The 103,593-nt window shown below is 44.6% G+C and carries 111 protein-coding genes and 3 tRNA genes; 45 read left to right on the plus strand and 69 right to left on the minus strand.

The features are described from left to right. The 6 genes from VLG36_02825 to VLG36_02850 form a co-directional block, all read left to right on the plus strand. Positions 1–914 (plus strand): integrase core domain-containing protein (locus tag VLG36_02825; GenBank protein ID HSW77706.1); only part of this gene is annotated, 914 nt, incomplete at its 5' end. A 312-nt stretch (positions 915–1,226) separates the two neighbouring features. Next, positions 1,227–1,439: a hypothetical protein gene (locus VLG36_02830; GenBank protein ID HSW77707.1), complete on the plus strand. Its 213-nt coding sequence runs from the start codon at positions 1,227–1,229 to the stop codon at positions 1,437–1,439. 138 nt (positions 1,440–1,577) lie between these two features. Then, the gene (locus VLG36_02835; protein HSW77708.1) at positions 1,578–2,294 is read left to right on the plus strand and encodes a hypothetical protein; all 717 of its coding nucleotides are present in this window, start codon (positions 1,578–1,580) and stop codon (positions 2,292–2,294) included. 1 nt (position 2,295) lies between these two features. Further along, complete coding sequence (locus VLG36_02840) at positions 2,296–2,577, plus strand: ATP cone domain-containing protein (protein HSW77709.1); 282 nt, start codon at positions 2,296–2,298, stop codon at positions 2,575–2,577. Between the two features lie 15 nt (positions 2,578–2,592). After that, positions 2,593–3,969: an NAD(P)/FAD-dependent oxidoreductase gene (locus tag VLG36_02845; protein HSW77710.1), complete on the plus strand. Its 1,377-nt coding sequence runs from the start codon at positions 2,593–2,595 to the stop codon at positions 3,967–3,969. A 68-nt stretch (positions 3,970–4,037) separates the two neighbouring features. Continuing rightward, a tRNA-Met gene (locus VLG36_02850) sits at positions 4,038–4,115 on the plus strand. 39 nt (positions 4,116–4,154) lie between these two features. On the opposite strand, the gene VLG36_02855 is transcribed toward VLG36_02850, so the two are convergent. After that, positions 4,155–4,595, minus strand: coding sequence for a hypothetical protein (locus VLG36_02855; GenBank protein HSW77711.1), 441 nt, complete (start codon positions 4,593–4,595; stop codon positions 4,155–4,157). Between the two features lie 57 nt (positions 4,596–4,652). Here VLG36_02855 and VLG36_02860 point away from each other — a divergent pair. Then, positions 4,653–4,728 (plus strand) — tRNA-Ile (locus VLG36_02860). Positions 4,729–4,814: 86 nt separating this feature from the next. Then, positions 4,815–5,423 (plus strand): hypothetical protein, encoded by a 609-nt coding sequence (locus tag VLG36_02865; GenBank protein HSW77712.1) that lies wholly within the window; start codon positions 4,815–4,817, stop codon positions 5,421–5,423. 6 nt (positions 5,424–5,429) lie between these two features. On the opposite strand, the gene VLG36_02870 is transcribed toward VLG36_02865, so the two are convergent. From VLG36_02870 to VLG36_02885, 4 genes are all read right to left on the minus strand, one after another. Then, positions 5,430–5,870, minus strand: coding sequence for a hypothetical protein (locus VLG36_02870; GenBank protein HSW77713.1), 441 nt, complete (start codon positions 5,868–5,870; stop codon positions 5,430–5,432). Between the two features lie 134 nt (positions 5,871–6,004). After that, complete coding sequence (locus VLG36_02875) at positions 6,005–6,211, minus strand: hypothetical protein (protein HSW77714.1); 207 nt, start codon at positions 6,209–6,211, stop codon at positions 6,005–6,007. Positions 6,212–6,278: 67 nt separating this feature from the next. Continuing rightward, positions 6,279–6,908, minus strand: a complete 630-nt coding sequence (locus VLG36_02880; GenBank protein HSW77715.1) for a hypothetical protein — start codon at positions 6,906–6,908, stop codon at positions 6,279–6,281. A gap of 47 nt (positions 6,909–6,955) precedes the next feature. Further along, positions 6,956–8,203 (minus strand): MFS transporter, encoded by a 1,248-nt coding sequence (locus tag VLG36_02885; GenBank protein HSW77716.1) that lies wholly within the window; start codon positions 8,201–8,203, stop codon positions 6,956–6,958. Between the two features lie 44 nt (positions 8,204–8,247). Here VLG36_02885 and VLG36_02890 point away from each other — a divergent pair, with 44 nt between their 5' ends. Further along, positions 8,248–9,498, plus strand: a complete 1,251-nt coding sequence (locus VLG36_02890; protein HSW77717.1) for a Mur ligase domain-containing protein — start codon at positions 8,248–8,250, stop codon at positions 9,496–9,498. Here the strand turns inward: VLG36_02890 and VLG36_02895 are convergent. Continuing rightward, entirely contained in the window at positions 9,495–9,824 is a 330-nt protein-coding gene (locus VLG36_02895) for a nucleoside triphosphate pyrophosphohydrolase family protein (protein ID HSW77718.1), read from the minus strand. The two genes, VLG36_02890 and VLG36_02895, sit on opposite strands and share 4 nt — an antisense overlap. Before the next feature lie 7 nt (positions 9,825–9,831). Then, complete coding sequence (gene trmB / locus VLG36_02900) at positions 9,832–10,506, minus strand: tRNA (guanosine(46)-N7)-methyltransferase TrmB (protein ID HSW77719.1); 675 nt, start codon at positions 10,504–10,506, stop codon at positions 9,832–9,834. A 22-nt stretch (positions 10,507–10,528) separates the two neighbouring features. Between trmB and VLG36_02905 the strand changes: the two genes are divergently transcribed. Further along, positions 10,529–11,374 (plus strand): mechanosensitive ion channel family protein, encoded by an 846-nt coding sequence (locus VLG36_02905; protein HSW77720.1) that lies wholly within the window; start codon positions 10,529–10,531, stop codon positions 11,372–11,374. A 3-nt stretch (positions 11,375–11,377) separates the two neighbouring features. Here VLG36_02905 and VLG36_02910 read toward each other — a convergent pair whose 3' ends face one another. The 3 genes from VLG36_02910 to VLG36_02920 are packed head-to-tail and all read right to left on the minus strand — an operon-like array spanning position 11,378 to position 13,115. Then, complete coding sequence (locus tag VLG36_02910; GenBank protein ID HSW77721.1) at positions 11,378–11,746, minus strand: hypothetical protein; 369 nt, start codon at positions 11,744–11,746, stop codon at positions 11,378–11,380. Beyond that, complete coding sequence (locus tag VLG36_02915) at positions 11,746–12,288, minus strand: hypothetical protein (protein ID HSW77722.1); 543 nt, start codon at positions 12,286–12,288, stop codon at positions 11,746–11,748. The genes VLG36_02910 and VLG36_02915 overlap by 1 nt, the downstream gene beginning before the upstream one ends. Before the next feature lie 26 nt (positions 12,289–12,314). After that, positions 12,315–13,115, minus strand: coding sequence for a hypothetical protein (locus VLG36_02920; protein ID HSW77723.1), 801 nt, complete (start codon positions 13,113–13,115; stop codon positions 12,315–12,317). Between the two features lie 31 nt (positions 13,116–13,146). Here VLG36_02920 and msrA point away from each other — a divergent pair, with 31 nt between their 5' ends. The 3 genes from msrA to VLG36_02935 are packed head-to-tail and all read left to right on the plus strand — an operon-like array spanning position 13,147 to position 14,934. After that, the gene (msrA, locus tag VLG36_02925) at positions 13,147–13,677 is read left to right on the plus strand and encodes a peptide-methionine (S)-S-oxide reductase MsrA (protein HSW77724.1); all 531 of its coding nucleotides are present in this window, start codon (positions 13,147–13,149) and stop codon (positions 13,675–13,677) included. Then, positions 13,674–14,303 (plus strand): MBL fold metallo-hydrolase, encoded by a 630-nt coding sequence (locus VLG36_02930; protein HSW77725.1) that lies wholly within the window; start codon positions 13,674–13,676, stop codon positions 14,301–14,303. Before msrA ends, VLG36_02930 begins: the two co-directional genes overlap by 4 nt. 10 nt (positions 14,304–14,313) lie before the next feature. After that, a complete protein-coding gene (locus tag VLG36_02935; protein HSW77726.1) occupies positions 14,314–14,934 on the plus strand; it encodes a DNA-3-methyladenine glycosylase in 621 nt (206 codons plus the stop codon). Positions 14,935–14,985: 51 nt separating this feature from the next. On the opposite strand, the gene VLG36_02940 is transcribed toward VLG36_02935, so the two are convergent. From VLG36_02940 to VLG36_02970, 7 genes are all read right to left on the minus strand, one after another. Continuing rightward, entirely contained in the window at positions 14,986–15,363 is a 378-nt protein-coding gene (locus VLG36_02940) for a YtxH domain-containing protein (GenBank protein HSW77727.1), read from the minus strand. A 24-nt stretch (positions 15,364–15,387) separates the two neighbouring features. Then, complete coding sequence (locus VLG36_02945; GenBank protein ID HSW77728.1) at positions 15,388–15,603, minus strand: hypothetical protein; 216 nt, start codon at positions 15,601–15,603, stop codon at positions 15,388–15,390. A 238-nt stretch (positions 15,604–15,841) separates the two neighbouring features. Then, positions 15,842–16,081, minus strand: coding sequence for a hypothetical protein (locus VLG36_02950; protein ID HSW77729.1), 240 nt, complete (start codon positions 16,079–16,081; stop codon positions 15,842–15,844). 210 nt (positions 16,082–16,291) lie between these two features. Beyond that, entirely contained in the window at positions 16,292–16,789 is a 498-nt protein-coding gene (locus VLG36_02955) for a TM2 domain-containing protein (protein ID HSW77730.1), read from the minus strand. Between the two features lie 10 nt (positions 16,790–16,799). After that, entirely contained in the window at positions 16,800–17,222 is a 423-nt protein-coding gene (locus tag VLG36_02960; protein ID HSW77731.1) for a hypothetical protein, read from the minus strand. Positions 17,223–17,226: 4 nt separating this feature from the next. Next, positions 17,227–18,984 carry an aspartate--tRNA ligase gene (gene aspS, locus VLG36_02965; GenBank protein HSW77732.1) on the minus strand — a complete coding sequence of 586 codons (1,758 nt, stop codon included), beginning with the start codon at positions 18,982–18,984 and terminating at the stop codon, positions 17,227–17,229. A gap of 155 nt (positions 18,985–19,139) precedes the next feature. Beyond that, positions 19,140–20,159, minus strand: coding sequence for a CBS domain-containing protein (locus VLG36_02970; GenBank protein HSW77733.1), 1,020 nt, complete (start codon positions 20,157–20,159; stop codon positions 19,140–19,142). 86 nt (positions 20,160–20,245) lie between these two features. On the opposite strand from VLG36_02970, the gene VLG36_02975 reads away from it, so the two are divergent. Then, complete coding sequence (locus tag VLG36_02975) at positions 20,246–20,947, plus strand: DsbA family protein (GenBank protein HSW77734.1); 702 nt, start codon at positions 20,246–20,248, stop codon at positions 20,945–20,947. A 480-nt stretch (positions 20,948–21,427) separates the two neighbouring features. On the opposite strand, the gene VLG36_02980 is transcribed toward VLG36_02975, so the two are convergent. The 6 genes from VLG36_02980 to VLG36_03005 form a co-directional block, all read right to left on the minus strand. Beyond that, complete coding sequence (locus tag VLG36_02980; protein ID HSW77735.1) at positions 21,428–23,125, minus strand: MDR family MFS transporter; 1,698 nt, start codon at positions 23,123–23,125, stop codon at positions 21,428–21,430. Between the two features lie 6 nt (positions 23,126–23,131). Continuing rightward, entirely contained in the window at positions 23,132–23,386 is a 255-nt protein-coding gene (locus VLG36_02985; GenBank protein ID HSW77736.1) for an AbrB/MazE/SpoVT family DNA-binding domain-containing protein, read from the minus strand. Between the two features lie 52 nt (positions 23,387–23,438). After that, on the minus strand, positions 23,439–24,053 hold the full coding sequence (locus VLG36_02990) for a TylF/MycF/NovP-related O-methyltransferase (GenBank protein HSW77737.1): 615 nt from the start codon (positions 24,051–24,053) through the stop codon (positions 23,439–23,441). Positions 24,054–24,067: 14 nt separating this feature from the next. Further along, entirely contained in the window at positions 24,068–24,502 is a 435-nt protein-coding gene (locus tag VLG36_02995; GenBank protein HSW77738.1) for a hypothetical protein, read from the minus strand. Positions 24,503–24,581: 79 nt separating this feature from the next. Next, positions 24,582–24,971, minus strand: coding sequence for a hypothetical protein (locus tag VLG36_03000; GenBank protein ID HSW77739.1), 390 nt, complete (start codon positions 24,969–24,971; stop codon positions 24,582–24,584). A gap of 33 nt (positions 24,972–25,004) precedes the next feature. Beyond that, positions 25,005–26,381: a divalent metal cation transporter gene (locus tag VLG36_03005; protein ID HSW77740.1), complete on the minus strand. Its 1,377-nt coding sequence runs from the start codon at positions 26,379–26,381 to the stop codon at positions 25,005–25,007. Positions 26,382–26,491: 110 nt separating this feature from the next. On the opposite strand from VLG36_03005, the gene VLG36_03010 reads away from it, so the two are divergent. Then, positions 26,492–27,862: a divalent metal cation transporter gene (locus tag VLG36_03010; GenBank protein ID HSW77741.1), complete on the plus strand. Its 1,371-nt coding sequence runs from the start codon at positions 26,492–26,494 to the stop codon at positions 27,860–27,862. Between the two features lie 382 nt (positions 27,863–28,244). On the opposite strand, the gene VLG36_03015 is transcribed toward VLG36_03010, so the two are convergent. From VLG36_03015 to VLG36_03045, 7 genes are read right to left on the minus strand one after another with little or no spacing between them, the layout of a single operon-like run. Next, a complete protein-coding gene (locus tag VLG36_03015) occupies positions 28,245–28,787 on the minus strand; it encodes an AAA family ATPase (GenBank protein ID HSW77742.1) in 543 nt (180 codons plus the stop codon). Positions 28,788–28,796: 9 nt separating this feature from the next. After that, positions 28,797–29,150: a hypothetical protein gene (locus tag VLG36_03020; protein ID HSW77743.1), complete on the minus strand. Its 354-nt coding sequence runs from the start codon at positions 29,148–29,150 to the stop codon at positions 28,797–28,799. A 13-nt stretch (positions 29,151–29,163) separates the two neighbouring features. Beyond that, positions 29,164–29,625: a VOC family protein gene (locus VLG36_03025; protein HSW77744.1), complete on the minus strand. Its 462-nt coding sequence runs from the start codon at positions 29,623–29,625 to the stop codon at positions 29,164–29,166. A gap of 28 nt (positions 29,626–29,653) precedes the next feature. Further along, positions 29,654–30,163 (minus strand): AAA family ATPase, encoded by a 510-nt coding sequence (locus VLG36_03030; GenBank protein ID HSW77745.1) that lies wholly within the window; start codon positions 30,161–30,163, stop codon positions 29,654–29,656. 19 nt (positions 30,164–30,182) lie between these two features. Next, positions 30,183–30,488, minus strand: a complete 306-nt coding sequence (locus VLG36_03035) for a hypothetical protein (protein ID HSW77746.1) — start codon at positions 30,486–30,488, stop codon at positions 30,183–30,185. After that, positions 30,469–30,900 (minus strand): NUDIX hydrolase, encoded by a 432-nt coding sequence (locus VLG36_03040; GenBank protein ID HSW77747.1) that lies wholly within the window; start codon positions 30,898–30,900, stop codon positions 30,469–30,471. Before VLG36_03040 ends, VLG36_03035 begins: the two co-directional genes overlap by 20 nt. Before the next feature lie 57 nt (positions 30,901–30,957). After that, a complete protein-coding gene (locus tag VLG36_03045; protein ID HSW77748.1) occupies positions 30,958–31,611 on the minus strand; it encodes a hypothetical protein in 654 nt (217 codons plus the stop codon). Between the two features lie 185 nt (positions 31,612–31,796). Between VLG36_03045 and VLG36_03050 the strand changes: the two genes are divergently transcribed. From VLG36_03050 to VLG36_03060, 3 genes are read left to right on the plus strand one after another with little or no spacing between them, the layout of a single operon-like run. Further along, positions 31,797–32,771 (plus strand): glycosyltransferase family 2 protein, encoded by a 975-nt coding sequence (locus VLG36_03050; GenBank protein HSW77749.1) that lies wholly within the window; start codon positions 31,797–31,799, stop codon positions 32,769–32,771. Continuing rightward, positions 32,764–34,272, plus strand: coding sequence for a hypothetical protein (locus tag VLG36_03055; GenBank protein HSW77750.1), 1,509 nt, complete (start codon positions 32,764–32,766; stop codon positions 34,270–34,272). The genes VLG36_03050 and VLG36_03055 overlap by 8 nt, the downstream gene beginning before the upstream one ends. Before the next feature lie 20 nt (positions 34,273–34,292). After that, a complete protein-coding gene (locus VLG36_03060) occupies positions 34,293–35,180 on the plus strand; it encodes a hypothetical protein (protein ID HSW77751.1) in 888 nt (295 codons plus the stop codon). Here VLG36_03060 and VLG36_03065 read toward each other — a convergent pair. The 3 genes from VLG36_03065 to VLG36_03075 form a co-directional block, all read right to left on the minus strand. After that, complete coding sequence (locus VLG36_03065; GenBank protein HSW77752.1) at positions 35,145–36,242, minus strand: glycosyltransferase; 1,098 nt, start codon at positions 36,240–36,242, stop codon at positions 35,145–35,147. The two genes, VLG36_03060 and VLG36_03065, sit on opposite strands and share 36 nt — an antisense overlap. A 322-nt stretch (positions 36,243–36,564) precedes the next feature. After that, entirely contained in the window at positions 36,565–37,101 is a 537-nt protein-coding gene (locus tag VLG36_03070) for a hypothetical protein (protein HSW77753.1), read from the minus strand. Positions 37,102–37,243: 142 nt separating this feature from the next. Beyond that, positions 37,244–37,846 carry a hypothetical protein gene (locus tag VLG36_03075; GenBank protein ID HSW77754.1) on the minus strand — a complete coding sequence of 201 codons (603 nt, stop codon included), beginning with the start codon at positions 37,844–37,846 and terminating at the stop codon, positions 37,244–37,246. A 165-nt stretch (positions 37,847–38,011) separates the two neighbouring features. Here VLG36_03075 and VLG36_03080 point away from each other — a divergent pair, with 165 nt between their 5' ends. Continuing rightward, entirely contained in the window at positions 38,012–39,169 is a 1,158-nt protein-coding gene (locus VLG36_03080) for a radical SAM/SPASM domain-containing protein (protein ID HSW77755.1), read from the plus strand. A gap of 142 nt (positions 39,170–39,311) precedes the next feature. Here the strand turns inward: VLG36_03080 and VLG36_03085 are convergent, their stop codons facing one another. Together VLG36_03085 and VLG36_03090 are read right to left on the minus strand one after the other, a co-directional pair. Continuing rightward, positions 39,312–39,653, minus strand: coding sequence for a hypothetical protein (locus tag VLG36_03085; GenBank protein HSW77756.1), 342 nt, complete (start codon positions 39,651–39,653; stop codon positions 39,312–39,314). Between the two features lie 195 nt (positions 39,654–39,848). Next, complete coding sequence (locus tag VLG36_03090) at positions 39,849–40,157, minus strand: hypothetical protein (protein HSW77757.1); 309 nt, start codon at positions 40,155–40,157, stop codon at positions 39,849–39,851. 273 nt (positions 40,158–40,430) lie between these two features. Here VLG36_03090 and VLG36_03095 point away from each other — a divergent pair, with 273 nt between their 5' ends. The 5 genes from VLG36_03095 (at position 40,431) to VLG36_03115 (ending at position 44,580) form a co-directional block, all read left to right on the plus strand. Further along, positions 40,431–40,598, plus strand: a complete 168-nt coding sequence (locus VLG36_03095; GenBank protein ID HSW77758.1) for a hypothetical protein — start codon at positions 40,431–40,433, stop codon at positions 40,596–40,598. Further along, on the plus strand, positions 40,585–40,932 hold the full coding sequence (locus tag VLG36_03100) for a type II toxin-antitoxin system RelE/ParE family toxin (GenBank protein HSW77759.1): 348 nt from the start codon (positions 40,585–40,587) through the stop codon (positions 40,930–40,932). The genes VLG36_03095 and VLG36_03100 overlap by 14 nt, the downstream gene beginning before the upstream one ends. A gap of 28 nt (positions 40,933–40,960) precedes the next feature. Beyond that, positions 40,961–41,602 carry a metallophosphoesterase gene (locus VLG36_03105; GenBank protein ID HSW77760.1) on the plus strand — a complete coding sequence of 214 codons (642 nt, stop codon included), beginning with the start codon at positions 40,961–40,963 and terminating at the stop codon, positions 41,600–41,602. Positions 41,603–41,721: 119 nt separating this feature from the next. Beyond that, complete coding sequence (locus tag VLG36_03110) at positions 41,722–43,839, plus strand: DEAD/DEAH box helicase family protein (GenBank protein HSW77761.1); 2,118 nt, start codon at positions 41,722–41,724, stop codon at positions 43,837–43,839. A gap of 18 nt (positions 43,840–43,857) precedes the next feature. Beyond that, positions 43,858–44,580, plus strand: coding sequence for a plasmid pRiA4b ORF-3 family protein (locus tag VLG36_03115; GenBank protein HSW77762.1), 723 nt, complete (start codon positions 43,858–43,860; stop codon positions 44,578–44,580). Between the two features lie 203 nt (positions 44,581–44,783). Here the strand turns inward: VLG36_03115 and VLG36_03120 are convergent, their stop codons facing one another. From VLG36_03120 to VLG36_03130, 3 genes are all read right to left on the minus strand, one after another. Next, positions 44,784–45,524, minus strand: a complete 741-nt coding sequence (locus tag VLG36_03120; protein ID HSW77763.1) for a hypothetical protein — start codon at positions 45,522–45,524, stop codon at positions 44,784–44,786. 1 nt (position 45,525) lies between these two features. Next, positions 45,526–46,254: a hypothetical protein gene (locus VLG36_03125; protein ID HSW77764.1), complete on the minus strand. Its 729-nt coding sequence runs from the start codon at positions 46,252–46,254 to the stop codon at positions 45,526–45,528. Positions 46,255–46,410: 156 nt separating this feature from the next. Further along, positions 46,411–46,485 (minus strand) — tRNA-Asn (locus tag VLG36_03130). Between the two features lie 117 nt (positions 46,486–46,602). Between VLG36_03130 and VLG36_03135 the strand changes: the two genes are divergently transcribed. Continuing rightward, positions 46,603–46,929, plus strand: coding sequence for a PGPGW domain-containing protein (locus VLG36_03135; protein ID HSW77765.1), 327 nt, complete (start codon positions 46,603–46,605; stop codon positions 46,927–46,929). Here the strand turns inward: VLG36_03135 and VLG36_03140 are convergent. Next, the gene (locus VLG36_03140; protein ID HSW77766.1) at positions 46,892–47,281 is read right to left on the minus strand and encodes a hypothetical protein; all 390 of its coding nucleotides are present in this window, start codon (positions 47,279–47,281) and stop codon (positions 46,892–46,894) included. The two genes, VLG36_03135 and VLG36_03140, sit on opposite strands and share 38 nt — an antisense overlap. Then, complete coding sequence (locus VLG36_03145) at positions 47,259–48,560, minus strand: hypothetical protein (GenBank protein HSW77767.1); 1,302 nt, start codon at positions 48,558–48,560, stop codon at positions 47,259–47,261. Before VLG36_03145 ends, VLG36_03140 begins: the two co-directional genes overlap by 23 nt. Positions 48,561–48,602: 42 nt before the next feature. On the opposite strand from VLG36_03145, the gene VLG36_03150 reads away from it, so the two are divergent. Beyond that, positions 48,603–50,039 carry a sugar transferase gene (locus VLG36_03150; GenBank protein HSW77768.1) on the plus strand — a complete coding sequence of 479 codons (1,437 nt, stop codon included), beginning with the start codon at positions 48,603–48,605 and terminating at the stop codon, positions 50,037–50,039. Then, complete coding sequence (locus VLG36_03155; protein HSW77769.1) at positions 50,040–51,170, plus strand: glycosyltransferase; 1,131 nt, start codon at positions 50,040–50,042, stop codon at positions 51,168–51,170. Here VLG36_03155 and VLG36_03160 read toward each other — a convergent pair whose 3' ends face one another. The 3 genes from VLG36_03160 to VLG36_03170 are packed head-to-tail and all read right to left on the minus strand — an operon-like array spanning position 51,171 to position 55,829. Then, complete coding sequence (locus VLG36_03160) at positions 51,171–52,997, minus strand: carboxypeptidase regulatory-like domain-containing protein (protein HSW77770.1); 1,827 nt, start codon at positions 52,995–52,997, stop codon at positions 51,171–51,173. Between the two features lie 54 nt (positions 52,998–53,051). Then, positions 53,052–54,872, minus strand: coding sequence for a glutamine--fructose-6-phosphate transaminase (isomerizing) (gene glmS, locus VLG36_03165; GenBank protein ID HSW77771.1), 1,821 nt, complete (start codon positions 54,870–54,872; stop codon positions 53,052–53,054). 54 nt (positions 54,873–54,926) lie between these two features. After that, positions 54,927–55,829 carry a sugar phosphate nucleotidyltransferase gene (locus VLG36_03170; GenBank protein HSW77772.1) on the minus strand — a complete coding sequence of 301 codons (903 nt, stop codon included), beginning with the start codon at positions 55,827–55,829 and terminating at the stop codon, positions 54,927–54,929. Between the two features lie 78 nt (positions 55,830–55,907). Between VLG36_03170 and VLG36_03175 the strand changes: the two genes are divergently transcribed. Genes VLG36_03175 through VLG36_03210 form a run of 8 tightly spaced genes read left to right on the plus strand, consistent with a single transcriptional unit; the run spans position 55,908 to position 62,275 of the window. Next, positions 55,908–56,447 (plus strand): NUDIX domain-containing protein, encoded by a 540-nt coding sequence (locus VLG36_03175; protein ID HSW77773.1) that lies wholly within the window; start codon positions 55,908–55,910, stop codon positions 56,445–56,447. 59 nt (positions 56,448–56,506) lie between these two features. Then, positions 56,507–57,511 carry a dTDP-glucose 4,6-dehydratase gene (gene rfbB / locus VLG36_03180; protein HSW77774.1) on the plus strand — a complete coding sequence of 335 codons (1,005 nt, stop codon included), beginning with the start codon at positions 56,507–56,509 and terminating at the stop codon, positions 57,509–57,511. A gap of 4 nt (positions 57,512–57,515) precedes the next feature. Continuing rightward, positions 57,516–58,055 carry an NUDIX hydrolase gene (locus VLG36_03185; GenBank protein ID HSW77775.1) on the plus strand — a complete coding sequence of 180 codons (540 nt, stop codon included), beginning with the start codon at positions 57,516–57,518 and terminating at the stop codon, positions 58,053–58,055. A 17-nt stretch (positions 58,056–58,072) separates the two neighbouring features. After that, the gene (locus tag VLG36_03190; GenBank protein HSW77776.1) at positions 58,073–59,485 is read left to right on the plus strand and encodes a bifunctional dTDP-4-dehydrorhamnose 3,5-epimerase family protein/NAD(P)-dependent oxidoreductase; all 1,413 of its coding nucleotides are present in this window, start codon (positions 58,073–58,075) and stop codon (positions 59,483–59,485) included. A 19-nt stretch (positions 59,486–59,504) separates the two neighbouring features. Continuing rightward, complete coding sequence (rfbA, locus tag VLG36_03195; protein ID HSW77777.1) at positions 59,505–60,365, plus strand: glucose-1-phosphate thymidylyltransferase RfbA; 861 nt, start codon at positions 59,505–59,507, stop codon at positions 60,363–60,365. A gap of 38 nt (positions 60,366–60,403) precedes the next feature. Beyond that, positions 60,404–61,129, plus strand: coding sequence for a glycosyltransferase family 2 protein (locus VLG36_03200; GenBank protein HSW77778.1), 726 nt, complete (start codon positions 60,404–60,406; stop codon positions 61,127–61,129). After that, positions 61,126–61,482: a hypothetical protein gene (locus tag VLG36_03205; protein HSW77779.1), complete on the plus strand. Its 357-nt coding sequence runs from the start codon at positions 61,126–61,128 to the stop codon at positions 61,480–61,482. The genes VLG36_03200 and VLG36_03205 overlap by 4 nt, the downstream gene beginning before the upstream one ends. Continuing rightward, the gene (locus VLG36_03210; GenBank protein ID HSW77780.1) at positions 61,469–62,275 is read left to right on the plus strand and encodes a glycosyltransferase family 2 protein; all 807 of its coding nucleotides are present in this window, start codon (positions 61,469–61,471) and stop codon (positions 62,273–62,275) included. The genes VLG36_03205 and VLG36_03210 overlap by 14 nt, the downstream gene beginning before the upstream one ends. A gap of 2 nt (positions 62,276–62,277) precedes the next feature. Here the strand turns inward: VLG36_03210 and VLG36_03215 are convergent, their stop codons facing one another. From VLG36_03215 to VLG36_03230, 4 genes are read right to left on the minus strand one after another with little or no spacing between them, the layout of a single operon-like run. Next, positions 62,278–63,258, minus strand: coding sequence for a glycosyltransferase (locus VLG36_03215; GenBank protein ID HSW77781.1), 981 nt, complete (start codon positions 63,256–63,258; stop codon positions 62,278–62,280). A 1-nt stretch (position 63,259) separates the two neighbouring features. Continuing rightward, positions 63,260–64,129 (minus strand): NAD(P)-dependent oxidoreductase, encoded by an 870-nt coding sequence (locus tag VLG36_03220; GenBank protein HSW77782.1) that lies wholly within the window; start codon positions 64,127–64,129, stop codon positions 63,260–63,262. A gap of 17 nt (positions 64,130–64,146) precedes the next feature. Next, positions 64,147–65,397: a hypothetical protein gene (locus tag VLG36_03225; protein ID HSW77783.1), complete on the minus strand. Its 1,251-nt coding sequence runs from the start codon at positions 65,395–65,397 to the stop codon at positions 64,147–64,149. Further along, positions 65,394–66,806 carry a DUF2142 domain-containing protein gene (locus tag VLG36_03230; GenBank protein ID HSW77784.1) on the minus strand — a complete coding sequence of 471 codons (1,413 nt, stop codon included), beginning with the start codon at positions 66,804–66,806 and terminating at the stop codon, positions 65,394–65,396. The genes VLG36_03225 and VLG36_03230 overlap by 4 nt, the downstream gene beginning before the upstream one ends. 119 nt (positions 66,807–66,925) lie before the next feature. Here VLG36_03230 and VLG36_03235 point away from each other — a divergent pair, with 119 nt between their 5' ends. Further along, positions 66,926–68,914: a hypothetical protein gene (locus VLG36_03235; protein ID HSW77785.1), complete on the plus strand. Its 1,989-nt coding sequence runs from the start codon at positions 66,926–66,928 to the stop codon at positions 68,912–68,914. Between the two features lie 7 nt (positions 68,915–68,921). Here the strand turns inward: VLG36_03235 and VLG36_03240 are convergent, their stop codons facing one another. The 7 genes from VLG36_03240 to VLG36_03270 form a co-directional block, all read right to left on the minus strand. Then, the gene (locus tag VLG36_03240) at positions 68,922–71,279 is read right to left on the minus strand and encodes a hypothetical protein (GenBank protein ID HSW77786.1); all 2,358 of its coding nucleotides are present in this window, start codon (positions 71,277–71,279) and stop codon (positions 68,922–68,924) included. Next, complete coding sequence (locus VLG36_03245; GenBank protein HSW77787.1) at positions 71,276–71,854, minus strand: hypothetical protein; 579 nt, start codon at positions 71,852–71,854, stop codon at positions 71,276–71,278. The genes VLG36_03240 and VLG36_03245 overlap by 4 nt, the downstream gene beginning before the upstream one ends. Before the next feature lie 60 nt (positions 71,855–71,914). Then, positions 71,915–72,913: a glycosyltransferase family 2 protein gene (locus VLG36_03250; GenBank protein HSW77788.1), complete on the minus strand. Its 999-nt coding sequence runs from the start codon at positions 72,911–72,913 to the stop codon at positions 71,915–71,917. Position 72,914: 1 nt separating this feature from the next. Next, on the minus strand, positions 72,915–73,853 hold the full coding sequence (locus VLG36_03255) for an NAD-dependent epimerase/dehydratase family protein (protein HSW77789.1): 939 nt from the start codon (positions 73,851–73,853) through the stop codon (positions 72,915–72,917). After that, complete coding sequence (locus VLG36_03260; protein HSW77790.1) at positions 73,846–75,099, minus strand: hypothetical protein; 1,254 nt, start codon at positions 75,097–75,099, stop codon at positions 73,846–73,848. The genes VLG36_03255 and VLG36_03260 overlap by 8 nt, the downstream gene beginning before the upstream one ends. Before the next feature lie 82 nt (positions 75,100–75,181). Next, entirely contained in the window at positions 75,182–76,399 is a 1,218-nt protein-coding gene (locus tag VLG36_03265) for an ABC transporter ATP-binding protein (GenBank protein ID HSW77791.1), read from the minus strand. After that, the gene (locus VLG36_03270) at positions 76,400–77,200 is read right to left on the minus strand and encodes an ABC transporter permease (GenBank protein HSW77792.1); all 801 of its coding nucleotides are present in this window, start codon (positions 77,198–77,200) and stop codon (positions 76,400–76,402) included. 23 nt (positions 77,201–77,223) lie between these two features. On the opposite strand from VLG36_03270, the gene VLG36_03275 reads away from it, so the two are divergent. From VLG36_03275 to VLG36_03300, 6 genes are read left to right on the plus strand one after another with little or no spacing between them, the layout of a single operon-like run. After that, positions 77,224–78,252, plus strand: a complete 1,029-nt coding sequence (locus VLG36_03275; GenBank protein ID HSW77793.1) for a glycosyltransferase family 2 protein — start codon at positions 77,224–77,226, stop codon at positions 78,250–78,252. Between the two features lie 2 nt (positions 78,253–78,254). Further along, positions 78,255–79,325, plus strand: a complete 1,071-nt coding sequence (locus VLG36_03280; GenBank protein HSW77794.1) for a succinate--CoA ligase subunit beta — start codon at positions 78,255–78,257, stop codon at positions 79,323–79,325. Then, positions 79,318–80,175, plus strand: a complete 858-nt coding sequence (sucD, locus tag VLG36_03285) for a succinate--CoA ligase subunit alpha (protein ID HSW77795.1) — start codon at positions 79,318–79,320, stop codon at positions 80,173–80,175. The genes VLG36_03280 and sucD overlap by 8 nt, the downstream gene beginning before the upstream one ends. A gap of 16 nt (positions 80,176–80,191) precedes the next feature. Further along, a complete protein-coding gene (locus VLG36_03290; protein HSW77796.1) occupies positions 80,192–81,151 on the plus strand; it encodes a glycosyltransferase family 2 protein in 960 nt (319 codons plus the stop codon). Next, positions 81,138–81,557 carry a GtrA family protein gene (locus tag VLG36_03295; GenBank protein HSW77797.1) on the plus strand — a complete coding sequence of 140 codons (420 nt, stop codon included), beginning with the start codon at positions 81,138–81,140 and terminating at the stop codon, positions 81,555–81,557. The genes VLG36_03290 and VLG36_03295 overlap by 14 nt, the downstream gene beginning before the upstream one ends. 18 nt (positions 81,558–81,575) lie before the next feature. Beyond that, positions 81,576–82,664: a glycosyltransferase family 1 protein gene (locus VLG36_03300; protein ID HSW77798.1), complete on the plus strand. Its 1,089-nt coding sequence runs from the start codon at positions 81,576–81,578 to the stop codon at positions 82,662–82,664. 1 nt (position 82,665) lies between these two features. Here VLG36_03300 and VLG36_03305 read toward each other — a convergent pair whose 3' ends face one another. From VLG36_03305 to rpmH, 4 genes are all read right to left on the minus strand, one after another. Beyond that, positions 82,666–83,127, minus strand: coding sequence for a R3H domain-containing nucleic acid-binding protein (locus tag VLG36_03305; GenBank protein HSW77799.1), 462 nt, complete (start codon positions 83,125–83,127; stop codon positions 82,666–82,668). After that, a complete protein-coding gene (locus VLG36_03310) occupies positions 83,127–84,071 on the minus strand; it encodes a YidC/Oxa1 family membrane protein insertase (protein ID HSW77800.1) in 945 nt (314 codons plus the stop codon). The genes VLG36_03305 and VLG36_03310 overlap by 1 nt, the downstream gene beginning before the upstream one ends. Positions 84,072–84,123: 52 nt before the next feature. After that, positions 84,124–84,471, minus strand: a complete 348-nt coding sequence (gene rnpA, locus VLG36_03315) for a ribonuclease P protein component (GenBank protein ID HSW77801.1) — start codon at positions 84,469–84,471, stop codon at positions 84,124–84,126. Positions 84,472–84,545: 74 nt separating this feature from the next. After that, a complete protein-coding gene (gene rpmH, locus VLG36_03320; GenBank protein ID HSW77802.1) occupies positions 84,546–84,683 on the minus strand; it encodes a 50S ribosomal protein L34 in 138 nt (45 codons plus the stop codon). 270 nt (positions 84,684–84,953) lie between these two features. Here rpmH and dnaA point away from each other — a divergent pair, with 270 nt between their 5' ends. The 3 genes from dnaA to recF all read left to right on the plus strand — a co-directional run bounded on the left by dnaA (position 84,954) and on the right by recF (position 88,749). Further along, positions 84,954–86,333: a chromosomal replication initiator protein DnaA gene (gene dnaA / locus VLG36_03325; GenBank protein HSW77803.1), complete on the plus strand. Its 1,380-nt coding sequence runs from the start codon at positions 84,954–84,956 to the stop codon at positions 86,331–86,333. 267 nt (positions 86,334–86,600) lie between these two features. Beyond that, a complete protein-coding gene (gene dnaN, locus VLG36_03330) occupies positions 86,601–87,701 on the plus strand; it encodes a DNA polymerase III subunit beta (protein HSW77804.1) in 1,101 nt (366 codons plus the stop codon). 1 nt (position 87,702) lies between these two features. Continuing rightward, on the plus strand, positions 87,703–88,749 hold the full coding sequence (gene recF / locus VLG36_03335; protein HSW77805.1) for a DNA replication and repair protein RecF: 1,047 nt from the start codon (positions 87,703–87,705) through the stop codon (positions 88,747–88,749). Here recF and VLG36_03340 read toward each other — a convergent pair. The 11 genes from VLG36_03340 to VLG36_03390 all read right to left on the minus strand — a co-directional run bounded on the left by VLG36_03340 (position 88,746) and on the right by VLG36_03390 (position 103,440). Continuing rightward, positions 88,746–89,399, minus strand: coding sequence for a hypothetical protein (locus VLG36_03340; GenBank protein ID HSW77806.1), 654 nt, complete (start codon positions 89,397–89,399; stop codon positions 88,746–88,748). The genes recF and VLG36_03340 overlap by 4 nt on opposite strands. After that, a complete protein-coding gene (locus VLG36_03345) occupies positions 89,396–90,034 on the minus strand; it encodes a PEGA domain-containing protein (protein ID HSW77807.1) in 639 nt (212 codons plus the stop codon). Before VLG36_03345 ends, VLG36_03340 begins: the two co-directional genes overlap by 4 nt. A 10-nt stretch (positions 90,035–90,044) precedes the next feature. After that, complete coding sequence (locus tag VLG36_03350; GenBank protein ID HSW77808.1) at positions 90,045–92,006, minus strand: phage tail tip lysozyme; 1,962 nt, start codon at positions 92,004–92,006, stop codon at positions 90,045–90,047. Further along, the gene (locus VLG36_03355) at positions 92,003–95,116 is read right to left on the minus strand and encodes a hypothetical protein (GenBank protein ID HSW77809.1); all 3,114 of its coding nucleotides are present in this window, start codon (positions 95,114–95,116) and stop codon (positions 92,003–92,005) included. The genes VLG36_03350 and VLG36_03355 overlap by 4 nt, the downstream gene beginning before the upstream one ends. A 12-nt stretch (positions 95,117–95,128) precedes the next feature. Then, positions 95,129–97,030 (minus strand): DUF87 domain-containing protein, encoded by a 1,902-nt coding sequence (locus VLG36_03360; protein HSW77810.1) that lies wholly within the window; start codon positions 97,028–97,030, stop codon positions 95,129–95,131. 2 nt (positions 97,031–97,032) lie between these two features. Then, entirely contained in the window at positions 97,033–97,911 is an 879-nt protein-coding gene (locus VLG36_03365; GenBank protein HSW77811.1) for a hypothetical protein, read from the minus strand. Between the two features lie 33 nt (positions 97,912–97,944). Next, the gene (locus tag VLG36_03370; protein ID HSW77812.1) at positions 97,945–98,931 is read right to left on the minus strand and encodes a PrgI family protein; all 987 of its coding nucleotides are present in this window, start codon (positions 98,929–98,931) and stop codon (positions 97,945–97,947) included. Positions 98,932–98,980: 49 nt separating this feature from the next. Then, the gene (locus VLG36_03375; protein HSW77813.1) at positions 98,981–101,749 is read right to left on the minus strand and encodes an O-antigen polymerase; all 2,769 of its coding nucleotides are present in this window, start codon (positions 101,747–101,749) and stop codon (positions 98,981–98,983) included. A gap of 109 nt (positions 101,750–101,858) precedes the next feature. Next, a complete protein-coding gene (locus VLG36_03380) occupies positions 101,859–102,719 on the minus strand; it encodes a hypothetical protein (GenBank protein HSW77814.1) in 861 nt (286 codons plus the stop codon). 272 nt (positions 102,720–102,991) lie between these two features. Next, positions 102,992–103,240: a hypothetical protein gene (locus VLG36_03385; protein HSW77815.1), complete on the minus strand. Its 249-nt coding sequence runs from the start codon at positions 103,238–103,240 to the stop codon at positions 102,992–102,994. 32 nt (positions 103,241–103,272) lie between these two features. After that, entirely contained in the window at positions 103,273–103,440 is a 168-nt protein-coding gene (locus VLG36_03390; GenBank protein HSW77816.1) for a hypothetical protein, read from the minus strand. Between the last annotated feature and the right edge of the window lie 153 nt (positions 103,441–103,593).

Consider the following 103,593-nt stretch of genomic DNA (forward strand, 5'->3'; position numbering starts at 1 on the left):
GAGCTGCCGAGGAACTCGGCAGCGTGAGCGCTGCCTGTAAACACTACGGGATTGCCAGGAGTGAGTATTACTACTGGCATAGCCGGTGGGTAGCGAGTAACAAACAGCTCGTTAGTCTCTACAACCAGCCAACCACACCAAAAAGTCACAAGAATGACATGGATACCGAGACGGTCAGTCTCGTCATCCAGCTTCGCTTAGCGCTTGGCTACGGCGAAGCGAAGCTCGCTGTTGTCCTGCAGCGGGACTACGACGTTGTCGTGTCCCGCCACGGCATTGGCAATGTCCTGCGTCGAGCAGAACTCACGACACCAAAACCGAAGCACCGCCGCATCCAACGGCGGCTCAGTGACCGGGTCTACGTCCCGGGCGAAGTTGGCCAGCTGGACGTCAAACACTGGAAGCGGGCAGCCTACCAGTACGACATTGTCGACTGTGCCACGAGGATTAAGTACAAGCGGTTGTACCCGGGTGTCAACCCGGCGTACACCGTTGACTTTCTAGAGCATGCAGCTCGGTTTTTCGCACCAGCCTTTGCCTTTGCCGAGATCCAGACCGACAACGGCCTCGAGTTCGTCTACGACGCGTTGCCACAAACGAAACCGGACACACTCACTCCCATGCAGCGGTGGCTGCAAGAGAAAGGAATACGGCATGGCCGTATTCCTCCTCGCTCGCCTCAGCTCAACGGTCGCATTGAGCGGAGCCATGGAGTCGACAAAGACAGGTACAAGAAACTCACAACCAACTCTCATGACAAAGCTGAGCTCCAAGCCTTTTGTATTGAAGATTGTCTGGATTACAATTTCTACCGGCCGCACAGCATGCTCCGCATGCTGACGCCCGTGGAATACCTCCAAGGCATTCCAGGCTACGAGAATGCTACACTGGATATTGGTGTCCTATATGTTTAGGAGCCCGACCATTTTATGACAATTTGACACGACGCACTAAGTTAAGTATAAAATAAGATGTGATACCAAGCAGTTATGAAACACGAAGCATTCCAGGCGCCATTCTCTTTGGTCTCATTCTCTTTGTGTATTCCTCCAACGGTTGATCTCGCTTCACATACCACATCGAAAAACAAGCCGAGCTCAACCAAATAGCTCGGCTTTTTCTTTTACAATTCTCAAATTACTCATCGCTGCCTTTTGAATCGCGGGTTCTACAGACAGGGGTGAATAATCGCTCCGCCACCTATCCTGTCGACCTAAGGATACATCATGGCAAGAAAGCTCAATGGCCCCGCCCTGGGTGTCGCTCAAAGTCTCGCGAAGGCACTTGAACAAGACAATGGCCCGCTCATCACGCTCCGCTTCAAGAAGCTTCGTGGCATGCTGGGTAAAAATCTCGATGGTCACGCGAATGAACTTCGCGAGCTACTCGACGATAATATGGCCGCCAGGCTCACACGGATCACCTCCTTCGAGTTCTGACAGATAGTGGCTGTGGGGTAGAGTGTGGCGTAACCCGCCACACTCCCCCATTCATTAAAAACAACCTCTTGTTTTCACTTTGACCAAACCGGCACGCTTATGCTATAACTGAGACAGAGGTAGGCCAAAAAATAAACAATGTTAAACTCATTTGCAATTATCATTTTCGCCGCACTGATTCACGCTAGTTTTCAATTGAGCGTCAGTATGCTTACTCTTTTAAGCGGTCACGCTATCGGGGCTAAAGCGGCAAAAGCCAAGTTGCTTCGCCTTACAAACGGGTTTTTCTTTGGCGTGGCCGTCATGACTATGCTACTTGTGTCATTTACTGCGTTTATTTTTCAACACAGTTTCGGCTCAACCGTGCCACTTATGGCATGGGCAGTCGGCTGTGGACTTTTACTTGGTCTTGGCGTAGCCGTATGGGCGTTTTATTATCGACGTGAGGAAGGCACAAGTCTCTGGCTTCCCAGAGCTATGGCGCATTACTTAAGTGATCGCACTAAAGCCACAAAGCAATCAGCCGAGGCATTTAGTCTTGGACTCAGTAGCGTTATTGGCGAACTTGTCTTTATTTTGGCACCTATTACTATCAGCGCCCTTGTACTCATTCGCCTTCAGCCTGTTTGGCAACTTATCGGCATTGCAGTCTATACGCTCGTATCACTTCTTTCACTTGCAATTGTTAACGCACTCATAGGAAGTGGCCACAAACTCAGTCGCATTCAGAAATGGCGTGAAGACAATAAGCGTTTCTTGCAATTTGCAGCTGGCAGTGGCCTACTGGTGCTCGGTTTCTATGTTTATGTCGATCAAGTTGTGTCCGTTACCGCTTTCGCCTACGGAGGACGCTAGGATGTACACTATCGACATTGTGAAGGCTGACGGCAGACGCCCAAGTGAACCGTTCGACCATGATAAACTGTATGCAAGTGTCCAAGCCGCCTGCCTAAGCGTTCGCAGTCCTGAAGGTGAAGCCGAGATGACCGCCCAAAAAGTGTGTGATCTCGTAGAGAAATGGCTTGATACAAAACCAGAGGTAACAAGTGCTGACCTGCGTCGAAAAGCCAGTGAAGCTCTTGAAAAACACCACCCTGAAGCAGCATATTTATACAAACATCACCGATTGGTTATGTAAGGAGAAAAACAAAAAATGGCAAAAAAAATAGCTTTTGATTACGACCTGATCGTTATCGGCAGTGGCGCCGGAGGAAGCGCTGCGGCTACTATTGCTGTCCGCGACGGTAAACGAGTTGCCATTATTGAGGCTGACACATTTGGTGGCGACTCCCCAAACTGGAGTGATATTCCCACAAAAGCCCTCCTCCACGCAGCACAGCTCTACGACGAAGCTCGTCATGGCTCGCGCTTTGGTCTTCGTTCTAGCACTATGAGCTATAACTACCCATCGCTCCGTGCTTGGAAAGATTTGGCCGTTAAACGTACCGGCGCCGGTGGCAACCGTAAATACTACGAGAATGAGGGCATCGACACCTATCATGGTGCCGCTCATTTCTTATCGCCAAACGAAGTGAGCATCAACCGACGTCACCTCTCAGCTGAAAATTTCTTAGTAGCAACCGGCTCACATTGGGTTGCACCGAATATTCAAGGGCTAGACGACGTCTCCTTCTTAACACCACGCACTATTTTAGAAGCTATGCGCCCACCAAAGAGTCTATATATCATTGGAGCTGGTACGATTGGCGTTGAGATTGCTCAGCTCATGGCAATCTTTGGTACGAAAGTCTATCTTGCTGAGATAGCCAGCCGCATTCTGCCTCAAGAGGACGAAGAAGTCGGTACATTGATGGAGCGTATCCTCAAAGAACAAAAAGGTATCACCTCGCTAACTCAGACTCGTACGCTGATGGTCGTGAAAGATGGTGTCGGCAAGCGTATAACTTATACACGCGGAGGTGCCGAGAAGTCCATTCATGTAGACGGAGTCCTTATTGCGACTGGCCGTGTTCCGAGCGTCGATCTTGGCCTTGAAAATGCAAGTGTCGATTATACGCCAAAAGGTATCGGCGTCGATGAGCATTTGCAAACGTCAGCACGTCATATTTTTGCCGCCGGTGATGTACTCGGTCATAGCAGCCATACCCACACTGCACTACTAGAGAGTCGCGTTACAGCCCATAACCTTATCAATCCAAAGTCAAAAATAGTACCAGACTACACTGCCACCCCACGTCTTACGTTTACCTTTCCCGGCATCGCTTCTGTTGGTCTTTCTGAAGACGATTGTCTTAAGCGCGACTTGCCTATCAACAAATCGGTAGCGCCCCTTAATATTATCGCCAGAAGCAATACCTCCGATTTTAGAGATGGATTTGTAAAACTCATTACGGATAAAAAAGGTGTCATTTTGGGCGGGACGGTTGTCGCGCCACACGCCGCTGAGATCATCCACGAAATAACGCTCGCTGTAAAATACCGTCATACCGCCGCTGACCTTGCCGCAACACCCCATGCCTTCCTCAGCTGGAGTGAAGCCGTACGTGTCGCTGCTGCAAAACTCAGCTGACGGTGAGCCAAGAGCTATCTTAGTAAGTTGCAATATTTTGCGACATCTGATACAATGACAAAGAATATCGCGGGGTGGAGCAGTCCGGTCAGCTCGCGTGGCTCATAACCACGAGGTCGCAGGTTCGAATCCTGCCCCCGCAACCAAGAAAAAAACTCATCGTGTACGATGAGTTTTTTTCTTGGCTAGCTTGCGTTCCTATTCGCACCGAACAAAAAGTTCGCCCATTGTTGAAAATTACTCTCAGGTGCAACGGTTGGGTTTGTTTTCTGAAGATAAATATTATCAGCACTCTTGGCGGCCTGAGAATTAGGAGGCAAGATAAGCGCCTTCTCACCTGCATCCGCCACGCCCAAGTGCTGCCGCATAGCAAGATCTTGATACTCACTGCTTTTGTAGTAATTTTGCGCAAAAGAGAGTGTCTGAACCTCAAGATCAACCAGCTGCTGTTCACGCTTTTTGCCATCCACTTCTTTTTGGAGGCCATAATTACGCTGCATCATCCCAATCGATCCCCATGTCCAACTAAAACCGATAAGTACTGCAACGGTAATAACAATGTTATTCATCGTCACGTACCGATGTTTAAAGTGGTAATACCATTTGCGAATGTTTATTTTTTTCATCTTGTTTAGCCTCATTATAGCCTAACAGATAACAATACGCTATAATGGCTATCGCACGGGGGCGTAGCTCATCGGTTAGAGCAGGCGGCTCATAACCACTTGGTAGATGGTTCGATTCCATCCGCCCCCACCAAGTTATTATGACAAAAAACAGTCAGCATAAATATATGCTGACTGTTTTTGTACCAATGATTTAAGCTGCCTATATATGCTACAATGATGTCATATCTAACCAAGACAAAAATGATCACACAACAAACAATTCTTCCTCTTGAACACGGCAATTTTACCATCACCTACCACAAGACCGATTTCGGCGATTGCGTAAGTGTTCATATGGGTAATTTAGCCCAGGGAGTGCCCATCGTTCGAATCCATTCTTCATGTCTCTTTGGTGAGGCATTCCACGGACTTGATTGCGACTGCGGCAGTCAGCTAGATGCAGCCTTACGCCTGATAGGCAAGGACGGTACAGGCGTTGTTGTATATCACTACGCCGAAGGCCGTGGAGTTGGTCTTGAGCGTAAAATCGAAGCTCTTGAACTACAACGAACCCAGGGCCTCGACACGGTCGAATCACTTGCACACATGGGCTTAGAGCCGGATCTCCGAACCTATGGCGCCACTCTCGAGGCTCTCAGCGACCTTGGAGTGGCAAAGACCATCCGAGCAGCGTCTCAGAATCCACACAAGCTCGATGCGCTAGAACAGGCCGGCTTCGTTATTGCTGAAATCATACAGCTCGATGTACCCATTACCGACCTAAATAAGCCAGAGCTTCTAACAAAGAAATACAAGCTAGGCTATCTTATAGACACTATCGAATAGATCAGGTTAGTTATGAACGACTCTTTGAGCCGCATGAACCACTTCAGCTCGGTCGTGTCCGTCTGTCTTGCCAACACCAAACCGACGATTAATAGCAACTTGCATGGCAAGTCTTTGCTGCTCTATCTCCTCTTCATCGACACCCCGAGCTCGCAGAGCCCGACCAGCAACAAGCGTATCAAGACCCTCATCAAACCCAAGACGAAGTCCATGGCGCTTCGCCTCCATGCCACGCAACACTTCCAGTGACCGATCGCCATATCGCCTACTAAAAGCTTTTCCGGAACGCTTGGCTCCACTAGTCTTCGCGAACTGGTTTAAATATTCCATTATAGCTGCTAAGGCAGTTGCTCGTTCACCCAGGTCAACTGCTAAAGGAGGCACCTCGGTAAGTATCTCCAACGTGGGAGGATGTTCAAGTGCGAGGGTTGAAGTAAGTCGATCCATAATAGCTTACTGTATCACATGTTCTTAAAATCAAAAAAGCCCTCTTCGGGCATCATACAGATGCCACCGGAGGGCAATTTTAGCACCTGTTTGTTTGATACTACTGTATCACCAAACGTGCTTAAGGTTCAAGCTTATTTTTTCTTGCTAACTGTCAAAAAACCGTTGCGTGGGTTTTCCTTAACAACACGATCCTCTGGAAGATCTGTTGGTTCACCCTTGGCGTTCTTCTCTACCTTTGCGAAGAAGAAAATCGTCTGTGGTTTTCCACCACGGAGCGTAACGTTTGTTTTGTGTAGGTAGTAGGTAACACCCTTCGAGTTTGTATGCTTGTAAGCCATAAGTTCTTATACCTCCTTTAGCGTCTTACTCTGATAGCGTACCGTTTGCAGAATACGATGTCAACAGTTAAATACCCCTGTAATGCCGTTTTAGGAGCAAACGTAACACCCCGAGACCTATCAAACGAACAATTATCATAAGTAGAATCATTAAGCACACGACAACTGACCAGCCAGCGAAGTCCGGCGACCATAGAGGCGAATCGTAGCTATAACGGTACAAGTTCACATCTGGGAACGTGACATTTTGCGTAGGGTCTGGCGACGGAGGATATTTAGCCAGCTGTGCGGCGAAACATTGTACATAAGCCTCAGACCAGGCGGTAAACTGAGGTTTGCAAACAGCCTCGGCCTTTACATAAATATTACCATTAGGATTTTCGTAATTTTTGGCTACATCTACTCGTCGCTGTGATTCTCGCCTATACTCACCCTCTAAGTAAAATGTATCCGTACCAGAGTTCATATGTGTTGCCGCGTAGCGCTGCAGGTCGTATAAACGGCTCTGTATGACCGTTTCATCACCCGTGTTATCAGCGGCTAGTACTGCATCTCTGCGCTGCTTCATGCCAATATTATCGAGTCGTAAAAAAGTAGCCGCGACAAACGCCATAATCAAAAACAAAACCAGCAATTGCCACGTCTTAACGCGTTGAAGTTGCCGTATATTCTGTTGTACTCGCCGTTTATCTGCCACTTAAAAATTCACCCCACCTGGATACTTCTCTTATTGTAGCATGAGCATTATTTTCGGTAGAGCCGAAACTTTGGCGTTGTGATTAAAAGTGCCACTCCGGCCGCTAAAAAGTAGAACGAGCGCAGCCCCTGAATCTCACCAAATGCCACGATAAACAGCAAGATAGCCACACCAGCGAGCGCCGAACCAACATTCACTACCACTTCGATACAGCCAAGATATGTCGCACGATGACCTGAAATATCTGCCGTATCAAACATTCCACGGATGAATGCCATACCGTAGCCCGTTGTTGCAGCTTCGTTTGAAGCGTTCACTACAGCCACGAGTTGCGGTGTATTCACGAAAGGACGCGTCAAATGCACTAGGGCATTTGCCACTCCCGCAATTTTCAAAAGCTGTCGACCTCGTCGTCTGTCAATGAGTGTGCCGTACGCGTACGAAGCCGCCAGCGCAGCCAGAAGTACGATCGAGAGTAGTACTCCAAGCTGAGCATATACCCTGTTGTTACTACTAATACCTAAGATCGACACCGCCACCAAAAGCGACCACGCCGAACTTGATGCTAGACCATCAAACCCTATTGCTCCTTCAGCTATCAGGCTACGCCACACAAGTCGCCAGGGGAATCCCCTAAAAACAAGCTTCTGATGAGTTGGTATGGGTTCACCTGTTTTAAAGAGAGGAATTGCAGCTAATGAGAACAAGAGTGCGGCAGCGAGCATTGTCACCTGCGGACCAGCTGTATACGCCAATAACCCTCCTAAGAGTGGGCTCAGGCCAGTCGCAATCTTTTCCACAATGTTCATATAGGCAATTTCTTTACCTGCATGATCAATGCTCTTAACTTTAGAAAAGTCGATCAAATGGCAAAGATCATACAACGTCGCCGATGTACCTTGCAGTAATCCTGTAGTAACAATTGCAACGATTCCCCATTCTGGTACAAACGCAAACACCAGCATCGAAGGTATGTACAATAGGTTGGAAAGCAAGATGCCATGCTTTGGCCCAAAGAGCGCCGCATATTTAGCAGCTGGTAATGAAATGCCTATTTTAAAGGTAAAGTAACAAATCCAATAAATGACAATAAAAGTTATTGAATAGCCATTTTGATATAGGAACACTGACATGAACGCTGCCGACATATTAATAGCCAGCATCCGCATCATTCGCGAGGCATAAAGCTCGGAAACTTCCGAAAACGTAGCATAACGCCAGAAATGGCGACGTAAGAGCAGACGATGAATGAGCTGTTGTATCATGATGTTTGTATTGGTTATTCTTTTCTTCATTACACCACAGCCCACGCCTTACCACAAGTGATATACTAGTGTTTATGAACATATTCTTTTCGGGAATCGGTGGGGTTGGAATTGGGCCGCTCGGTGAAATTGCACTAGACGCTGGCTATACTATCCAGGGTTCTGACCTTGGAGAAAGTCGATTTACCAAAATCCTGCGTGAAAAAGGCGTTCAAATATCTTTTACACAAGACGGCGCTTTTTTACAGGCCTGTCACCAACTTCAGCCAATTGACTGGTATGTACACACAGCAGCCCTTCCTGAAGATCACCCCGAACTGCGCACCGCAAAAGAACTCGGTATAAAAACCGCTAAACGCGACGAGTTATTGGCACACCTTATTGAAGAAAAAAATCTCAAACTCATCGCTATCTCTGGTACGCATGGAAAAACCACCACAACCGGCATGATTATCTGGGTCATGAAACAACTTGGCATACCTATAAGTTATTCCGTTGGTTCGACCCTCAGCTTCGGCCCCAGTGGCGCCTACGATCCCAAAAGTGAATACTTTGTGTACGAGTGTGATGAGTTCGATCGCAATTTTCTCCACTTCACTCCTTACCTTTCCCTCTTAACCTCTATCGACTACGACCATCCGGATGTCTATCCAACAAAGGGAGACTACATGGCGGCCTTCAGACAATTCGTTTCACAGTCACAAATGACTATCATGTGGCATGCCGATAACAAGGAGGTTGGGGCTACTGCGAAAGATGGTTGGGTTCTAGGTGATCATGAAGTAATGGATATCCATCTCGCAGGAGCACACAACCGCCGTAACGCTACACTCGTCGTCAAGGCAGCAGAATATCTAAAACTAGGTGACCAGACTCATATACAAACAATCCTCGATACTTTTCCTGGTACCGATCGACGATTTGAAAAACTCGCCGATAATATCTACAGTGACTACGGTCATCATCCAGCAGAAATCGCCGCTACTCTGCAGCTTGCCCGCGAACTTTCCGACCACATTGTGCTCGTCTACCAGCCACATCAAAATGTTCGTCAGTATGAAATTAAAGATCAATATACTGATTGTTTTGAAAAAGCTGACGATGTTTACTGGCTTCCAACCTATCTTTCGCGAGAAGACCCCAACTTGCCCATTCTCACACCAGCCGAACTAAGCAAGGATGTTAGCAATAAAACGGCTGTTCACATTACCGATCTTAACGACGATTTGTGGCAGGCAATCCAAAGCGCACAAAAAGACGGCAAACTCGTTCTTGCAATGGGAGCTGGCAGTATTGATGCGTGGCTACGAAAACACGTTAGCTAGCGATTATCACCACTACCGCTAATGAGACCGCGTTTTTGACGATCGGCTAGTTTTGCGATGTTTTTTGTTGCGACCTCATCAAGTGGGATATCAAAGTGATCTGCAAGAGTGGCAATGTACCATAGTACGTCACCGAGTTCTTTTACTAAATCGTCTTTATCAAGATGCGAAAAGTCACTACCGTGATCACGCACGATCTTTTTTACTTTTTCAGCAATCTCGCCCGACTCGCCACAAAGGCCAAGTACTAAGTGAAATACTTCATCTTTTTTGTCTTTTGGCGCGGCCGTTCGGAGCGCCGCCGTCTGGTAGTCATTCATATTCATATCTCAATTATACCTTTGGCGGTGTGGCTTTGACAAAGCCAATTAAAAGACCTTCATCGACAAAACGAGCTTCGTAAGTGGTCTTAATCTTATACCAATCAGCTAGGTTTGAATCATGCAGATCAAAACTCAGCTCCTCAACCTTCCAGCCTTCTGCAACTAGTTGCTCTAAACTCCATTCAAACAGTTTTTTGGCATCAGTCTTAAAATACAGAGCACCGTCCGATTTAAGTAGACCAGCGTAAAATTTCAAAAAATGCGGGTGAGTCAACCGTCGTCCCGCTGAGTGCTTCCTTGGAAATGGATCTGGAAACGTCACCCATAAGATATCCAGTGAATGCGCTGCTATCTTCTCTGGTAATTGATCCGCCCTCACGCGCAAAAAACGAAGGTTATCAAGATGTTTCTCTGTAGCCGCATACGCACCTTTTTGTAGCCTGTCTGCCTTTACATCAACAGCCAAAAATTTACCCTCCGGGTGAGCAGCAGCCTGTGCAACACTGAACAAACCCGTGCCGGCACCTATCTCGGCTACCTGCGGAATATATGTCTCGTCCCACTCGTCATATTCGAAACAGAGTGGAGAGTTATGAAAAAGCGCGAAGCGATATTGCTTACGTTTTCGCGTAATCATGTAGTCAGCTGGGTTGAGAAGCTCTTTGTCACTTGTACCAATCGTCATATCACATGCTATACTACCACATATGGATATCCTTTCAGCTTGGTTCAATAGCAATCACGGTGTAGATATTATCTCTACCATTCTTATAACCGCCATTGTGTACTTTGCGGGCACACTCGTAACAGGAAAACTGGTTAATCGCATCGTTCAAGCCCGTGGTCGCCACTGGCATAAGAAAGACATTGAAAAAAGGGAAAAAACGCTCGCTCACACTTTTGCAATTTTGTGGCGCGTCGTTGTCTTTACGGGTGGTGCGCTCGCCCTCTTTCAGACCATCTTCCCAGGCGTAAGTTTAGCTCCCCTCTTTGCAAGTGCAGGCATTATTGGTGTGGCCTTTGGCTTTGGTGCTCAGTCGCTTGTACGAGATTTTCTTTCTGGTATTTTCATCATTGCCGAAAACCAATATCGAGTTGGTGATGTCATAGATATCGAAGGCTTTGGCGGCACTGTCGAACAAGTTGGCGCTCGATCTACTGTCTTACGTGACGCCGACGGAAACGTACATTATTTCCCAAATGGCATGATCCAACACGTTATAAATAAAACGATGGGCTTTAGTGTTGCTCGATTCTTTTTAGGCGTTCACCCCACAAGTGACCTCGATGATGTTATCGCTATTATCAACGAAACTGGCAAAAAACTAGCTGAAGAAGAGAAATGGAAAAACAAGATTATTGAAGCACCATCTTTCGTATCAGTTACCGAGTTCTCTTCACTTGAAGTAACTTTGCTTGTATCTGGCAAAACACAACCATCCGACCAATGGTCGGTAACGTCTGAGATGCGTCGTCGTCTTTTCCAGGAGTTCGAAAAGAACAAGATCAAACTCAGTACTACATTCCCTACACTTGGTCAGCCAAAAAAATAGTAACTACTGAGCCGGTGCGTCGATAGAAAGAGATTTATCGCTCATCACATCTCCACCGAAACTATCAACATTTGTAGCCTGCGTAGACTGCTGATTATACAGCGACCTAAATTGGCTTATCGTATCTTTTGTCACAGGACCAGATGAAGGAAATTCGTCAAAACTGCTTGTCTTTGCTGCCTGGTCGCGAACCGATTTATAGCCAGGACGACTGAGATCAAGCTGTGCTGCTCCACTGCTGGCATAAAGAGCGAGTGCCACACTTACCAAGAATAGCGAGATAATAATCGTACCACCAATAAGCACAATGAATCTGTGGCGTTGCCATGGGCTCAGAGACTTAGCCTCCTCAATTAGTTCTTCCTCGGTCATTATTTGGCTGTCTCCGGAAAGTTCTTTGCTGCAAATGCTTCAAAGGCCGTTTCATAATCGCTAATTGTTTTATGCAGCGCTAAAGCGCTATCGTGCACTTTACTTCGTTTAGCACGCGTATCAGTGACACTATCATAGAATGCGACGGGCTGATTGGTACAGTTAATAGCAAGGGTGGCCGACATCGCTTCTTCGTACTGCTGGTAGTTGAGTCGGAATGTTGTAAGCTCGCTGTCATAGTTTGAAGCAATAGATACCATATCAGCAGCATTATAGCTATTGATTGTTAGGCGGCTATTGAATGGCTCCATGAGCTTGGTTGAGATAGACTCATATAACTGACCACGGTTTACGCGTAGCAGTGCATCACTAGCATGTAGCTGAAATAGGGTTGATTGCGCCTCTGAGCAGTTACTTTTAATCCGTTGAATGTGCGCCTCAGTCATTAAACTATCATCGGCATGTACAAATAGCGGCCGAACAGCAACGGCAGTTACCGCTACAAGGGTTAGGGCAATACTAATAATAAGAAAACGCTTCATGCTCCTTCATTATCTAACGGATATGCCTATTTGGTCAAATGCAAGTGATCTTTCGTTTGCATCACTAGCCCGTCACGCACTAACCCAGCAAGCGCTTTCTCAAACCGCTCATCATACGTAACATGTTGTTTCAGTTCGGTCAGTGTGTAATTTTTTTCCGCTAGCGTGCGAACTATCTGTCCTCGCACCTCTCGCACGCTACCCTTTAGAGCCGACTGTTTTACATAATGTTTACTTTGGTGAATTTTGCCAGCGCCCTGGCGCTTAAGCCATGAGCCGTAGTCCATAAGCGCCCAGTAAAACTCACGTGGATATTCGTCATCTATGGTTTGTTTCACTATCATCTTAACTTCTACATCCGAAACTTTATCACCATCTCCAAAGAAGTGATGAAAATACACTGTTCGAACATTCGTTTCAATAAAAACCACTGGCTGATTATATGCATAGGCCATAATCGCGCCAGCCGTGTTCGGGCCTACACCGGGTAATTTACGAAGTTCCTCGCTTGTAGTAGGAAATATTCCTCCATATACTTGCACGATCATCTTCGCCGCATCGTGTAAATACTTCGCACGGCGATTATAGCCCAGGCCACTCCACATCATGAGCACCTCAGCTAGGCTTGCTTTTGCCAGTGCAGCTTCGTCTGGAAATAGTGCAATAAACGCTTCAAACTTAGGAATCACTCGCTCAACCTGGGTCTGTTGTAACATTAACTCACTTACTAAAACGTAGTATGGTCTCGTGTCTTCGCGCCATGGCATCTGACGATATAGCTCACGCCCCTTTTCGATAAGTAGTTCATTAAACATTTCGCTATTCACCTCTTAATTATACCTGTCGTATACTATAAGTATGACAAGTTATGTACTAGGCGGAGGATGTTTTTGGTGTTTAGACGCTCTCTATCGTCAAATCACTGGTGTTGAGTCGGTTGAAAGTGGCTATGCCGGTGGCACGGGGCCAGCTACCTACGAACATGTTGCCACGGGTACCACGGGATATGCCGAGGCTGTTCGCGTAACCTTTGACGAATCGGTTATACCTGAGTCGGTTATTCTTGATTTATTTTTTCTCGTGCATGATCCCACGACACTGAATCGCCAAGGCGCTGACATTGGCACTCAGTACCGTTCGGTTATGTTTTATGCGGATGAAAACCAAAAACGCGATTTTAACTCGGCACTTTCTCGCGCACAGGTACTTTGGCATAAACCCATCGTCACCGACATTACTCCGCTAACCACATATAAAAAAGCTGAAGAGGAACACCAGGATTTCTTTTCCAAAAACCCAGAGTATGGCTATTGCACGATCGTTATCGAACCGAAGATCACCAAAGCTCGAGTCGCCTACCATACGTGGTTTAAAAAGGAGAACACATGAAACTTACAAAATACGAACACGCTTGCTTTACTGTTCAAAAAGACGTCCAACTACTCGTGGTTGACCCGGGCGGTCTTTCGGCCGATTTCATCGCCCCATCAAATGTTGTAGGTGTAGTAATTACCCATGAGCATGGAGACCACTTTGACCTGGAGCAAATTGCCAACATCATGGACAAAAACCCTGATGCTATCATTGTTGGGCCAAGATCAGTCACTAGCCACATCGAAACATTTACTAGCAGAACGATTGAGCCAGGCGACAAGCTAACCATTGGTATGTTCCAACTAGAATTTTTTGGTGGCGAACACGCCGAAATTCACCGCACTATTCCTATCATCCCCAATGTGGGCGTATTGATCGATGACCTTCTTTATTATGGCGGCGATTCGTATACACTCCCTAAAAGACCAGTTGACACACTTGCCGTACCAGCTGGCGCACCATGGCTAAAAATGGGTGAAGCCATGGATTATATGTCCGCCATAAAGCCCCGCTTCGCTTTTCCAACTCATGATGCCGTTCTATCAGACACTGGTAAGGAGTTTGCTGACGGACTCTTTGCTTGGCTCGCTGAACGCTACGGCATTGAATATAAGCGTCTCGAAGAACCAGTCGAGATATAATAGGCGATATATGTCTTTCGATTTACAACGTGCCGCCGATCATTTGGCCGCAAATGACCCTATATTAGCTCCAATTGTTGCCACCTCGCCTCTGCCCGGCCTCGTTCCACATACGGACTACTACCAAGCACTCGTTAATAGTATTATCGGTCAACAACTTAGCGTTAAGGCAGCAGCCACCATAAAAAAACGGTTTGCCGACCTTTTTGGTACCACATTTCCCGCACCAGAGCAGATCATTGCGAGCGACGACGAGTTACTCAAAAGCGCCGGCCTATCCCGACCAAAGGTAGCTTACATTAAAGATCTCGCCATGCATGTCTTAGACGGCTCTATTTTATTTGATCATTTTGGTGAACTCTCTAACGACGAGATTCTTGCTGAGCTTATCTCCGTAAAAGGTATCGGCGAATGGACAGTCCATATGTTCTTAATGTTTTGTATGGGTCGCCTAGATGTCCTCCCCACTGGTGATCTAGGTGTTCGTAGTGGCATAAAACAGCTCTATGGTCTAGATAACTTACCTACACCCGAGATAGTCAAAGAGATTGCCACCGCCAACCGCTGGCACCCTTACGAATCAGCAGCTAGCTGGTATATTTGGCGCTCACTCGACAATGAGCCCTTATAAAAATACTACCTCTGCTTGGAGGTAGTATTTTTTAAGTGGTACAGATAAATTTTACTTGAGGTTCTCTTTAGCATCCCGTTCAACACGTCGTGCTGTCCGTTTTGCATCGTCAGCAACGCGAGTCGCCCGAAGTCGAGCTTCTGCATTCAGTTTTTCAGCTTCCTGTGCAACGACCTTCCCGGACCGCCGGACGCTTTCAGCCATACCATCAGCTTCTCGTCGTGCCTTTTCAGCACTGACAGTCGCCGTTTGGTTTGCAACTTTTGCAGCCGCTTTAACTTTTTTAGCTTTTTCGTTCGCCATTTCTTTGGCAGTAAGGGCTTTGTTCTTCAAATCTTCTCGGGTTTCTTTTCCACTCTTTGGCGCGAGTAAGACACCCGCAGTAAATCCAACGACTGATGCTAAGACAACTTTACCTAATTTATTCATGATAACTCTCCTTTTTTATTTTTGTTACTTACGGAACAGGTGGGTTAAATGACTAACCACTTTAGCTGGCGAAAGCCAGTCCGATGCAGCCGCAACATTAGCAGCAATCGTCTCTATGCTTTGTAGAAGCTGACGAAGTTTAACGAGAAACACTGTCAGTGCTACTAACCACGCAATAACAATAATCGAAAGTATAATAACGATGATTGATAAAAGCGTAATGAGAACATTTGTATCCACTATGCTTTCCCCTTTCCGTTCGCATCCAGAGCAACCGTCTTAGTATAGACGGGTCATTAGGATGTTTCTGTGATATTTATTATATTTTTGTGTTTGCTTGAAACAACATTTATACTTTAGCATTATATTGACAAAAAAGCAATAGCTTCTTACAACATAGGCCAATAATCAAGGGATGCAGCCCGCCAGAGGCGAGCCACATCCACTTGTTGGCGGCGCGTCTCAGGCGAGCTTGTGTCTAAAGCCCACGAACGCGACTTGGGTCGAGCTTGCTCCCGCCCTTCGGAAAGAAGGTTACGCGCGCAAAGGCGTAGGCGAAGTGGAAGCGTCCATCACCAATCGGCTGGGGCGTACCGATGACGCCGTCCATGATGGTGTACTCGGCACGTTCCACCCCGGGCCGAGTTACCTTCTCCCAAGAATCACCTGTTGGCAGTCCTTGGGAGTTGATGTCGATCCGTGCGACCCAGGGAGACACAACAACCAACGTGTCGCCCTCGATGACGAGGTCGCTGATGGGGCCTCGGAAGGCTCCCTCAGGATACTCGATGTGCTCCATCTCGCCGCCGACCAGACTGTCCTTGTTCTGTGCCAGGAACTGCGTCCAGGCATCCAGTACAGACATTGCCCTGCTCCAATCACTGTTGCTTATTAGACCAGAACACTATAGAGTGAGCCTCGCACTCTGTCAAGTTTCAAAATAGCACCATCTATCAACCTCTATAGAACTGAGTTGTTGTAATAAATTCGTCGGAAGTTGTGCACCACTCGGCAGGAGGTTCATTATTCCACCAGGTTTGTTTTGTATGAAGTCGTTAATCAGTTGCGTTACAGTGTAAATAAGCAGTCCGCCCGATACAAGCATCGTAACACCAAGAACAACAGCAAAAATTAAAACCGTTCGAGCAGCAAACTTTTTATAGCGTGCAAATTCTCGCATTGGCCTACCCTGCTTATCGCGCATAGCACCCGACATAATCAGTGCAAGATCAACAATCACCCAAATACCGAGACCGCCAAATGAGACGAGCTTCAGTAAACCTGTACCAATTTTTCCTAAATAAAAACGGTCAACGCCAAAAGTTCCCCACATAAAGCTAAGGAAAAAGACAGCTAAAAAGTGACGGCCGTCATCCGATTGTGTCGCTACCTGCTGATCTGGTTGTTTTTCTACCGTTTGGTCCACCCTTATTCTCCTAGTTACTTTTGACTGTTACTGTTTTGCCCGTATCACCTTTTTGATATGTAAACTGATATGACGTGCTATCTGATGTGTATGTAAAAGTATTCAACCGCCCAGAGATCGCAGTTAAGGCACTAACCCCTTCATCGTTGACTCCATATATGGCCGGACTAGCCGTAATATCATCGAGGAGGGTTTGGTAACTGTCTGGATAATGTGAATATCTTGCACGATAAACAGCCAGACTGTCTTTTACAATATTTACGTAGGCAGTCTCACTATCGCTGACGGTGACGGTCGGGGTGGTAGAAGTATTAGTATGATGCGTCATGACAATAAAACTCGTCACAATTGCTACCACGACAGCCAGTGCGACACCGATCCCGACATAGGTAGATGGCTGCCTAATACTATGTCGGGGATCAGCGATTTTCATGCTTCTAAAGGCCAAGCTCTTTGAGTTGTGCTGGATCAACAGTACTCGGAGAGTTCATCATAACATCGAAGCCAGAACCGTTTTTTGGAAAAGCAACGACTTCGCGAATGTTGCTCTCGCCCATCAGCTCCATGAACATGCGGTCAACGCCAAATGCACAACCTGCGTGTGGTGGTGCGCCATATTTGAACGCGCCCAACATGGCACCAAATTTATGTTCGACATACTCACGACTATAACCAAGTGCGCCGAATACCTTATACATCACCTCCGGGTTGTGGTTACGAACAGCACCGGAACAAATTTCGTAGCCGTTCATGACCATATCGTATTGATCGGCAACAATAGCAAGCTTCTTTTCATCGGTGTCTGCCATCTCCAGAGCATCTTCACCACCGCGAGGCATACTAAATGGGTTGTGACCAAAATCAACTTTCTTGGCATGCTCATCCCATTCGTAAAATGGAAAGTCGACAATCCAGGCAAGAGCAACCTTGTTTGGATCTTTCAGGCCGTAGTGGGTAGCGAATTCGTTTCGAAGACGGCCAAGTACTTTGTTAACGGTAGCACGTTTATCGCTACCAAAGAAAACTGCGTCACCGTCTGCGGCACCAAGTTTTTGCTTAATCACAGCGAGTTCTTCACCCGTGAGGAACTTTGCGATAGGAGACTTAACTTCACCCGCTTCATACGTAAGGTAAGCAAGGCCGCCCGCACCTTCGTTTTTTGCAACGAGTGTAAAGTTATCAATTTGGGAGCGGCTAAGACCCGCACCACCCTTTACGCAAATAGCTTTAACTGCACCATCTGCTTCAATGGTGTTTTTAAACACACCAAATTCGCTTGCACGTAGTTCATCTGTAAGATCAATGAGCTCCATACCAAAGCGAAGGTCCGGCTTGTCCGAGCCGTAGCGCTCCATAGCTTCACGATATGGAATACGTGGCACTTCATCGGTAACTAGTTCTTTTCCTACAAATTCAGTAGCTAGTTTTTTAATGAGCGGTTCCATCATGCTGCGAATGATTTCGCCATCTTCTACGAATGCCATTTCAAGATCGAGCTGGTAAAATTCGCCGTAAAGACGATCTGCCCGTGGGTCTTCATCTCGGAAACAAGTGGCCAGCTGATAGTAACGTGGTATGCCACCGACCATAAGCAGTTGCTTAAACTGTTGTGGCGCCTGCGGCAATGCATAGAACTTACCTTCGTGTATTCGTGACGGAATCAGAAAGTCGCGTGCACCTTCTGGACTTGAGTTGGCAAGAATTGGTGTTGTCACTTCAATAAACTCATGCTCGTCCATGTAGCTACGAAGAATCTTGTTGTAATCTGAGCGCATTTTTAGCATATGCTGCATCTTTGGACGTCGAAGATCAAGGTAACGATACCTTAGACGTAGCTCTTCATTCGCCTGAGCCTCTGAAAAAGGCTGAATAGGCAGAACATCAGCCCGGTTGAGCACGCGAAGTTCATCAACCACCAACTCAATACTTCCTGTGGCAATTTTGTCATTTTTCAGTTCGCCCTGGCGATCTTTTATCTTACCAGTAACGCTGATAACATATTCGTCGCGAATATCTTCAGCCTGTTTAAAAGCCTCCGGTTTCTCTGGCTGAATAACAAGCTGTAGTACACCCGTGTGGTCGCGAAGATCAATGAAAATTAACCCACCATGGTCGCGCCTAGTGTGGACCCATCCCTCTGCGGTGATTGTTTCACCGACTTTTTGCGTAGCTTCAAGTGCTAGTGTTCGTGTCATAGATAATCCTTATTATGTATATTTAGGGGAGAAGGCTGACAAGGGTCGTTCACTAGCAAACACGCCGCGCTTGCTAGCCGACCCGTCGATTGCTATCGTTTGTAGCTCGCCATTGTCTCATTGGAGTATATTTTACCACTTTACCCCTGATAGTGCTAGACGTCTTCATGATTTTTTGGCTCATTGTTATGTGCACTGTTACGTTTTGCTACCGCTCGCAGATCTTCATGCATGTCAAATTCGTCAATGATCTTACGCCCTAACAGTGCTTCCATGATATCTTCGAGACTTAAAAGCCCCACTGTTTCACGGAATTCATTCACGACAATAAACAAATGGTGACGTGTCCGTAAAAATGCCGCTAGCGCGTGCTGGAGAGTTTGGTCTTCTCTAATATAAAAGACACGTGGCTCCATAGCCTTCTCAGCTGTACTCGAACGCTGACGACCGTCAAGAATGAGAAGATCTTGAATATGCAACATACCAACCACATGATCGATATCATTGTCTGTTACCGGAAAACGACTATGACCGGTTTTATGTAGATCGTCGAGCACGAGTGGGCCAAGCAGTTCTTTCTTGCTGATACTGTCTATAGCTCCACGTGGCGTCATAATCTCGCTAACGAGACGTTCGCCAAACGTAAGTCCATGTGTGATGAGCTTTTTTTCATCCACAGAAAGATCGTCCGATTCTTGAACTAATTGCTCAAGTTCCTCGCGGGAATCGAGGTGCTTAGCCATATGTCCGTCGAGTGTGCTATTAGTGATAAGTCGAAATGCTCCACGGCGATATCTCTCAGCAAAATCTAGGATTTTTGTTTCATACTGGTCATAGAGCGGCTGAGTGTACTTTCGAACAAGCTGGAACTGTGACAATGAGTTGTATTCAAGAGCTATGAGAAAGGCCACAATAAGACCAACGAGCCAGCCAAAGGTTGGGATGAGTAGCGCTATAAGAACGACGAGGAGAAAGGCCACAAGCGCACGCTGAAGCGACGTAATGACAGGCCAGAGCTCATCTTGCCGTAACTGTAGCCGTGCATCCTTATTGCCACGAGCATAACGACGTTCAAGTTCTGCCGTACTTAGCAAACTACGTACAGGCGCAATACTTGCTACACCTACCAGTAGAGTAAGTGTAAAAAGGCAAAGAACGGCTAAAAACCACATCATATACCCCTCATTGTACCCCATACCAGCTTGCCGACATACATCTTTTCCACTACACTTATTATAGTAATCATAAGGAGTTTTATTAGGTGAGTAAAAAAGCATGGATTATCTTTGCGAGCGTCTGTATTGTCCTACTCGGCGTACTGGTATATCTTTCAAGCAAAGACAAAGTTGATGTTAGTAAAGTTGATTCTAACGTAATACAGAACGCTTCAACGCAGAGCGGTAATATTGCCGATCATGTATTTGGTAAAAAAGATAGTAAAGTCTTATTCGTTGAATATGGTGACTACCAATGCCCTGGTTGTGGAAGTGCCTACCCAACTATCAAGACAGAGTTGACGAAGTACCAGGGGCAAATCGCCTTCGTATTCCGTAATTTCCCACTTACCAGCCTTCACCCAAATGCAAAAGCTGCAGCAGCTGCCGCTGAAGCTGCGGGGCTTCAGGGAAAATACTGGGAGATGCATGACAAGCTCTACGAAAACCAAAGTAGCTGGGAAAATCTTTCAGCCACTGATCGAACCGACTACTTTGCAAATTTTGCAAAAGATCTTGGTCTAAATGTCGACCAATTTAAAACGGATATGGCTAGCACGAGCGTCAACGAAAAGATTAATTTTGATCTCGCACTAGGTAAGAAAATCGGCGTCAACGGTACTCCTTCGCTTTACATTAACGGCCAAACTATTGGCACTGACATATGGGGTGAAGCTGCTAAGCTAGATGACACTATAGCTGCAGCACTTAAAGCGAATAATATCGCTCTACCTGTCACGACAAATTAGATTCTATAGCAAATTAAAAACACCCCGGTGCCTTGGGGTGTTTTTTTGATTTCTATGAGGTAAACTCTCGGAGGTATAACTCGTAAGTTTGAGAGTTAGTCTTTGTCACACTATTGTGCGATATACAGTTGCCATTCGGCGGGCACCACATCCACTGCAATCTTTTTGCGCCTCGAGGACACAAATTCGACGGCTATTGGCATGTGCTTTTGTACTCCTTGTACTATATGCAGCCTCACGCGCTTCGACCTTTAAAATTTACATTTCTTCGTGTTTTGGCGCGAGACACGTACATAATAGTAACAAACGCATATACACACGTCAAGCATACAACCGTCTAGCGGCGCTTATGTTTATATAATAGAGAAAATGCGGAACTAGAACAACAGTCTTTTCATTGCAGAATAAACAACGGAGCTTTATAGAAAATAAAAGCACCAGGTTATCTAATACCTGGCGCTTTTTTGTAAAATGGATGGTTTATTGTTCGCCGGGAGTTGCTTCGATAGAAGCCGCACCTAATGGACGTTCTTTAATAGCGAGACTGAGAAGCAATGCTAGCAACATAATACCAGCTGTCGACACAAAGATCGTATGAAGACTCTCCGAGAAAGCGTTTACAATCTTGGCGCTGTAGTTATCTTGCTGAGTCTTAAAGTCATCTTTGGCTTTAGCAACAATAGATGCTGGCAGCGGCGCCTTGCTGAGTGACTGATCAAAGCCATCAATAATCTTCGTACGAACGTCTGGTGAGTTGATCGTTAGAAGCGTATTTGCGTCATCTAAGCTACCGAGCTTCTGAGTAATCGCAGGGGCTTGCTTAAGAGTCTGAACATACGGATCTTTTGACATATCACCAAGTGAGTTCGCAATACCGAGTGTAAGCAAGCTTCCGAATACAGCTGTACCGATAGCTGAACCGAGCCCACGGAAGAGCTGAACCGAGCTCGTAGCCATACCGAGATATCGTTGATCAAATTCATTCTGAACGGCGATATTCATGAGTGGCATTGCCATACCGATACCGGCACCTACAAAGACCATGATTGCAGCTTCTTGGATAAATGCCGTCGACGGTGTTAGCGTTGTCAGTGCAGCGATAGCAATGGTCGAGAGAACGAATCCAATGATCATAAAGCGTTTATATTTGCCGAATCGGCTGACAAGCTGACCGGTACCAATACTGGCGACGACGAGTCCACCGATCATCGGAAGCAACATAAGCCCCGATGTTGTTGGCGAAGCACCAAATACTTGCTGGTTGAACTGTGTAAGGTACAAGATTGACCCCATCATAGCCGCACCTACAAAGATAGCAACAGCGGTCAGAACAAGGAAGTTATTACTCTTAAAGAACTCGAGTCGAAGAATAGGTTCCTTAACACGACGTTCAACAAAGATAAACGCGCCAAGAGCAACTACGATGATTGCCGTCATAATCAGACGAAGCGTAAATAGACCCATATGCGTTGAGTTGAGAAGATCGGCGAAGACCTTATCGGTATTGTCGAGAGCGAGTACGAGTGTTGCAAGAATAACAGCCATCAGTCCAGCACCTACATAGTCGATACTTGGCTTGTTCTCGTGCTTAAGTGGTGGACAGAAGATCGCGATAATGGTAAATGCCAAAACACCAATAGGAATGTTGATAAAGAATGTCCAGCGCCAGTCTGTCACCCAGCTCATTACCTGGTGGGATTCGGTAAGGAATCCACCAAGAAGTGGCCCAATAAACGATGCGATACCAAAGACTGAACCAATCAATCCCTGCCAACGGCCGCGTTCACGAGCTGCAAAAAGGTCACCAACAATCGTAAAGGCATTCGCGGTAATAATACCACCACCAATACCCTGGAAAGCTCGAGACATAATCAGCTCGTTAATATTACCACTCATGCCACTGAGGAGCGACCCAGCCGTAAAGATCACAACGCCGATGAGAATCATCAAGCGGCGACCGAACATATCCGAGAACTTACCAGCGATAGGTGTCGTAATAGTGGTTGTTATAAGGTATGCCGTTACCACCCATGAGAGTGATGAGTAGGCATTGAAATCTTCAACGATCTTACCGAGCGCTGTCGAAATAATGGTTTGGTCGAGCGCCACAAGAAACAAACTTGCCATGACGGACGCCATGATAATAAGCTTGCTTCGCAGGCTCAGATGATGGTGCATATGATACTACTCCTTATTTTCTTTTTTTTTGAGCGTACGAAATACTTCTACTTGTGCCATCATTTCTTCAACGAATGATTCGAGCATTTCTTCCTTGAGAAGAACAACGCCCGCACCATGCATCGCGCTCATGACATACATGCGGTCACCAGGTTTGATATCAAGCTCCTCGCGGGCATCCGAAGGAATGACAATCTGACCTTTTGTGCCGACGGTAGACGTGCCATATAACTTTTTATCAGTGGTGAGGGGTTTACCCATAGGATTTCGTACTCCTTTTACTATTCTTAGTATAATGAGTATGAAAAGTATGTCAAGTATGAATTATTGCGAGAGAATGTTCGACCTGTAATTTTGCCGGATGACGAGCAAGCCATTCGTCCACAGCTTGAGCTGCTCCAGGAAGCGCCTCATTGGCGTAATCATCAACCACAATAGTAGCATGTGGAGCAAGCTGATTCCATATAAGCATAAGTGAATCTCGTACCGAATGGTAATAGTCTCCATCTAAAAAAGCGAACGAGATTTTGGCTGGCATATCGTCTGTCGTTAAATCAGAAAACCAGCCTTTCTTAATAGCCGGCATAGGAACGTTCGCCTGCTTGAGATTTTTAATAAGCTGCTTTTTTGTCGCAAGTAATTCACCTGTTTTAAACTGAAGGCCCGCAGGACTTTCATCTTGATAAGTTTTTGGAGGCAGCCCTTCGAACGAGTCATACAAGTATAGGTTACAGTCAGTTCCTTTAAGCCGTTGGGCTAAAAAGACGCTGGTTGTACCGATATAACAACCGAGTTCAACGACGTCGCCAACTACCCCTTTCTGCAAGACTGCTCCTAGCTCACGCAAAACAACCTCAATTTCGCGGGCATCTACTTGATCAGATAACAAGGTAAGAGGACGTGACATAACTCTTAACAGTTGTACCACATCTATCTCAGTTTTTAACGATACTTATTCATGTTGTCGTCCGGATCATCATCCTGATCTTCGACATATTCGCGCATGTCATCGCCATCGTAATCATCATCTTCACCCTCAAGTTTACGTAGCTCATCACGCAGTTCACGAGACGGAACGCCAAGTTCTCGAACCGGATCATCTGTCTCCTCTGGTGTGATCGTATCTTCCGCTTCTTGACTGCGGAACCCTATCCCCGAAGCTTCTATTTCTTCTTCGAACTGTGTTTCAAGATTTTGCACATACTCACGAGCAACGGTTTCGTTCCATTCTCCATCACTTGCCTTGTGAATGGCATCTATATGGTGATCCACGGAACGACTATGAGATTTTATAGCCGCCTCAGATGTAGAGCCTCGACTATTCTGCAACCGGTTATAGGCGGCGCGTATCTTTTGTCTGGTACTTGCTTCGTCCATATCCCCTCCTTTTGCTACACAATGTTATTGTATGTTTGATACGAGGACAGTTGCAGTATAATGCGTAAAATGACCGCCTCTACCGTAACTGACGATCAACTCGGACATATAATACACCGTACATCCAGCCAGTAATCAAAAATCCGCATGCCATAACAAATGACCACACATTTTGCTTTAGCGCCTCAGTAAGCATGCCACTAACAAGCGTGGAGCCAGCTACAGTAGCTGCCCATATTGCAAGAGCGCTCTTCTCTTTGACTGCAATCGAGATTGCGCCTCCTACAATTCCAAAAGCGATAAGAATGTGGAGCGCTAACGCGGTAAAGTAGATCATCTTCATGACACCTGTCGAATCTTCACCAATTAAATTAAGAGCCATGCCTAGCACCAGCTCCACACCAAGCATCCGTAGTTGGCCTAAGATTTGTCGCTGCAGTTTCTCTGGTGTGAATGGCTTATGCTTCATACAATATATTGTATAGCAATTGTCAGTAGATGCCTACAAGCTCTTTAGGTATGAGAATAATAATACCAAAACCGCTGCCGCCATTACGACAAACGCCAAACGCACAAAAAAGTTAGAGACCCGACCATTTTTGTATTCACCCATAATTGTTTGGTTATTACCTACCTTTGCGATCATGAATAAAAGTGGGACCGCGGCGATTCCATTAAACACCGCCGTAAAGATGAGGGCTTTAATAGGGTCGATTCCAAGAAAATTAATAAGCAAGCCAACAACGGTCGCAAGAATAATCACGACATAGAAACCTGCAGCACGTTTAAATTTATGATATAAGCCCTCTGTCCAACCTACGGATTCGCTAATAGCGTACGACGATGAACCAGCCAAGACTGGGACCGCCAAAAGTCCAATACCAATAATACCTACCGAGAAGATAAGTTTGGCTATAAGTCCCGCGTTTGGAAAATTATTCACAAGAGGCTCGAGCGCATGAGCTGCATCTGACGCCGTATTGATTTCGGTAATACCATTTTTAAATAATACCGACGCGCATACAATAACAATAAACCATGCTGTTACCGTCGCGAGCGCCATTCCCGTGAAGTTATCGAGACGGACACTGCGTAAAAAATGTTTATTTATTTTAGGACTAATACTTTTTGAGTTGAGACGATGTTTTGAAATCTCCTCTTCCACAATCTCAGACGTATCCCAGAAAAATAGATACGGTGAGATAGTCGTGCCTAAAAGACCCACTAATATATACATCGTATCGAGATTGAAACTTGGAATAGTCGTAAACGTATGTTGAAAAATCTCTCCCCAATTTTGACCTACCAAAAACGCCGTTACAGGGTAGGATAAAAGAGCGAGTGCCAACCACTTAAGAATCTTGGCATAGGTCTTGTAGTTTACAAACACCACTAGCAGAACGATGATTGCAGAATATATTGTCGCTAGAAGGGCGTACGGCAAATTGACAAATAATTGTGTTGTAGCGGCCATAGCACCAAGGTCAGACCCAATATTCACAATATTCGCAACAACGACCAAAGTCACCGACATAAATAGCAACTTTTTACTATAGTGTTGTTTAATAATCGCAGCCAGACCCTTACCAGTTACTGCACCAATACGAGAGCAGCTCTCTTGCACTGCAAGAAGCAGAGGAAACATAAAAGGAAATACCCACAGCAGTCCGAAGCCATACTGCGCACCGGTCTGTGAGTAAGTGGCAATACCAGACGGATCATCGTCTGCCGCTCCTGTGACAATCCCCGGCCCCAAAATCCGCACAAAGCGACTAAACCGACGTCGCTCAAACACACGCTTACTAATATTGTAGGCTTCGTGCTCTTTTTTACGGAGTGAGCTCCGGTGGTGGACCTCTTTTTTTGCTGTTTCTTTCATGAGACTTCCTACTGCTTATGGTAACTTTGACTAGCATACTATATTTTACGCTATAATTATCACCGGTAACCTGTATACTTGAATTATTACCCAGTAAGACATAAAAATTGATGAAAAAAGGCTTATTTAGAAAAACCGTAGAAACTCCAGCAGAGTTGCTAGAGAAAACGATAGAGACGACCGAAGATATCGGGCGTCGTTTACAAAACGGCAAAACATTAAAAAAGTCTCGTGACTATTGGCATGCACTCGGACCAGGCCTTACAACTGGCGCATCTGATGATGACCCATCTGGTATTGCCACTTACTCACAGACCGGCGCGCAGTACGGCTTTAGCCTTCTATGGCTCTCTGCATTTACACTTCCATTAATGGCCGTTGTTCAGGAAATGTGTGCTCGCATTGGCCTCGTAACAGGGCGCGGTCTTGCCGCAAATATACGTTCGCACTTTTCACGTAAGGTTTTGTATGTTTCTACTCTTTTATTATTCGCAGCAAACGCCTTTAATATAGGAGCTGATCTTGGTGCCATGGCAAAGGCCGCTCAACTACTAAATCCTAGCTGGAACTTTACTGTTCTTGTAATCGGTTTTACAGTCTTGACACTTGGACTTCAGATTTTCACCCCCTATCAGCGCTATGCTAGGTATCTAAAATGGCTTGCAATGGTATTGTTTGCCTATATTGCATCCGCCATTCTCGCACACCTTAACTGGGGTGAGGTTATGTCACACGCCTTTATTCCTACGATTACGTTTAACAAAGATGAGCTTCTACTTATTTGTGCCATTCTCGGTACAACAATTTCACCATACCTGTTTTTTTGGCAGACGTCCCAAGAGGTTGAAGATGAAATTGCCCAAGGCCAAACAACCGTCTTACTACGTCGCGGTACTTCTAACGAGCAGATTAAGAGCATGCGACTTGACGTATGGTCAGGCATGTTCCTCTCTAATATCGTTATGTTCTTCATTATTGCAGCCTGCGGAGCAATTCTCTTTCCTCACGGAATTATCGACATTCAATCCGCTGCACAAGCAGCTGAAGCTCTTCGTCCGTTTGCCGGCGACGCGACCTACTTCTTATTTGCGATTGGTATCATCGGAACAGGTATGCTTGCCATTCCAGTGCTCGCTGGATCTAACTCGTACGCTATGTCGGAAAGCTTTCGTTGGAGTGAGGGTCTAAGTAAAAATCTCAAGCAAGCCTACGCTTTTTATGGAGTCATCATTATCTCTATGCTGGTTGGACTTGGAATTAACTTTATTGGCCTCAACCCAATAAAAGCGCTTATCTACTCAGCTGTTGCGAATGGCATCGTGGCGCCTATGGTTCTCGTCCCGATCGTACTTATAAGTAGCAACCGAAAAGTCATGGGTAAATGGGTCAACAAGAAACTCACCACGACCATTGGCTGGATCGTCGTCGGCATTATGACTGCCGCAGGAATCGCTGCTATCGTTTCTCTATTCTTAAGTTAAGAACTGATCCGAGTCTTCATCTTTAAATTAGAAAGATACTGACGGGGATTAATATTCGAGTATTTGCTCATATAATTCATGTGCTTATCAACAAATAATAATCTGTCCGAAGAATCAGTTGTGTAAGTTGATGATGTATTAAAACAAGGATCATCAACCATCTTTAATAGTTCTTCGCGCAGCAACATCGCTTCCTCAGAATCGAGAAATCTTTGAGATGCGCCAGGTTTGCTCATCTAAACAGCAACTTTCTGTTTTTTAGGCTTCTTTACTTCTTTTCTTCCTTTGTCCTTAGACATAAAAGACCTTTCATCATTATGGCAAATTACTATGCCTACTAGTATCAGTATGCGCCTTTATGGCGTTTCTACCTAATTACTGCTTACGAATTCTTTAAATAACCCTTTAGTTCATCGTAAACAGCCTCAACCGTTTTGCCGTCCATCACTATCCTGACAGCGTCTTTTCTGTGTTCAAGTTGCGACTCCATAGTGTCGTAAAGCGCTTCAATAACGGGTTTATCCTTCTCAGTGAGTGGATCCTGCCCGGCTTCGCCCCACGTTCCACGCTTCATTAACCTTTCGATTGCGGTATCTTTACCATTGAATACTAGAAATTCATAAAAATCAGCACCATAACTTGTTGCGATCTGCTCAAAAGATATCACATGACTGGCGTCTACTACTAAATACGGCAAAACCACGTCCCTACCCACAGCAAGATGTGTTTTTGTCATAGCCTTAGTAAGTTCGAATACATGGCTGCGAGCTTCAAGTTCATTTGACAGCCACTGACCGATGTTAACAATCAGCTCATCTCCCTCAATAAGCAGAGTAAGAGGGTGCTCGTTAATATATTCTTTTCCAATCGTGGTTTTGCCAGATCCGGCAAAACCGTTAAGTAAAATAAGGCGTGGTTTTCTCATATTCCTATCTTATGTCGTTTTGATCAGTTTTGTCTCATCTGGACTATCAATGATAACGATTTTAAAATCATCTGGATCTCGGTAGCCCATATAGTTTGTACGAATAACGGTTACCTGATGTTCATGGGCTTCTTTTAAAACACACGGGTGCCAATCTTGATCGTCTTTATCAAAGTATTGCCAAAGTCCAGTCAAAAAGCCGAGACCTTTCGCGCGTACTGTGTCTTCAGCTGTCGTTTTGTTTGTTGTCCGCAAAATACTGTAACCGAAAATTGTCTGTGCATCCCAACCGGCTGCATCTTGCGCAATAAAACCGAGAAACTCTCCGTCATCTTCTCTATGGATGGGTATCTTTTGGCGCACTCATACTCCTCTGCTAAAAATCGTTAACAACCAGTTTCTTCATTTGCATCATGTGTGCGTAGGCGTTCGGTCGCTGCATGAGCTCGCCCATGTTGACAGGCACAACCTGCCAGCTTAAACCAAACTGATCTTTGCACCAGCCACATTGCTCAGCCTCAGGGACATGCGATAGCCTTCCCCAGTAGTAATCAATTTCTTCTTGATCCTTACAAGAAATCGCAAATGAAATCGCCTCACTAAACGTAAACTCTGGACCCGCATTAATAGCAGTGAAGTGCTGGTCGTTCAGTTTATATTCGATGACCAGTTCTTTACCCGCCATCTCCTTCTGGAAATCAGCAAGACCCTCTTCAGCACTACTTGGATAGTACTGTGTTGCGACAATCTCGCTATTCGGAAATACCGATATGTAAAAATCGACAGCCTCTTTTGCATTGCCATTAAACCATAGATTAGGCGTAATTTTCTGTTCCATAAACCCTCCCGCACATTATTCTATGTACTTATCGTACCATGTCATGCCGCCTGACATCGTCTAAGAACATTTCAACAATCTCATCTTCTTTCATGTGAACTGGAATATATTTTTCATTTACAACACCCAGATAGTCTTTTTCCACCCACAAACTACGCAACTCTTTTTCACCAAATTCATGAGCATTGGGCTTGGTAATATGCCGCTTTAATGTTGTTTCAATAGGTATATCGAAATAGTAGACAAAAGCTTGTCCGTTAAAATCCTCTATCAACCTACGGAGCGTGTCACCGTACCTCTCATCTACAAAGATACCCTCAACGATAACGTTATAACCAATCTTACTGCCGTACATCGCAAGATCGTACACAAGCTGAATGCTTGGATTGTCTGTCTCATCCTTTACTCGCAGTATCTCCCGGCGAACCACGTCCTGTGGAATAAGCATCGTCCCGTAGCCCATTTTATGCTGCAGTTTTTTAGCGACCGTAGATTTTCCACTACCGGAGTTCCCCCTAATGATGATGAGTCGCTGCATTATATAAATCCGTTTTAATCTAGGCTATAGAATCTCTTCTTACAATCTTTTTAATCACCGATCCAGCAAATAGCCTATAGGCTAGTCTGTTTTCCTTTTTGTAGGTAATAAGCATTCCCAGAACACGGCCGCACGATTCGCAAACAAGTTCTGCAGCCTCTGGTTTCGTCTCTATAAACCTGTCAATATACATGCGTTTTAGCATCCCAGGACCATCTTTTTGGTAATACGTTACATGATTACCGCAGCCTTCACACGAAACAGCCAAAATGCGCGATGAGCCACCCCTTGCTTTTCGATATCTATCATTCTGAACTTTGTACATAATCATCAACTTTCATTGCGTTCATAACATCATATACCATATGCATGTAGGTATCGTTGGCACTTTTCGCTTTTTCTAGAAATGCATCTCGGGTGAGCCATTCATAACTAGAATGCTCCCAACTCATCAGTACCTGAGGTGTAGCTTGTAGTGCAGTCATATACAATGAGTCCTGCGTTCCACGCGTAGAATAGTCCGTACCTACATAAACTTCTTGCACCGTGGCTCCATCAATCACGATACCAGCCTCTTCGTAAACTTCACGAACCATTGTCTCGAGTGGCTGCTCGCCTTCTTCTAATGTACCACCCGGGAGATCAGGATCATCTCCAAAAACAGGATGGTTACTCCTATACATTAGTAGGTGTCGACCGCGAGGGTCAACGATAACGAGTTTGGCTACTTTTTTCATAACGTATGCTGTTAGCATACCATCACCCCGTAGACGGTCCAAATTACGACGAGTAAGCTACGCCTGAAGGGATTCAATCCCAAGTTTTACGAGTTCGGGGTCAGTCATAGCCTCAAGATCACAATCTTTCATGGCAACTACTCTATTTTCCAGTTCTGGATGATTTTTATGTACAACATCCATAAGCTGCAGTCCTGCATTACTTGTTCCCGTGCCGTGACTTAACACGACAATTCGTTCGCTTTTTGCCATCTCTTTAACAACCGATTCGAAGTAGTCCTTCTCTGGTAATGGGCTCTGCTCATGAAAAGGTGCAGTTGTAGGGTGTGAATGAAGAATTCGTTCTTCCGTTAGGTTGGCGTGGAGCTTTACAGGCTCCATCTTAGTACCTGGGTTATGATAGATGACTGCTTGATGGTGATCGATAGCAACAATGCTCGTGTTTATAAGATCAGGCTCGATAGTGTCCGGCGTCTCGCTTGATTCTAGAAAATGACGCAGTTTAAGAATTTCCTCCACGTCAACATCTTTACCACGCGCCTCAAGAACAAGCGTATGACCACCACGAGTAAGGCGATAGCTGCCATTTTTTTCAACCTGCAGGTCCCCAACAGTCGATAGCGCCGCGATGAGCTCCGCCCACTTAATGTTACGCGCTACCGGGTGCGTAAATAACTGGTGTAAAATATGCTCGTGTTTTTGTTCTGACATAATGATCGTCCCACTCTAAGAGAAATATATCTCTTATTTTTACGATTTACTATAAAAATAACATCGGATCTAACCTATTTTCTAGTATACTCCCTACGTCCTAGTGCCATAGAATAAGCCGATCTCATTACAGAAATTTATATCAGACTCAGGTTAAATTAAACTTGTCGAGTACAATAGGTATTATGAAGGTTTTTATTCAGGTGCCCTGTCTAAATGAAGAGGACACTTTACCGCTTGTACTAAAGAGTATGCCGAAGTCTATCCCAGGTGTCGATAAGATAGAGGTCTTGATTATCGATGATGGATCAACAGATAAGACTATAGCTGTCGCCAAAAAACTAGGTGTCAAACATTTTGTGAAGCACGCCCACAACCAGGGTCTTGCTCGGTCATTCCATGACGGAATTAACTATGCTCTTGCTCATGGTGCTGATATTGTCGTCAACACTGACGGAGATAACCAATATCCTCAAGAACGTATCGGTGATCTTGTACAGCCAATTCTTCGTAATGAAGCTGACATGGTAATTGGCGACCGTCAGACTCATCAGATTGCTCATTTTTCCCGCTTCAAAAAGACTATGCAACGCTTTGGCACCTATGTCGTCAACCAAGCAGCAGGCAGTAATCTACCAGACGCTGCAAGCGGCTTTCGTGCGTATTCACGCGAGTCACTTTATCGACTAAATGTCATCACACAGTTTAGCTACACCATGGAAACAATCGTTCAGGCTGGGAATAAGCATTTACGTATAACGAGTCTCGCAATTGACACAAACCCGAAAATGCGTGAATCACGCTTATTTAAAAATAGCTGGCACCACATGGCAAAATCAGCTCAAGCTATTACGCGCAGTTATTTTATGTTTAAGCCATTTGCTTTCTTTGGTTGGTTGGGACTGTTCTTGTTTATTGCCGGTTCGATACCGTTTATCAGCTACGCTATCAATAAACTCGTGAGCCAACACAGTGGTGCTCACCTACAATCTCTCATATTGGGAGTAACCCTCGTAACAGCATCTCTACTATCATTGGCGCTTGGTGTTATTGCCGATCTTCAACGAATTAACCGCGTTTTACATGAGGACACACTCGAGCGACTAAAACGAATAGAATTCGGTAGAGACAAGACACAGAATTTACAATCAGATGAGTAAACCTAGTTCCATAGCTCAAAAAATAATTACCATTCTTGGATCAAAAAAATTCTTCTACGTGGTGGTTGGCGTACTTGTGGCCGGAGCAGGATGGTTTGCTCTAACCGCCGCATATCCGATGGCTTTCGATGAAAGTTTTCACTTTGGTATTATTCAAATCTACGCCCATCAATGGAGTCCAATTCTCACCTCTACCCCTCCTGATTCTGGTCAATTTGGTGAATTAACTCATGATCCATCGTATCTTTATCATTATTTGATGAGTTTCCCGTATCGTCTCATTGGCCTTTTTGTGCATAATTTTGTAGGTCAGGTAATTATTATGCGCTTTCTTAATATAGGACTATTCACCGGTGGATTGTTTGCTTTTCGCAAGCTACTTCTTAGGATCGGTGTATCATCAGCATTAGTCAATTTTTCACTTCTTATGCTAGTGCTTTTGCCTGTTACACCATTTCTAGCAGCTCATATCAACTACGATAATATGCTCTTCTTGCTTGTGCCAATTAACTTGCTGCTTGTGCTGTCGTGCGCCCAAACCACAGCAGAAGACCATCAAATGAGCATTCGCGGGCTTAGCCTTGTAATTACTTTGGGTATGCTAACTAGCCTAGTTAAATACGTCTATTTGCCAATATTTGTGGCCAGCCTCGCCTATCTTGTGATTATCGTGTTGCGTAGTCATCCTAAAGAAATACTCTCCAACTTTGTTAAATCAACCCATAGTCTGCAACTTCGTATAAAAATAGGTCTCATCGTGATGTTAGCAGTGAGCAGCGGCTTATTCCTGCAGCGATACGCAATAAACGTAGTTAAATACCATAATATACAACCAGATTGTAATAGAGTAGAAACGTTAGATCACTGCATGCAGTATGGACCTTGGGCGCGTAACTATCTTCTTGAGACAACGGCCAAGTCATCGTCGTCCCGACCATCACATGATATTTTGCCTGTTTTTTTGATATCCTGGATAGAATCTCTACTCTATCGGCTTTATTTTGCGATCAACTACGACTTCACAGAATATGCGCCGTTTCCTATACCAGTTACAATGGCATGCGCTATTTGCATAATTGGAATAACTCTAGCGGTGATCTTTTGGCATTCGATCCTCCGGATGACAATACACATTTGGTTATTGGTAGCAGTTATAATCACTTATTGTCTGAGTCTACTCTATGTCAACTACACCGAGTATCTGCGTTTTGATCAAACGGTTGCTATTAATGGACGTTACCTCATACCGCTATTACCTCTTATATTCGCTATTGTTGGCTTAGCCTTTAAAAGCCTACTCGCAAGATTTTGGCGTTCAAGTAATTCTATGAAAAGTTCGCTAGCCGTCATCGCAATACTACTCGCCCTGCAGGGCGGTGGCGCCCTAACCTATCTCGTATATAGCAACCCTACTTGGTACTGGGGTAACAACCCGCTCACCGGTCTTAATGTGACCGCTCAAAAAATTATCACACCACTCATAGTTGGTGCTAAAAAGTAGTCTGGGCTAGAATAATAACAATGCAAAGATTACCTCAATTACCCTTCTTTAGCTGGGTAAAGCAACACCGTAAACCACTAGCAATCATTGTTATTGTTGCATCACTGGCCTTTCTTATCACCTATATCATCCTTAAACCGGGCGTTGTTACAAGTATTCTCCAAACCAATCCTCGAGTCATCTTTGCCCTTCTCATATTGTATCTAGGTGTCCTTGGTACGCAATTTGTCATAATGTACGCCACGATTCGACTTTGTAAGAAGAATCTATCGCTCAAGAATGGAGTCTTTTTATCCATTTACTCGGCTGTTGCTAATTTTTTTGGCCCATTACAAAGTGGGCCGGGTGTTCGAGCCATCTATTTAAAACAAAAAATTGGGCTGCGAATTCGAGACTACACCGCAGCGACGCTTTTTTACTACTTTGCTTTTGCGGCAATTAACGGATCACTGCTTTTTATTAACTCGATACCAATCTTGACAACCACAGGCATGCTGTTGGCTATTACGATGACTATTCTTGGCACTAAAAGATTTCATTTTGATAGTCTATCTAGATTCATTATCGTCATATTTTTTACAACCATAGTACAAATCCTGCTCATGACAACCATTTACTTTGTTGAGCTTAATGCTGTTCATGGCGGATCTGGTTATTCCTTTTTGCAGTCTCTCGTATATAGCGCCAGTGCTAATTTGTCTCTCTTTGTCTCGATTACGCCCGGAGCAATCGGTATTCGCGAAACATTTATTGTGTTTGCGCAGTCACTTCACCACATATCGCTCAGCACCATAATAGCTGCGGGCGTATTAGACCGAGCCTTTTATATAGTATTCCTCATTGGCCTTTTTGCGGTGTCGTCGAGTATGCACCTAAAAAATATGTTTAGTAGTAAAAAGCCTTCTTAGATCGCTGGCAATTTGTTTTGATGAGAACGAACGTTCATACAACTTGCGGCCATTTCCAGCAATAACCTGCAACTCATTCGGGTGCGCGTAGGCCCATTCAATGACGCGAGCAATCGCATCAGAGTCTGCTTGAGGGACCACTAACGCATCTTTTTTATCTGTAAATAACCGAGTCTCTTGGTTTTTACCAACGATCGTCGCACGGGTCGAAGCTAAAAACTGGTAGGTCTTACCTGTCACGACATACTGAGCCTGAACAGTATTACCAAATGGCCCACCAAGACATACATTACTCTGCTCAAAAATCTCAGGTAGTTTAGAGTATTCAACCCAACTATCGTAAAGAATCCGGGCGCCTTTTAACTGAGCGCTCTTTACTGCCTCGGCCGCCTCATGCTTACCGCCAACGATATGAAATTCTATGTTGCTATTGGTTGCTAGCTTAACCGCAGCGTCTAGCACATACTCAATGCCGTGTAGCGGCAGCATGTTACCGTAGTAAAGAACACGAAATTGTTTTTTAGTGGGCGATGGCAGTGGCTTAAATATTGACTCATCTGCTCCTACAGGAATAACGAAATATTTACTCGTCGGCAGCGACATGAGTTTTGCGGAGTAGCCTGCGTGCGAGTCTGTATCGGCAATAACCACCTGCGTATATTTCATCATTTTGCTATAAAAAATTCGCAGTAGGTAGCCGAAAAATGACAACGGACCCACTAGATGTTTATGTTCATACACAAACCACTCTACTGGATTAATAAACTCGTCGTAGAGGATCTTTTTGCCCGCTCCAATCATCAGAATGAGTGGTAAGATCTCATACCCCCGAAAGGTAATTAAATACGCATCAGGGTTCTTAGTAAAACGTACCTTCAATAGCTCAAGTAGAACATCAGCGTAGCGCAAGACGTTGGTATGACGATTTTTAACGATGATTACCTCGCCAAACACCTTACTGTCCTTTAAACCTTGGCGTAGGGTTGCTGCACGTAAATAGTCGGGCTGTCGGTAGCAGGTCACAATACAAATTGTCGGTTTTCTGGAAACGTTACGAGACATGCAAATATTATACCTTTATTACGCACAACTATCCCATATCTTGGCCTAGAAGCTTTCCAGATCCATACTTCTAATCAGGGGTATTTCGATGAGTAAAAATCTGATATTAGTAATATTTGTTCTGTTCATGATAGTAACCGTAGTGGCCATAGACCTGCTATTCTTTAGGGACCGATTTTGGGCGAGATTACTCTCCAACATAGGGATTGTGTTAGTTTTTATAGGCTTCTATCTAAGATTTTTTCGTTGATCTACGTCAAAAGAACCTACGAACGAGACTCTTCTTGTATCGATTGTTTTCAACCAATGCTGTTAGGATAACCTAAAGTAGATTTTGGACTCGTGCTTCAAGCAGTATAGCTCGACATTGCAAGCACCTAAGATCTCTTAACAACTCCTCGTAAGTGTAGCTCTTGGCATCGCTTGGCAAGGTAACATCCGACTTTAGGTTGACAATATACCCATGCAGCTTTTGATTTGAAAAGGCACTATCTACGTACAGTGGTGATTTTGTTACCAGCATTATATCTATCGATACGGATTCATCTAAGGAAAGCTCACGCCTTAGCGTGATCTCAGCAGCCACGGTTGGTTCGAGCGAATCAACCCTACCACCAACAAAGTCGAGTGTTTTTTCATCGGCGCCTGGACGAAACTGTTCGCCACCCAAAATAAATTGGCCCTCTTTTACGACAATAATGATAACCGAGTCTGAGCGATCTACTGTCACATATTCCAGCGTGCGACCATCGTTGCTTTTTACCGCATCTTTATAAATAGTAATCCACTTAGACTGAACTAGTGACTCTCTTCCAATTCTTTCTTTTGGTTGTGAACCGATAGAACTGCTTGTACTCATACCTTTAATAATAGCAGATGTGTACTAGGATTTACCTTTACCCTATAGTCTGCAAGCACTAAACTCACAACACCCCATAGGTTGACGACTCGTTTTTGTGAGTGTCGACGTTCTTAAGGATTTCTAGTAGATTATCCGTAATCTACCAACTACTTCCGCTTCCATTCGTTGGATTAGAGCTATCACCACTCGAAGACGACGAAGTTGTTGACGTAGACGGTGTCGGATTGGCGACTGGTTTTGCAACGGTAAAGTTAGAAGTCCCATTACCCGTTATTTGGTTATTGCTATCACTAGTGAATGTATAGAGAGGCATGCCATTATAGGTAAATTGCGTTTGTCCGTCATCGGCGCGCTTTATAGTCCCTATTCCAGCGGGAAGACCTGTCGTCGCACCGCTATCTTGGTAAGCCGGCCACAAAGAAATACATGAACCAGTACAATTACTCACTCCATTACTATCACCTCCATAAATATAAAGAGGATGCCCGTTAGAATCAGTCAGATATTGTCCAAGTTTTGAGTCTGTCTTGGTGGTTAAAATAGCATTATTGACCGGTGGTACGCTACCACTACTAGCAGTGGACTGAGACTGGCTTGAATTTCCATAGGGATTCGCATGATTCCTCATATAGAAATAATAGATGGCAAAATAGATAAGTCCACCTACAATAACGTAGAGCAGGATCCATTGCCATAATGGTCGTTTACTATATCCTTTAGACTTCTGCGTATCACTTACCATTGCTTCACACCTTTCTCTTAACTATTACATGGAGCTTATGTTTACAGTATGCAATCCTCAGTCCAACAATGCAATTTATTGTGGGATGGGCACCAGCCGTACATATCAACTGGTTTATCGAAAATATGAATTTTACATTAGTCCCATGGCATCAATGATATTATAGTGACGTGGCTGGCACACTCCGTGCCCTTTTTGAGAGGATTCTCCATGTTGGAGATGCCCGAAGCAAACCCGTTTCACCCCGACAAGCTTCTGCTCCACCGAGCAAAGGTCGCAGCGCTCGCCAACAGTACGATGATCGCCCCTCAGACAATTGAGGTCGATCTCACCGACGGCGCATGCAACCAAGGTTGTGTGTACTGCTGCTTCAGTTCGGGTGAAGGTAAGAAGATGGTGCGGATCGACCGCACTGCACTCTTGCAAGCGCTCCGAGAAGCCTACGCACTCGGTACGCGAGCAGTGGAACTGGTGGGTGGTGGTGAACCTACCGCCCATCCGGAGATCGCCGGTATCATCAGCGACATCTTCGAGATCGGCGCTGGCGATATGGAGGTTGGTCTTATCACCAACGGTCTGCTCGCCGAGCGAATCCTTTCCGTCGCCCCGCGCATGCGTTTCGTGCGCATCAGTCTCGACACGGCACTTTCAGCAACGTACCAGGTACTTCACAAGGTGCCCGCAAGACAGTTCGACAAGGTTCTCACGAACATCGGCAGACTCCGTGCGGAGATGCCCCAGATCACCAACGCGAGGCAGCTCGGGATTGGCTATCTGGTCGTGCCCCCGTACAACCACCAAGCCGAAGAGGTGATGGCGGGAGCCGAACTGGCTCATGAGCTCAACGTCGATTACATCACGTATCGGCCGGTTGAGCTCACCGACGAGCAGCCTCAGAGCTACTGGCGAGAAGCACAACAAGCCATCAGGGCAGCTCGAAAGCACCTGCACGAGAGCGGCAGTTCCACGGTCGCATTCGGAGGTGTTGGAAACCGCTGGGACACACTTCGTCCCGGGGGTCACCCGACTGGCATCTGCGACGCGAAGCCGTTAGTCGCAGTGATCCAAGCGAACGGTGACATCGCACACTGCATCCTGTACAGGAATCAGCGTGCGATGCGGATCGGCAACATCCACGAGGGTCCGTTCACAGACCAGTGGTTCAGCGAAGAACATCAGAGCGCCTGGCAATCCCGTCAGGTCGATGGCTGCCCAAACCCGTGTAAGCTCTACCGCTACAACGATGTGGTGCGCGAAGCAAGGACGAACGGCACCGGAGACGCTCCTCCGTACGGAGACGTGGCGCACCACCTGTTCGTCTAGATGAACGAAAGAACAGCCACACCCCAATACGTCTTTTGACGATTGGATGCCGTCTGCTACTTAAGACTAGCAGACGGCAACTTCAATGATTTTATAAGCACCTAATATTTAAGACGCCAGAACACGACGCAGCAAAGTTGATCTAGTCGAGATTCTTTTTATTCTGTCGCGGTAAGTAATTTTTCCGACTGATCACCTTCTTACCCGTCTCGTATTCAAGTTGCTTGCGAGCATTACCAGCTACCGATCCTCCTCGTTGCGCAGCTTGTTTATTCTCAACCAGTCCTTGTGTGCCATCCGTCCTAGCTATTTCAGTTGTAGCTGCTTCACCTAACTGAGTAAGTAGAAGCTCCAGGTCATTCATGTGGTCGCGTAAGTTTTGCCGTTTAAGACCTTTTATCTTTTTGTATTCGCTCGGCGTAATACCAAATGTCGCCTTCGATATTTCTGCAGTAAGTATGGCGTAGTCTTGTTGCAAATCCACACCACGCCTATCCCACTTATCGGTCAATTCCTGACGGATTGCTATACACGTACGCGTCTTTCAATCCATGCATCATCATAACCTTTAGCTCGATACAATGCTTTCATACGTTTCTGAGCTAACTCTGGGTCTTCGATTTCTTGAACACGTTCATATCCCGTTCGGGCTAGCCAGCGTTTAAAAGGTTCTGCTTTCTTACTCGAAATGGATTGGACTAAACGAAAACCCCCTCTGTACTCCAAGATAATAGCTTCTGCCTTCCACCAGGGGATCAAACGGCAACGCAAGGGGGGGTTCAATTTGAACTACCCCTTTTTCCACAGGTTCAAACAACTTTGATGATTCTTCGTCTCGATTGCGCATATTGCGAAGATACTGAGCGGGATCTGCTGAATCCGTAAGTACCGCCACAACATCGTTAATTACAAACCACCATTGGCCATCGTGCAGTTGTTTACGGATTTCTTTCTTTTGAAAAATTGCTAGCTTTAATTCTTCGCTCATATCCTAATCATACCAAGAATGCCACTAGTAACAACATAGAGAGGAATTAGTTACATTTCGACCGATCATTCCTTATCCTTTTCGGGATTATACAAAACAAAAAGAACTTCTTGATGAAGTTCTTTAAGTATAATGATTTTGGCTCCCTAAAACTGGATTCGAACCAAACACTTCTACCGCCTAAATATTAGGCTCGCTTCACTTTAGCGTACCCCTGTAATTTGTCAAATTTTTGCATATATTTTATGTATGAAATGTGATACAATAAAAAGTATGAGTAATAGCAAAGTTATTAGTGTAAATGAAAACAGCCCAGAGTTCCTGCTTGAATTGGAACGACGCATTAAACTTGCTAAAAATCCTAAAAATCGTATACCACTAAGCATAGCCAAGAAAGATATTCTAAAAAAATATCAGGAGCTTGCTGGTGCAAAAGTATAGCGTCAATCTTACAGAAGATGCTGAGAACGATATTGCCGAGCTGATGGCATTTTATGAAGAGCTGGTGGATGCTAAATCGGCGGTGAAGTTTTTTGAAGAAGCGATGGAAACCGTAACGAACTTGGAAAACTTGCCACGAGCCAATGCCTTATTCAAAGACGATCCGGATGTGCGCAAAGTTCAGATGGAAAACCACAAAGTAGCGATTGTGTATCTTGTGGATGACGATCGCTTTGAGGTTATTGCTGTTCGTGCATATCACCAGATGCAAAACCCTACCAAGTACCAAGAATCGGTACGTGAACGTATACGCAAATTGCATGAGCAGTCGTAACTAGTGATCTACAGGATATACTTTAGGCATGGGGAAAATACTGGCAATTGGCGACATCCACACGAAGATCTGGATTATTGAGAAAGTCGCTAAAGTCATTAACGATTACGATAAGGTTATTTTCTGCGGTGATTACGCAGATGACTTTAGCGCTAGTCCGCAAGATACCCTAAACACCTGGAGAACTTTAAAAGATCTGCAGACTAAAAACCAAGACAAGGTCGAGCTAGTTACAGGCAATCACGACTACATATATGTCAAAGATACGCCTTCATTGCAATCAGGCTACAATCCTATCACACAAGTTTTAATCAATGCCCCAGAAAATAAAAATCTGAAAGTGTGGCTTGCTGCCCTGCCTGTTATTATCGAAATTGATGGCGTTACCTATTCTCACGCCGGCATAGCCAATGAGTGGTCTGGCCTAAAAGATGCGACTGGCCTATGGAATGACATGAGCCCTATTTGGGCAAGACCCGGGGGCAGTATTACGTACAAGGATACGCCTCAAGTTTTTGGGCATACTCCTACCGATACTTGTTATGAGGTTAAAAGTGGAGTGTGGTGTATAGATACGTTCTCTACAATGCCAGACGGTACCCCGTTTGGTGATGGATCAGTGCTGCAAATTATTGATGGCAAAAAATTCTCTAAGATATACCTGAAATAACATGGAGGATTCGTTGATGAATACCAAAGCAATCAACGTCGCAATTCCAGGTATCCAGCTTGAAAGCATATTGACGGCTGAGGATTTGGAAGAAGTACACGTTACAGAAAGTTGCAACCATGCAGCCTAGCGATAAGATCAGACTTTATCGATCACTGTTCAGGGGACGTGACGACGTATTTGCGAAACGTAGCCCAACAACTGGTGCGTATTTTCCTGAGCATACGCTTAACTGGGATGAGTTCAATGCTCACAAAGCCAATGGTGGCAGAATGGCAACATTCAAAAACAAGAAACCCACGCCATTAACCGATGAAATTATCCTGAAACATCTCACCGGCCAGATTACAGTCGGTATCTATCCCATTCTTCAAGACAACACTTCATATTTTCTGGCAGCTGATTTTGATAAAGAGAATTGGCTCAAAGACTGCCAGAATTATCGGGTGGAGATAGCCAAGCTTGGTTTGTCGGCATACATAGAACGGTCAAGGTCGGGTAATGGCGGTCACGTCTGGGTTTTCTTTGAAGATGCCTATCCCTGCCACAAAGCCAGAGCTATCGGACTCGAGGTAGTGCGTAAAATCTTAAAGCTGTCGGCCTTCGATAAAGAAGCCAGCTTTGATCGACTATTCCCCAATCAGGACGCCATTGTTAAGGATGGATTTGGTAATCTGATCGCGTTACCCTTTCAGGGTGAATCAGCCCGCGGCGGCAACACGGTGTTCATTAATCCCAGCACGGGCATTCCTTACGAAGACCAGTTTGAAATCCTAAAAACTGCCCAACGCTACTCAATCAAGGAGCTTGATGCAGCCTATGATAAAGCGATTGGCGCAACGATTGATGATGTGACTGCACCTATCAAAAACAAAAGATTAAAGATTTCCGTTGGTCAAAATATCACGTTTAATAAAGCGCAGCTCAGCGGAGCACTGGTCGGTTACCTCAAAGAAGAACTTAATTTCCTAAACAGTGAATACCTCACCAAAAAGCGGTTTGGTGTATCACTGTATCAGGTGCAAAAATACTTCCGTTTGATCGATGAGTCTGATAAAACGGTGTCATTGCCTCGCGGTTTTCTCTCAAGGTTGCTCAAGTTTTTGTATGAAAATAATATTGAGTACAGCATTAGTTTTATCACGCCAAAGTTTGATAATCTCAAATTCAAAAGTCAAATCAAGCTGAACGAACAACAAGAACAGATAGTATCAGCTGCGATGATCGAAAAACAAGGCGTTATCGTCGCGCCTCCAGGCAGCGGCAAGACGATGATGGGTATGGAATTAATTGCTCGACACAAAAAACCATCACTCGTACTTGTCCATCGTAAACAGATCCTTGATCAGTGGGTGGACCGGATCCAGCAATATCTAAATATTCCAAAGGCCCAAATCGGTCGTTACTCGAGTGCGAAAAAGTCTGCTGGCAAGGAAATTACTGTTGGACTGCTGCAAAGCTTTGCTCGCAGTAAAGATCTGAGCGAGCTACGTGACAAATTCGGCACGATTATTGTCGATGAGTGTCATCATATTCCTGCCAAAACGTTCAGGGATGTTATCGCCAGCCTTAACCCCGAATTTCTGTATGGCTTAACAGCTACACCTAAAAGAAAGCACAATGACGAGCAGCTTATCTATGTTTATATTGGCGATATTATCGCGAATATGGCTGACTTTAAGGATATCAATCAACCCGCAACTAGCAAGAAGTTTGACGTTGTCATTCGAGAAACAGGCCTAGCTATCCCCTTTAACTGGAAAACTGATGCTTTTGATCTGGTGGCCAAGGTTATTAGCTACGACACGAAGCGAAATGAGCTCGTAATCAAAGACGCGCTTAAACAAGTTGCCCTAAAGCGTAAGGTGTTGGTGCTCAGCGAGCGCAAAGAACACCTGAAGATTTTAGAGCTATACCTCAAAGGTCAATGCGAAACGATGATCTTTACTGGTGACGACTCGGCAGCCAGTCGTACATCTAAGTTGGCGCAAATTGAGGCTGGACATTATCAAGTGTTATTGGCTACGGGCCAGATAATTGGTGAAGGTATGCATGTACCTAATATCCAGGCATTGATCTTCGCTTTCCCGTTCGCCCTTGAGGCCAAAACCACCCAATACGTCGGTCGGCTCATGCACAGTGATAGCCCAAAAGTATTAATCGACTACCACGACAAGCAGATTCCCTTTTTAGATCGGCAATTCAAACAGCGTAAACGGGTATATAACAAGCTTTAGATTCAAAGGAGTTAATATATGACCACACAAACTAACGGTTACCCCATAGAATTACTGCAACTTAAGATTTCTCTACGCGATTCACGCCCACCTATCTGGCGGCGAATACACGTTCGAGCCGACTGCTCGTTTTGGGACTTGCATAGCATCATTCAGGATCTATTCGGGTGGGAAGATTGTCACCTGCATGGTTTTGCCACAGCCTCAAAAATTAACGAGGATAGGTACATACTGGAAGTATTAGATATTGACCCCAGCTCGGAGATTGAGCATGCTGGCGCACCGTTGCCTCAAAAATTCCCATATCCACACAATTACTACTGTGATGAGCGTGCTGAGAAGTTAGGAGTATGGATAACGCCGGAACGCAAAAAAATGTACTATACCTATGACTTTGGTGATAGCTGGGTGCATGAAATAGTGCTGGAAAAGACGATAACCGTCGAAAGTATGGGGCTAGCCTTCTGCAAATATCTCGGCGGTAAACGTCAAGGTGTCGAAGAGGATAGCCGAGGTGAGTCTATCCTCGATTGTACTGCAATTATCAAGGCTGCTACTAGTCCAAGGGGCGAACATTGGAAGGCGATCGTTGGCTACTTTGGTAGCGAACCAAAGGCTAGGCAATATCTGGCCAAAGCAGAAAGACTCTCAAAATTGTCCGCTCCTGATGAAATTATCTTTTCTGATTCACTGAAGCGCTACAAGGACGATGATGCAACTGGTATGTTCGATCATTCATAGGTCCTCTACTCTTCGTTATGTAAAACCGGCCCATATTCTTTCTGTAAAAGCCCACCGTACGGTACCAGTTCGGGACTGTTTCTTTGCATTAACATCTTAGCATGAGTGTTTTTTATTGCCTCAAATGAGGGACTGGTCATGGAACCTGGTCACCTAATCTAGCTGCTTGGTCTGACTCTCACTAGTGGACATACTTCGCAACTCTAACGACGCTTCTTCGACTCCTGAATTGAATCCTTATATGCCTGATCCTGCAAAGCGACTAGTTTTTTAGCGCTCATAAATAATCCCTTCTTAACACGTTGTGCAGCAAGATTAGCTTCACCTTCAGTACGGTATGCCTCATCTTCTGCGTGAATAAACTCAGCCTTTTCTTGTCGGGCTATACTCTTGCTAATATCACCAAGGCCGACCGCAACACCAGGTATGGAGTTTGGCTCCACGTCATACGGCGACGAAACATCCATTGCTACTACTCGCGTAAGCTTTGGTCCAAATTTATCAACCAGCAGCTTCATATCTTCAGGGAGGTTATCCACATCTACGTCAGTGACGTCATAGATAGCGTCCTCTGGTGCGTCGTCGGACCTGAACTTAAGCGTGCGGCGCTGCCATTCAGGAGGTATTGTTATATCTACGATCTTATCGTCAAATAAAATTCGACACGTTTTGTCTACCTTAGGTTCTTCCCACCAGCTTGGCGTATCACCTTTCTTGCGTGCGATCATAATAAGTTCACCACCAGCTTCTATGTACGATCGGGCCTTTGAAAAACCTTGCTCCTCGCCATCGGCATTAACAACGTCGGCTAGCTCTTGTAGCTCATCAAGAGAGTGTGGCGTTTCGCCACTCCTAAAGCGATCGCTCAGGGAATTGAGCAGTTCAGTTGAGGTAGGAGATTTTTCTTGCGTATTGTGTTGGGGGGATGTATGTTCGTGTTGCATACTATGCCTTTCTTCGCCTAATGCCGATCTTTCCAAGAGCACGCTTAACGAACGTGTCTTCGGGATCTCCCTTGAACTCTTTACGGGTAATGTCACCCTCTAATCTAGCATCTTCAAGTGTTATTGGATCTCCGGAAAGCTTTTCGGGGGTAACTAGCAGATTTGTTAAAGATTCTGGAATGTTAGGATTAAATTCCCCACTTTCCGTATGAATAATTGCAGGAACACCAGTCTCGTGCTGAACGTAGCTAAGAGTCCTCTCGCTTTTTCTCAGATTACCATCAGCCTTATCCGTCAGGCTAGATACAACCAAGATACCCTTTGCACCCTGGGTTCGTAGAAATTCCTCATGGCTATCTGACGGAAGGCCAAGTCTATCCCTAGTGCCAATAATCCTAACACGATCCTCATCGCTAAAGGTGCGTTCCCAGGCTCGGACTGTGTAACGTGCAGTTCCTTGGGGCAGTTCCGTCTCAACACCGTAGAAGTGCGTCACGTCATACAACATGTCATCGTCAAAAGGAGATTCAATAATCTGCGTCCCAGGCTCGACAGTTGCGCCACGTTCGAGTAATAATTGCATGATATTAACCACTTCTGGATTGCTCTCTACGCCGTCCTCTGTTTCGAGAGAATGCAGTTTCGCTCGCTCAAGCTCATGCGAGGGAACTCGATCTGAGCCAGGATTATGATTTGGCTGTTCGGTTGTAGGCAGGAAGTCTCGTTTCATTGGTGTTTGTTCTTTATTTTTTTAACTTTCTACGTAAAACATTAGCATAATATTGTAGATAAGTCAATTAAATTATACCGGCTCATCCATTCCATCCTCAATATAATTCGGAAACAAAAAGAACTTCTTGATGAAGCTCTTTAAGCATAAGTTCTATGGCTCCGGCAGCTGGGCTCGAACCAGCGACCTAATCGTTAACAGCGATCCGCTCTACCACTGAGCTATGCCGGAATACAACGGTTATTATACCTTCTACGTAACTGATTGGTCAAGGGGTTTTGAATAATGCCTCATTGTAAAACATTTTGGGGATACTTTAAGGATTTGTTCAGTACAATAAGGATACATATGGAAAAAATAGTTACTTTTTTAGAAGCACGCCAGACAGGTTACCTGCGACTCCCCCGTTTTGCACAGATTAGTATTACTATCCTCTCCCTTGTTATGGGGGTGGTCGGGCTTGTCGTCACTTTTTCACCGGTTTCCGACCTTGGCATATTACTTCTTCTTGCTTCACTCAGCGTGTTGTCATTGGAATTTATGTGGGCTAAGCGAACACTACATTACATGCTCAAAAGAATAAGTGACAAAAAGTTCCTTAAGAAGTTTTCGCTCATTGTCGTTCCTATAAGCTTGATTATTTTAGCTGTGGTGTGGTTTTTGACTCATCGCTAGGATGTAATATTTTTAGTGCATTTTGTAGCACTATCGCTTCGCGCTTTGCCCGTTCAGTGCCTTTTTCCAGACGCTTCTTCAGCTCACGTTCTAGCCACATAATGTGTTCGATGTCAGTCGACTTCTCTATACCTTCCGAGACAACTTCAAGTGAACGGGCAGAGTTATCTTCTTTGCGAAGCTTACCACAGGCAATGAGACCATCTACGTGCACAGCAACCGTAGAGACAGATTTATAGTCGAGCGCTCGCATGATCTCGCGGTAACTAGGGCCGTAGCCGTTGCCCTTTATGAAGCCGCTAATATACTCGAATAGCTCTTGCTGCTTTTTACTTGGACGACTTTCGAGCATATTCTCCTCCTATTGCAACTGCCGCTAATCCCCACCAAATAATAGATACCGTGTCATCTACCCATACAGGTAGGAGTAGCCCGATAAACAGCATACCGATACCGCTTGCAAACACTCCAAGCGCCAGCCAATCCGCACGACGTCGCCAAGACTTTATAAGTACTAAAGCCGAGATACTACTAAATAGTACGAGTCCGAACCAACCAGCTTCGTGTGCAACAAATAAATATTGGTTTTCAATAATTTCAGGACTGCCACTAAAGAGAGACGCCGAACCAGTACTGCCCACACCTTGACCAAGTGGCTGATGAACCAACTGCGTGACACCGTTTGCAAGTGAGCTGGCGTGTCCTGCATTAGAGCTGATTGAACTACCACCATTCGGGTTTTCGTGGAGAATAACATTAGAGACAAAAGATGTTCCCTTAGCAGCGAATACGCCACCGGCTATAGCAAAAACAATTGCAAAAGTAAGCACCCAAGCCTTTGGTGGTACTTTGCGCATAACCGAAACAAACAAAACTATTGCGACCATAATAATAGCCGCAATGAGTGCACTGCGCGAGTAACTCACCCACACAGAAATAGCGGCACATATTGCCAAAACAACCACACCAATCCGAATTTTAGTAGATGTAAACCTTTCTCGTTTTCGCACCCATGCGGCCGTCACAAATGCCAACACCATAGCACCATACGCCCCTAACGGGTTTGGCCCGCGTAGTGTGCTGTTTTCACGAATATAATTTGGATTTTTATCTACTGTAAGGTATGGTTCGATAGTGTTTTTGCCATAGCCGATATGAGAGAGGATATCTGCCGGCAGAAATAGTTGTAAAGCGGCAAAACCTACTACTATGGATGCGCCGGCAATACCAATTTGTACAAACAGCTTTCGGTACTGTGGATATGCCCGAATGGCAACATAGACCAAGCAAAAGAAGAGCAAATAGCGCAGATCGATGGCAAGACCTGCCGCTGTCGCAGCTGCACCTTGGTAGAAAATGGCAATCAGAATGAAGTGGAGCGCGGCAAACGCAGCAATGAGTCGAGATAACCAATCACTCCATAGCTCTTTCCATAAACGTCGACGATGGATAACAACTACTGCAAGAGGAACCGCTATAACCATGAGGATCTCTTTCCATGACTTTATAAACAGTTCAAAATGAGAGAATATCACCCCAAGACTAACGCTTAAAGGTGCGTGCAGCACAATGCCACCAAAGATTACCATCAGTAGTCCAAGATACGTTTTTTCAAGACGTGTGGGTTTCATTAACTCTAGTGTAGCGGAAAAATGGTATAATAACAGCCATAGATGCCGTCTAAAAACACTAAATTCTATAGCCTTATACTTATGATCGCCGATTTTCTGGTGCTTATTATAGCGTTTGGCCTTGCCTATATTGTACGTGTGCAGTACGATCCCCGCCCCCTCGTAGCCCCTATCTACGCTATAGAGTACTTTACTAGTTTTCTATTTATTGCACCGTTCTGGATATTAGTTTTCACTTCGCTTGGCCTTTACCAAGCAAACGTATATAACCGTCGCCTGGTTGAATGGGGCAAGATTGCTATTGGCGCGTTTATTGGCATTCTTCTTATCATTGGCTGGGAATACGTAACCGGCAAGCATATCTTTCCTGCACGTCTCGTTGCCGCGTATGGATTTGGCATCTCTTTTGTAATGGTTCTTTTAGAGCGTGAATTCTTGCGGGTGGTTCGAAGTTGGCTGTTTTATCGCAACCGAGGCACCAGTCGTGTACTAATTATCGGTAATTCTCCAGCTACTCGTGATATTGCCGACAACCTTTCAGACACCTATCATAGCGGTTATAAAATCGTCGCCATTGCAGGCCCAAAAAAAGCGATACCGCCGGGACTTGAAGTACGCCACTTCACTTCCGCTGAGCAGGCTCTCGATCATATTAAAGAGCTGAGAATCAGTACTATTATCCAGACGGACTTGTCGGATTCTAGCGAGCGTAATCAAAAGATCTTAAGTGCGGCCCTTATTAATCATATTAGTTACAGTTTTATTCCTGGCGAGCCAGAATTTTACGCTGGCAAAAATACTGTTGATGTTTTTCTAGGATACCCAATGATCTCTGTTAGTCAGACGCCGCTTATCGGCTGGGGTGCTATTGCCAAGCAGGTGTTTGACGCTATCGTGTCATTTCTTCTTGTCTTTATCCTCTCACCCGTTTTTCTTATTCTTATCATTCTACAGAGTATTTTTAACCCAGGACCAATTTTCTACGTAAGTAAACGCCTCAGTAAGTTCTCTGAGCCTGTCGATCTTATTAAATTCCGAAGTATGAGTGCAAAATACGGTGGTCGCGATGCTGCAGTTGAATTCCGCGAAATGGGACGAGAAGACTTAGCAAAGGAATATGAAAAAAATCGTAAGGTTGAAAATGATCCCCGCATTACTAAATTTGGTCGGTTCCTTCGCGCCTCATCGCTCGATGAACTGCCACAGTTATTTAACGTACTGCGTGGCGATTTAAGCCTTGTCGGCCCACGCCCTATTTTGCCGCAAGAAACTAACTTCTCGCCTACCCGCACCGCCCTGCTGCATAGTGTAAAATCCGGCGTAACAGGCCTATGGCAAGTATCAGGCCGCAGCAACTTAAGCTTTGATGAGCGTATTGAACTTGAGTTATTTTATGCACAAAACTGGAGCTTTTGGCTCGATATTAAAATCCTCTTTAAAACCGTCGCTGTGGTTTTTCGTAAACGCGGAGCAAAATAAATGAAACAGCCAAAAATCGCCATTGTTTGTGAATTTTTGACTGTCATGGGTGGCGCCGAGCGTGTTGTGTACGAGCTTCACCAGGCATTTCCAGATGCACCAATTTACACGGCTATTTATGATGAAGATCAGGTACTGCCAGAATTTAAAAAGCTTGATGTGCGAACAACTTGGCTGCAAAAGTTCCCTAAAAAAATCCGCAAAATGTACAAGCTCTTCCCGACTCTTCAAGTAAAGGCGTTTCGCGATCTCGACTTAAGCGAGTTCGACATTATCATCACGAGCTCCTACCTTAACGCCAACCAGGTTCGCAAGACCCGCCCAGGCCAGGTACTTATATCGTACTGCCACACGCCAGCGCGCTACTATTGGAGTCACTACGATGAATATCGTAAACACCCAGGCTACGGCAAACTGGACCCACTCGTTCGTCTGCTTATCCCCTTATTTGTGCCTCATCAACGCAAGCTCGATTACGAAGCCGCGCAAAATGTCGATGTGTTTATAGCAAACTCTACCGAAACCCAAAAACGCATTAAAAAATATTACGGTAAACCATCGACTGTTATTCACCCGCCTGTTGATGTAGATCGTTTTGAACCTGCACGCACACGTGGCAACTATTACATGACCATGGGACGCCAATTGCCCTATAAACGATACGACTTAGTGGTTGCTGCTTGCACCAAGCTTGGCGCGCCACTAAAGGTGTTCGGTAATGGACCAGCCCACGATGATCTTACAAAGATTGCCGGACCAACCGTATCTTTTTATACCGATCGCTTTGGCGATGCCTCTGACGCTGAGCTTGGGAAGGCACTTAACCACGCCAAAGGTTGGATTTACGCAGCAGAGGAAGATTTTGGCATTGTGCAGGTAGAGGCACTTGCCGCCGGCGCACCCGTTATAACCTATGGTAAGGCTGGCGCATTAGATATTGTGCAAGACGGCGAAAGCGGAGTATTGTTTTACGAACAATCGGTTAATGCTATTGTAGACGCCATCAAAAAAGCCGAGCAGATTGACTTTCTACCCGGCACGTTGCGCCGTAAGGCCAAGCGGTTTGATAAGGGAATGTTCCTTACCAAAATCCGCAAGGTTGTTTACGACGCTATTCCACCTACCAAATAACTACATCGCTCCGTAGCTAGAGCCGTATCCACCTGGATAGTTATAGCCCGGCTTGTAGTAGTTCGTGACTTTTAGCAGCTGGTTTGTAGCCGACAATGGACTGTGTGCTGATGCAATATAAAGTTCGCTTCCACCTTTAGATAGCAAGATGTAGTCATTGCTGAACCATCCGTACGCAGTATAGTCAGATAGCGAGGCAATGGTTTGTGGGTTACTTGCATTTTTATCACCTACAAGCAGAGTATTCTTGCCATCTCTGTAGTCCGACCAGAATGTATGAGTGCCATCAGGGGATAAGAGATATGTATTTGATTGGCTATAAAATTGCGCCTGAGATATATTCAAATCTGCAACCGTTCCATTATACGAATAATACTTAGCATCTCCACCATCGATAGAAACTTTATAGTAAAGAGTTTGCGGCAACTGTAAGCGTGGTTGTATATCTCCATAACGCTGCATATCAAAATCTTTTATACGCTGTTTGCTACTACCGTCAGGATTTACGCTCATAATCGCAATTTTATTTTCTGAAGCTTGGTTACTGTAGTAATAGGAGCCGTTAGCAGACCATGAAATTGTGTAGATAACCTTGTCATTTACAATGTAGGGTGTGTTTATCGAAGCAACGAGGTTATTGTATTGATCACCTATCGAAGCGTTCTGATCTATTGTTGTTAGTGTTCCAGTTTCTGCATCGTAGCTCTTCAAAGCTTGTCGATTAGCTTGCCAATATTGAACATTGTTACGGTACACATTGTAAATAAAGTGGTGCCCGGACCATCCTACAAGACCCATGCTTACATCACCTTGATCAATAACCTTAACAGCGCCCGTTTGCGTATCTACAAGATAGAGCTGACCCGCCTGGTCGTTTGTACGGTGTGAAAGAAAGGCAAGATATTTCCAGTCGCGCGATGCAAGAAGGGAGGTATTGTTCGAATCTTCATTGCCAGTTGCTTTTACAACTACTGCACTATTTGTGCCATCCAGATTTGACTTCATAACATTCAGTACGCCTGTTTGATTACTTAGATAGTACACACTGCCAGCTGGCGTTAAAGTGAAGTTGTTTTTATCTGGCTGGTCCGTCACTGTAACGGCAACTGAACTTTGGTTGTAGCCATCTAGGTTTACTGTTCCACTTAGTATTGACTTGTCTGTCGGCAGTACGATGCTTACCATACCCTGATCATCTGTTAAGGCAGACGTATTGCCAACTGTAATATTTGCCTTGGCAAGCGCTGCCTTTGTAATAACATTGGTAACTTTTATAGATACTTGGCGCCCCGTTGCCGTAGAGCTAATAGCAAGCGATTTTGGCGCACTTAAAATAGGAACCGTATACGACTGCTCGGTATCTTTATAGTAATTTTTAGCTACCTTCAGCGTGTATTGTCCCACCGGAACATTCGCAACATCGGCTTCACCTGTTGCAGATGTTTTTGCGGTTTTTCCGGCAATCGAGATATCTGCCTGGCTAACAGGTTTCTTCGTTTCGGCATCGGTAACCACCACATGTACGCTCTTTTTTACAAAATTACCTAAAATACCGTAGCGGGTAGTCGGGACAGCACAAAGCACTCCGGCAATGACAAGCAGCGCTAGAAAAATAACGAATGCCTTACCCTTTTTTGTAGACCACAGTCTTTTAAACCAGTTCTGCTTGCCTACATGCAAATGTTCGCTTGCATGTGAAGTTTCTTCTTCATTAGACTTAGATGATTCTGAATCAAGTTCTGTCGAAGGCTCCTGTTCATGCTCAACTTCTATTGGCGTTTCTTTTTCTGCCTCTTCTGCTATTTCTTCGTCTTTATTTTTTGCCATGGAATCCCCTTGCTTTATGCTGTGATTGTAGGGGTTTTTGCTGGCAAAAACAAGCTATTCTACAGTCACACTTTTGGCAAGATTTCGCGGCTGGTCAACATCGTTTCCACGAGACACCGCAATATAATAGGCAAAGAGCTGCTGAACGACATTCATGGCAATGGGAGCTAGGACATCGAGCTGGGTTTTGACTTGTATAGTTACGTCAGCATCTAGCGGCTTTTTGCTATTAGTGATAGCCACAACATGACCGCCGCGGGCGTTAATTTCAGCAAGTCCGCTGACTGACTTGTCAAACAACCAACCCTCGGCAAGTAACACAACTTCAAAAAACCTATCGTCAATCAGCGCGATTGGACCGTGTTTTAATTCGCCCGCCGCGTAACCCTCAGCTTGTATGTACGATATCTCTTTTAGTTTTAACGCGCCTTCAAGCGCCACCGGAAAGAGCGTATCACGACCAAGATAAAGGGCATGTTCGTATTTTGCATACTTCTTAGCGATCTTAGCAATCTCATCTTTATGAGTTTTTAACACCGATTCGATTTCATTTGGCAACATAGCCAGTTCTTCAATGTATTTGCTGGTTGTCTGCAGGCCGACACCTTGCGCCTGCGCCACTTGCAAGGCAAACATAGTCATGGCAGCTACCTGCGACGTAAAGGCCTTAGTACTGGCCACTGAGATCTCCGGACCGGCATGTACATATACACCACCGTCAACTTCGCGGGCAATTGTAGAGCCTACGGCGTTAACAATGCCAAGCGTTTTCACGCCGCGACGTTTAATTTCACGGAGGCAGGCAAGTGTATCAGCCGTCTCACCCGACTGCGACACAACAAGCGCGACACTATTTTTAGGTAGATGAAACGATCTATAGCGAAGCTCCGATGCCACGGCAACCTCTACCATAACGTCGTCTAACAGTTGTTCAATATAATACGACGCCAAAAGGCCAGCATAATACGCCGTGCCGCAACCTATAATCACCACATGCTCGACCATTCGCAACTCTTCAGTCGTCATATTAAGACCACCGAGCTGAACCCGCTTTTCGTCCGGAATTACCCGCCCGTTTAAAGTTGAGCGCAGAGTAGTGGGCTGCTCCATAATTTCTTTAAGCAAAAAATGATCATACCCCTGCTTTTGAATCGCCTGTATGTCCACCTCAATCGTCTCAACTTTTGGCGAAATGTGAACGGCATCTAAATCTTGCAGCTCTACACCGTCTTTAGTGCAGACTGCCATTTCGCCATCGTTAAGATAAATCGCCTGTGACGTGTGGCCAACTAGCGCAGAGGCATCACTTGCGATAAATATCTCTTCCTTGCCTATACCAATAATTAAGGGGCTTCCCGCCCTCGCAACGACGATTTTTTCCGGCTCGCGAACAGACAAAACGGCAATGCCATACGTCCCTGCTACAAGTTTTAACGCCTGCGCCACGGCGTCTTCTAGTTTTGTATCTTTACCATAAAGAGAATCAATTAAAGCCGTCAGCACCTCGCTATCCGTTTGGCTTGCAAATGTGTGCTTATTTAACTCAGCCCGCAAATCTTTATAGTTTTCAATAATACCGTTATGGACCAGGTAAATATCGCCAGCCTTATGCGGATGCGCATTTATCTCGGACGGTTCGCCATGTGTTGCCCAACGAGTGTGACCAATACCAATAGCGTCCTTTGCTTCGTGAGCCGCTACTAACTTGCCAAGCTCACTTACTTTACCCTTAGCACGTAAAAGTGTGGCATGCTTTTTAGTATCGAGCGTTACAATGCCGGCAGAGTCATATCCCCGATATTCCAGCCGCCTCAATCCACTCGTTAGCATGTCCTGCGCTTCACGTTTTCCGATATAACCGACTATTCCGCACATATGTCCCCCTTATAAAAAGTCTAATGCACCGGCATGTACGTAGCTGTTCGAACTCTAAATATGACCACCTTCTTCTAGCGTCTTAATAAACAACTTGTAGCTTTTAAGGTCATTGACCGCAATCCATAGACCCTCCGTAAGCCCTGCAGACCAAAGTGTATTTTCATTCGCGAGGAGAGGAAAGAGCACACTTTCAAAGTCCGTTTTTTCCTCTAGGCTAAATAGCTCTCTAAATCGTGGAAAGACCTCAGGCGAAAATACTGTCATACCGGCGTGGGCGGGTATAGGAATAAATGGATACATCTGCGTATCTATGACAGCATTATCTTTCACCATCATCCCCGTTGCCGGAGATGCCTGACCCGTACCAAGTACTGCCGTTGCCAGCTTCCCTTGCTTTAAGCCCTCTATATGCGCTTCACACATATAGCGCGGGAACGAACCAGGGAAGTTAAGGACAACATCGTCCGGGTTAACGACAATAAGGTTATGATCCTCGGGAATTGATCCATTTTCTAGAGCGTGTCGAACAGCACCGCCCTTTCCTACTGGATGCTCAGGATCATGGCTATAGGTGATCTCTACGCCAAATGACGAACCATCTCCTATTCGTGCTTCAATACTCCGAGCGTTATGTGAAACGGCCGCGACAAACTTCTTAATACCGGCGTCTCGATACATACGAAGCGTCATTTCTATCATGGTGTCGCCGTTCGGAAGTTCAAACGCTGTTTTATGAGCCTCGGTACCATCCAGTACAGCACTAAAACGGCTACTTTCACCACCGGCCATTAGTACTACAACAGTTTTATCCGCAAACGCTTGCCACTCCTCGTTGGTAATAGGTTGTGGTTTATGAAAACTGGCGATTCTTTTCCCTAATTCATCAAGTTCAGACTGTAGCGACATATATCCCTCTCTTTTACGAGTTACGTCTTTTAGATTATACCAGTCCATTCTTACGCTACGCCAGCCTACCTCTGTTCTTTATTTTTACAACACCATATTCTAGTGGAGAAGGCTACAATAGACACTATGGAAATGAACTTTTGTCGTCGCTGCGGCACACCCCTCACTCACGTAAAAGACCACGTATATACATGCAAAAACGGCCACACACTTTTTGCTAACGCCTCGCCTGCTGCTGGCATTTGGCTACTTAATGATAAGAACGAGGTTCTAGTAGCTACGCGCGCGCAAGAACCTGGTAAAGGCGCGCTCGATTCACCCGGCGGATTTTGCGACGGCGCCGAGACAGCTACAGATTGTGCCGTTCGTGAAATGGAAGAAGAGCTTGGCCTAAAACCAACCGACTACACGACGCCCGAATTTCTTTTAAATGGTCTTGATCGTTACGAGTATCAAGGCGAAATGCTCGATGTCCACACTACCATTTTTGTCGCTCGCACAAAGGGCAATCCTGTTATAGCACCAGAAGATGACGTCGCAAAAGCAGAGTTTGCATCGGTTGATTTGATCGACCCGAATGATATTTTTCTACCCACACCGCGTGCTGCGTTCCTTAAACTGCGAGATATGATTCACGAAAATAGCGTTGTTGTAAAAAATAACTAACTATTTGCCTCTGAATAATACAACAGCTTTTTATAAGCAACTCGTTATATACTACAGACATGGATAAGAAAAAACTTCTCGTAACAGGTGGCGCAGGGTTTATTGGGGCAAACTTTGTGCATCACACACTCAAGAACCGCCCTGAATATCAAGTAACAGTAGTAGATAAACTTACTTATGCGGGTAATCCCGACAGCCTTAAGGCTATTCTCAATCAGATTGATTTTGTCACGGGCGACATCTGTGACAAAGAACTAATGGACAAGCTTATCGGTGAAACCGACATTGTCGTGCACTTTGCCGCCGAGTCACACAACGACAATTCGCTTCGTGACCCATGGCCATTTATTCAAACCAACCTGGTTGGCACCGCCACTATTCTTGAAGCCGTACGCAAACACGGCAAACGCCTCCACCATATTAGTACCGATGAGGTTTATGGTGATTTGGAACTCGACGATCCAAACAAGTTCACGCCTAAAACACCATACAACCCAAGCAGCCCATACTCTTCAACCAAGGCCGGCTCCGACCTTTTGGTCCGCGCCTGGGTACGCTCATTCGGTATTCATGCCACTATCTCCAACTGTTCAAACAACTATGGCCCATACCAGCACATCGAAAAGTTTATTCCACGCCAAATTACTAATATTTTGAGCGACATCAAGCCAAAACTATACGGCGATGGCCTTAATGTTCGCGACTGGATTCATGTGGACGACCACAATAGCGCCGTACATACCATTATCGATAAAGGCCAGAGCGGCGAAACGTACCTTATTGGCGCGAATGGTGAAGAGAACAACAAATATATTATCGAAACCATTCTCGAACTCATGGGCAGGGACAAAAACGATTACGAGCACGTTAACGACCGCCCAGGTCACGACCTCCGCTATGCAATCGATGCCAACAAGCTACGCGACGAACTTGGCTGGACGCCCCAATATACCGATATGCGGGAAGGCTTAAAAGCAACTATCGAGTGGTATACCGGAAATGATGAGTGGTGGAAGAACGAAAAAGCCAAAGTAGAAGCTGCTTACGCAGAAAAAGGCCAATAACCCTATGGGATCCTGGCAAACAAAAAGTTCCAAAATTGTTTACGAGAATCCCTGGTTAAAAGTCCGCGAAGATCAAATCATCCGTCCTAATGGGCAAGACGGTCTATACGGCGTCGTCGAATCTAAAAGCGATGCCGTTTTTGTGGTGCCCGTTGATGATGAAGGCAACGTGTATATCGTTCAGCAAGAACATTACACAACCCGCGAACTAGCCTGGCAGTGCGTTGCAGGTAGAACGGATGGCGAACCACCTGAGGTGGCTGCAAAACGAGAATTACTTGAAGAAGCTGGATTAGACGCTGGTGAAATTATAACTCTTTCCCGTGCTCGTACTGCGGCTGGTATGACGACGTTCAAAACATCAATCTGTCTTGCACGGCAGCTTACAGCAAACACCAATCATATCGATGAAGAAGAGGACATCGCAGCCATACGCAAATTCCCTATCACCACCATTAAAAAAATGATCTTTAGTGAAGAGATCGCTAACACCGAAAGTATTGCCGCACTTCTTTTAGCATTTACATATTTAGATAGGCAATAGATTGGTATAATAGAAATATGTCTGAAAAAGCTCCCCTTGAATTTAGTAAAGAACTTAAAAAAATCGATACCCCCATTCCCGGGCTTATAATCTTTGATTTAGCTATTTTTGGTGATAATCGTGGTTGGTTTAAGGAAAACTGGCAACGTCAAAAGATGACCACTCTCGGTCTGCCCGATTTTGGTCCTGTTCAAAATAACTTTTCGTTCAACAACAAAAAGGGTGTTTTGCGTGGTATCCATGCCGAGCCATGGGATAAGTTTATTTCAGTTGGTAATGGTAGTTTTTTTGGTGCGTGGGTTGATATTCGCGAAGATAGCCCCACTTATGGCACAACCTTCACTACAGAGATTGATGCAAGTAAAGCGATCTTTGTACCCGCAGGTGTTGCAAACTCCTACCTCACACTAGAGGACAACACTGTTTATTCCTACCTTGTAAACGACCACTGGTACCCAGATGCAAGCTATACCTACATCAACGCTGCGGATCCTGAGCTTGGCATTACATGGCCAATTCCGCTTGATCAATGCGAACTATCCGAAAAAGATAAAAACCACCCGATGTTTAAGGATATTACGCCTATACCTGCTAAGAAAATTCTTATCACTGGTAGTAATGGTCAGCTTGGTAAAGCACTCCAAAAGGTCTTTCCACATGCCGAGTTTGCTGATCGTGATGAGCTAGATATCACCTCAGACCTACAAGGCGCCCGTCACTGGCGCAATTACAGCACCATCATCAATGCCGCTGCGTACACGGCTGTCGATACTGCAGAAACGCCCGAAGGCAAAAAAGCAGCCTGGCAAGTTAACGGCGTTGGCGTGGAACAACTCGCGAAAGTCGCTACCGAGTACGGTATTACATTTGTGAACGTTTCATCTGACTACGTTTTTGACGGCACAGTCGCCATACACGACGAAGATGAACAGCTTAGCCCGCTCGGCGTCTATGCGCAAAGCAAGGCGGCCGGCGAACTTATTACAAAAACCGTACCAAAGCACTACCTTGTTCGTACTAGTTGGGTCGTTGGCGAAGGTAATAACTTTGTACTTACCATGAAATCCCTCGCGGAGCGCGATATTAAGCCTAGCGTCGTAGACGATCAGATAGGCCGCCTTACGTTTGCCGACGATCTTGCTCGGGCTATCGTGCATCTTATTACTTCGAAATCTCCATACGGTACCTACAACGTATCTAACGAAGGTGAGTCTGTAAGCTGGGCAGAAATTGCCAAACATGTTTTTGAAATCGTTGGTAAAAACACAACAGATATCACTTCTGTTACAACAGCAAAATACTACGAAGGCAAGGAAGGTATCGCACCTCGTCCCTTACAAAGTACTCTTAATCTTGCTAAAATAAAGACTACAGGTTTCACTCCAAGGGATTGGACAGAGGCACTGCATCACTACTTAGATCAACAATAATCTTTTGCGAGGAGATTTTATGAAGGGTATTATTTTAGCCGGTGGGTCAGGCTCACGTTTGTGGCCCATTACAAAAGGTATTTCTAAACAGCTCATGCCGATTTACGACAAGCCGATGGTATATTATCCGCTTACCACACTCATGCTTGCCGGTATTCGTGATATTCTTATCATCACTACACCCGAAGACCAGTCGCAATTTCAACGGCTTCTTGGCAATGGATCACAATGGGGTCTCCAGCTTCAATATGCCGTACAACCAACCCCCGATGGCCTCGCTCAAGCCTTTATTATCGGTGAGGAATTTATTGGCAACGACAAGGTTGCGCTTGTTCTTGGCGATAATATTTTCCATGGCTCAGACCTCGGCCAGTCGCTTAAGGGCTGCGTGAATCCAGACGGCGGCACCGTATTTGCCTATCGTGTATCAGACCCAGAGCGCTATGGTGTCGTAGAATTCAATGACGATAATGTGGCAATTTCTATCGAGGAGAAACCAAAAGAGCCAAAGTCAGATTTTGCCGTTGTTGGCCTCTACTTTTACGATAACGACGTCATTGAAATTGCTAAAGACGTAAAACCAAGTGATCGCGGTGAACTTGAAATTACTTCTGTTAACGAAGAGTACCTGAAACGTGGTAAATTAACCGTTAAAACATTGGATCGTGGCGATGCGTGGCTTGATACAGGCACTATCGACTCTATGACCGATGCAGCAGACTACATTCGCGCCATTCAACGCCGTACAGGCATGATTATCGGCAGCCCAGAAGAGGTTGCATTCCGAGAGGGATATATCTCTAACGAACAACTCCTAGAACACGCTGATGCTCTCAAAAAATCTGGCTATGGCGAATATCTTGCCAGTCTCCTTAAGTAGATCCTCATATATCTGCTTTTTTGATATAATAAAACACAATGAAGAAAAAATCGCCAGTACGAGTGTGCATAATCCTACCCGCATGGAACGAAGGTGAAGTAATTGGGCAGCTTGTCACAGAGGCAATGAAAACTCTCGGTTCCTCACTCTATACCGGCGAAGTTGTTGTTGTTAACGATGGATCAAAAGACAATACAAGTAGTATTGCAAAAAAACATGGCGCTAAAGTGATTGACCATGTTCTTAATACCGGCCAAGGTGGCGCGGTCGCAACCGGCCTAAGTTATGCCGAACAGAACGGTTTTGATATTGCCGTTACTATGGATGCGGACGGCCAGCATGACGTTAAGGATGCATTCCGCGGCATTGACGAGCTCATTAAGCAAGATGCCGACCTGCTCATTGGCAGTCGTCTTATAGATAAAAAAGGTATGTCACGCGTAAAAGTTCTGGGTAATAAAGGCCTCAGCTTCATTACCTATCTACTTTTCGGCGTCAATTCTACCGATTCGCAGTCCGGTCTTCGCATTTTTTCTAGGCGAGCGCTTGAAAAACTTCGCTGGAAAACCAGCGGCTACGAGTTCTGTTCCGAGATGCTCTGGCGCGCCAAACAAATTGGCCTCAATATGGGCGAGTATCCTATTAAAGCTATTTATACAGACTACTCAACCTCTGTACACCGCGTAAGTGGCCAGAATAACTGGAACGGCATAAATATTCTAAAGGCACTTATTAGACGCCGAATAACCGAGATTTTTGAATGAGATATATCATTTTAGTCCTACTTAACCTTCCTATTATCATTCTTGCCCTCGTTAATATCATTACCCAATATAAGATGAAAAGGGTCGAACCCAAGCGATTTCGTTTTCAAATTATTTGGTGGATAGCTATCCTAATCGTTCTTATCGGATCTTTTCCCGCCTACAACTTATGGTCAGGGCACACTCTTCTTGATTCGCGCGAACTAAGTTTGTTCGACATCGTCCAGACAACAGCAATCCTCTATCTTATTTACATCATCAACGATCATCGGCGCAAAATCGAACGCAGTGAGCGCCTTATCCGTGATCTTCACCAAGAGATTTCCATAAGGTTATCAAATGGCAAAAGCTGATATTCTTCTTACCTTTTGGGGTGATGTTGAACTACTTAAAAAAGCGGTGGAATCCGTGGTAGCTCAGACAGAAAAAGATTGGCATCTGTTTGTTCTTGACGATTGCTACCCATCAGATGAACCCGCCAAGTATTTTGCCAACCTAAAGGACAAGCGCATTACCTACTACCGCCATCCTAAAAACATTGGCATTACCAAAAATTTCAACTACGCTGTTAAAAAGGCTAAAGCACCCTACTGCATCCTGTTGGGATGTGACGATATTATGCTGCCAAACTATCTAGAGACAGCGCTTAAAAATATTGGTGAAGCCGATTTTTATCAACCTTCTGTCGATGTGATGGATGGCGACGGTACTGTCTATCTGCCTCTTGGCGATAGAATTAAGCGCTTTCTTCAACCTAAAAAATCGGGCATATATCAAGGAGAAAAACTCGCGGCCTCGTTAAGTCATGGTAACTGGCTTTATTTCCCTTCTATACTTTGGAAAACAGCCACCATTAAAAAATATGGTTTTAATGATCGCTATAAAATCGCCGAGGATGTCGTGTTAGAAATGGACATTATTAAAGACGGCGGCAGACTCTATTTTGATACAGCAACCACTTTTCAGTATCGTCGTTTTGCCAAGTCGCTATCTAGCGTTGAAAAGTCTAAAGGTGGCGTACGATTTGACGAAGAAGACGAGGTCTACGATCATCTTGCCAGCGAGTTCAAAAAACTCGGTTGGAACAAAGCCGCTCGCGCAGCTGCTTGGCGCGTCACTTCACGGCTCCATCGAGCACTAAACTAGTATTATTTAGCAAACTTCTTTGCGACTGCTATCTTATAAAGCTGCATAAACAGCACATTCGGTAACAAATTGTAGAGGCGCCAGTTAGTCGTAACGACTGCCTCAGGACGCTTGGCATTTTTCCATGGAGTTAGCTTAAGATATTTATTCCATAAATATCGCTGCGGATGGTCATTGCCTTCCTCCCATGGCTTGCCTTTAATACCAAACAGGGAATGAACCATTTTAGGACTATAGTACTCTTCCATAATCTGCTCGTAGCTATAAAAATAAGAAGGTTCAAGGTTATTGATTTTTAGTAGCCTTTTTAAATCATAGGCATAGTACGCACTTGAAAAATTATAAGTAACGCCAAGCAGTTTAATTTTGCCTTTAAACATGGTGTTGCAAAGATCTTGATCGGCAATAACATAGTCGCTCTTCTCTTGTAGGTGCTGTTTAATCTTGGCATCAATCGAGTCCTTAAGCCATTTCTTCTGGTTAATTAGCATGATACCGCAGTTATAGTAACCGTCATTCTCTTGCAGACCAATGGTTTTTTTATGGTCATTCAGTAGACAATCGTAACTAAGAGCCATAATATTATCTTCAAAATCAAGCTCAATAAGCTCATCCAGTGCGCCATTTATGATAGTGTGTCCGTTAATAAACAATATGCGGTCGGTTTTTAGCCTAACATCACCAAACGCCAAAAGCTTTAACCACGTAATATAAAATCCATGCCATGGTTTAACATTAAGCTCTTTAAATGTATCGTGGTATGGCTTGGAATCAATAAACTCTAGGGTTGCATTTTTATACGCGCTCACGAGTTTTGCTAGTTTATTACGGTTTACTTTGCTTATCTCGTAGTCACAGTAAAAAACATTAACCTCATCTAGATGTTTATTGTTTTCTAAAAGCGAAACAATAGAGATTCCGCTCACCATCGCATAAGCATCGTTACTCTGATAGAGGACGTTTAGGATTTTCTTACGCGTCATACTACTCAGCGATACCCAAGTTTTGTATGTATGTTTCAAGCAGCGGCGCATAGTCTTGGCTTTCAAAACCAGTCGCTTGTATCTTAGAAAGATCCATATCACTAAATTGAGGTCGGGGAGCAAATGGGTCTTTATCAGCTTTATATTCGTCCGTAGATATGTGTTTTACGCGTTTTGGATCGTGACCGGCATGCTTAAACGTATCGGCCGCTATTTCTGCCCAAGATTTTATATCACCGCTATTTGATAGGTTGTACGTGCCGCTTGGAACATCATTAGATAGAACATGGTCCGTCGCCCTTACAAGCTCCGAAACAAATGTTAAGCGACCATACTGGTCATTCACAACCCGCGGATCAACGCGCATATCCGCGAGACGCTTCATAGTGCGTACAAAATTATGGCCGTCGCCTACAACCCACGAGGTGCGAAAAATATGATGGTTTGGAACTAAACTTACAGCCAAATCCCCAGCCGCTTTTGCTTGTCCGTAGACAGAAAGCGGTGTAAATGGTTCGTCTTCTTTATGATCTTGTTTAGCTCCATCAAAAACATATTCAGATGAGAAGTGTATAAGATGGAGTCCGTGTTTTAAAGCGGCCTTTGCTAGATGGCGCGGACCAATAGCGTTTGCCTTCCACGTAAGCTCACGCCCTTCTTCTGTTTCAGCGTTGTCGGCATTAACATACGCCGCAGCGTTAATGATCGTGTCGTACTGCGACCAGTCGACTCCTAACACTTGTTCTTCATCCGAAATGTCTAAATCTTCTCGGCTAGCTGCCGTAGCATCTGGATACTTCTCTCTTAAAGCTTTTCCAAGTTGTCCATTACTGCCTGTAATAAATATTCGTTCACCGCTCCGCTTGTTCATATTGTGATTATAGCAGATTAGGCTATTGGTGTGTTTTTTATACGTTTACGAAAGATCATTTCATAAGAGAGGATCATCAATATCAATTGCACAACATTCGTTCCTGTAAATAACAATACACCGCCGGTAAGTCCATACGATCGTACAAGTACTGCCGATAAGATACCAAGTGTAATATTTGTTAAAAGTAGTATGTAAAACTGCTGTTTAAATTTTCTAATAATAGTAAAGATATTTATAAATATCGAAACAATTGCATTTAAAATGCCGCCCACAACAATAATCATGAGAGCCTCCAAATAGGGGGAGAAATTAACACCAAAGAACAAACTCAGAGCTGGAACGCCGAATACGTACGCTCCAACAAGAATAACGAGTCCTATCAATACAGTTATATACATAAGTTTTTTAACAGTCTTTCTAAACCGAACGTACTCTTTCTGTTCGTAAGCTTTAGACAAATATACAACCTGTGGCTGGAGAATAAAGACCATAACCATACCAATAAGTGTGATCGGCATTGCCAAGATACCAAAATAGCCTATCTCTTCTCCATGGTACAAATCAATAAAGTATCGCGGAATATTGAGCGAAAACATAGACAGAAATATCACAATAAAAACAGGCCATGTGCGGCGCATGATGATGATGGCACTTCTGATCACCGATCCCATTTGAGAAAATGGAATATCAATGGTCTCTAGTCGCTTTGCCTTTGAGAGATCATAAAATAATACGATAACCACGTTCACTGCCACTATTCCTAAAGCTCCAAGTAAAATGTTATGCGTAAGAAAATCGATAACAACAAAGGCCACAAAACCAGCAATTGCTTTATAAGTAAGTGACCTACCAACAACATAGAGCCGATCATTGATTTGTAGAACTCCATGGATTGCATCCGCTACTGATTCGACCGTTTTAAATAGTACAAGTGCAAGGATAAGACTCGTTTTCGTTTGGTCGTAATGATTAACTACTGAAAATAAAACCGCGCCAACAACAGCCGCTATCGTGAGAACTAGCCGCACCATGATATAACTTCGATGTGAAAATTCTTTATTTACATCAGACACCTGGTATGTACGACCGCCCCACATACTTATTACCCAAAAAATGATAGCTACCGCAAATGCAAAAGAAAACATCCCAGAATCAGCGACGCCGTTTAGTCGTGTTACGATGATTAACAGTAGTGGTGATATAGCATTTTGTGCCAGTACGCCAATAGTGTTCCATGTATAGTCTTTTTTTATTGAAGCTGTCATGGAGTATAGAGATAATATCGCTGATAGGTTATAAATAGGGCCAAGAACACCAATATAGCCATCCATATGACAACCCACTGACGAAGCTGAGTAGCATCAGATGACCGAATGCGAACACCGCGCGAACCCAGTGCTATTAGCGCAACAATAAGAATTGGCAAGAAATATCTTCCCTGTACTCCATATACAATATCAAAATTGACAGGAGTATATCCCAAATAGAGTGCGAGGTTTGTTGCAATAAAATACCCTACACATAGTACGGCAACAAGGAGCTTCCATATACCCGGTGTGGCTTTTATCTTTTTGTCTTCAATATCAGTTGCGCATAGCACACCAAGCACAATAATATAGCCAGCAGCCATCCATAAGGGGTAGTAGACATCCGCTGCACCAAAAATCCCAATCACGCCCCTTTCTTGATCATCACCATAAGATGTCATGTATGTGTTCCATCCTACTCTAAAGATTCGAGTTGGATGTGACAGTAGCATATCGAGCTGCTGATGGCTATTTGCGCCATTTGGAAGACTAGAGACCGTTGTAACATCCACTTTTGGGTTCGTCATCATCAGCCAGCCAGCTAGCACTACCGCGCAAAGAGCAAATATCGCTATAACCTTTTTGATATCTGGTTTTCTTGCAAGCAGTAAAATACACGGCAAAAACAAAAATACAAGAGGTTTAGCCAGTACAATACCCACTGACATTATAGATAGGATAAACCATTGATTTCTGACTAAGGTCCCTGCCTGCCGAAGGTACAATATATACGCAATAAACAGGACAAGCAGCGCATAAGACACCCCATCAGCCGTAACGACTGCCTGCTGAAACAGCAGCATAGGGGTAAGACCAATCGCGACCAGTAAGTATTTTTTATGCGGTATCAGTTTAATCGCATAAAAGGTGATGACAACAGACGTAATAGCTAGTAATAATCGTGCGATATATAAAGAAACGAGAGGATTGGCATTTAGTAAATTAGCAAAGAAGACCCCGATGGCCGCAGGAAGATATGGGAGGGGACTATAAGAGACCATCACGGGCTGATATGTCTTACCGTTATCAAGAGGCTCTTTTAGTGCATCTTTCGTTCGATCGATTTCGTATTTATCCGCTGTTTTACCACGTAGATCATCGCGATAAAACGTTTTTTTGGCCACCACCATAATAGAATCTGGCAAAGCAGCCGAAGTGCCGTTAACATCTAGCGGTATAAGGTAACCATGCGCAATATATTGAGTTCTAACATAGTGAGCTTCTTCGTCAGGCCCTTGAAATGGAGGTGTAATAAGCGCAAATCCAATGACACCTACTAGTGCAATAATAAGATATACCTTCTCAGGTTTAATGATCCAGCGAGACAGAGCGGATCTAATACGACGTATCATTTGCTTTGCGTCCATAAACTATATGTAGTATATACCATGTACCATACTGACGACACTTCTTTTGTCATTACCGCTCTCTTTCGGTATAATCCATAGAGTATCCTGTGAGTTACTAGAGAATAAGGCGGATAAACATGAGAGTCTTCATCACTCAATTTCAAGATAACATTAAGAATAATTTGATAGTAGGCGGAGCGCTTTTAGGTGTTGTTCTACTTGGTTTTTATCTGCCTATAGTTGCACTTATCGTATCCATTGCTGTTTCCTATAGGTTACTTGCCCTAATTCTACACCGAGCGGTATTTGACAGTAAGTTCTTTATTTTTGCCACTTCCATTTTCTTTTATGTCCTCGTACTTCAGGCTGTCATTTTAATATCGTGGATTTTTTCAAGTAACTTTCCCCTTACACTTTGCGGCCCATTAACAACAGTCGTATTGCTCATTTTATATTTTTTAATAAAACCAACGATCCATAACCAGACCGTCGACAAAAAAATCAGTTTCTCACTCAGCCTTAAAGACACAATCTCGCTAGGAGTTTGCCTATTGGCGTTTATTGGATTCGTTCTACTCCCTATTCATTATTCTGGCGGCAAAGAACCCAGTACGATCATAGTCCTAATCAACCGCGTTATAGATGATCCAAACCACTTAGGAATGCTAAATGATCGACTTCAGTTTAATAGAGGAGTTATTTTACATAGTAGCGCTGATGGACACACAACGTCTAAAGGCGTTTCATTCTACCCAGCTGGCTGGCATTCTGCCAATGCCGTAATTATTAAATCTTTCTCTCCATCCATACAGACTGGTGCGGAGTCTCTTGTGGCATATGCCATATCAAAAACCTTTTGGTTTCTGTTTCTAATTTTTATTTTCACAAGATCTATCTTTAGCCTTTACAGCATATTTACTAAAGATAAACTGTCTCCCAATATATACGCGTGGGTAGGGATAGCCTCGTTATTATTTACTGGTTGGTTTTTAGTAGATCCGTATCTTGATGGTTTCTATAGTTTTATACCGCAACTCATAATTGTCCCCTTGTTCGTGCTTTCTCTTGTGCAAATATCATTCTTAAAAAAGAAAGAAAGCAGCTTACTACTTAACTCGCTCATCCTGCCCGCACTCCTTTGCATGGGGTCAGCTTTGTCATGGCTACTATTATTCCCTGTCTTTGCAGGGGCAACCATAATCTATTTACTAGATATCCTAAATAAGTGGGGAGCTATTAAAACACTCAAAGGTTTAACTACCCAACTTCCGCGATATCTATTCGTACTCGTCTTAGCACTAGCACCTATACTTGTACAAATCGTCAGTTCTAAAGGCACCGACCAATCCGTATCTCTCATAAAGGGGCTATTACTACCCGGTCCTATCCAAACATACCCTCCTAGTTTTTATAATTTTATCATTGCTGGTTTAGTGGTATTTGTCATCTTCGTCCTACAGCGTTCAAAGGCCGACAAGCTACAGCCTATTCTTGTTTATATTCTTGTTATTTTAGGTTTTACAGCATTATTATATTTACTTCAACTATTTTCAGCTCAAGCTAACTTTTATTACTACTTCAAATCGCTCAATGCGTTTTCGATTGCAGCGTCTATGCTTTGTATCGTTGGTATAGCATTTTTCCTTAATTGGGTCCAATCTCGATCATCACCATCACTCACCTTTTTAGTTGTAATTGTCATAGCCTCGCTTGCCGTGCAGTTCGTTTATACAAAACCGCTTCTGTTCACCTACATTAAAGGTGGCCGCGCAACAACTTCACAAATTAACGAGCAGATCTTTCACATACTCTCAACCGACTATTCACAAAGTAATTACAACAAAAAAGACATTGTAATTTTTTACCCAAAAAATAATCCCAACTTAAATGAGGTTGCGTCAAGATTGCTTAGCTCAAACAAGCCTTATGGCGAATGTTATGATGCCGTTAAAGGTGCTTCATTTTCCGTTGCACCAAAAGATTTCTCCGTTGCACCTATTGTGGACAGCTGTGATCCAACCACAAGAATTACCTATTATGTAGATCCGGACATGGTTTCATCTATTCAGGAGAAGATCACCGGAAGCAATCTACAAAATCGCATAACTCTCAAGACTATAGATTAGCTGTTATCTACTGCAGTGTCGATCCGACAGGAAAAAACGAGGCCGTCGAACGCGTAATATTGACCGTACTACCGGCTCCAGAGCTTAACGATGCGTACTTCGTCCAACTACCAATTGGATATAGCGTACCTTGATTGAGCTGATATATTGTACCATCCGGCGTGCGGACAAAGGCTGGAGGCGTCGCACTCTTACTTAGCACATTACACGTTTGCGCCCTCAACACTCGAGGTGTAATACCGCTTAGCGTCATCTGATAAAGTACATCACCCATTCCAACATAATTAGTTGCTCCGCAGGTTATATAAGAACCCAGAACGCTCGGATCCACAGTATATTTAGCAAGAATAGAATTACTTATTGTTCGAATTGACATATTTATGCCTAGATCCTCTGATGGGTCAAAGCTGCTCATAGGTACTAAATTATTGTAGCCATCTGTCATGTAAACCGTAGCATCCGAGGGCGTTTTTACCAATCTACCCGCACCAACAATAATATTTCCGGTAGGTATCGAGTTGATCAAATCGTTTGTAACCCATCCAATATATGGTTGACTATCGCCGGTAATAGACGTCAAGTCTTCCATTGCCACAAGGGGTCGTTTCTCGCCGCCCACGATAGCGAATACGGTAGCATCGTCATATGATTTTAACAGCGATACCGTCGATAAAGAGCCCGAACCAGACAGTTTTGCAGTTGTTGTAGACGGCAGTTGTACCGGAGATATTCCAAAAGATGTAGGATCGGGTACGGTTTTTTTGCCATCTCGTGTCAGTACATACTCATTACCAGATTCATCAATCAGGCTACTATTAACCGTCTTAGGGGCGATTGATGTTTGGTCTATACTTTGATTGTCCAACTGGCCTGAAGTAAAGGTAGAGAACGCTGTATCGACAGCTCCCGACACAGCTAGTGGATATAACGTCGTTCCATTACTAAATAACTTTCGGGTCGGGTCTTGTCGGCTCTGAACTACAACATCTTTTCTGATGAACGGTTTGCCATATGGCAAATAATTAAATGCTGAATCACTCAAAAGGTTATACCCCGCAGATATACTCGCATCGGAAAGCGATTGATCGTCAAACACTTCTTGCTTCGCACCTGCATTGATATAGTAGGTATGCCCCGACTTGGTCTTCATGCCTTGTGTCACTGCAGGACCTGTTGAAAATTGATTTATTTCTGACTCGGTCAAGCTTGCAATCGATGAACAATCACCGCCATAGGCGCTAACCATCGCACACGAAGTAAATGGCAATTTTATATTGGCATCATAAAAGTATATCGTTCCGTCGGTACCTTTTATAAATCTACCTAAGAGAGGGCCCGTGGGAATGTTATCGAGATATGCCTGCGATACAAACCCTATACCACCAAGCCCAGGTGCTGCCCCAATAAGACTCGTATCTGAAATTGGGTATTTAACCTTATCGCCCACTAAATACACCGTCGAATCATTTGCGCTTCTTACAAAGTTACCATTCGTAAGTGTTGACCCAAACCATTCTTGCCAATAAAACCAGAAGTTACGATTACCATACGAACCGCAAGAAGCCGTACCGGGATATGCGTTTAGGGAAGCATCGTTAGGCGTATAAGGTGTATAAATATATAGGCTTGCGGTTGCATAGTTTTGTATGTACACATCTTTCGTACCGCAGCTTGGATCCGGACTGTATTGAATAGTGTTCCATTGTCCAGGAGCATAGTTATATGTGCCCATGTGGTCGTAGTAGTACCGTAGCTGCCACGCAGAGTACATTACCTGCTTATAAAATCCTGCTTTATCCGACTGACAAGCAGCAGAATAATTTGGGCCGCTATCTGGACATGCATAGCCCATCGCGTATTTATATTGTGATTTCATTGGCCAAGAGTCACTAAACAAGTTGAGTGACTCTTTACGAAGCATTACAAGAAGCACTTTTGGATTGATATTATACGCCTTAGAAGCGTCATAAATTATTTGCGCCGCACTAACACCCCCACTGAAAGCTCCGCCACCTTTTTCAAAGGAGGTTTCACCAGTTGTGGGGTTTTCATAATAGTTGTTAAGACAAACGTATGGAGGTCCGGGCCATCCTTTTATTTGCTGAGCATATTGTGCATTCGTTAAATTGCCATAACCCGACGGTTGCGTGCCCCACGTGTCACAGGCTGGTACGTGCGAATTGAGAAAGTTTTGTATATTGCTTGGTCCGCCCATACTATCTGGATCATAAAAAATTGCATCGTCAATAATACGGCTGGGGTCAAACCCTGTTACGCTAACAGCGTGAGCTGTGTTAGTCCATAAAAAGAGACTGCCAAAAAAAGCAGAAGTAATAATTCCAAGAATTATTACTTTGCGGCTCATTTAGTAAATTCCTTTGTATTTGACACACCTTCAGCGCTTGAAGAAGCGTACTTTAGTACCACCTTCCAAGCTCCGCCCGCCGTCAGCTCGTCGGCACTAAAACTAACAGATTCGCATGTTGTTGATGTAGGGTTTGTAAGAGTGTTAGACGTTTTAGTAATAACAGTACTGCCATTCGTAAACGTATATGTACAGGAGCCGCCTTCTTGAACTAAATTAGTCACAAGGCCACTCGCCTTCACTGTGTTATTTGTCACACTTGCGTTTGTTAATAAGACATTAACCGATTGCTTGCCAGATGATGTCGCACTCGGTGGGGTAGGCACATCCGTTTGATCATTTTGTGTTTTTGCTTGTGGATTGTCCACTAGTTCTTGAGATTTTTGCTTTTCAGCATCACTTCGTTCTAAGTTAACATACTGCCCTGCTGGGTTATTACCTTTTGCTTGCACAAACGGAGGGTAATGGTATTTTAATGCCACGCCAAGATAGGAGATTACAACAACAGCAAGAGCGCCACCGGCAATCGCTATAATTTTGTTTTTACCATGTTTCTTCTTATGTATTTTTATCATATATGATCCAGCATAAAACTTACGCTTATCCTATGTTTATTTTAACATAAAAATGCTGAATTACTTGCTTATTTTGGCACGCATTTCTTCTAGAGAGTGTTTACCAAACATAGCATCGTCAGAAAGTTCAACTTTAACAGCGAGTCGTACACCGCGCCATTTCTCGATATGGTATAACGGGTTTACAAGCAACCAGTATATTTTTCGTTTAAGTGAATACTCGCCATCGTATATCGTGCGTACAGCGTCCTTTATGACACCGAGTATCGTCACTTTGATGATGTGTTTGATGGATGGTTTGGTAACTTTTGTGCCAATTTTACGCAGACCTATGATTTCATCAAACATACGGTGTTTATACTCTCTCAGCGTAAGGTCGTTAGAGTGAAGAACACTTGCTCTTGCGGCGTAAACTTTATAGAGACCCGCTTCGATCACATCTCTTCCAAACAGCTGGTCCTCGGAGTATGGCACATCTCGATATGGTAACTCATCAACAAGATACGATCGTCGCGCTGCGGAGTTTACATCCGAATAAAAAGTCACAGAATCCTTGTAAATTGGGTTTTTCATAAAGTTGTCTTTATAGAAAATAGTTGTTCCAAAATCTGGGCCAAGATTGCGAAACGCAGTCCGGATCTCATATTTTTGCAATGGAACACACTTCGGACGAGGAATTTGCTTACCTGTTACACCCACAATTTTAGGATTAATTGCGAATGGCGCAATCATCTCGTGCAGCCAGGAGTCGTGCGATGGAATTGCGTCATGGCTGAGATAGACAACAAACTCACCTTTAGCCTCATGCGCGGCTTCGTTTCGAGTCTTGCCATGACCAAACTCTGCTTTGGTGATTGTTTTTGTACGAAGATTCTTATGTTTCTTTTTGTATTTTTCGATGATTTGAGGAGTTTTATCTGTTGATGAGGTATCAAAAATAAGCACCTCGTATTCAAAATCCACCTTTTGACGAAACACACTCCGTAGAAGATCGTTCAAATACGGCTCTGCTTGCCAGGTAGGAATAAATATTGTTGCTTTTATCTTAGTATCTTTCACGTTATTCCTTGCTAATTTCTTGAGTTATATAGTCATAAGTCTTACGCATTCCATCCTCAAGCGATGTTGCAGCTACGGGTTGGCCAAATTCTTCTTTAAATCTAGTTGTGTCTAAAACAACTTTTCTAACAAATGTACTTGGCGTCTCTTTACGGTCAATTTTGGGAAATTTTCCTGACACTCGGCATGCCACATCTACTAACTGATTCACATCTGTACCAACGCCAGATCCCATATTGTATGTATCATGCATTGTTTTTTTCTGAAAAATCGCAGCAATCGTGTCGGTAAGATCTCGTACATAAATATAGTCCCTTACCATACTACCATCTCCAAAAACAGTAATAGGCTGATTACGAGCCATACACTCTAAAAATATCGGTATGACACCCTGCTTACGATGAAATGGCTGCCGTTCTCCATAAGGATTCGAGATACGCAAACATATCGAGTCAAGCTGGTGTTTAACTCGAAAATATCGTAAATAATGTTCAATCGTCAGCTTACCAATGGCATACGGTGAGACTGGGTAGGGCACTTCTGTTTCCTTATAGGACGTCGCTCCGGTATCACCATAAATTGAACCGCCCGTGGAGGCAAAGATAACTTTTTTAATATTCGCCGCTGCACACAACTTAAAAAGCTCAACGCTCATACGTATATTCGTGTTGATATCAATTGATGGGTCATTCTCGGCTGATACGGGTGTTGTTGTCGAAATAAAATGAAAGACATATTCGATATCATCGAGCGATTTTTTTATATCATCGAGGTTAAGGTAGTCGCCCGCAACAACCTCAATTTGGTCCGATGACTTAAACTGCGGCTTACGTGAGCTAAATCTATCGAATGCACGAACGGTATGTCCACCAGCAACAAGAGAGTCGACAAGATGACTCCCAATAAAGCCATTTGCACCAAGAACTAAAACATTAGCCACGAGAAAGTTCTCTATCTAATACGCCGAGGAATCGCTCACCTGCAACATCCCAACCATCCACAGGTACACTGGCAGCAGCTTTTTTGGCGTATGCAGAAAGATCGGCTCTTTTTACGGTCTCGATAAGCGCGTTAGCAAGTGCTTGCGGAGAAGGCTCCGTGTAGGCAATGTATGGATTATCACTTACGAGCCGGTTATTAGGAGCATCGTTAACGATAGGAATTGTTCCGCAGGCAAGCAACTCTAAGGGTAATAAAGACATATTTGTTAGTGACATAACGAGTGCTGCAGCCGACTTGTTGTAGAGCTCTGGTAGTTCACTTATCTGAAGAGCTGTGTGGTTGACGTAGGGAAATGGCACATCCCACTCCGAGACATCCCACCCTGCAAGATTAATCGTATACTCTGGCATTGCCTTATGAAAAATCTCTAGCGCCATAACGCCAAGGTCAAAGCCACGACGCTCGGTTACTGGGCGGGCATAGAAGAATATTTCTTTTCGTTTTTTAGTATTCGTAAGTTGATAAAGATCCTTGTTCGCACCAAAATCATAGTGGTCACATACCATCCCATAATCTGCACTCAGCTTGCTCGAGAGCCAACCGCCGGCAGTGATTCCGTGAAAACCAAATTTATATGTATTTTCTGCCAAGATGTAATCTGTTCCCATGGGATAAAAATATGGTTCAAAATCTTGAACAAAGTACATTTTTTGCGCATTTGTTTTTGCATTAAACACAGGGTATGCCGTTTCCCACCCCGTTGCAAACACGACATCCGCCTCCGCCATGGTACCGTTATACTTTTCAAAACTAAGGTTTTTAGCGGTTGAATACGAAGCCACGTTTTCCTTAGCCTGCACGATGGTCATATCATCAAACGTGCTATAGAGATAGATGTTGTTTTTGTGACCCATCTTATCTAGCAGGCTTATGAAACGAAATATATTCTGATGTCCGCCGCCGCCTCCTGGAGGTGACATAACCCAGTTAATCGTATAAGGAGGTTTGACAGATTTTTTTGCCGTATTTATATCATATGGCTGCTCTGACCAATTTGCTTCCATAACATTAGAACGATCTACGAGTGAAGTAAACTTTCGTTTCAATGCAGGATTATTACTATGCTGGATTTGCGTTTTCCTTAGCTTCTTCAGACCTTTAATACCAAGAGAAACAACGCCTTCATTTTTAAGTACAGTTGCACTTTTTCGTGCATATTTTTTCAAGCTACTTACTTTTACCATAGGTCTAGTATATGATAAACGACCTATTTTTACCTAGAGCTTCGTTCAGATTACAACACATTGCAGACATCTCTCGCGAATACTACGTAATGTCGATGGAGTAGTTTATCTTAGGATGAAGAAGCACATTTGGCATGTCCCACCCAATGACATTAAACTCACAACCTTCGTCCATCCTACTGGATACACTCTGGTCCGACTCATCCGTAACGGTTACCGATACGAGATACTTTCCGTCGTTATATATACCATCTAGCTTCCATTTTATCGTAATTGTTTGTCCCGCTTTTACAGGTTTGAGTTTTCGTTCCATAAGGTTTGTATCAAGTGCGGATAAGATCATCCCGCCCGGGTTATTGAATGTCAGGAGAATAGATGGCTTTTCTATATTTTCTTTAAACGTAATAGAACTTTCTACAATGAATGCTTCGGCTGGTTTAAATAGCGCCTTTTCTGTGCCCTCTAAATCAGTTATCTTTAAATCGGTAATCGTACTTGATTTTGCTATATTTTTACTTGAGTGCTGACGCCGCCGATTATTCTTTTTAGAAGAGTCATCAGTACTTTCGAAATTCAGACCCCTATACACATCAGTTGCAGGCTCTGTGTCACCGTCAAAAATGACTTTACCCTTATTTAAAACAATCGCGCGGGTGCAAAAACGCTGCACAGCACTCATATCGTGAGTAACAAGCACGACTGTTTTGCCTTTTTGCTTAAGTTCGTTAAAGTAGTCATAACATTTTCGTTGGAACGCCTCATCTCCCACTGCTAAGACCTCATCAAGAACAAGAATATCTGTATTTGCCTGAATCGCAATTGAAAACGCAAGGCGTACTTGCATGCCCGACGAATAGTTCTTAAGTTTTTGATCCATGAACCGCTCAAGTTCAGCAAACGCAACAATCTCGTCGTATATCTTTGCAACTTCTGAGCGAGAGAATCCAAGTAGCGCACCATTAAGAAAAACATTGTCTCTACCAGAAAGTTCAGGGTTAAAACCAACACCAAGCTCAATAAATGGCGTTAGCTTGCCATTAATGTCTACGTGACCTTCATCGGGCGTATAGATACCAGAAAGAACTTTAAGCAGTGTACTCTTACCACTTCCGTTACGACCTAAGATACCCAAAAACTCACCCTTATGTACGTCAATGTTCAAGCCCTTTAAAACGTGTTGGGTTTCGTAACCTCGTTTGCCGAAGTTAATGATCATACCCTTAAGCGTATTTTGCTTTTCATGTGGCAGTTTAAACGTTTTATGTATATGAGCGATTTTAATTGCAATATTGTCATTCATTTAAATATTCTCCGCAAAGTACTTGGACTCTTTCCTAAAGTACGCAATTCCTCCAACAAGCGTCACTGCAACAACAACCATAGGAAGCACAACATAAACGAATGAGTGGTATAAGATACCGGATGTTAAGGCTTGGTGAGTGACTGTGTTATACCGTGCATCCTGCACTGCCTGTGCGATTGGACTTAGAAGTAATAGCTTCTGTACAAAAACAGAAGTGATCATGCTGAGAGGATAAATAATTGGCGTTGCATAAAACCCTGCTTGGAGTACCACCTCCCAGATATAACTAACGTCTCTAAATTTTACATATGCAGCAGAGAGAAATAGAGAGACTCCTAATGCAAACAAATATATTTCAATAATATTAAACGGAAGCAGAAGAATTGTTGGAGTTAGCGGCACCTGATTAATTACCATGAATATACCAACCACAATAAGGTTTAGGAATAGATTGATAAGAGCAGAAATGCTACTAGAAAAAACAATTACCCAGCGAGGTATGCGAATTTTCCGGATAAGATCGCCCCTACCTACAATTGAACCAAGACTTTGCGAAGTTGTTTCGTTAAAAAAGTTCCATAGAACGATACCGAGTAAAAGGTAGACCGGGTAGTGTGGAACATCTTTACCAATCTTAAGGAAGTAAACGAAGACAATATAAAGAATTACGAAGAGTAATAATGGCTTCAAAAGAGACCAAGCGTATCCTAGAACTGATCCTTGATACCTTAGTTTAAAGTCTGTACGAACGAGTTCGGCAAGCAGAACTCTATTTTTCTTAGAAAGTATTCTGTTCATCTTTTATTGTATTATAGGGAAAGATGAATAATAAGTCGATAGAACGCATTGCCGTCGTAGTATTGAATTACAAAGCACCAAACGATACCGTAGCGTGTGTTGAATCCTTACTAAAACAATCGTTGTCAAATTTTATGATTGTCCTAGTTGAAAATGGATCTCAAGACAATTCTGCCGATGTCTTAGAGACACTTAAGAAGAAGCACTCTTCTAGAGTTACTCTCCTACTTAATAAAAAAAATCTTGGGTTTACTGGCGGCGTTAACGCCGGTATTTCATGGTCACGAGACAATAATTATGACTATGTGGCGTTACTTAATAATGACGCTCTAGCAGATCCTAAATGGCTCGAGACCCTCTTACTGCGAGCCCGTAGCGATAAAAGTCTCGGCATCGTCACTAGTCTCTTACTCCATGCTGATGGTAAAACAATCGACAGCACCGGAGAACAATATAGTATATGGGGCCTCTCATTTCCTCGTGGCCGTGGTAAAAAAGCAATGACCGCACCGGAGGGTGGGTTAGTATTCGGAGCAACAGGAGGGGCAAGTTTATACCGTACAGCTTTGTTTGATGATATTGGAATATTCGACAATGCCTTCTTTGCATATTACGAAGATGTAGACTTAAGTTTTCGTGCACAATTACGCGGTTGGAAAGTATATTATGAGCCTAAAGCTACTGCCTATCATAAGCAAGGGGCAACGAGCAGCAAAATGCCAGGTTTCACCGTTTACCAAACGTTCAAAAATCTACCTATTGTATATACAAAAAATGTTCCTCGCCCTCTTCTTATCTCTGTGGGGATTCGCTTTTGGTTTGCGTATATAATCATACTGTTAAATGCTATTAAGAATGGTAACGCTCAACCAGCTCTAAAAGGTTTTTTTAAGGGAATTGTATTATTTTGGAGCCATGCTATTCCTGCAAGATTTGCAATCCAATCTCGAAAGACAGCAAAGACTACTTACATAAAAGAGTTACTTTGGCCCGATTTGCCACCAGACCAAAAAGGACTTCGAGCACTTCGTAAGTTCTTTACAGGTAAATAAATATGAAACTTCTCGAATACGAAGCAAAAAACATCCTCAAAACAGCCAGTTTGCCCATTCCAAAAAGCATCGTCATCTCCTTAGATTCGGATGTCTCTTCTATTTCTACGCCTATCATCTTAAAGTCCCAAGTCCCCGTAGGCGGAAGAGGCAAAGCAGGCGGTGTGCAGATTGTGCATAATGACGATAGGCTGCAGCAGGTTTTCAACATGTTATTTGACCTTGAAATTAAAGGGTATAAACCGTCGAAAATATTAGGCGAAGAAGTGTTAAACATAAAGAACGAACATTACCTTTCGTTGCTGATTGACCGCGAAAATGCTTGCTTGCGGCTCATGGCGCATACAAACGGCGGTGTTGAAGTTGAATCTCATAACTCAGAGGAATTCTTTTCTCGTGCTATCGATGGCGAAACGATTTCATCCTGTAGTGCAGATCTCGCCGCGTACCTTGGATATGTGACCGATCTTATTGAACCGTTTATTCGTAAGCTATATAATGCATTCATTAAAAACGATGCAACACTTTTAGAGGTCAATCCCCTTGTTTATACCGATAAAAATGCTCTCGTCTGCGGCGATTGTAAGATGGAGCTTGACGATGCCGCCGCATTTCGTCACCCGGAGTGGGACTTTACAGATAAGCCTCACGATGCCAACTTTGTCGTTCTCGATCCTAATGGAACAGTCGCAACTATTGCAAACGGCGCCGGGCTCGACATGGCAACCGTGGATGCTGTTGCTGTGCGCGGTCTTACACCCGCAAACTTTTTAGATATTGGCGGTGGCGCAAACACCGAGAGTGTTTTACGTGCATTTCAAAAAATCGTCGAATTTCCTGCTGTTCAGGCAATCGTCATTAATATTTTTGCCGGCATTACTCGCTGCGACGAAGTGGCAAAGGCAATCATCGCCGCAAAAAAACAAATTCCGAACCTGCCTCCGCTTTTTATACGTCTTGCGGGTACTAATTTTGAAGAAGCAGTTGCGCTTCTTTCTACTGAAAATATCCCCACCCTCGCCACACTCGAGGACTGTCTTGAGGCTGCGAGCCAAGAGGTAAATAATGAATAATTCCCTACTCACCCCAAAAAACGTTATCGTGCAGGGTATAACTGGTACGCACGGCGCTTTCCATACTGCTGCAATGCGCGCCGCAGGTACGAATATAATTGCCGGAACATCCCCAAATAAAGCAGGTGAGACTATTGGCGGCATACCAGTCTACGCAACCATCGCCGATATTCAAAAAGACATGACGATCGATGCGAGCGTAGTGTTTGTGCCCGCGCCTTTTGCAAAAAGCGCTTTGCTTGAAGCCGTAGAAGCTCATATACCTCTTATAGTTTGTATTACCGAGGGCGTTCCCGTTCACGATATGCTTGTCGTTAAAAAGGCGGCCAACAAGGCTGGTGTAAGGATTATCGGACCAAATTGTCCAGGAATTTTATTACCTGGCACCACAAAACTTGGCATTATCCCCGCCTCTATGGGACTGCCAGGTTCAATCGGCGTTGTTAGTCGTTCCGGTACACTTACCTACGAGGCTGCCGCTGGCTTAAGTAAGCGGGGATTGGGTCAAAAATATATTATAGGTATTGGCGGCGACCGCATACGCGGCATGGGTTTTATTGAATGCCTAGAGCTATTCCAGAGTGATCCCGACGTGACATCTATTGTACTGATTGGTGAAATTGGTGGAACCGACGAACAACGTGCCGCCGAATACATCAAACAACACGTCACCAAACCCGTTTATGGATACATTGCCGGCCATGAGGCGCCGCTCGGTGTACAACTAGGACATGCTGGCGCCATTTTAGGCGGCGAAAACGAGTCAGCTGCAGCCAAAACCTTAGCACTTAAAAACGCTGGCGCGACTACATTTACAAGCATTGTCGAACTCATTCAGGCAGTTAAATAATGGTATACTACTCCTAATGACTGGACGTAAAAAAATCAGCATCCTTATCCCCGCCTACAACGAACAAGGCGCTTTACGGCATCTTTATGAACGGCTCAATAAGCTTGCGGGCGAAACAAAAGATTATGACTTTGAATTTTTATTTGTAAACGACGGCAGCCGCGACCGTACGCTTGAAATTATAAAAACCTACGCCGAAACCGACCCGCGAATCGCCTATGTAAATTTATCCCGTAACTTTGGAAAAGAGATCGCCATGATCGCCGGCCTCGACCACGTAACGGGTGATGCAACCGTTATTATCGATGCCGACCTGCAAGACCCGCCAGAGCTCATCCCTACCATGATTAAGTTTTGGGAGGAAGGCTACGATGATGTCTACGCGAGGCGAAATAGCCGTAAAGGGGAGACGTGGCTTAAAAAATCTACCTCATCCGCTTTTTATAAGGTACTTCAGCGGTCAACGCGCATTCCTATCCAACAAGATACGGGTGACTTTCGTTTGCTTGATCGCCGCTGCGTAGAGGCTATTAAACAAATCCGTGAGAGTCAGCGCTTTACCAAGGGTATGTTTAGCTGGATTGGTTACAAAAAGAAGGAAATTACGTACGAACGCGACCCTCGTATTGCCGGCGAAACCAAGTGGAATTACTTTTCCCTCGTTAACCTCGCCATTGAAGGAATTGTATCTTTTACAACATCACCATTACGAATTTCTACCTATGTAGGGCTTATTGTATCGCTATGGGCTTTTCTCTATGTTATCTACCTGGTTATTCGCACCCTCATTTATGGCAGTGACCTTGCCGGTTACCCTTCTATGATGGCGGTCATCCTCTTTATCGGTGGCGTTCAGTTACTTTCGCTTGGTATTATCGGCGAATACATCGGTCGTATTTTTAACGAGACCAAGCAGCGTCCTCTTTATTTTGTAGAGGAATATCACACCGGTAAACCTTCACATGATAAAAAATAAAGAAGAAAAAGCTCGGTTTGTTGCTGTTGGCGGCGCCAACACGGTTATCGATTTTGGCTTGCTGTTTTTATTGAAAAGCCTTGGCCTGCCTACTATTACCGCAAATATCATCTCTACCACCACAGCGTTTTGTTTTAGTTTTTTTGCCAACAAAAAATACACCTTTAAAACGACAGACACGAATGTAAAAAGAGAAGTTCTGTTATTTGTTGTTGTAACCTTATTTGGCTTATGGGTACTCCAAACAATCGTCATTAAAATGGTACTCACCTTTATTGGCACCTATCTATCGGCTGATCTCGCTTTACTGGTAGCTAAGCTTTGCGCAACAGTCGTGTCGCTTGTATGGAACTACCTCCTTTACTCACGCGTCGTATTCAAGCCTGCCGTTACTAATAATAAATAGCTTATACCAGGAGTTTTTATGCATATCGCCATCGACGCCCGAATCATCAATTCCTCTACTGGCCGCTATGTCGAGCGACTCGTTCATTATTTAGAGAAAATCGATACCACTAACAAATATTCTATTTTAGTCCCTACAAAAGATAAGGATTTTTATAAACCAAAGAATCCTAATTTCAATGTTCTTACGATTGATTTTCCTAATTACTCGTTTTCTGAGCAGACCGGATTTAAAAACTTTTTAGACGAACTCGCGCCCGACCTGGTGCATTTTTGCATGCCACAACAGCCACTAGGTTACAACGGTATACACGTCACAACAGTGCACGACTTAACACTTCTGCAAACGTATAATTCCGATAAAAACTGGCTCATATTCCACGCAAAACAGCTTGTTGGCCGGTATGTATTTAAAAAAGTAGGGGAAACAAGCACGCATATTATTACGCCAACACAGTATGTAAAAGATGATTACGTAAAGTTCGCCCATATTCCCGAGAGTAAGGTTACCGTTACCTACGAATCGGCAGATGTATTTGTCGATAAGCTGACGCCCTACAAGCATCCGTTCAAGGAATACATTATGTACGTTGGTCAGCAAAGCGACTACAAAAACATTCGTCGACTTGGCGATGCGCATCAAAAACTGCTCGAAAAGCACCCTAATCTCGGGTTAATTTTGGTCGGTAAGAAAACGCCTGCCCATATTAAGACTGAGGAGTATTTTACGCAAAAAGGGTATAAAAATATCCACTACACCGGATTCATCGAAGACGCCCAGCGTGATTGGCTTTTTTCAAATTGTTCAGCCTATGTATTCCCCTCGCTTATGGAAGGATTTGGCCTTCCCGCCCTTGAAGCTATGGGTTATGGCGCACCCGTTGCAAGCAGCTCGGCAACCTGTCTACCTGAAGTCTACGGAGATGCCGCTCACTACTTCGACCCGCTTAATACCTATGATATAGCTCGTGCTATAGATGACATTCTTACTGACCCGAAACTTCGCAAGCAGTTGATCGAAAAAGGCTATAAGCAAATAAAAAAATACTCGTGGAGCCGCATGGCGCAGCAAACCCACGAGATCTATATTAATGCTTTAAAAAAGTAATTTAAGAAGTTTTTTGCGCAATGATGATCTTGCGATCACGGCCTTCGCCTTCAGAGAACGTACGAATGTCGTCATACTCATCTGCAACACGATGTACGACGCGACGATCAGCAGCGTTAAGACTAGCAACATAAGAATCGCCGCTCGTACGAACCTGCTCGATCCATTCACGAGCTTGTTCGGCGACTTTTTCAGCACGTTGTTTTTTGTAATCAGCAATGTCGAGATTAACGCGGGTGAGCGCTGCGTCTTTATTGCGAAGTGTCGTAGATAGTGTGTACTGCAAACTACGCAGTGTTTCGGCGTTACGACCAATGAGCAGGCTATTGCTCTCAGTAGAGGGGACACTTAGCTCAATAATATCGTCTTCTTGCATAGCTTCAACAGAAACATTCACTCCAAAAAATGAAAGGATGTCCTCAAGGTACTTTTTTGCGAAGTCGATAGATTCTTGAGCGTTCATTATTTTGTCCCTTTCTTCTTTATGTCCTTAGCTTTAATGCGAGTTACCGTCCCTGTCTTAGCAGCTTTTTCGCGAGCCTTAGCAGTTGCCTTTTTGACTGGTTTTGGCGAAGGTTCGTCGGCGATCTCTTCCATCTCCACTTCGTCTTTTTTAAGAAGGTACGCTTGTTGTGCTACCGCAACAAGGTTTGATACAGCGTAGTATAGCGCCAATGCGCCAGGAACGCCAATCATAATAAAGAACATAAAGAATGGAAGCACTTTCGTCATTTTACCCATAACGATCGCATTCATCTCAGACTGATCGGCCTGCTTGCCATCAGCTGCTTCGGCCATAACGTCACGGAGACGTTTTTTGTTTTCCGTTTGCGGCATAGTCTGCTTACTCATAAAGTATTGAGTAGCAGCTGCTATGAGAGCTACGATAACTAGAACAACATCAACACCTTGGTTAGAAAAGGCTGTTTTTGTAAGATCCACAATACCTAGTAGTTTTTCGTTAAAACGATCAGGATGCTGAATAAGCTGTTGAATGGGACCGATGTGCTCCATAAAGCCGTAGGTGTACTTGCCAATCTCATCTCGATGAGAGGTAAAGATACGAATCACGCTATATAGCGCAATAAAGATAGGCAACTGAATAAGTAAAATGCCAATTGAACGGAATGGGTTAACCCCATGCTTTTTATACAGCTCAAGCATCATCATGCTTTCCATTTGCTTATTGCCCTTCGCCTGCGCCTTAATGCGCTTTAGCTCGGGTTGCATCTTTTTCATGGCCTGGGTTTGGTGCAGCTGCTTTTTTACAAGCGGGAACAGCGCGAACCGAACCAACACCGTAAAGATAATGAGGCTAACACCAAAGTCGCCGCCAGGAATAATACTGTACAGGCCGATCAACAGGTTAAATATTGGCTGCACAATTAAAATGTCAAAAATATTCACTCTTAAAAACTCCAGAAAACTATTTGCATTATATTATAGCAGTTTGTAGTAATTATTGATACAGACCAGCTTGGTCAAACAACTGCTGAATCGTTTCTTTTAGCTCGGATGCCGGCATAGCAACGAGCTCACTAGAAAATACGATAACAACAATATCGCTCGCAGCTTTCATATGAGGAAGTTCCTCACGAATAACTTCATAGATACGACGACGAATACGGTTTCGGCCGACGGCGCTTTTTAAAACCTTTTTACTGACAACAATAGCAAACCTAGAATGTTTACGGCGTGGATTATCCGTGTGCTTAACCGTCATGAAATGAGAACGGACAGCCTGTCCGTTTTTATATACATAGCGCAAACTGCCATGGCCGTGAAATCGATGTATCGCAGATAACATAAATGTTAGTTTTTATTATACCTTAAAATTAAAGCACTCCCTTAGTTAAAGGAGTGCTTTTTGTTTTTAACTGGCTATACAGACAGTTGAGCGCGGCCCTTAGCGCGGCGACGCTTAAGCACGGCGCGACCGGCTTTGGTTGCAACACGTGCACGAAAGCCGTGCGTGCGAGCACGGTGGCGTGTGTGTGGTTGGTGAGTACGTTTTGGCATATCTCTGCTATTTTACCGGTTTTCTCCCCTTTTGACAAGATGAGACTTGAAAATTATGTCTTTTCGTTTCCTCGTAATATTTACTTGTCCACATTTACACGTCATTTATCCACATATTTCATAGGGGTGGTACAATATTGTGGAAAACTGCTACCCCTATTCTACCCTCCCATTCTGCTAAACCCACTACCGGTTGTGGAAAACTCTCCGTCCCTGTATAGTAGAGGATAACAACTGAGGTAGACTAACACCGGGGAAAGGACAAGCTATATGCATCATGCTTTGTGGCAAAGCGTATTAGGTGAAATTGAAGTTTCTATTTCGCATGCTGCATTTACAACCTGGTTTAAAAACACCGAGCTGCTTGAAAACACAGGCGAGACAGTCGTCATTGCAGTGCCCAATATCTTTGCAAAGCGTCAATTTGAAGTTAAGTTCAATGATCAGATTAAATCGGTTCTAGAAAAAAATGGCGTCGTACCTAAACGAATTACCTATACCGTAAAAACTAACTCGGCAAAAAAAACCATTACCCGCGAAACAACTGCAACCGCATCAAGTCCTTCCGTAGAGGAGCTCATCTCTTCTCCATCACAACCACGTGTGGGCAGCCTTACGGCAAACAAGCCAAACGCTAATGGTCTTAATCCGCGATATACCTTTGCAAACTTTATCGTCGGTAGTAGTAATGACCTTGCTTATACTGCATGCCAAGCCGTCGCACATAATCCTGGTACAAAATACAACCCACTCTTTTTGTATGGTGGTGTAGGTTTAGGTAAGACACACCTTATGCAGGCAGTTGGAAACGAGATTGCCAAGATTCAACCTGACGCATGTATTTTATATATCAGCTCTGAAACGTTTGTGCAGGAATTTATGGACACTATCCGTTTTAAGAAAAAAGGATTTGCCGATAAATACCGCAACGTCGATGTACTAATTGTAGATGATATGCAATTTATTGCCGGTAAAGAAAAAACTCAAGAAGAATTTTTTCATACGTTTAATGCCCTACACCAAAGTAACAAACAGATTATCATCAGTAGCGACAAGCCCCCTAAGAGTATTCCTACACTAACAGAACGACTCCGCAGTCGGTTTGAATGGGGTATGGCAATCGATATTCAAATGCCTGATTTCGAAACACGCTGCGCTATTGTCGAAACAAAGGCTACTCTTTCAGGCATTCAGCTTGGCCACGAGACGATTGAATACCTCGCTAATAACATCAAAACCAACATCCGTGAACTCGAAGGAGCGTTAAACCAATTACTAGCGTACGCCGAGATGCGTGGCATTACGCCGGACATTTCAACCGCCGAAGGTTTGATTGGAAATGTGCGACAATCCCGCCCACAACACGTAACGCCTAAGCAGATTATCGATAAGACTGCCCGACATTTCCAGATTGATGGTAAGGAAATCTGCAGCGCTAAGCGCGACAAACACATTGTTGTTCCTCGCCAGATCGCCATGTACTTACTACGAAGCGAACTCCACCTGAGCTTCCCAAAAATTGCTAACGAGCTTGGCCGAAAAGACCACACGACAGCCATCCACTCCGTTGAGAAGATAGAAAAGGCTATTAAACTCGATTTCCTCATCCGTGAACAGGTAGCGGACATCAGGGAGAAACTTTATGCTTAAGGTTAGTGGAAAAATTGTGAATAGAGGATGGATAACACTGAGTAAAACAAGTGGGCGTCTATCCACCATAGGAGCCTTCATTTATACACTTACTGCAGGGTCTAGTGCACAAGTCGCTTTACTCCCCAAAGTTATCCCTTTATTTGCACAGTACTTTTCCCCACAAAAAAGAGCCTTCTCACCTCTGTCTGAACACTATTTTTACCCAGTTTCCACAGCCCCTACTATTAGAACCACTAAAGGAAAAATAAAGAAAGGTAATAAGTAATGGAACTTTCTGTAACTCAAGAAAATTTGTCCAAAGCACTCAGTAACGTCGGACGAGTAGCAAGTAGTAAAGCTGGGCTACCTATCCTTAGTAATATCCTCCTAAGAACAGACGGCAACCGATTACTTGTAGCTGCTACGAACCTCGAGATTGCTTCGACTCACTATATTGGAGCAAAGATCATCACACCTGGAGCAATTACAATTCCCGCTCGTTTAGTGAGTGATTTCGTTTCAAGCCTTCCAAAAGGTACAGTTGACTTAAAGGTAAAGGACAGCCACCTTACTATTTCTTCTGGTGGATATACATCAGTTATCAATGGTGTCATTGCTGACGAGTTTCCTGAGTTACCAACGATTGATGAAACTTCCTCTATTCAATACAGCGTTAACGTCGCCGATTTTAAACAAGCCGTTTCGCAGACTGTTATTACAAGTAGTAATGACAGCACGCGGCCTGTACTCACCGGTGTATACTGGCATTCGTTTGAGGGCTATCTTTACTTGGCAGCAACAGATGGCTACCGTCTATCTGAGCGTCGGCTTGTAGAGACAAAAAGCGAAGTGGCGGCAATTATTCCAACGTCATCTTTGCAAGAGGTTTTACGCACGATCAGTGATGATGTCACTGAAATCGATATGCTATTTGACGAAACACAGGTTCGCTTTAGGGTTGGTGAGGCTGAGGTGACGAGCCGACTTATTGACGGTAACTTCCCTCCTTACCGGACACTCATTCCAGATACATCAGAAACGACATTAGTGATCGATGCGAGTGATTTTGTGCGTATCACCAAAATTGCCGGTTTGTTCGCTCGGGATTCCGGTGGCAGTGTCACGCTTACGGCCGACAAAGAGAAGCAGACACTCTCTATCCACTCTATCGCCTCGGAGCTTGGAGAAAACACCTCAGAAACAGCCGTAGAGGTATCAAGCGACGGCCAAGTAACACTCAACTCACGATATTTAGCTGAGGCGCTAGCGGCAATTGATGGTAAGGTCGTAGAATTTCGCTTTAGCGGTAAACTTGCGCCATGTGTTCTCACGTCAAAAAGTGATGATGTGAACTACAAGCATATTATTATGCCGCTTAAGAGCTAGTATGGATCCAATTACGGCCATTAAAGTGCAGCATGTTCGCGTGCACAAAAGTTACTCACTGGACGTCTCGCCTAATGTGACGCTTATTACAGGTACAAATGGCAGTGGTAAAACTTCGCTTATTGAGGCCTTGTATATTGCGCTTCAAGGATCATCTTTTAAAGGTTCGGATGGTGATGTGTTGCGAAGAGGTGCTGAATGGTATCGCATAGATATCGGATATCAAAACCAAGCCTCGCGTTCGGTTAAGTTCGACCCTTCTCGCTCGTCAGGTCGTAAACAATTTATTGTTGATGGCAAAACAAATTATCGACTACCTGATCGTTATAAATATCCTGTTGTTCTGTTTGAACCAGATGATTTGCGACTTTTGAGCGGTTCCCCTACTCGGCGCCGACAATTTATCGATAGATTCATCGCTCAGCTTGATCCGCAATACAGTATTTCACTGCGTCGGTATGAGCGTGCACTTAAACAACGGAATTCTCTATTAAAACAAGGTGCCTATAGCGATAGTATGTTTGCGTGGGATGTTTCGCTGAGCGAATATGGTGCTTATATTATAGAACAACGCCTGAAGTTTGTTGGTGAGCTTAACGGACGTTTAAACGCTGTTTATGGATCGATTTCACATACGGATGATATAGTTACGGTTGCGTACTCTTACGAGCCTCAAGGTAACGTAGCGCAGCGTCTTTTAGCAGAGTTACATCAGTATGCGGAAAAGGACAGACTACTCGGGTTTACCTCGACCGGGCCGCATCGCCACGATATCTTATTTAATTTCAACACCTCGCCTGCCCTTACGGTCGCCTCACGCGGAGAAGTTCGCTCTATCGTACTAGCCCTGAAGTTTCTCGAGGTAGACATCATCGAACTTATTACGGGTAAAAACCCTGTCATTCTGCTTGACGATGTATTCAGCGAGCTTGATAAAGAGCGTCAGAACTATTTGATTGATCTTACAAAAAAGAATCAAATTATTATTACGTCAGCAACCAATAACTCAAATCTTCATACGGACTACGTTACTAACCTGGTTATCTAGTAACCGCTCTGCTTATTGAGATCGACAAGTATATCGTTCGAAATATCCATATGATCTGGTGCTGTTAATATTAGCACCGGAGTCGCCACGAACTGCCACGTGCCATTTACTTTATGAAGAACCGTACGATATACATCACCTAGTTGTCCTGGCCCTGGCGATTTTTGCGTAATAGTTGTACCGTACCAGGTGCCATCGAGGTATAATTTACCACTATTAACCGTATATCCGCTCAGGATAGCTGCGTACTTGGCATCAATGACTGCGGTAATACTTGGAAGTTCGGCTGCCAAGACAGACGCTAAGTAATTAGATGAAAATCCTGGGTTTACGGATACTGACATGTCTTTATCAGCCACAGTAAAACTTATCTGTGAGTTATCGTATTTAGCATCGGTTGGAACTGCGTAGTATTTTGCAGGCTGCAAGGATAGTACCTGTGTTCCCTTAACCGTTCCCACTTTTGTGTCGCTGTCCGATTCGTCTGAATTGGGGTTGCGCTGGTATATATCTGCTGATAGGCCAGTCTGTCGAACCGTAAGAGTTACTTTGTGAAACGAGCTAAAGTATTTATAGGCAAACCCAGCGCCGATTAAGGCAATGATGATTATGCCGATGATGATGAGTCTAATGGTGTATTTTCTATTCATGATGCAAATGGATTCGTGTAATCGTTAAATTGAATTTTAAACTGTGTTGGGTCGTAACCTAAGTTCCGAATTCCCTCTATGGCACTGTTCCGGTAGCCTAAAGGCGCTTCTACGGTCAAAATGATAGAGTTACCACTTGGATCACTTGGATCGTTCCTGTAGCCGATGGTATAGATCATATTGTCGAGTGGTAAGGCAGTAGTAATTGGGTTTTTAGCGGTAAAAGCCTCACCAGTTGCATTCGCCTGTGCACCCGCAAGCCCTTCTACGGACTGATACTTACTCTGATTGTCTTGCTCCCACTGTTTTGCGGCGTCACTCACAGCGGTCATTTCAACGGTTATTACATGATTTGTGGCATCAATATATTGTGTGGCTGAATAGTCGGCAAATCCATCCTTAGCGGCTTTAACTGTATAGGTTTGATTTGGTAATAGATAGGTTGTGCCTGCACCCACGCTATTGTTGTTTATCGTTATCTTGGCGTCATCTGGAATGGCATTTATCGTGACAGTAATCTTGCCTCCCCCAGTTATACCTTGGTAAATCCCGTAGACAATGAGCCCCACGATAACAAGCGCAATTGCAATGATAGCTATCTTCACGCCAGGTGGCAGTTGTTTCCATATATACATATAGTTCTCCTTACTTCTTCCTGAACCAGCTGAAACCGGCCATACTTAATCCTTCATGTCCAGCCATTGGTGCGCGCCAGATCGAGTAAGAGGCAGACGCTACTTTTGTAGGGCTATGGAAGTTTGGAATATCTCCCGCGTATACAAAAGTATGTCCGCTGGACATAGCAACATCCCCTGGCTGAAGTTTTCCAGTATCGATACTTGTTGCCGAACCGAGGCTCTGCCAATTGGCTTGCAACCAGGCGAGCTGTGCGGGGGTAGCACCTCCCTTACCACTGCTGTTATATTTCGGTTCAAAGCCGCTATCTACCATGAGTGTCGTTACAAATCCACCACAGTCGACACCGGGGTATTGCCCACCACCAACGTAACGGCCTTGATCACGTGCTCTTTTTACAGCGGCAGCGTATTCAGGTTTCTCTGTTGTATAGTCTGCGGCGTGATAATCTGGCCATGCGTAGGCAAAGATTGTCTGTGCTAAGTTACCGCCAGTAAATGCAGTATTGCCGCACTCATCACGGGTATTTAGCGGAACGGATTGCTCCACTCCCTTTATAACACCATCAGCGTAGGCTTGTTTGAGCTTCTCGGAAATAGCCGTTCCTTGATCTTGTCCAATTTCGTTGTAAACCCATGGCACATCCGGTGACCAGAGTTCGACAAGTGGCGTGTTACCCGTCGACTCTATGCCTGGACGGTTAAACGACGCCGTTTCTTGGGTATTTCCAGGATCTGTCGTAACAGGATGACCTTCGCTTGTGGTTCGAGTCGTTGCAAAGTTATTAGCATATGCCTCGCTCTTTTGAGCAGTTGCCTGGTTGGTGAACGTATCTTTTTTGCTACCATACTGACGATAGGTACCGACACGCTGTGGCCATGCTTGGTTTACACTGCCTGGTGTTGTATGGAGGCTTATGCCGATACTTGCACCAGCTTGTTTGGCAGCGTTTGCTCTATCTCTAAATTTAACCTGTTGATCGTCAGTGGTGCGCGCGAGAACAACTTTATATCCTTCTGTTTCGAGTGCCGTTTTTACTCGATTGGCAACGTCTAAGACATCGGTACTCTCAGGCATGTTGTGAGACTCAGAGGTGACCAGGCCGCTTTGTTGATCAGTGTAGGTTGGTATAGCACCACCATGGCCTGGGTCGATAAAAACCACAGGTGCAGTACTCGTCGAAGCTGATGCACCAGCAGCTGTGTTTTTTCCGCCAAATTCTGCCAAAATAGCTTTTGCAGCACCACCACGATCTTGAATGACTTTTTGCGGACTGTCGGATGATACCTCAAAGTTGTTATGCCAAAAGACCGTTGCGTCTTCCACGGTTTTTTGTAGTTTAAGTGTATCCCATTCGTCTTTTGCGTTTCCAAAACCTGATGCCGTGACAGGTCTCGACATACTTTCGTTATGGAGAAAAGTTAGTTCAAAGTTTAGGAGTGCGTCCAGATCAGAAGCAGGTATCTTAGACTGGATGGCAGGATCTTTTGCCCAGTCGTATTGGATGTCAGCATATTTAACAAGTTCGGGGTGCTCTGCCTTTAATTTTCCAAGTACACCGCTACTTGGTGCACTGTAGCGACGACCACCATCCCATTGAGGCAATCCCCATCCATGCCCCGAGGCGCTATCCCATGGACTAAATGCTTGATCTCCTTGAAAACGTGTTGGAATGAAAGCGGATTCAGCCTCCATATTACCCATAACTCCAGCCGCTTGTTCATCCGATAAATTCTGTTGTTTAAGGAAATTCCATATTTTTTCCTTAATACTGTTACCTACAAGATTACCTGTTGCATTACTATACGAGCACGACTTATCGTAAAAAAGAATATCGTTATTTGCGTAAAATACTTGATCGGCCGCGTAGGTTTCGCTTGCGATGGAGAGCGTACAAAACACTATGCCAAAGATTATCAATGCAGTCCGTTTTATATGGTTTAACGAAAAGTAATGTCGTACTTTTTTCACAATGCGAATCCTCTATTTGAAAGTAGTCGATAGTCAACCTGTGTTAATAAATTACTGAGAGTGAAGCCGATATTTTGTAGACTAGGATTCCCCGTTGATGAGATCGGCGTTACAGTAGTGCCTGGATCAACCGCATGAATAGTGACAACTCCTGTTCCTGTTTGGAAACCGAGGAGATTGGCTGTTTGCCACCACAGGTCAATTGCGCGTTTGTGACCGTTGATATCAGCACCACCTGCGCCAATATCCTCCTTAGTTGCGATAACTTTCTTGCCGTTATAGTCTATTTCAATCTTTGTACCATCTGGAATACTTCCAAGGGCTGTGCCATTGGCAAGTTCTGCAAAAGCAGTTACACCAGTCATGTGGTTGCCATGGTCGCCCAGGTCGTTTCCTCCGTTATCTGCAAGATTCTCTACCCACTGGCCACTTCCACTATCTAAGGAGCCGCCAAAGACGCTCGCACCAACAACCATGCCGGTTGCGGGAATGTTTCCTACTTGAATGTACGCTGGATTTACGACAGTAGAACCTGTGTTTGTGGAGCTATTTGTTGGTGGGTTGTCCATGCCATCTACCACGCCACTATCAATAACATAGAGATGGAACATCTTTGCCTCTTCTGTATTGTTCGCGTTAACATCGTAGCAATGTGAAGGTAGTTGGTTTGCTTCGTCACCAACGTCGGTAATTTGCTTACTGTCGTCAAGACAGTCAGTTGAGAATTTAGCGAAATCACTACCAACGACGGGATCGCCATTACCATCAATTTGTTGGTTATTGATCATCCACTGAGTTACGTCAGTATCTGGATCGGCGCTTTGGAGCATCCCGACATCATTGAAGCCCATTTCGGGATTACAGTACATAGTGAGTGCAAGTTGAGTACTTTGTAGGAATGTATCATTGCAATCGCCTGATGTGTTGCCGTCGGCAGCTAGGGCTGTCGAATCGCCTATTAGGTTTCCTATATTAAGACTAGATAGAATGGCGGCAGGTGCTGTTAAGAGGCTGCTGTTTTTAATTTTTGAAGCGAATGTGTAAAACGTAGAAGCTAGTGCATTACTTGCAGAGTATGGGTCATTGACGTTTAACGGATTGCTTTGCGCGCGCATGTCAGCTACATAGGTGGCAGTTGAGGAATTGTTAAAATCGTTAAAGGCGGCTGCCGAGTCTTTAGATAGCGGCACCATGCCACGCTGTTGTGCGGTAACTTGGTTTGTCGCATCAAGACCGTTTCCAATTGTATCTGGAGCAACGACACCGTTTATATCGCTATTGATTGTACCGGATATAACACGAGCCAAATATGGAATAGCATAACGCTCGGTTAGATACCCGGCAAGGAATATGCCCGCCGCCGATCCTGCCATTTTTAAGAATTCTTTTGTAGCGACCTTAGCTGCGTTTTTTAAGGCATCTTTCGTAAGAGCATCTGTCGCCTTCTTGACTACGTCTTTTGCCATGCTCTTTACGAGATTGGTAATGGTAGTACGAGCGACAGTAGATGCTTCTTTTGAAAGAAGTTTGGTAATAAACCCCGTGAGAGCTCCCTCGCCAGGTATAAAGCTTGATAACGAAAGCACGCCTTGTACAAATGGATTCGTTACAACACTACAGGCGCCTCGAACTGTTTCTGCGCCGCCCATGTTAGCATTAATCCAGTTAATGACCGCAGCAAATACCTGTATTACCCCGTTTCCGAGCGCACTAGAGCCTAGCGCGACATCCGTCGGCTTACCGTATTCGGCCCTACTGTAAGTCTGCGAATCTCCGAAGGTGTTGCCGTACTGGTCAGCTGTCTCTAAGATCTTTGCCGGCTGTTCAACATCGTTTGGTTGTGCATCACCCGCCTTAATTTTATCGGCTGTCGATAGGAACTGCGCGGCGTAGCGCATAGCTTGCACAAGGACGATTGTCTTCGCTGCAATAAGAATGGTATTAGTGAGCTTATACGTGCCACATATACCGACTAGAAAGTCCGCTGGATTTAATAGCCCGACTGCTTTTTTTAGGCCGGATGGCGATGATATCGCATCCTCTGTCATAGTTGCAGCAGCCGCTGGATCGGTCGGAATACTTGCTATTGGGTCACCCGCAGTCGCTGCTTGTTTAAGCTGGTCAGCTTCGGAATTAACATTGGTTGCTGCATCACCTAGATCAACCTGAGCTGGTTGCTGATTTGGAGGAAGAGGCTTACCGTTAGCATCGGTCGCAGGGGGTGCTTTCTGGTTGTCTGCGTTGTAACTCTCTCCGCTTTCATTGGCGACGATTTTTTGTTGAGTTGTCTTCTCGTCCTCTCCCCATTGTGGATTTGTCGTCAGTTTTTTGTCTGCCCTGATCTTTTTGGATACTTTATCATTCCAGGAAAGCCATCTCGGTGCAAATACACTACGACTTAAGTCGCGGGCCTCCGCCTTAGTGCTTATAGTTTTCAGGTAGTCCTTTGCTTCAACTTTTGTTCCGTCTGCAAGAACAAGAGTTTTACCTCCCGTGTAGCGTCCGAGAGTGTTTTTTGTCAGGGGCTTGCCGTCTTTATCGAGAATTTCGGCACCTTGAATACGAAGACGCTGCACTTGCCTGTCGGTAAGACCACTAAAACGACAACGAACCTTAATGGTACACGTTGCGTTTGTTGAGAATATACGGCCCTTCATAATCAAATTGGAGCGTGCTTCAACAACAGATGACATCTTATCGACCATATTTGTAGTGATTTCTTTTAGGTGTATAAGAAGGCCTGCCGGACCAATAATAGTACCACCCATAATTCCAGTACCACCGAGGAGTCCAATGATAAGTCCAAGTGGCCCCTTCTTTTTTGCTTGAGCAAAGAAAGTTGTAGGCTTTTTTTTGCCACCTTCACTCGATACGTCTGTTTTCCAACCGGCATCGTGTTCATGCTCCTTGGTCTTGTCGATGTTTTTTGTTTTGGCTACATTTGCGTTTTCTTGGTCGGAATTGGTGGTCTGGTCGTAATTAGCCGCCATATCTTCAAATTCACGATCGTAAGCACCTTGTTCCTGATTGTGAAGATCGTGCGCGCTATCAGAGGCGGGATAGAACCGCTCGTCTGCCTCGGCATCGTTTTTATAACTCGCTACCACCATAAACTGTCACTATTATACGCTATATTCGCCAGGATTCATGTATCCAGTTGTTGGGGGTTGTTGTGGACTTTGTGCTTGAAGAGGCGTCTGCGCTTGGATGGCTGCAGATGGGTTGGTTGTAATAAGTCCCTGTTCCGTTTGGCTAGCTACAATTTGGATATGAACATGGTTTTGTCCGGCAAAGAATAGACCTTGTCCGACTGGAAAGTTAGCAAGACGCTTTCGTTCTTCCTCAGTTAACTTAAATACATCCGATAATACGTCAACGGCGCTTGATGATTGCTTTAATAAAAGCTGCATAGAAGAGTTGGCGACGATTGCCCGTCCCATCTTGCTACCCATAAAGTCCTCAACATCTTGAGTGATGGTTGTAAGGCCTAAGTAATACTTACGAGCACGCTTAGCAAGGCTAAAGAGGAAGTTTGCCGAGTCGTCATACTTCATGAGCTGCCAGGCCTCATCCACAATCAACATACGTTTGCGCTGTTCACTGCGTGTGATGTTCCAAATGTGGCTCAAAACAATATACATGGCAACTGGTCGGAGCTCGTCCTCGAGGTCACGAATATTAAAGACGACCATGTGGTTATTGATATCAATGTTTGACTGCTGGGAGAAGATGCCTGCAAATGTCCCAGTGGTGTATTTGCGAAGACGTTGTGCGAGTGCTGGTCCTGTGCCGCCCATGTGAAGTAGCGTATCGTAGAGATCGGCAATTGTCGGAGGAACGGAGTTATGCGTAAGCGGATCACTGGTGATGCCAGCGCGGGCGTAAGTATCAATCAACCCTTGGTCAAGATCAGCTTCTTCGGCTGGTGTGAGCGCAGACATCATTTGGCCGGCTGCGGTTGCCTGGCTACCACCCAACATAAGTCGGAACAAACCATGGAGTGTTACGAGGTTGGCGCGAAGTGCATCGTCGGCTTCGTCATTATCGATCACTCGAGGCAAGTCGAATGGATTAATTCGTGTATCGGCGTTAAGGCTCAAACGAATATAGCTACCTCCAACAGCATCGGAAAGTTTTTGATATTCATTTTCAGGGTCGATAATAAGCACGTCGGAGCCGATCATCATACTGCGAAGTGCCTCGAGCTTGACCGTAAACGACTTACCTGCACCAGACTTTGCAAATACAACCATATTGGCATTTTCAAGACTGAACCGGTCAAAGATGACGAGACCATTATTGTGCATGTTAATACCGTAAAGAACGCCTTTTTCTTGGGTAAGGTCGGCACTGGTAAATGGAAAACTCGTAGAGATAGCACCAGTGTTCATATTGCGGCGAATCTGAAGCTGGTCTGACATCTGTGGGATAGTACTGTTGAGACCCTGCTCCTGCTGACTTGAAGCGACCTTACTAAAGATAAGCTGTTGCCCAAAGAGTGTTTCGATCTTGTGTTGTACAAATCCAAGTTCATCCATGCTATCTGCATACAATGTGACGTAGAGGCCAAAACGGAAAAAACGTTCAGCGCCAACCTGTAGTTGATCTCGGAGTTCTTCGGCGTCCTGTAAGGCCGCCTCAAGACCAGGGTCTCGCGTACGACCCTTCTCGCTGTTGATTGACATACTTGCTTCAAGTTGAGTTACCTTCTTGCGAAGATTGTTAAGCACGACTTGGCTCTCAACTGGGTAGATAAACATACTAATGTCGAGCACTTCATCTATGTTGATGAGTGAACTTAACCAACCGGTATAGATTTGGCGAGGATATCCATAAATATAAAGCGTACGACCGTATTTAGTACCAAGACGAAAATGACTCGAATGAATTTCAAGACTACTTGGTGCAATCAGGTCTCGTAGGGTTGTCATGCCCTTCAAGAAGGCCTGTTCTACCTCGGCTTGTTCACGTGCACGTTGTTGCGCGGCAATATCAACTGGATCAAGTTTTTTCTTATTAGCCATGGCTACATTCCCCCTTCTTGTAGGTGTGGTCGTGGAGCTTCGCCGTGGCCCTTTTGTACATAGGTGCCTGTAACATCCTCGAAATCACCAAGTGGTTCACGTACGGCGGTGTCTGGATTGTACATATTATAATAAAGTTCGCCTAGCTCCTTGGTGTTAAGCTGAACACTTTTTACGCCAAGCTGAAATAATCCACTCGTTACCGAATCGACACGGTTTTTAATTTCATCCTTAGATTTATCGTAGGTAACCTTGTCAATTTTAGTCGCTGTTGTCTGTTGCTTTACAAACAATTTACCAAAGATACCTTTGCTATCTTTAATAACGTTATTAAGATCGCCCGCTGGAAAGTATGGAATGATGACGAAAAAGCTTTTATCCATAATGTTAGCTTCTTGGCTAAGAACGTCAATGAAGTTAATGTAGTCATCCATAAGTACGTTAAGGAGCATGTTATCTTGTGAACGACGAATAGTGGCGAGGCGGTCAATGTATGGACCAATATCAACTCGTTGAGAACGAACAAAAATTTGTACCGGGAAATACAGTGCGTTTAGAAAGTTTTGGTAACTGAACTCAACACCTTCCCTTTCGCGTGAGCTCATAAGGTCGAAGTTGATTGATTTACAAGCAACTACAGCCCTAAAGCTGCCGTCGCTCATAATAACCATGCCATCGCGAATCTCAGAAATAAGGAGGCTGTTCTGTGTCGTATTTTGTTGGACTGGTGGTTTCGGTGTGTCGGCAGAAGAATCAACACCTGCTGGTTGCGAGCCCATAGGCCCATGTGGAAATCCCTGCGCAGGCATGTTGGATACAGCAGGATTTGGCTGCTGAGGTAGACTTGGCGCATTTTGCGGTTGTTGGTTAATTGGTGGCACTTCCCACTCTTTCCTGCCTCTAGTTAATAAGGTTTAGCGTAACGATATAACAACTTCCTCCTCGGGGAGTTTCTCTTCCTTTTGGTGGATGCGGTTTGCCTCGTGCGCAATTGTCTCTATCGACAAATCGGAGTTATTTGCAAGGTTTATTATATCAGGCGACACTATAGTTTCGCTAGTGGTTGTTTCAATGGGTGGTGCTTGCGGTGCAAGTACTGTAGGAATACTCGGCTGAATAGTCGCCACTACAGGTGCTGGTTGCTCAGGCTGAGGTTTTGTACCGAGGGGGTTAATAACAGACTGGTGAATTGACGTTGGGTATGGATTATATGTCAAACGGGGTTCGTCTGTGGTTGGAGCTGTAGGAGTAAGATTTGCGTACGGATCTACAGTCGGTGCTGCAATGATGGGCACAGTAGGTGTAGGAGCCTGAGTGGTTTGACGCATACGTTCAATCATATCTTGACGCCTCCGTACATCGGATTGGTTAATCATTGAATCAAAAGATTGCGCAACGCCACTACTAGCATCAAGTACGTCCTCTTGTTGCTGCGCTTCATAGTACGCGTCATTTTGCATTGCGCTATTGGTGTCGATGCCTCGGACTGCCCATCCTTCAGTATCAACGATGTTAGCAAGGTAGGACAACCGCTGTTGCGCTTCTGTTTCAGATAAATCTTTTGCGCGTTTTATCTCAATCACCTTCGGTGCTGTTATCTCAACGAGTGATTGTATACCGTCGGGCTGCCATAAGCGTCTGCGTGGTTTTAAGTAAAATGACACCACGGCAGCTAGATAGATTTCCATTGGCTGGTCCTTCTTGAGCGGCAACGCGAGCGCCCCAAACAATACGACAATTGGAAGTGGGATGATCGCGAGCGGAATGAATAGTCGACTCAACCCCCATCCTATCGCAATAGAGATGGCGACGATGATCAAGTAAATAAACTGACGAAAACTGAATGGTCCAATCAGCTTGTCGTCAGCTTCAACGTCTTGTGGTACTTTATAGACGGCCATATAACCTTAAGTATAACATTTAGATGACGCAAATTTGAATGATACTAGGTTAAAGCATACTGAGGTCTTCGACCTCTGATTTGTTCTTGCTGATCTGACCAGCGTAACGTGAATTTGTGAGTGCTTCGCTGGCGTTTTTACTGAGGTTCGTATTGTCAGTTGTATGTGCAGGATCAGCGGCAACGCTGGCGATAAATGCAAGCTCATCCTTGTCGCCATTAGCAATTTTATCAACGGAGTAGGCATTTTTATTGATTGCAGTAACGGCAAGTTCTGTGCTATTTGGTGCCGAGATTTTTACTGTATCGCCGGTTGCTGGATCGATTTGAGGTTTGCCGGTTGCTGGATCGATCTTGTCGTTTCCGTGCTGACGAATATCATTGAGTGCGCTTTGACTAACGTAGGTTGGTTTCTCCTTAGAGGATGCCAGACTATCAGCAAAAGCAATGCGTGTTTTTTCGTCCATACCACCGGCTGAATCGAGTAGTTTATTGACACCTTCGGTATCATGGGAGTTAATGACACGCTGCATTGCAGCTATCTTCACCGCAGACTCAGCCCCATCTAGACCAGCTGCGGATCCACCTTGTGATAGCTTTCGTGCATCCTCGCGACTAACGTTAAGATTTGTCATGACAACATTTGCTGCTGAAATTTCGTCTGCTTCAATCTTTGCTTTGATGTTAACGGCACCCGCAAGAGCACGCATTTCCGCACCAGCGCCTCCACCTTGCGCAAGTTTACCGACAAATTTTGGATCATTTTGCGCAAGTGTTGCAATGTAGTTAGCATCGGCACGTTTTAATTCGTTTTTGCGATTTTGAAGTACTGCCGCTCGTTGAGAAGATCGTCGTACGGCGACGCCTTTTCCTGGGAGACTACGATAACCTGTCATACCTTTAAGCTTGCGATATTCTTGACGGTTCTCACGATATCCAGCGGCGCCTTTACGCATACGGTCGAAAGGACCCTTATTTGGATTATTGACAAAGCCACCGATCTTACCAAGAACACCAGTCGTAGTTTTCATGAGCACCGGTGTGATAGCTAGCGGAATAACAGTTACTCCCGCTGCCATAATATGAAGAACCATTACCATAAAACCGCTAGTTGGGTTTGTACTTTGCGTGGTTGATGCCTGCATAAGAACACTGGACGCAAGAGAGCTCGCTCCGAACACGACAGCTATAATTGGAAACATCATAAGAAGAGAGGTGAAGAGTTCTCTCCATTTTTTAAACCAGCTCTCTGTATTTGGCAACAGGTATGCGACAAATGCTAGAGGTGAAATAACTACCAAAAGAATGATGATTGCTTGTCGGGCGGTAAGTACGATAACAACCGTTATAACGGCGAGGAGCGCCATGAGTAGAATTGGAACTAGAACGGAAAGTCCTGCGTATAGCACCGCAACCGCTACCGTACCCGCAATAACGCTAACAGTAAGTGCATCCCATCCCGGACTTCCTGTTTTAGTGAAGTCTTGTCCTGAAACGTACAATTGTTTGCCGGCTCCCTCGAGGAGACCCTTAAGTGAACTACCGAGGATATTGGAAACATCAACAGCAATGGCGCATATCCAGTAGGATACGTTTACAAGAATAGCTGCAATAATAATGCGAGGTAATAACTTTTTAATTCCGTAGTTACTTACTCCAAAGCCGGTAATTTGCGCATATATAATAACGAGAAATGCAATAACAAATGCCACATTTGCAAAGTTACGCATAATTGACCATGCTTGATACATAGCACTACCGGTGCCTGTGTCGAGGGCGGGTGTAGTAAGCATATCGCTCACGACACCATATGCTTGATCTGTTACCTGTGACATAAAACGCATAACTGGACAAACAATCCAACCTATTCCTGAAATAGTACACGTCGGTGGGCTATCATTACCGCCATTATTCGGATTTGTCGTAGGGGTCGATGCTTGTGATTGCGGGTGTGTTTTTACATAGGCGGCGTATGCTGATGCATACTGCGTCGAATGTTTAGCTAAGTCTCCACACGATACTTCTAACCAGTTAAAGTTATCAGGGTAGTTCATTAGCATAGCTTTTTTGCCATGATCTGGAACGTTGTAGTATACCTGTGTTACACCCCCGCTACTATCAACAACATTATAAATACTGTCATGATATTGAGCGGCAACCGACGGAGTTGCGAGTGGCCCTCCAACGTTAGCAATCGCACTCCCCTTACAGAAGGTGGTCATCGTCTCCATAACGTCAAGATATCTCTGGGCGTCATTCCAACCACCCGTTGGCGGTGCTGAAGCATTCGTTCTGTGCGCATCAAGGTTTGCGTATACCTTATTTTTGTCACCACCAATATTTTTATCTGTAAAATCACTCTGTTTAGGATCAGTGAGGCAATCTTGGCCATCGGTGCGCACCAATCCCATCGCGCAGGCGAGCTTCACGTTGTCTAAAAGACCAAGTGCTTTTGCTGGATTGTAGCTAATGAGGTCGTAACAACTAATGTAGTCGTCTGCGTTCCCCCAAACCAAAATTCCAGGACGCACTTCGTTTGTGTCTGCAAACCAGGGGCCTTGAGCGGCGTGCTTTGCAGTTAGTGTATCTCCGGAACCATCTACCAAATTATTGCCGCCACCCGATGTAAGGCAGAGTGCTAATGAAGTACGAAACTCGCTGGCGACGGCATCCGCCAGAACTTCAGGAGCTGCATATAATGTCGCTGGGTCTGCGGCTGCATGAGTCTCGGCATAGTTAACAAAAAGATTGGCAAACACAGAACAAAGCACTACGGCGAGTAGCAAGTAACCCTTTATGCTTTTACCTAGTCTTTTCATATAAGTTATGTTTACATTAAACACTAGCAGAAACGAAAAAGCTAGTCGATGAGATACAAAAAACAGGCCCTACTTTAAGGCCTGTTTTTTCGAATGAAAGACTATAGTTCTATGACGTTGCTCGTGGTCCCCAGTCCAAAAAGGTATTAGCCCCATTTTGTGTGTTAATATCAAATCCAACTGGGAAATCTTGACTTGTGTTGTTTCCAGTAGATTTTGAGTAAGTCTCGGTTGCGGTGATTGTTGCATTAACGTGTGTATCGTCGTTGACTTTCATCCAGTCAAAGAACTTGCCGGTAATCTCCATTTTGTAGTCTTGTTCGTTTTGTGGTTGACTGTGTGTCCATGCATATCCAGTAAGAGCCTGCGCGTGAAGACTCTTCATGTCTTCACCAAGGGTAGAGTATTGAGCTCCTGTAAGGGCTGTGCTATATGCTTCGTCATAGAGAGCAACCACTTGTTGCATGTTATACATACCGTCCTGAGTTACCTCGGATTTATTAAGCCCGGAGTTAACCCACTCGTTTAATAGGTTGGGTACTTTTTGAGCAGCTTCAAGTCCAGTAGGAGCTTCAAACTCCTTCTGAATAGCTGCGACAAATGCCGTCTCGCCTGTATAAGTATTGCCCTGATCGCGGAATACGTAACTGTCGGCGGTGATCTCTAGGGTTACTGGAGCTGTTTCAGCTGGAGAAGATGGCGTAGTAGATGCTGTTTCTCCCGGAGTTGCGGAAGCTGTAGCTGCGGGGCGCTGCCCTTCTTTACTACTATTATGATTACTTGTAGCGCCTACTCCTGCCGCAATACCGGCTGCAAGTGCAGTGGCGGCAGCAACACCACCTACTGTTCGCTTAAGCCATGTTGGCCAACCGTGTCCATTGTTTTCAATTGACTGTGGAACGTAGTCAGGAATAACCTCTGGCTGTCCTTCTTGTTGTATTCGTCGGGTCTGGTAATCTCGTTCTGTCATAATGACGGGTTCCTCGCGCACTTATGTGGGCACTTAAAACGATTTGTAATGTTTATTATATACCCAAATTACTAAAAAGCAAGGTGTCTAATATATTTTACATACACTACATATGGTGTGTGTAGGTTTTACTCAAGATAAGGCAATGTGTGTATATTATGTGTTGACGAGTTCGCTGGGAGGCTAGAATAATGATTTGGCTATAATCTAAAATAACTTACCCCTCGCCGTTTCCGACGAGGGGGCACCCGACTCTCGGGCGGCTTGTGTATTCACTCTTTGTCAACGAATCGCCGCCACTCATCAGGAAGAGTATACCCGGCCTTATGAGCGAAGTTAGGAAGTTGCTGAACGAATTGATAGAGCTGGTTTGCGTCAAGTCGCTGTTCGTCAACATCTCCAAGCTTATTGATGGGTGCGAGGGTTACGGTTCGGTACGTGTTAGCACGGCGTGCGTGAAGGATGACTTCCACGCTTGTGGTGACATATACTTTCCATTCACCGTCGTACTCGCTGTTCACTTCCCAGGCAATGATCTGTCGACCATCAATGTTCAGTCGCTCATATTGCTTAGGGGGGTAACGCGAGCATGGGCTACAACCTGTGGCATGGCCATCCTGGCAGCAGTTGCCCAGCGGTTATACTGCTTGACCAGCTTTGCATCGCGAGCGATACGAGCTATTTCCTCTTGGGCTGTGTAATAAGCCTCGAAGTCCATCATCCGTCCTTTGTCCCTAAACTTAACTCTGAAGTGCGAAAGTGCGTAGCACTTTTGCTACTCTGGTGGAGCATGAGCAGCTACAAACACCTCACCAAAGTAGAGCGTGCCGAGATTGGAATATTACTTCGTAAAGGCTACTCCGCTGGGGATATC

The organism is Candidatus Chromulinivoraceae bacterium (assembly GCA_035478595.1).
GTDB lineage: Bacteria > Patescibacteriota > Saccharimonadia > Saccharimonadales > Saccharimonadaceae > CAMLKC01.

What these genes read in the sequence shown, in the direction of transcription:
- VLG36_02830 (HSW77707.1), top strand. Translation starts at nt 1,227, where the DNA reads ATGGCAAGAAAGCTCAATGGCCCCGCCCTGGGTGTCGCTCAAAGTCTC.
- VLG36_02835 (HSW77708.1), top strand. Translation starts at nt 1,578, where the DNA reads ATGTTAAACTCATTTGCAATTATCATTTTCGCCGCACTGATTCACGCT.
- VLG36_02840 (HSW77709.1), top strand. Translation starts at nt 2,296, where the DNA reads ATGTACACTATCGACATTGTGAAGGCTGACGGCAGACGCCCAAGTGAA.
- VLG36_02845 (HSW77710.1), top strand. Translation starts at nt 2,593, where the DNA reads ATGGCAAAAAAAATAGCTTTTGATTACGACCTGATCGTTATCGGCAGT.
- VLG36_02855 (HSW77711.1), bottom strand. Translation starts at nt 4,595, where the DNA reads ATGAAAAAAATAAACATTCGCAAATGGTATTACCACTTTAAACATCGG.
- VLG36_02865 (HSW77712.1), top strand. Translation starts at nt 4,815, where the DNA reads ATGTCATATCTAACCAAGACAAAAATGATCACACAACAAACAATTCTT.
- VLG36_02870 (HSW77713.1), bottom strand. Translation starts at nt 5,870, where the DNA reads ATGGATCGACTTACTTCAACCCTCGCACTTGAACATCCTCCCACGTTG.
- VLG36_02875 (HSW77714.1), bottom strand. Translation starts at nt 6,211, where the DNA reads ATGGCTTACAAGCATACAAACTCGAAGGGTGTTACCTACTACCTACAC.
- VLG36_02885 (HSW77716.1), bottom strand. Translation starts at nt 8,203, where the DNA reads ATGAAGAAAAGAATAACCAATACAAACATCATGATACAACAGCTCATT.
- VLG36_02890 (HSW77717.1), top strand. Translation starts at nt 8,248, where the DNA reads ATGAACATATTCTTTTCGGGAATCGGTGGGGTTGGAATTGGGCCGCTC.
- VLG36_02895 (HSW77718.1), bottom strand. Translation starts at nt 9,824, where the DNA reads ATGAATATGAATGACTACCAGACGGCGGCGCTCCGAACGGCCGCGCCA.
- trmB (HSW77719.1), bottom strand. Translation starts at nt 10,506, where the DNA reads ATGACGATTGGTACAAGTGACAAAGAGCTTCTCAACCCAGCTGACTAC.
- VLG36_02905 (HSW77720.1), top strand. Translation starts at nt 10,529, where the DNA reads ATGGATATCCTTTCAGCTTGGTTCAATAGCAATCACGGTGTAGATATT.
- VLG36_02910 (HSW77721.1), bottom strand. Translation starts at nt 11,746, where the DNA reads ATGACCGAGGAAGAACTAATTGAGGAGGCTAAGTCTCTGAGCCCATGG.
- VLG36_02915 (HSW77722.1), bottom strand. Translation starts at nt 12,288, where the DNA reads ATGAAGCGTTTTCTTATTATTAGTATTGCCCTAACCCTTGTAGCGGTA.
- msrA (HSW77724.1), top strand. Translation starts at nt 13,147, where the DNA reads ATGACAAGTTATGTACTAGGCGGAGGATGTTTTTGGTGTTTAGACGCT.
- VLG36_02930 (HSW77725.1), top strand. Translation starts at nt 13,674, where the DNA reads ATGAAACTTACAAAATACGAACACGCTTGCTTTACTGTTCAAAAAGAC.
- VLG36_02935 (HSW77726.1), top strand. Translation starts at nt 14,314, where the DNA reads ATGTCTTTCGATTTACAACGTGCCGCCGATCATTTGGCCGCAAATGAC.
- VLG36_02940 (HSW77727.1), bottom strand. Translation starts at nt 15,363, where the DNA reads ATGAATAAATTAGGTAAAGTTGTCTTAGCATCAGTCGTTGGATTTACT.
- VLG36_02960 (HSW77731.1), bottom strand. Translation starts at nt 17,222, where the DNA reads ATGAAAATCGCTGATCCCCGACATAGTATTAGGCAGCCATCTACCTAT.
- aspS (HSW77732.1), bottom strand. Translation starts at nt 18,984, where the DNA reads ATGACACGAACACTAGCACTTGAAGCTACGCAAAAAGTCGGTGAAACA.
- VLG36_02970 (HSW77733.1), bottom strand. Translation starts at nt 20,159, where the DNA reads ATGATGTGGTTTTTAGCCGTTCTTTGCCTTTTTACACTTACTCTACTG.
- VLG36_02980 (HSW77735.1), bottom strand. Translation starts at nt 23,125, where the DNA reads ATGCACCATCATCTGAGCCTGCGAAGCAAGCTTATTATCATGGCGTCC.
- VLG36_02985 (HSW77736.1), bottom strand. Translation starts at nt 23,386, where the DNA reads ATGGGTAAACCCCTCACCACTGATAAAAAGTTATATGGCACGTCTACC.
- VLG36_02995 (HSW77738.1), bottom strand. Translation starts at nt 24,502, where the DNA reads ATGGACGAAGCAAGTACCAGACAAAAGATACGCGCCGCCTATAACCGG.
- VLG36_03000 (HSW77739.1), bottom strand. Translation starts at nt 24,971, where the DNA reads ATGAAGCATAAGCCATTCACACCAGAGAAACTGCAGCGACAAATCTTA.
- VLG36_03005 (HSW77740.1), bottom strand. Translation starts at nt 26,381, where the DNA reads ATGAAAGAAACAGCAAAAAAAGAGGTCCACCACCGGAGCTCACTCCGT.
- VLG36_03010 (HSW77741.1), top strand. Translation starts at nt 26,492, where the DNA reads ATGAAAAAAGGCTTATTTAGAAAAACCGTAGAAACTCCAGCAGAGTTG.
- VLG36_03015 (HSW77742.1), bottom strand. Translation starts at nt 28,787, where the DNA reads ATGAGAAAACCACGCCTTATTTTACTTAACGGTTTTGCCGGATCTGGC.
- VLG36_03025 (HSW77744.1), bottom strand. Translation starts at nt 29,625, where the DNA reads ATGGAACAGAAAATTACGCCTAATCTATGGTTTAATGGCAATGCAAAA.
- VLG36_03030 (HSW77745.1), bottom strand. Translation starts at nt 30,163, where the DNA reads ATGCAGCGACTCATCATCATTAGGGGGAACTCCGGTAGTGGAAAATCT.
- VLG36_03035 (HSW77746.1), bottom strand. Translation starts at nt 30,488, where the DNA reads ATGTACAAAGTTCAGAATGATAGATATCGAAAAGCAAGGGGTGGCTCA.
- VLG36_03040 (HSW77747.1), bottom strand. Translation starts at nt 30,900, where the DNA reads ATGAAAAAAGTAGCCAAACTCGTTATCGTTGACCCTCGCGGTCGACAC.
- VLG36_03045 (HSW77748.1), bottom strand. Translation starts at nt 31,611, where the DNA reads ATGTCAGAACAAAAACACGAGCATATTTTACACCAGTTATTTACGCAC.
- VLG36_03050 (HSW77749.1), top strand. Translation starts at nt 31,797, where the DNA reads ATGAAGGTTTTTATTCAGGTGCCCTGTCTAAATGAAGAGGACACTTTA.
- VLG36_03055 (HSW77750.1), top strand. Translation starts at nt 32,764, where the DNA reads ATGAGTAAACCTAGTTCCATAGCTCAAAAAATAATTACCATTCTTGGA.
- VLG36_03060 (HSW77751.1), top strand. Translation starts at nt 34,293, where the DNA reads ATGCAAAGATTACCTCAATTACCCTTCTTTAGCTGGGTAAAGCAACAC.
- VLG36_03065 (HSW77752.1), bottom strand. Translation starts at nt 36,242, where the DNA reads ATGTCTCGTAACGTTTCCAGAAAACCGACAATTTGTATTGTGACCTGC.
- VLG36_03070 (HSW77753.1), bottom strand. Translation starts at nt 37,101, where the DNA reads ATGAGTACAAGCAGTTCTATCGGTTCACAACCAAAAGAAAGAATTGGA.
- VLG36_03075 (HSW77754.1), bottom strand. Translation starts at nt 37,846, where the DNA reads ATGGTAAGTGATACGCAGAAGTCTAAAGGATATAGTAAACGACCATTA.
- VLG36_03090 (HSW77757.1), bottom strand. Translation starts at nt 40,157, where the DNA reads ATGAGCGAAGAATTAAAGCTAGCAATTTTTCAAAAGAAAGAAATCCGT.
- VLG36_03095 (HSW77758.1), top strand. Translation starts at nt 40,431, where the DNA reads ATGAGTAATAGCAAAGTTATTAGTGTAAATGAAAACAGCCCAGAGTTC.
- VLG36_03105 (HSW77760.1), top strand. Translation starts at nt 40,961, where the DNA reads ATGGGGAAAATACTGGCAATTGGCGACATCCACACGAAGATCTGGATT.
- VLG36_03110 (HSW77761.1), top strand. Translation starts at nt 41,722, where the DNA reads ATGCAGCCTAGCGATAAGATCAGACTTTATCGATCACTGTTCAGGGGA.
- VLG36_03115 (HSW77762.1), top strand. Translation starts at nt 43,858, where the DNA reads ATGACCACACAAACTAACGGTTACCCCATAGAATTACTGCAACTTAAG.
- VLG36_03120 (HSW77763.1), bottom strand. Translation starts at nt 45,524, where the DNA reads ATGCAACACGAACATACATCCCCCCAACACAATACGCAAGAAAAATCT.
- VLG36_03125 (HSW77764.1), bottom strand. Translation starts at nt 46,254, where the DNA reads ATGAAACGAGACTTCCTGCCTACAACCGAACAGCCAAATCATAATCCT.
- VLG36_03135 (HSW77765.1), top strand. Translation starts at nt 46,603, where the DNA reads ATGGAAAAAATAGTTACTTTTTTAGAAGCACGCCAGACAGGTTACCTG.
- VLG36_03140 (HSW77766.1), bottom strand. Translation starts at nt 47,281, where the DNA reads ATGCTCGAAAGTCGTCCAAGTAAAAAGCAGCAAGAGCTATTCGAGTAT.
- VLG36_03145 (HSW77767.1), bottom strand. Translation starts at nt 48,560, where the DNA reads ATGAAACCCACACGTCTTGAAAAAACGTATCTTGGACTACTGATGGTA.
- VLG36_03150 (HSW77768.1), top strand. Translation starts at nt 48,603, where the DNA reads ATGCCGTCTAAAAACACTAAATTCTATAGCCTTATACTTATGATCGCC.
- VLG36_03155 (HSW77769.1), top strand. Translation starts at nt 50,040, where the DNA reads ATGAAACAGCCAAAAATCGCCATTGTTTGTGAATTTTTGACTGTCATG.
- VLG36_03160 (HSW77770.1), bottom strand. Translation starts at nt 52,997, where the DNA reads ATGGCAAAAAATAAAGACGAAGAAATAGCAGAAGAGGCAGAAAAAGAA.
- glmS (HSW77771.1), bottom strand. Translation starts at nt 54,872, where the DNA reads ATGTGCGGAATAGTCGGTTATATCGGAAAACGTGAAGCGCAGGACATG.
- VLG36_03170 (HSW77772.1), bottom strand. Translation starts at nt 55,829, where the DNA reads ATGGACTGGTATAATCTAAAAGACGTAACTCGTAAAAGAGAGGGATAT.
- VLG36_03175 (HSW77773.1), top strand. Translation starts at nt 55,908, where the DNA reads ATGGAAATGAACTTTTGTCGTCGCTGCGGCACACCCCTCACTCACGTA.
- rfbB (HSW77774.1), top strand. Translation starts at nt 56,507, where the DNA reads ATGGATAAGAAAAAACTTCTCGTAACAGGTGGCGCAGGGTTTATTGGG.
- VLG36_03185 (HSW77775.1), top strand. Translation starts at nt 57,516, where the DNA reads ATGGGATCCTGGCAAACAAAAAGTTCCAAAATTGTTTACGAGAATCCC.
- VLG36_03190 (HSW77776.1), top strand. Translation starts at nt 58,073, where the DNA reads ATGTCTGAAAAAGCTCCCCTTGAATTTAGTAAAGAACTTAAAAAAATC.
- rfbA (HSW77777.1), top strand. Translation starts at nt 59,505, where the DNA reads ATGAAGGGTATTATTTTAGCCGGTGGGTCAGGCTCACGTTTGTGGCCC.
- VLG36_03200 (HSW77778.1), top strand. Translation starts at nt 60,404, where the DNA reads ATGAAGAAAAAATCGCCAGTACGAGTGTGCATAATCCTACCCGCATGG.
- VLG36_03205 (HSW77779.1), top strand. Translation starts at nt 61,126, where the DNA reads ATGAGATATATCATTTTAGTCCTACTTAACCTTCCTATTATCATTCTT.
- VLG36_03210 (HSW77780.1), top strand. Translation starts at nt 61,469, where the DNA reads ATGGCAAAAGCTGATATTCTTCTTACCTTTTGGGGTGATGTTGAACTA.
- VLG36_03215 (HSW77781.1), bottom strand. Translation starts at nt 63,258, where the DNA reads ATGACGCGTAAGAAAATCCTAAACGTCCTCTATCAGAGTAACGATGCT.
- VLG36_03220 (HSW77782.1), bottom strand. Translation starts at nt 64,129, where the DNA reads ATGAACAAGCGGAGCGGTGAACGAATATTTATTACAGGCAGTAATGGA.
- VLG36_03225 (HSW77783.1), bottom strand. Translation starts at nt 65,397, where the DNA reads ATGACAGCTTCAATAAAAAAAGACTATACATGGAACACTATTGGCGTA.
- VLG36_03230 (HSW77784.1), bottom strand. Translation starts at nt 66,806, where the DNA reads ATGGACGCAAAGCAAATGATACGTCGTATTAGATCCGCTCTGTCTCGC.
- VLG36_03235 (HSW77785.1), top strand. Translation starts at nt 66,926, where the DNA reads ATGAGAGTCTTCATCACTCAATTTCAAGATAACATTAAGAATAATTTG.
- VLG36_03240 (HSW77786.1), bottom strand. Translation starts at nt 71,279, where the DNA reads ATGAGCCGCAAAGTAATAATTCTTGGAATTATTACTTCTGCTTTTTTT.
- VLG36_03245 (HSW77787.1), bottom strand. Translation starts at nt 71,854, where the DNA reads ATGATAAAAATACATAAGAAGAAACATGGTAAAAACAAAATTATAGCG.
- VLG36_03260 (HSW77790.1), bottom strand. Translation starts at nt 75,099, where the DNA reads ATGGTAAAAGTAAGTAGCTTGAAAAAATATGCACGAAAAAGTGCAACT.
- VLG36_03265 (HSW77791.1), bottom strand. Translation starts at nt 76,399, where the DNA reads ATGAATGACAATATTGCAATTAAAATCGCTCATATACATAAAACGTTT.
- VLG36_03270 (HSW77792.1), bottom strand. Translation starts at nt 77,200, where the DNA reads ATGAACAGAATACTTTCTAAGAAAAATAGAGTTCTGCTTGCCGAACTC.
- VLG36_03275 (HSW77793.1), top strand. Translation starts at nt 77,224, where the DNA reads ATGAATAATAAGTCGATAGAACGCATTGCCGTCGTAGTATTGAATTAC.
- VLG36_03280 (HSW77794.1), top strand. Translation starts at nt 78,255, where the DNA reads ATGAAACTTCTCGAATACGAAGCAAAAAACATCCTCAAAACAGCCAGT.
- sucD (HSW77795.1), top strand. Translation starts at nt 79,318, where the DNA reads ATGAATAATTCCCTACTCACCCCAAAAAACGTTATCGTGCAGGGTATA.
- VLG36_03290 (HSW77796.1), top strand. Translation starts at nt 80,192, where the DNA reads ATGACTGGACGTAAAAAAATCAGCATCCTTATCCCCGCCTACAACGAA.
- VLG36_03295 (HSW77797.1), top strand. Translation starts at nt 81,138, where the DNA reads ATGATAAAAAATAAAGAAGAAAAAGCTCGGTTTGTTGCTGTTGGCGGC.
- VLG36_03300 (HSW77798.1), top strand. Translation starts at nt 81,576, where the DNA reads ATGCATATCGCCATCGACGCCCGAATCATCAATTCCTCTACTGGCCGC.
- VLG36_03305 (HSW77799.1), bottom strand. Translation starts at nt 83,127, where the DNA reads ATGAACGCTCAAGAATCTATCGACTTCGCAAAAAAGTACCTTGAGGAC.
- rnpA (HSW77801.1), bottom strand. Translation starts at nt 84,471, where the DNA reads ATGTTATCTGCGATACATCGATTTCACGGCCATGGCAGTTTGCGCTAT.
- rpmH (HSW77802.1), bottom strand. Translation starts at nt 84,683, where the DNA reads ATGCCAAAACGTACTCACCAACCACACACACGCCACCGTGCTCGCACG.
- dnaA (HSW77803.1), top strand. Translation starts at nt 84,954, where the DNA reads ATGCATCATGCTTTGTGGCAAAGCGTATTAGGTGAAATTGAAGTTTCT.
- dnaN (HSW77804.1), top strand. Translation starts at nt 86,601, where the DNA reads ATGGAACTTTCTGTAACTCAAGAAAATTTGTCCAAAGCACTCAGTAAC.
- recF (HSW77805.1), top strand. Translation starts at nt 87,703, where the DNA reads ATGGATCCAATTACGGCCATTAAAGTGCAGCATGTTCGCGTGCACAAA.
- VLG36_03340 (HSW77806.1), bottom strand. Translation starts at nt 89,399, where the DNA reads ATGAATAGAAAATACACCATTAGACTCATCATCATCGGCATAATCATC.
- VLG36_03345 (HSW77807.1), bottom strand. Translation starts at nt 90,034, where the DNA reads ATGTATATATGGAAACAACTGCCACCTGGCGTGAAGATAGCTATCATT.
- VLG36_03355 (HSW77809.1), bottom strand. Translation starts at nt 95,116, where the DNA reads ATGGTGGTAGCGAGTTATAAAAACGATGCCGAGGCAGACGAGCGGTTC.
- VLG36_03360 (HSW77810.1), bottom strand. Translation starts at nt 97,030, where the DNA reads ATGGCTAATAAGAAAAAACTTGATCCAGTTGATATTGCCGCGCAACAA.
- VLG36_03370 (HSW77812.1), bottom strand. Translation starts at nt 98,931, where the DNA reads ATGGCCGTCTATAAAGTACCACAAGACGTTGAAGCTGACGACAAGCTG.
- VLG36_03375 (HSW77813.1), bottom strand. Translation starts at nt 101,749, where the DNA reads ATGAAAAGACTAGGTAAAAGCATAAAGGGTTACTTGCTACTCGCCGTA.
- VLG36_03380 (HSW77814.1), bottom strand. Translation starts at nt 102,719, where the DNA reads ATGACAGAACGAGATTACCAGACCCGACGAATACAACAAGAAGGACAG.
- VLG36_03390 (HSW77816.1), bottom strand. Translation starts at nt 103,440, where the DNA reads ATGATGGACTTCGAGGCTTATTACACAGCCCAAGAGGAAATAGCTCGT.